The organism is Weissella soli (genome assembly GCF_001761545.1).
Taxonomy (GTDB): Bacteria; Bacillota; Bacilli; order Lactobacillales; family Lactobacillaceae; genus Weissella; species Weissella soli.
Window position 1 is genome coordinate 57,672 of sequence record NZ_CP017326.1, and the last position, 115,343, is coordinate 173,014.

Below are 115,343 nucleotides of genomic sequence, written 5' to 3' on the forward strand. Positions count from 1 at the left end.
GTGATATCACATACTTGAAGAGTGCCACAGCCAATCCAATGGTGACATTGGCACTCGCCTTACTATCTATTGGCTTGTCGCACTTCTTAGGTGTTGCAAAACAAGGGTTCAAGGGGTATTTCAAGAATGTCTACATGAGCCCATTCCCAGCATTGCTACCTATTAATATATTCGAACAATTCACGAGTTTCTTAACTCTGGGTCTTCGACTATTTGGTAATATCTATGCCGGTGAAATGTTGCTCACGTTGATTGCCCAATTCGGACAGTCCGCTGGAATTGTCACAATTATTCCAGCATTTATCTTGTCAATGATTTGGCAAGCGTTCTCATTGTTTATCGGTTCAGTCCAAGCCTTTGTCTTTGTGACATTGACGATGGTTTATATTTCAGAAAAGACTGAAACTGCTGAGTAACCGGGTATCTAACTACAGAATAATTGTTCTTAGAGCTCCCAATATTTTTCTTAATTTCTATTCTATCGGAGGAAATTTGTATCATGCAAGGACACATCGCTACTATTGGTGCAGGTATCGCTGCTGCAGGTGCCGCTATTGGTGCCGGAATTGGTAACGGCCACGTTATCGCTTCAATGATTGAAGGTACTGCTCGCCAACCTGAATTGGAAGGCAAGTTGCGTACTAACATGTTCATTGGTGTTGGTTTGGTCGAAGCCGTTCCAATTTTGTCATTCGTTATTTCATTGTTGTTGATCAGTAAGTAATTTCATCACGACTGTTACTTTAGAGAGGAGCCAACAACATGTTGAACGAATTTTTGCTAGTTGGTGCTAGCGGAGGAAATCAGTTGGCTTTGGGTAACATGCTCTTTGTACTGCTTTCATTCTTAGTACTTCTTCTATTATTGAAGAAAGTTGCTTGGAAGCCAGTTACAAAGATGATGCAAGACCGTGCTGATAAAATTACCCGTGACTTAGATTCTGCTGAAGATGCTAAGGTAACCGCTGAAAAGCTGGCTGCTGAGCGTCAAGCACAGTTGCAATCTGCACGGGGTGAAGCAACAACTATCATTAGTGATGCCAAGGAGGCTGGTGCTAAGCAACGTGATCAAATCGTTACCGAAGCCAATGCCACCGCACAAGCATTGAAGGAACGCGCGACTGTTTCTATTGAACAAGAGCGTACCGAAGCAATGAATGGTGTTAAAAATGATGTTGCTGAAATGTCAGTGATGATCGCGCAAAAGATTATTCAAAAAGAACTGAAGCTTGAAGATCAAAAGGCATTGATTGATGCCTATATCGAGGGGTTAGGAGAGAAGTAATGGCAGTAGACGTTGCAACGATTGCTAAGCGTTATGCTGTTGCTTTGTTTGAACTATCTCATGACCAAAATAGTGACACTGAGACTCTCGCTGAATTAGCTGAGATTCGTAAAGTGATCCTAGAAAATCCTGATTTGGTTAAGGCGATTGAGTCAGCTGGTATGGCTGATTCGACCAAGAAGGAGTTGGTTGAAGTCATTATTAAAGATGCTTCTCAATTGGTTACAAACTTGGTCAAGATGACGTATGATTATCGTCGTTTTGCCATCTTGCCAGCTATTATCAATGCCTATGAATCATTAGTTGATGATGCGGAGGGCCGTTTAGTAGCAGATGTTACGACGGCTGTCGCATTGGATGATGATCAAGCATCACGTTTGTCTGCTTCAATTGCGCAACGGTTTGGCGTTAAAACAGTTGAAATTAAGCAAACGGTTGATGAATCATTGATTGGTGGCGTGATTGTTCATGCCGACAACCAAATTGTGGATGGGTCATTAGCTACCAAGTTGTCAGCTATTCGCTCAAGCATCATCAGTGGCTAAGATTTAGCTCGCTATATGCACCACATAATGCTTTAAATAATATTTAGTACAAGAAAAAGAGAAACTGCTGAAATGAGCATCAAAGCTGAAGAAATCAGTTCACTCATCAAAGCCCAGCTTGCTAACTATGAAGACGAGTTGACAGTTCAAGAAACTGGAACTGTTACCTATGTTGGTGACGGTGTTGCCCGTGTTACTGGGTTAGAAAACGCTATGTCAGGTGAATTGGTTGAATTTGCTAATGGCGTTATGGGTATGGCACAAAACCTTGAATCTAACGATGTTGGTATCGTTGTTTTAGGTAGGTATGATGAAATTCGTGAAGGTGACTTGGTTAAGCGTACAGGTCGCATCATGGAAGTGCCAGTTGGTGAGGAATTGATTGGTCGAGTTGTTAATGCATTGGGTCATCCAATTGATGGGCTTGGAGAAATCAAGACCGATAAGACACGCCCTGTTGAAGTGAAGGCACCCGGGGTCATGGAACGAAAGTCAGTTTTCGAACCATTACAAACTGGGTTAAAGGCCATTGACGCCCTTGTACCCATCGGCCGTGGTCAACGTGAATTGATTATCGGTGACCGTAAGACTGGTAAGACTTCAGTTGCCCTTGATACAATCTTGAACCAAAAGGATCAAGACATGATCGTGGTGTATGTTGCCATCGGTCAAAAGGACTCAACTGTCCGTACAACGGTTGAAACATTGCGCCAATATGGTGCTTTGGACTACACCATTGTTGTTTCAGCTGGTCCATCAGAACCAGCCCCAATGTTGTACTTGGCACCTTATGCTGGTGCAGCAATGGGTGAAGAGTTTATGTACAATGGTAAGCACGTGTTGATTATCTATGATGATTTGTCAAAGCAAGCAACGGCTTATCGTGAGCTGTCATTGATTCTTCGTCGTCCACCAGGCCGTGAAGCCTATCCTGGTGACGTCTTCTACTTGCATTCACGTTTGCTAGAACGAGCTGCTAAGTTGAGTGATGAGTTAGGTGGTGGTTCAATGACTGCTTTGCCAGTTATCGAAACACAAGCAGGCGATGTTTCTGCGTATATCCCAACCAACGTTATCTCAATCACTGATGGTCAAATCTTCTTGGATGCTGACCAGTTCTATTCAGGTGTTCGTCCTGCCATTGACGCTGGAACTTCTGTTTCACGTGTCGGTGGGGATGCCCAAATTAAGGCTATGAAGAAAGTTGCCGGTACATTGCGGCTAGACTTGGCTTCATACCGTGAGTTGGAATCATTTGCTCAATTTGGATCTGATTTGGATGCAGCTACGCAAGCTAAGTTGGCTCGTGGACGACGGACGGTCGAGTTATTGAAGCAACCTTTGCACAAGCCATTGCCGGTTGAAGAGCAAGTTGTGTCATTGTATGCTTTGACACATGGTTACTTAGATGATGTTGCCGTTGATGATATTTTGCGTTTTGAATCAGAAATGATCGAAGCATTACGTGCCTCACACAATGAATTGTTGACGACAATCGTTGATACAAAGAATTTGCCAGATACAGATGTATTGGATGCCACGATTGAAGAATTCAAGGCTACCTTTGCACCTTCTAGCGCCGAATAATTAAAGGAGGGGCAGAATGGGAGCTTCTTTGCAAGATATCTCACGCCGTATTACCTCTACAAAAAAGACGCGTCAAATCACGTCAGCTATGCAAATGGTTTCGACTTCGAAGTTGAGTCAAATTCAACGTCAAGGTGGACAATATCATGTGTATGCTGATCGTTTGCATGATGTTGTGGCCCACTTAGCTGAGGCCCACATCACAAACGTTGCTGGGACATTGCTTGAGCAACGCCCAGTTAAGAAGATTGGTTTTCTACTAATTACTTCTGATCGTGGTTTGGTTGGTGGTTATAACTCAATCTTGCTAAAGGAATTATTAGCACGGATTGAGGAGCATCAGTTGTCAAAAGAACAAGTTGTGATTTTGGCAATTGGTGGAAATGGTGCAGACTTCATGAAAAAGTTGGGTTATAACATCGCATACGAGTATCGTGGTGTTTCAGATGTGCCAACGTTTGAAGAAGTTCGTGATATCGTTAAGGCTGTGACATCAATGTATGATAATGAAGTCTTTGACGAATTAACGGTCATTTATAATCACTTCGTTTCACGTATTTCAAATGAATTCCGTGCCGAGAAGATGTTGCCAGTTTCGACTGACAGTTTCGAGAAAAAGACGGATTCTGGCTTGCATGCAGATTATGAAATGGAACCTTCAGTTGAGTCAATCTTAGCTGTCGTGTTACCACAGTACGCGGAAAGTCTGGTCTATGGTGCCATTTTGGACGCCAAGACCGCCGAACACGCGGCTTCATCAAATGCGATGCGTTCAGCTACTGATAATGCGAAGGACGTGATTGACCGGTTGGGCTTACAGTACAACCGGGCGCGTCAGAGTGCAATTACGACTGAAATCACAGAAATTACTGGTGGTATGGCTGCCCTTGAGTAGTCATCCAATCACAAAAATGTTTTAACTAAGGAAGGATAACGACAATGAGTACCGGACGAGTTGTACAAGTCATTGGCCCAGTCGTTGACGTTCAATTCCCATTGGATGGCCAAATTCCTGATATCAACAATGCTTTAGTCGTCGATAAGGGCGATGCGGGTAAGTTGACTGTCGAAGTTTCGTTGGCCTTGGGAGATGGTGTTGTTCGTACGATTGCCATGGACTCAACTGACGGCTTACAACGTGGTATGGAAGTAACCGACACTGAGGGACCTATCTCAGTGCCAGTTGGTGAAGCTACGTTGGGTCGTGTCTTTAACGTTTTGGGTGAAACAATTGATGGTGGTGAGGCCTTTGGAGATGATGCTCCACGAGACCCCATCCATCGTGAAGCACCTGCTTTTGATCAACTAGCTACATCTACTGAAATCCTGGAAACTGGAATCAAAGTTATCGATTTGCTGGCGCCATATGTGCGTGGTGGAAAGATTGGTTTGTTCGGTGGTGCGGGTGTTGGTAAGACAGTTTTGATTCAAGAATTGATTCACAACATTGCGCAAGGACATAATGGTATTTCAGTCTTTACTGGTGTCGGGGAACGTACCCGTGAAGGTAACGACATGTACCATGAAATGATGGATTCAGGCGTTTTGAAGCAAACCGCCATGGTTTATGGACAAATGAATGAGCCACCTGGCGCACGAATGCGTGTAGCCTTAACTGGTTTGACTATCGCGGAACATTTCCGTGATGTAAATGGTCAAGATGTTTTGTTGTTCATTGACAACATCTTCCGTTTCACACAAGCTGGTTCAGAAGTTTCAGCTTTGCTTGGTCGTATTCCATCAGCCGTTGGGTATCAACCAACATTGGCCACTGAAATGGGACAATTGCAAGAGCGGATCACTTCAACGCAAAAGGGTTCAGTTACATCAATCCAAGCCGTTTACGTGCCTGCCGATGACTATACTGACCCTGCTCCAGCGACGACTTTCGCCCACTTGGACGCAACTACTAACTTGGAGCGTTCTTTGACACAACAAGGTATCTATCCAGCCGTTGACCCGTTGGCTTCAACATCAACTGCTTTGACACCTGAAATTGTTGGACTTGAGCACTATGAAGTAGCGACTGAAGTCCAACGTACTTTGCAACGTTATCGTGAACTGCAAGATATCATTTCAATTCTAGGAATGGATGAATTGTCCGATGAAGAGAAGACGACGGTTAACCGTGCACGTCGTATTCAATTCTTCTTGTCACAACCATTCTCAGTTGCCGAAACGTTTACTGGTTTGCAGGGTGAGTATGTCCCCGTTGCCGAAACGGTACGCTCATTCAAGGAAATCTTGGAAGGTAAGTATGATAACTTGCCAGAAGATGCTTTCCGTAACGTTGGTGTCATTGAACAAGTCGTTGAAAAGGCCAAAACTTTGGCTCAATAATGAGGTATTGCCATGAATGAACACAGCATTAAGGTGTCAATTGTGACTCCCGATGGCGTGGTCTTCGAATATGAAACTGCCACGTTAGTTGTGTTGCACACAACTGGCGGTGAAGTCGGTATCATGGCGAACCACGTGCCACTAATCTCAGCTTTGGAAATTAGCGAAGTGAAGGTTGTGGATGAGTCAGAATCAAATAATATGACCGAATTGATTGCTGTCAATGGTGGTTTTGCTGAATTCTCACAGAACATGCTCACAATTGTGGCGGACTCTGCTGAGAAGAGCGGTGATATCGATGTGCGTCGTGCTGAATCTGCTCGTAAGCGTGCCGAAGAGGCTTTGAAGCAGGCGAAGGATCGACAGGATGCTCGTGAGATTCAACGTAACCAAGCAGCACTATTGCGTGCGATAAATCGTATTCAAGCTGCTACCGGACAGAAGTAGCCTGTTTACCAAAGGTGTTCGAATTTTTTCGAACACCTTTTTTATGTGTGCTATGAGAATTGATGTTAGATAATCCCAGTTAGCGTCTGCCGGCGATTTTTGATAAGATATAGTAGATATAAATAAAGTTACGGAGAATAAAATATGATTGTACTATCAGGAACAATCGGCGCTGGAAAAACGAGTTTAACTACGTTGTTGGCAGAGCACCTTGGTTCACAAGCCTATTATGAAAGTGTTGATGACAATCCGGTATTGCCATTGTTTTACGAGAATCCAAAGAAGTACGGTTTTCTCCTGCAAAACTACTTTTTAAATAAGCGCATCGAAAACATTAAGGATGCGCAAGGCAATCCGCTAAATATTATTGATCGTTCAATCTATGAGGATTTGTTGCTGTTCCAATTAAATGCGGATTTGGAGCGTACGACGCAGACTGAAGTTGATATTTATGGTGACCTGTTGTCTAACATGATGGAACAAGTCGATTTTTCCGAAAATGCAGTCGTCAAAACACCGGATTTGTTAATTTACATTCATGTCTCATTTGACCGCATGCTTGAACGTATTCAAAAGCGGGGCCGTGATTTTGAGCAAATTGATCATGATCCATCCCTGTTTAATTACTATAAGGAATTAAATCAACGTTACAAAGCATGGTTTGAGGATTATTCAAAATCACCTAAGTTGGCGATCGATGGTGACAAGTATGACTTTGTTTCCAATGAAGATGATTTGCAGGCAGTTTTGGCCCAAATTGACGTGAAAGTTAACGAACTTCGGTTACGTGATAAATAAAGAGGTGAGATGATGTTAGACATTAAGTATTTACGTAATAATGCGAACGAAGCTAAAGAACGCTTGGCAACGCGTGGGTTGGATCCCGCAGAAGTCACAGCCTTATTAGCTGATGATGCAAAGCGGCGTGAGTTGTTAGTAGCTGCTGAAGAATTAAAAGCACGGCGTAACACGGTTTCAGATGAAATTGGTGCCAAGAAGCGTGCTAAAGAGGATGCCTCAGCCGTAATCGCTGAAATGCAACAAGTCTCAGCTGACATCAAGTCCTTGGATGAGCAAATTGCTACAGTCGATGCAGCCATTGAAGCACGCGCATCTCACTTTCCTAATTTACCAAACCCTGGTATTCCAGTAGGTCCTGATGAAGACTCAAACCGCGAAGAGCGCGTTTGGGGTGACATCCCAACCTTTGATTTTGAGCCCAAAGCCCACTATGAAATTGGTGAAGATTTGGGAATTCTTGATTGGGAGCGCGCTGCAAAAGTTTCTGGTGCTCGTTTCGTATACTATGTTGGTCAAGGCGCACGGTTAGAGCGTGCCGTTTATAACTTTATGTTGGATGAACACCAAAAAGAGGGTTATAAGGAAATGATTACGCCATACATGGTTAAATATGAAGCAATGTATGGTACCGGCCAATACCCTAAGTTTGAAGAAGATGCCTACCGCGTTGGAAATGGTGAAAACATGACCTTGATTCCGACCGCAGAAGTCCCTTTGACAAACTACTTCCGTGAAGAAGTGATCGATGCTGAAAAGTTGCCATATGCGGTTACGGCGTTGTCACCTTCATTCCGTGAAGAAGCTGGTTCTGCTGGCCGTGATACCCGTGGTTTGATTCGTATGCACCAATTCAATAAGGTGGAAATGGTCCAATTTACGAAACCAGAGCAGTCATACCAAGTTTTGGAAGCGATGACGCAACACGCGGAAAACATTTTGCAAAAGCTAGGTTTGGCGTACCATGTATTAACGTTATCGACTGGTGACATGGGCTTTTCTGCTGCAGAAACGCACGATTTGGAAGTTTGGATGCCCGAACAAGATAAGTATCGCGAAATTTCGTCAGTATCTAATACCGAGGATTTCCAAGCACGGCGCGCGCGTATTCAGTATCGTGACGAGAATGGCAAGTTGCAATATGTGCACACATTGAACGGATCTGGCTTAGCGGTCGGTCGTACGGTCGCCGCCATTTTGGAAAATTACCAAAATGCGGATGGCACGGTGACCATTCCAGAAGTTTTGCGTCCTTACTTTGGCGCAGATAAAATTATTGCTGAAGATCAACTATAATTTAATGATGCAGAAAACGCGTACCAACAGTATTTGTGGTATGCGTTTTCTTGTGTCTGGTGCCGTTGTCATTTTTTTTAAAAATATATTGGCAAAAAGTGTTGACACTTTATTCTTAGCTTGTTATGATATAAAAGTTGTTTAAAGCGAAAGCGGAAATGACAAAGCATGCGGATGTGGCGGAACTGGCAGACGCGCAGGATTTAGGTTCCTGTGTCCTAGTGGCGTGCAGGTTCGATTCCTGTCATCCGCATTTGACAACAAATATTATTTTTGGTGTCGCCGAGTTAGCTCAGTTGGCAGAGCACTTCACTAGTAATGAAGGGGTCGCTGGTTCGAATCCAGTACTCGGCATTCGACTTTTAGTTGTGAAAGTTGTAAAGTTAATATATGCACCTATAGCGCAATTGGATAGAGTGTCTGACTACGAATCAGAAGGTTGTAGGTTCGAGTCCTACTAGGTGCATTTCATAGAAAACCGTCAAGAGTAATCTTGATGGTTTTCTTTCATTATCTGTCATGATTGATTTGGATGATGAGATTTTTGCCATGAATTAATGGTAATCATATGAAACAATCGCTATAATGAACATAACTTATGAGCTAGCGGCAGTTAGTTTGTAGATTTTGCATGAGATTTAATGAGGATAGCCTCGTAGAAAGTGAGTGATGATTATGGATAACCAATACACTCCAAGTGCTAAAAATGTTTTAGTGTTAGCACAAGAACAAGCGAAAACATTCCGGCATCAAGCCGTCGGTACTGAGCATTTATTGCTAGCGCTAGCCATTGAACGCGATGGGATCGCCAGTAAAGTTCTCCAACAATTCAATATCGCTGATGATGATATTCGTGAGGAAATCGAACGCTTCACGGGTTATGGTACCTTGGCGCGTACCGGTAAGGATGCTTACTTACCTTACTCGCCCAAAGCTGGTGAGATTCTTGAACAAACAGCTCTGGAAGCCCGTGAATTGAAGAATGGTCGGATCGGAACGGAGCATATCTTATTAGCTCTGTTGGCGGACGAGACAATTTTGTCATCACGTATTTTATTGGCGTTAGGTGCCAGTCCAGTAGAGATGCGTCGGGTCACTTTGCGCAAATTGGGCGTGGCTGATCCACGGCGCAATGAAAAGAATACACGTAACAAGAAGCAAGCCGTTGAAGGCACTCCAACCTTGGACGGTCTGGCCCGCGATTTAACGCAACAAGCGCGGGAAAATCACATGGATCCAGTGATTGGGCGTACGGCTGAAGTGAAGCGCGTAATTCAGATTTTGTCGCGTCGTACCAAGAACAACCCCGTGTTGGTTGGTGAACCTGGTGTCGGTAAAACGGCGATTGCGGAAGGTTTAGCCCAAAAGATTGTGGCTGGGGATGTCCCCGCAGATTTAGCTAAAAAGCGGTTGATGATGCTTGATATGGGTTCGCTAGTAGCTGGTACCAAGTATCGTGGTGAGTTTGAAGACCGGTTGAAGAAAGTTATTGATGAAATTCAGGCTGATGGTGAAGTCATTTTGTTCATTGATGAGTTGCATACCTTGATCGGTGCGGGTGGCGCAGAAGGGGCGATTGATGCCTCAAATATTTTGAAGCCAGCCTTAGCGCGTGGGGAGTTGCAAACTATTGGTGCGACAACACTGGATGAGTACCAAAAGTATATTGAATCAGATGCAGCTTTGGAACGTCGTTTTGCCCAAGTGCAGGTGAATGAACCCAATGAAGCTGATGCCATCGAAATTTTAAAGGGTCTGAAGTCACGCTATGAGCAACATCATCAAGTTGCCATCTCTGATGAAGCGGTGATTGAAGCAGTTAAGCTTTCAATGCGCTATGTGGCAGATCGTTTCTTGCCTGATAAGGCGATTGATTTGATGGATGAAGCTGCCGCTAAGGTCCGCATTGATCAGACTGGACACAAGACACCGAAGGCAAAACTTGAAGAGAAGCTACAAGCTTTACGAGCTGAAAAGGATGCGGCGATTGAAGCATTGGACTTTGAATTAGCAGCCCAAATTCGTAAGAAGGAAATGGCGCAAAAGAAGAAGTTAGATCGGTTTGTCGCACTACAAGACGTTGAAAAGAATCCCGGTACTGGTCATTATGACTTAGAAGTAACTACTGAGGATATTACTGAAGTAGTAGCTGCCCAAACCGGTATTCCACTGACACAATTGGAAAAGAATGAACAAGAACGTTTGTTGAATCTTGAGAAAGAGTTGCACAAGCGTGTGATTGGTCAAGATGAGGCAATTTCAGCCATTGCACGTTCAATTCGACGGGCACGTTCAGGGTTGAAGGATCCATCACGGCCCATCGGAACCTTTATGTTCTTGGGACCAACTGGAACTGGTAAAACTGAGCTAGCTAAGGCATTGGCTGAATCGATGTTTGGTTCAGAGGATAACATGATTCGTGTCGATATGTCAGAATACATGGAATCATATTCAACCAGTCGTTTGATTGGTTCAGCGCCTGGTTATGTTGGCTATGATGAAGGTGGTCAATTAACAGAAAAGGTTCGGCGTCACCCATATTCTGTCATTCTTTTGGATGAGGCGGAAAAAGCACATCCAGATGTCTATAACTTGATGTTACAGGTGTTTGATGATGGTTATTTGACAGATGCTAAGGGTCGTAAGATTGATTTTCGGAACACGATTATTATCATGACTTCGAATTTAGGGGCTACGCGGCTTCGCGATGAGAAGTCGGTTGGTTTCGGTGCCAAGAATAATGCGGATGATTACGAAGCCATGAATGCTACTGTGCGTAAGACGTTGAAGGAAAGCTTCCGCCCAGAATTCATTAATCGAATTGATGAAGTCGTGGTCTTCCGTAGTTTAACGAAGCCAGAATTGCATCAAATTGTAAAATTGATGGCGACATCTGTGCTTAAGCGAATTGCCGACCAAGGATTCGAAGTGAAAATTACCGCCGCTGCGATTGATGTAGTGGCTGATGCTGGCTTTGATCCTGAGTATGGGGCACGTCCAATTCGCCGTGCCTTGCAGACGAAGGTTGAAGATCGGTTAAGTGAAGAATTGTTGGCAGGTAAAATTACTACGAACGATATTGTGACCATTGGTGCGAAAAAAGGCGAAATTACGATTAATATCAAGCCAAAGAACACTAATGAAGAAAAAACGGTTGTCACCGAGTAAATTTAAATATCACACAGTTGGTATAGTCAATCAACTGCGCTAAACTGTTGTAATAACGCGATTTATGTCATATAATGTAAGTTAGTTGAATTGTGTATAGACAACGGTAATCGGGAAATATTGTCCCCGAAAGCCTTTATAAAGGACATCGGGATGACAAAATTTTTGGGATTGCCGTTGTCTTTTTTGCACTTAAAAACCAGGTATTTTGTGCAAGAATGGCCTTTTTTAACCATTTTGTAACAAATGAACGTTGTCTCCTGGATGCACAGTTTGCCAAATCGAAGTGAGGTGGAAAACTTGGTAGGAACACTAGTTAAGTACGGTAAGCACCGTGTTCGTCGTAGTTACGCGCGCATCAAGGAAGTCCTTGATTTGCCTAACTTGATTGAAATTCAAACGGACTCATACAATTGGTTCTTGGATGAAGGATTGCGTGAAATGTTCTTGGACATTTTGCCAATCGATGATTACCAAGGCAAGTTGTCATTGGAATTCGTTGATTATAAGTTGTTGGAGCCTAAATATACGGTAGAAGAAGCACGTAACCATGATGCAAACTACTCTGCTCCGCTGCACGTTACGTTACGTTTGACTAATAATGAAACTGGTGAAATCAAAGACCAAGATGTGTTCTTCGGTGATTTTCCATTAATGACTCCTGGTGGAACTTTCATCATTAACGGAGCCGAGCGTGTTATCGTTTCACAATTGGTTCGTTCACCTGGTGTGTACTACCACGAAGAGTTGGACAAGAATGGTCGGCCACAATTTGGCACGACTTTTATTCCAAACCGTGGTGCATGGTTGGAATATGAAACTGATGCCAAGGGCTTAAGCTACGTTCGTATCGATCGTACGCGTAAGTTGCCAATCACCGAATTGGTACGTGCCTTGGGATACGGTTCAGATTCAGAAGTGATGCAAATCTTGGGTGGAGAAGCCTATGATTCAATTGCCTTAACTTTGGAAAAAGACGTGCACAAGGATACGAATGATTCACGAGTTGAAGAAGCTTTGAAGGACATCTACGAAAAGTTGCGTCCAGGTGAGCCTAAGACAGCTGATTCATCACGTTCCCTCTTGACTGCTCGTTTCTTCGATCCAAAGCGTTATGATTTGGCACCAGTTGGTCGTTATAAGATGAACAAGAAGTTGTCATTGAAGACGCGTTTGAAGGATTTGACGTTGGCTGAAACCTTGGCTGATCCTGAAACTGGTGAAATTGTCTTGGAAAAGGGCGCTGTGCTTGATAAAAAGAACATGGCCATCTTGGCACCATATTTGGATCGCAAAGATTTCAAGACAACTACTTATACACCAGTTGAAGAAGGTGTTGTTACAACACCAATGACTTTGCAGACTATCTTAGTTGAGTCTCCTGAAGACCCAGAAAAGGCTTTGCCAATCATTGGTAATGGCCACATTGATGCGAAGGAACGGACAATCCAACCTGCTGACATCATCGCTGGTATGAATTACTTCTTGAACTTGCCATTGGGCATTGGTTCAGCTGATGATATCGACCACTTGGGTAATCGTCGTATCCGTCGTGTCGGTGAATTGTTGCAAAACACATTCCGGATTGGTTTGAGCCGAATGGAGCGTGTTGTTCGTGATCGTATGACGACCAACGATTCGGACACTATCACACCACAACAATTAATTAACATCCGTCCGGTTGTGGCGGCTGTTAAGGAATTCTTCGGTTCATCACAATTGTCACAATTCATGGACCAAACGAATCCTTTGGGAGAATTGACGAACAAGCGTCGTCTTTCAGCCCTTGGACCTGGTGGATTGACTCGTGATCGTGCCGGATTCGAAGTTCGAGATGTTCACTATACGCACTATGGTCGTATGGATCCAATCGAAACGCCTGAAGGACCTAACATCGGGTTGATTAATTCATTGGCAACTTATGGCCGTGTTAACAAGTACGGTTTCATTGAGACACCATACCGTCGTGTTTCATGGGAAGATCATAAAGTTACCAACAAGATTGATTACCTAACCGCCGATGAAGAAGATAACTACATCGTTGCGCAAGGTAACTCAGTTTTGAATGACGATGGTTCTTTTGCTACCGAGACTGTTTTGGCTCGTGAAGGTGAAGAAAACATCGAAGTTTCAATCGATAAGGTTGACTACATGGACGTTTCGCCTAAGCAAATGGTTGCCGTTGCCACGGCTGCGATTCCTTTCTTGGAAAACGACGACTCAAATCGTGCCTTGATGGGTGCTAACATGCAACGTCAAGCGGTTCCTTTGGTTGATCCACATGCACCATTGATTGGTACTGGTATCGAATATAAGGCTGCCCACGACGCGGGTGTTGCGATCATCGCTGCCCACCCAGGTACGGTTGAATACGTTGACGGTCGTGAAATTCGCGTTCGTCGTGAAGATGGTTCTTTGGATAACTACAAGTTGATGAAGTTCCGTCGTTCAAACGCTGGTAAGAACTATAACCAACGGCCAATCGTTAAGGTTGGGGATGCTGTTGATGAAGATGAAGTTTTGGCTGATGGACCAGCAATGGAACAAGGTGAATTGGCCTTGGGTCAAAACCCATTAATTGCCTTCATGACTTGGCAAGGATATAACTTCGAAGATGCCATCATCATCAATGAACGTTTGATCCGTGATGACGTTTATACTTCAATTCACATTGAGGAATATGAATCGGAGGCGCGTGATACAAAGCTTGGCCCTGAAGAATTCACTCGCGAATTGCCAAACACTGGTGAGAAGCAATTGAAGGATTTGGACGAGCGCGGTATCATCCGCATCGGTGCTGAAGTTGAAGATGGTGACATTTTGGTTGGTAAGGTAACCCCTAAGGGAGTAACCGAACTATCAGCTGAAGAGCGTTTGCTACATGCCATCTTTGGTGAGAAGGCGCGTGAAGTTCGTGACACGTCATTGCGTGTTCCTCACGGTGGTGGCGGTGTCGTTCAAGACGTCCGTATCTTCACTCGTGAAAATGGTGATGAATTGTCTCCAGGTGTTAACATGATGGTTCGTGTCTACATTGCACAACGTCGTAAGATTCAAGTCGGTGACAAGATGGCCGGTCGTCATGGTAACAAGGGTACCGTTTCTGTCATTGTTCCTTCAGAAGACATGCCATTCATGCCAGATGGAACACCTATCGACATTATGTTGTCACCAATGGGTGTGCCATCACGTATGAACATCGGTCAAGTTTTGGAATTGCACTTGGGAATGGCTGCGCGTGAGCTGGGCATTCACATTTCATCTCCAGTCTTTGACGGTGCTCGTGACACGGATATCTGGGCAGCCTTGAAGGAAGCTGGTTTGCCAGCTGATGGAAAGTCTGTCTTGTATGATGGTCGTACTGGTGAAGCCTTCGATAAGCGTGTTGCCGTGGGTATTATGCATTACATGAAGTTGGCCCACATGGTTGACGACAAGATGCACGCCCGTTCAATTGGACCTTACTCATTGGTTACACAACAACCATTGGGTGGTAAGGCTCAATTCGGTGGTCAACGTTTCGGTGAAATGGAAGTTTGGGCCCTTGAAGCCTATGGTGCCGCACATACGTTGCAAGAAATTCTGACTTATAAGTCAGATGACGTTGTCGGACGTACGAAGACATTTGAGGCGATTGTTAAGGGTGAACAAATTCCTAAGCCAGGGGTACCTGAGTCATTCCGTGTGCTTGTGAAGGAATTGCAAGCGCTTGGTTTGGACATGAAGGTCTTGGATATTGACGATCGTGAAATTGAATTGCGCGACATGGATGAAGATGACTCAGTTATCAATATCGAAGCCGCTACTGCACAAGCGCAACGTTTGGCAGAAGAATTCAACAACACTGATGAATCAGCCCCAACGACTGGTTCAGTTGAAAAATAAAAATTAAACACTAATCTAGTTTGCTAGGTTAGCGTTAAGTGCAACGGATCAGTTCGATCAAGGGTACTTAACGCTAGTCCTAGTGAACTAGTGGTGTGGAAGAAGTGTCCTACTGGACTTCTTTGTTGTTATGTAACGGGGAACCGTTATTTGGAATATAGGAACCTATGGAAAGGGGTCAAACCATTGATTGATGTCAATAAGTTTGAAAGCATGCAAATCGGTCTAGCATCGCCAGACAAGATTCGCAGCTGGTCGTATGGTGAAGTTAAGAAGCCTGAGACAATCAACTACCGTACACTCAAGCCCGAAAAAGACGGTTTGTTTGATGAACGCATTTTTGGTCCAACAAAAGACTACGAATGTGCGTGTGGTAAGTACAAGCGTATCCGTTATAAGGGTATCGTTTGTGACCGTTGTGGAGTCGAAGTAACTTCATCTAAGGTACGCCGTGAGCGTATGGGTCACATCGAGTTGGCCGCTCCCGTTTCACATATCTGGTACTTCAAGGGAATCCCATCACGTATGGGATTGGTCTTGGACATGTCACCACGTTCATTGGAAGAAGTTATCTACTTCGCATCATACGTGGTTACTAAGTCAGGTGACACACCACTTCAAGAAAAGCAATTATTGTCAGAACGTGAATACCGTGAGTTGAAGGCCCAATATGGTACTGCCTTTGAAGCTGGTATGGGTGCAGAAGCTGTCCAAACGTTGTTGGCAAATGTTGACCTTGAAAAGGAAGTTGAAGAACTTAAAGCACAATTGCGCGAGGCCACTGGCCAAAAGCGTGTGCGTTCAGTACGTCGTTTGGACATCATTGAAGCCTTCGTTGTTTCTGGTAACAAACCAGAATGGATGGTTTTGGATGTTATCCCAATTATTCCTCCTGATTTGCGTCCTATGGTGCAATTAGAAGGTGGCCGTTTTGCAACTTCAGATTTGAACGACTTGTACCGTCGAGTAATCAACCGTAACAACCGTTTGAAACGTTTGTTAGAGTTGAATGCACCTGGTATCATCGTGCAAAACGAAAAGCGTATGTTGCAAGAAGCGGTTGACGCTTTGATTGATAACGGTCGTCGTGGCCGTCCAGTTACTGGTCCAGGTAACCGGCCATTGAAGTCATTGTCACACATGTTGAAGGGTAAGCAAGGACGTTTCCGTCAAAACTTGCTTGGTAAGCGTGTTGACTATTCAGGTCGTTCAGTTATCGACGTTGGTCCATTCTTGAAGATGAACCAAATGGGCTTGCCACGTCCAATGGCTTTGGAGTTATTCAAGCCATTCTTGATGCGTGAGTTGATCAAGCGTGATTTGGCTGCCAATATCCGTGCGGCTAAGCGTAAGATCGATGACCGTGACGAAGATGTTATGGACGTTTTGGAAGACGTTATCAAGGAGCACCCAGTTCTTTTGAACCGTGCGCCAACGTTGCACCGTTTGGGAATTCAAGCGTTTGAGCCTGTCTTGGTTTCAGGTAAGGCGATGCGTTTGCACCCACTGGTTACAGAAGCCTATAACGCCGATTTCGACGGTGACCAAATGGCCATTCACGTGCCTTTGTCAGATGAAGCTCAAGCCGAAGCACGTTTGCTGATGCTTGCTGCAGGTCACATCTTGGCACCTAAGGATGGAACACCAATCGTTGCCCCTTCTCAAGACATGGTTATCGGTAACTACTACCTAACTACTGAAGAAGCCGGCCGTGAAGGTGAAGGCATGATCTTTAAGGACATCAACGAAGCGCGGACTGCGTTCCAAAACAAGTATGTGCACTTGCACACACGTGTGGGTGTTCAAACATCATCATTCCCTGATACAAAGCCATTCACACCTGAACAACGTAACCGCATTATGGTAACAACAGTTGGTAAGTTGTTCTTTAACGACATCTTGCCAATCGGGTTCCCATACTTGAATGAACCAACTGAAGCTAATTTACATGGTACTGACGACAAGTTCTTCTTGGAGCCCGGACAAGACATCCGCGAGTATCTAGCTAACAATAGCATCGTGGCGCCATTTAAGAAGGGTTATCTCTCAGATATCATCGCTGAAGTCTACAAGCAATATAAAGTTACTGAAACGTCATTGCTATTGGACCGGATGAAGGACTTGGGATATGACGAATCAACTAAGTCAGGTTTGACCGTCGGTGTTGCCGACGTGACTGACTTGGGTGAGACAAAGACAATGATTGTCACCGAAGCACACAAGCAAGTTGCAGCTGTCGCAAAGCAATTCCGTCGTGGATTGATTACTGATGACGAGCGTTATGCCCGTGTTATCGACATCTGGAACAAGGCTAAGGATGATGTAACTGACGAATTGATCAAGTCATTTGAACCTGACAATAACATCTTCATGATGTCTGACTCAGGGGCTCGTGGTAACATCTCTAACTTTACCCAACTTGCTGGTATGCGTGGCTTGATGGCTGCGCCTAATGGTAAGATCATGGAATTGCCTATCATCGCTAACTTCCGTGAAGGTTTGTCAGTGTTGGAAATGTTCTTCTCAACTCACGGAGCTCGTAAGGGTATGACTGACACGGCCTTGAAGACGGCCGACTCAGGTTACTTGACGCGTCGTTTGGTTGACGTTGCGCAAGACGTTATCATTCGTGAGATTGACTGTGGTACTGATCGTGGTTTGGATGTTTCCGCAATCATGAACGGTAATGAAGTGATCGAATCATTGTACGACCGTATCTTGGGACGTTATGCTCAAAAGGCAGTTATCGACCCAACTACTGGTGAAGTTATCGTTGCACACAACGGCATGATCGATGAAGATACAGCAAAGCGGATCATCGCTGCCGGCATTACAACGGTTAATATTCGTTCAGCCTTTACTTGTAATACTGAACACGGTGTCTGTGTGTTTGACTATGGTCGTAACTTGGCCACTGGTGACATCGTTGAAGTTGGTGAAGCTGTCGGAACTGTTGCTGCTCAATCAATCGGTGAACCTGGTACACAATTGACAATGCGTAACTTCCACACGGGTGGTGTTGCCGGTGGTGCTGACATCACGATGGGTCTTCCTCGTGTCCAGGAAATCTTTGAAGCTCGTAACCCTAAGGGACGTGCTGAAATTTCTAAGGTCACAGGTGAAGTTGTTTCTATCGAAGAAAACCCAGCTGATCGTACTAAGGAAGTTAAGATTGTTGGTAATGGTGATGAAGAAGTTTACACACTACCAATCAATTCTCGTATGAAGGTTGCTGAAGGTGATCACATTCACCGTGGAACTGAAATTAACGATGGTTCTATCGATCCTAAGGAATTGATTCAAGTGCGTGATACTTTGGCAACTGAAAACTACATTGTGCGTTCAGTACAACAAGTTTACCGTTTACAAGGTATTGAAATTTCTGACAAGCACATCGAAGTTATGGCTCGTCAAATGTTGCGTAAGGTTCGTGTCATGGATCCAGGTGAGACTGATTTGTTGCCTGGTACTTTGATGGATATCGCGCAATTCCGTGACGCCAATAAGGAAACTTTGTTGAACGGTGGTTTGCCTGCAACGGCACGTCCAGTTTTGCTTGGTATCACTAAGGCTTCATTGGAGACGAATTCATTCTTGTCAGCCGCATCCTTCCAAGAGACGACACGTGTCTTGACCGATGCTGCGATCCGTGGAAAGAACGATCCATTGGTTGGTTTGAAGGAGAACGTTATTATCGGTAAGTTGATTCCTGCCGGTACTGGTATGACGGAATACCGTCAAGTTAAGCCAGAAGTTGTAGCTGACCCTGTGGTAGTTGCAACTGAAGAAGGTTCAAAGATCCCTTCAATCGCTGATATTGAAAACTCAATGAACTTGTAAGATTAGTTTTTTGAACTTAAAGAGCTACTTCCGTATGGAGGTAGCTCTTTTTGTTGCTTAATTGACAAGATTAGGGAAAATCGATATTATCGAGATAATCTAGATACTATCATGAGTATCACGTTAGCTGTTTCCGTGGTTGCATCATTTTTAGTGTGACGTTATTTAAGGCAACCATGATACAGTATGAATCAAGTTCGATCTCACGTGATTGAACTTTTTTGATGGCAGGTCCGATTAACCTTGAAAAGCTAACCATCGCAATGATTTGTGAGGAGGCATTCATTATGATCAGTCTATTAATCATATTACCGGTTGAAGTGCTCGCCGTGGGCATGCTTTATCGGACAATAAAAATTGAACCACGAACCATTTGGCTAGGATTTTGGACCCTTGCAGTGGCATTGATGAGTGTGTTATTAGCTAATAGTTTGTTGTTCATACTGGCTAAAGAATTAGCTTGGTCGTGGCTTACAAACGGGATACTGATTGCGGGCGCCGCCATAGCCGGTTTGTTTTTACTGTTCTCACTCCTTTTCAATCTGTATGGAGCCTATTATTCATGGCAACTTTGGCGTAAGCGATACCATACACTTGCTAATTTATTATTGCCAATATTTATGGTAGTGTTTGGTTTGTTGCAGTTTTATGGGCCCTTCTTTATCAAAAACGGTCCCGTAAACCTGATGAACTTGGGGATTATCTTTTTAGCAAACTATTTTTTCACGCTGTTTCTTATTTTCCTCGTGGGCGCAATTGTCTATGACCATCTAACTAGACAGTTAGATAGTGCCTACTATGTGGTGCTTGGTGCGGGATTAATTGGCGGCCATAAAGTTAGCAAACAGTTAGGCAACCGGATCAAGTTAGCGGTTGATGCAGCGAAAGCTTACGTTGTGCGCCATCAACGTTACCCTATCATTATCTTTTCTGGTGGTAAAGGGGGTAACGATCGCCCTTCTGAAGCTCAGGCAATGCAGGCCTATGCGGTTGAAAAATTTGGTTATCCAGTCGAATTTACTATGCTTGAAGATCAAAGTACGACGACCCGCGAGAATATGCGGTTTAGTATTCAGAAAATTCAGGCACATAGCCAAGGTAGGGTGCACCATTTTGTCTTCTTTACGAGTGAATATCATGTTTTCCGGGCCGTCATCCAAGCGCATTTTTTGCAGATTGACGCGCACGGCTATGGCAGTTATACCCCACGGCATTTCAGGTTTAACGCGTTTATTCGTGAATATGTTGCCATGCTTAATATGTATCGGCGGGGGCATGCCGTTGTGATCGGGGTAACACTAATAGTATTGGTCATGAATTTCATCTTTAGTCTGTTCGGCTAGTTAGTAGTCAAATTCCACTGCGGCATGGCTATGATCGACACGTCACGCTGTTTTTTGATATACTTTAGACTAATGGATAAAAGAGGAGTTATAGAATATGAAGCGTGCGATGACAGTTATCGTAACGATCGTGGTTTTTCTAGGAATCATTGGCGCAGGTGGTTATTACGCCTACAACAAGTTCTTTGGTACAACCGCAGAATCTGCTAATAGTACTAATGCGATTAAAACAAAAAGTAAGACGGCAGATGCAAAAGCTGGCATTACCTTGAACAATGACGGTACCGAGTGGGTACAAGTTGTTTCAACTGGTAAGGTTAACAAGAAAGTGCAGGACTTGTCGACGGCAGATTTGGTTATCTACCGCATTCACAATCCTAAAATTTTAAAGACCGTGACATCGCTGACGACCGCACCGCAGAGTATGGATACAATGATGGCTAAGTATCCTAAGTCATTGATTATGAATACGTCTGGGTTCAACATGCAAACCTATGCGCCGATCGGGTTGCAAATTAATCGTGGCACGCTAATCAGTGATTGGTCATCGGGCAGCTATGGACGTAATGCCTTTGTGGTCAACAAAGATGGCTCAACTAAGCTCTATAGTGATGCAACTTCTGCCCAAACCATTATTAACAATGGTGGTGAAATGAGTTTTAGTTTTGGGTCGATTGTTATTAAAAATGGTAAAACTTACGCGAATGATGGTAGTTTGAACTGGAAGTATCATAGTTTGATTGGTACGGATTTGAATAATAATATTTATTTGATTGTGACCTTACATGCAGTTACCTATCCAAAAGTAATGGCGCAATTAGCGGATTTAAATCTACAAAACTTGATCATCATGGATGGTGGTGGCTCATCGCAATTATCATATAATGGTGATGAGAAGTGGGCGAGTGAAGATGATCGATCAGTACCCGATTTCATCGTACTAAAATAAAAAACACGTTCGGTTTTGTACTGGCTCCCAAGTTAGCGTAACTTTGGGGACAGCACATGGAACGTGTTTTTTATTTGGGCAATTAGGGTTGTACTAATTGGCTAGCGCTTCGTTAAATGTCTGACCGGCTTTGGCAGCTTTAGTGGTATTTAACGACTTAATCGCCACACCGGTACTCTTATCAGTGTTGGTGTGAAGATTGATTTTAGTCGTCGTTTGCAGTGCTTGATAGTAATTTCGAGCAATTGTTCGGCTATCAGCAAACGTAATATTGGTCTTCACATTGGCACTCAGAGTGTCTAAGATGGCTGAGTAATGGGTCACTAAGATTTTAGGTTGCTTCAAATTATCCAGCAATGCCATCCCCACACCCTGCTGACGGGTCAAGAAACTGTCTTCCGTATCCGTCTCACGATAATCAAGATAGGCGTTTGTTTTGGCTGTTGTCTTCAGGTTTAAAGTACCCACATTAAATGAGTAGCCATCAGCTGAAAATGTCGTAGCATTTTCCACTGCAACTCCGCCAGTTGCTTGTGTCAAGCTACCTAACATATTCATATCAAGCAGCGCGTATTTATTAATTTTGACATTAAACAGGGATTGCAATTTATTGATGGTTGCTTGCAACCCTTGCTCACGATAGAATTGGGCAAAAGTTGTTTTTTCATCACTCATGATAATGTCCGGCGCGATATTTAAGAAGGTGGTTTTTTTCGTTGTTGGGTTGATAGCCGCTAAGACAATGGTCGTGGCTACTTTCTGACCGGCAACTGTGTCAGTACCGACGATCAGGGTTGTAAACGGATCTTTGTTCGCAAAGTCAGCTGTGGTGACTGAAATGGAGCTCGCCTTAGGATCTTGGGCAGCGTTAACGGCCGTCTTAGCATCGCTGTATACCTTGAAACCAAGGGCACCCAGAGCGATTGCGACCACAGCGAGGAGTACCCCCAGAGTGGTCAGCACCGTTTTCAAAGTGCTGTGCGACTTCTTGGGTTTGAACGTCGTACGATGACTGCGTGAAGTATATTGTTCTGAATTCATAAGGGAGGTCCTTTGCTTTTCTATTGAATTATTCTTGCATATTATAGCATTGTCACCAGTCGTACAAGATACTGCGAGGATAACTTAAGCAAAATATAGAAGAATTCACTTGCACATCTGTAGAATCACCTCTATACTAATAGATGTTAAAATTAAATCGATATCCTATCAAGAGTTCAGGGAGGGACTAGACCCGATGATCTGACGCCAGCGTACCCAAATTGGGCGATGTGGTAACTTCTAGCAGATAGGCACTAATTGCGTCAAACAGACCGACATGCTGCCTATTAAGTATGTCGGTCTGTTTTTTTGCTTAATATTTTTATTACACGAGGAGCGAGCTATGTCAGAAAAACGTCTATTTACATCAGAATCAGTTTCCGAGGGACACCCAGATAAGGTCTCTGACCAAATTTCAGATGCCTTGTTGGATGCTATCTTAGCGCAAGATCCACAGGCCCGGACAGCGATTGAAACTTCGGTGACCACAGGATATGTTAACGTCTTTGGAGAATTATCAACCACGGCTTACATTAATATCAACCAGATTGTGCGGAACACTTTGAAGCGCATCGGTTATGACGATCCAGATGCTGGCTTCTTAGCTGACGATATTCATGTGGCGGTGACCATTGATGAACAATCACCTGACATTGCGCAGGGGGTTGATTCAGCCATTGAGCAACGTGAAGTTGGTGGTGCCGATCCGCTTGATGAGATTGGTGCTGGTGATCAAGGTCTGATGTTTGGTTTTGCAACTAACGAAACATCAGAATATTTGCCATTGTCAGTTGTCCTGTCACATCGATTGATGAAAAAACAAGCTGAGGTCCGACGTGCAGGTACCCTGAATTACCTATTGCCAGATGCTAAGGCCCAAGTGACGGTCGAATTGGATGAACATGATCGGGCCACCCGGATTGATGCAGTCGTCTTGTCAACACAGCACCGAGATACAATCACTTTGGAACAACTGCGGTCGGATGTGCAACGCGAAATTATTGATCAAGTGTTACCACAAGCACTGGTCGATGAAAATACACGTTACTATATCAATCCAACGGGTCGCTTCGTGATTGGCGGACCCAAGGGTGATGCTGGGATGACTGGCCGTAAAATTATCGTTGATACCTATGGTGGTTATGCGCGCCATGGTGGTGGTGCGTTCTCTGGTAAGGATGCGACTAAGGTCGATCGTTCCGCAGCATATGCAACGCGATACATTGCTAAAAACATCGTCGCTGCTGGCTTGGCTGACCGTGTTGAAATCCAAGTGGCGTATGCGATTGGCGTGGCCGCCCCTGTTTCAATTAATGTTGAAACGTTTGGGACAGGCAAGGTACCAGAAGCTGATTTAGTGACTGCGATTCGTGAACTCTTTGAATTGCGGCCAGCTGGTATTATTCGCGATCTTGACCTGCGTAAGCCACGTTATGAAGCCACCGCGGTATATGGTCACTTTGGTCGACCAGAGTTGGACTTACCATGGGAGCGTTTGGATAAGGTGGACGCGCTCAAAGCCTACTTTGCTTAATTGGGGTGCTTCAGATGGAACAGCAAATTGTGCGGGGCACGGCTATTTTTACACCTGCGACTGACGCGACTATTTTAGATAGTGCAGTTGGTCAAAATCTACTGGATACATTGATAAGTCATGCGCAGTCAGCCGTGGGGTTGGCAGCCAACATGATTGGCCAGAATAAGCGGATCATTGTAGCCAGTGACGTTGGTCAGACGCTGCTGATGTACAATCCAGTGATTACAAAAATGTCCGGTAAATATAGTACTGAAGAGGGCTGTTTATCGTTGGATGGGACGCGCGAAGTGCAACGTTTTCGACAGATTGAAGTCACGTGGCAAGATCCTCAATTCAAGGCGCAACGGGCCAAATTCACTGGTTTTATGGCAGAAATTATTCAACATGAAATTGATCACACTAACGGTATTGTCATCTAAGCATCGGTTGAGGGTGCGTTAAATAAACCGGTATCAGTAACCGCATGTTTAAAAGTCAATGTTGATATGATGAGAACACTGGGCAGTTTGGTGGTTTACACCAGGCTGCCTTTTTGTGGCTCTAATTTTTTTTTAATATTGGTGTATAATTATTAACATCGAATGAAAATAGAAGCGGAGACAGATACATGGCAGGGGTAGCACGATTTATTGAAACATTTGTGCCAGCACATTACGATTTACGGATTGATATTAATCGTGAAACAAAGGTGATTGCTGGGACGACGACAATTTACGGTGAAGCAAAGAACACCACTGTGAAAGTGCACGAGCATGACTTGACAGTCAGTGCCGTCCAACTATTAGACGAAGGTACCGGTGTTTTGACACCCGCTGAATTTGTCGTGACACCAGCCAATGATGAAATTGCCATCACTGTACCAGCTACTGGACGGGTGGCGATTGTTTTGGATTATACAGCACCCTTAACAGATAAAATGATGGGTATTTACCCATCATTTTACGAGTTGAACGGTGAACGAAAGTCAATTATTGGTACCCAATTTGAAACTAATTTTGCTCGTCAGGCCTTCCCAAGTGTGGATGAGCCAGAGGCGAAGGCAACCTTCACGTTGGCTTTGAGTTTTGATGAGGAGCCCGGTGAAACAGTCTTAGGTAACATGCCCGAAGTGAAAGTTGAGGCGGGTGTGCACTACTTTGAAGAGACGCGCCGTATGTCAACTTATTTGGTTGCGTTTGCCTTTGGTGATTTGCAAGCGAAGCGGACCAAAACCACATCGGGGGTTGAGGTGGGGGTCTATAGTACTAAGGCGCATCAACCAGCAGAATTAGACTTTGCACTTGATATTGCGAAGCGCTCAATTGAATTTTATGAAGATTATTATCAAACACCCTATCCATTGCCACACTCTTGGCAGTTGGCCTTACCAGATTTTTCGGCCGGTGCGATGGAAAACTGGGGCTTAGTGACTTATCGTGAAGTATATCTCCTGGTTGATTCAGAAAGTACACCATTGAGTATGCAACAAGGGGTCGCCACTGTGATCGCCCATGAATTAGCCCACCAGTGGTTTGGTGACTTAGTGACCATGCAATGGTGGGATGATTTGTGGTTGAATGAATCATTTGCCAACATGATGGAGTATGTTGCGATTGACGCTTTGGAGCCGGATTGGCACATCTGGGATAGTTTCCGGACGACGGAAATTCCGATGTCATTGTCACGGGATGCCACTGATGGGGTGCAGTCAGTCCACGTTGCGGTTAACTATCCTGAAGAAATCGATACATTGTTTGATGCAGCGATCGTCTACGCCAAGGGTGCCCGGTTATTGGTGATGTTGCGTAAGTTGATTGGGGATGCCGCCTTACGTAAGGGATTGAAGAATTACTTTGCTAAGCACCAATATGGCAATGCACAGGGGGCTGATTTATGGGCAGAACTTGGTGCGGTAACTGATTATGATGTTACTGCGATCATGCAAACATGGCTTGATCAACCAGGCTACCCAGTGCTTTCCGTGGCCGAGGAAGCCAATCAATTGGTGATCCGTCAAGAACAATTTTTCATTGGCGACCATGTCGATCAGCATCGTTTGTGGCAGGTACCATTGAACTCAAATTACATGGCGGTTCCCGAAATTTTGGCTACGACCGAATTAAAGATCCCAAATTATACCCAATTGCGTGATCAAGCAGCCGTACCATTCCGCGTTAACGTGGATGATGCCACGCACGTGGTTGTCCAGTATGACAAGCGGATTTTGCATGATATTTTGGCGCACCCTGAGGAATTGCTCACCGGTGATAAGTTGCAAATTTTGAAAGACTTGCGGTACTTGGCACAAGCACAACGGATTTCGTATGCTGAAGTGGTGCCCTTGTTGGAACGTTTTGCAACGGACAGCTCACGGATTGTGAACGAAGCCTTGTTAGAGATTGTGGATGCACTCAAGGTGTTCTTCACGCCAGGTACCCCAGAGTATGGGCGTTTCCAAGCCTTGGTTGCGAAATTGACGGCATTCAATGTGGCACGTTTGGGTTGGGAAAAGCAAGCGACTGATTCCAATGATGATGTGTTGTTGCGACCAGAGGTATTGAGTGCGGCCTTGTTGGCAGAAGTACCAGCTGAACAAGCTCAAGCCCATGCCTTGTATGAACGATATGCTGATAATTTGCAAGCTTTGCCAGCTGATGTCCGTGGTCTGGTATTGAAAAATGAAGTTAAACAATATTATTCTAAGGCCTTGTTTGATAAGCTGTTACAAGCGTACCAGGCTACTCCGGATACTAGCTATCAAATGCATTTGCGCGCTGGGTTGACGAGTGTTGAAGATCCAACCGCCATCGCTGAACTGCTGACAGTCTTTAAGGATAATACCGTCATCAAGCCCCAAGACTTGCGGGGTTGGGCAACCGGTTTGTTGAATAATCCAGTTGGTGAACAACCAATTTGGGATTGGTTGCGTACGGAATGGGCTTGGATTGAAGACACTTTGGGTGGTGACATGTCATTTACGTCATACATCACCATGCTGGCCCGGACCTTCAAGACACCAGTACGTTTGGCAGAATTCAAGGAATTCTTTGAGCCAAAGTTAGCCCAACCAGGGTTAACACGCGAAATTGAAATGGACACCAATGTCATTGCGGCGCGTGTCGCTTTGATTGCGGCTGAACAAGCTGCGGTATACGCCCTTTTTAACTAATTACAAAGCTACGTATCATCATGATGCGTAGCTTTTTAGTATCGGTACGTTGATTTAACCAGGATATAAAGTAGGGTACAATAGATACAGCTATCTAAATAACAAAGGAGGCAATTATGCCAAAGAACATTTTGCCGGTAAAATTGCATGAAATTCGTGAAGGTGTGGTAACCGATGTCATGCACAATGGCATGGGCGTCATTCTCGTGGACGACTACCCTGTGAAGCTGGTGGATGCCTTTTTAGGGGAAAAAATTAAATATGAATTAACGCAGGTTGATCGACTATCAGCTTTCGGGCAGGTATTGCAGGTACTAGAGCCATCCCCCGAACGTATTCAAGCTAACAAAGATTACTTACTGGAAGCGGGTGTGGCCCCATATGTCAATTTGTCATACCAGGGTCAATTGCGTTTGAAGAAGTGGCAAGTCGAAAAAGCATTTGCGGCGGTGGGGTTAGATACGATTGCGGTTGCCGATACGATTGGTACGACACATCCAACGCATTATCGTAATAAGACGGTGGTGCCGATGAAGTACCAAAATGGCAAGTTGACGACCGGCTTCTTTGATCGAAAAGATAAAGTGACGATTGTCCCAATGGAAGACTATTTTGTGAATGATCGTGAAATCGATGCCGCGATTGGCATGGTTCGTGATATTTTGGATGCGCATCAGGTCACGGTATATGATGATGCGACCCAAAAGGGCGACATGCGTTATATCATGGTGCGCCGGGGCTATTATTCGCAAGAAGTCATGGTCGTACTTGTGAGCCATAGTCCAGCGTTGGCTGATGAGGAACCCATTGCCCAAGAGATTGCTGCCAAGGTGCCTGGGATTCAGAGTATCATTTTGAATCACAATCCCCGCCAAACTAATCAGCAATTGACTGGTGATAATCGTACGCTTTGGGGTGCCGATGCGATTCATGATACTTTGCTTGGGCGCGATTTCGTAATTGGTCCAAATTCGTTCTATCAAGTGAATCCCGAAACCACCGAAGTGTTATATGAATTAGCTGCGCAAAAGGGTGAGTTACAGGGATCCGATACTATTATCGATGCCTATTCCGGTATTGGCACAATTGGCCTATCAGTGGCGGATAAGGTTCAACGGGTCTTAGGGGTTGAAGTGGTTGAACGGGCAGTTGCCGATGCTAAGATCAATATGGTCGCGAATCAGATTAAAAATGCTGAATTCGTGGCCGCTGATGCACCCACCCAAATGCAAGCTTGGAAGGATGCTGGATTAAAGCCGGATGTCGTCTTTGTTGATCCGCCACGCCGGGGGTTAACCGAAGAATTAATGGACGCTGTGACGTACATGAAACCGGATCGGTTTGTTTACGTGTCATGCAATCCCGTCACTATGGCGCGTGATACCACCTATATGCTTGAGCATGGTTATGCCCTCAAAGGGGCTATTCAACCGTTAGATCAATTTCCCCAAACGGCGCATATTGAAGCCGTCGCGCTGTTTGTACCACAAGCAATGGCGACAAAGTAATCCTAGTATAGCCAAAAAAGCACAACCACCGGTCAGGGGTTGTGCTTTTTTGCAGGATTAATGGCGTTGGATAATGAGCGCCGTTTCCCCCGAAAGCAAATCATTCAGGGCACGCACATCATATTGATCATCAGTTAATTTGCTGACGTATTCTGCCACGGCACGGACAGCTGGTTGGTTGGTATAACCGTCTAAAACAATCAGGCCGTATGTGCGAAGATATAATAACACTTGCTTAATCGTGGCTACGACTGCATCGGCATCGGTATCGTCATCAATTTGAAAGAGGACGACACTGATGGGTTCAGTGGGATCCAAGTATTTAGGTATCTCGGTGAAGTCCCGCTCAATGGGTTCCACCCGCGCCGTTAAGCCGCTTAAAAAGAGTGATGTGGCCATATTATCAATCTCGCTCTTTTTAGCGGAGAAGGACATAACATGGCCATTTTCACCGACGCGGCTAGCTAGAAAACGAGTAACATCGCCCTCTTTGATGGTCGCATCGATCACCGTGTCACCGACATGTAGAATTTCGTCAATGGTAAGTTGTGCTAGATTATGTGTTTTCTTCATTTTCGAAGAACTCCCTTGTACGATATTTGAAAATAAATTCTTTAGACATGATTAGGAAAAAGGTACCCAGGGACATGCCAGCCAAAACGTCTGATAGATAATGGACACCTAAGTACACACGACTCATGGGAATGGCAATGATTAGCGTTGCGAGCAGCGTGGTAAACGCGTAGCGCAGATAAATATTGTGCACATAGTAATGCGTTAGAACAATTAACGAACCATATAATAGTATGGAATTCAAGGCATGCCCGGATGGGAAAGAAGTGCCACTAGCTGATACTAGGTGCAAAATATCGGGCCGTGGTCGGTTAAACGTATGTTTGAGCACAACCATTCCACCAAGGGCAAAGATCGCCACATTCACAAACATAAAGACGGCGATATCGTATTTTTTAACGATGAGTGAGACAGCAATGGTGGCAGCCATCACTACCGCCGTCCAGCGGGTATTACCAGCCCGAGTGACGTTACGGAAAAACCATGATCGTTCAGCGGTTAACGGCTCACGAATCTGGTGCAAGCCAAGCTGATCAATCCAATGCAAGTAAGGCAAATCATAAAGCACACCAAGCATTAAGCATAGAAAAATAGTTAATCCAAAAAGGGCTAAACCAAGTTGAAAATAATCAAATGTTCGCATGGGTTTCCGCATAATCGCACCTCCTTTTTGATAAACGTTCTACAATCTAGTGAATATTGTAGCATAAGGACCGGGGTAAATTGAAAAAGGTCCATATTTCTGATAGAATTCAACTATTAGTAGACATGTGCAGACCACATGAAAAATATACAACAAATCGCTGAAAAGCACACGGAAGAGGTTTTTAAGATGGCCTATCAACACAAGACAATTGAGAAGAAGTGGCAACACTATTGGGAAGAACACCAAGAATTCAAGACAAAGTCAGAGACAACTTTGCCCAAGTATTATGTTTTGGATATGTTCCCGTTCCCATCAGGGCAAGGATTACACGTGGGACACCCAGAAGGCTACACAGCAACGGACATCGTTGCGCGTATGAAACGCATGCAAGGGTTCAACGTCTTGCACCCAATGGGCTTTGACGCGTTTGGTTTGCCAACTGAAGACTACGCCATTAAGACAGGTGCTGATCCTAAGGAAGTCACAGCAACCAATGTTAAGAACTTCCGCCGTCAAATGAAGGCGTTAGGTTTGTCATATGACTGGTCACGTGAAGTTAACACTACTGATCCTAAGTACTACAAGTGGACCCAATGGATTTTTGAACAATTATATAAGCAAGGTTTGGCTTATGAAGATGAAATCATGGTTAACTGGGCACCAGACTATAATGGTGGGACGGTTGTAGCTAACGAAGAGATCGTTGATGGTAAGACTGAACGTGGTGGGTACCCTGTTTATCGTGTACCAATGCGTCAATGGGTCTTGAAGATCACGGCCTACGCTGATCGTTTGTTAGAAGACTTAGAAGAGGTTGATTGGCCAGAAGCCATTAAGGAACAGCAACGCCACTGGATTGGCCGTTCAATTGGAGCTGCAATCAACTTCCCTGTCAAAGGACACGAGGCGAACGTTGAAGTCTTTACAACACGTGCTGACACCTTGTTTGGGGCAACCTATCTGGTGTTGTCACCGGAACATGCATTAGTGGATGAGATCGTTACTGCGGATCAAAAAGAAGCGGTGGCTGCTTTCAAGCAGTCAATCGCCTCAAAGTCTGATTTGGAACGGACCGACTTGAACAAGGATAAGTCAGGTATCTTCACTGGGGCCTATGCTGTGAACCCAATCAATGGTGAAGCAGTGCCAATCTGGATTGGTGACTATGTTTTGGCTTCTTACGGTACTGGTGCGATTATGGCGGTGCCAGCACATGACCAACGTGACTGGGATTTTGCTAAGAAATACGATCTACAAATTCGCCAAGTTGTGGCTGGTGGTGACGTAGCAGAGGCAGCTTTCACTGGTGAAGGCGAGCACATCAATTCTGATTTCTTGAACGGTTTGGGCAAAGCAGATGGCGTTGAAAAAGCGCTGGCTTACATTGAAGAAAAGGGTATCGGTCATAAGCAAGTGAACTATCGTTTGCGTGATTGGATCTTTTCTCGCCAACGCTACTGGGGTGAACCCATCCCGGTGATTAACTGGGATGATGGGACTAAGTCATTGGTTCCAAAGGATGAGTTGCCATTACGCTTGCCTGAGGTGGATAATATCGTGCCATCTGGCACGGGTGAATCACCATTGGTGAATGCGACTGAATGGCTCAACGTGACCGATAAGGATGGACGCCATGGGATGCGTGAGACCAACACGATGCCACAATGGGCAGGATCTTCATGGTATTACTTGCGCTATATGGATCCACACAATGACAAGGCTTTGGTTGACCCAGCTAAGGAAGCATACTGGTCAAACGTTGACTTGTACATTGGTGGGGCCGAACATGCGGTCTTGCACCTGTTATATGCGCGTTTCTGGCACAAGGTGTTGTATGACTTGGGCATCGTTTCAACGAAAGAACCTTTCCAAAAGTTGGCCAATCAAGGCATGATTCTTGGTGAGAATCATGAAAAAATGTCTAAGTCAAAGGGCAACGTCGTGAATCCAGATGACGTTGTTGAAGAATTTGGTGCCGACACTTTGCGTATTTACGAAATGTTTATGGGTCCATTGGAACAATCAATTGCGTGGTCAGCGGATGGTTTGTCAGGATCACGACGTTGGTTGGATCGTGTTTGGCGCTTGTTCATTGATGATGAGGATAAGTTACGTGATCATATCACAACTATCAATGATCATAAGTTAGATAAGGTCTACAATGAAACGATCAAGAAGGTCACCGATGACTATGAAAACTTGCGCTTTAATACGGCCATTTCACAGATGATGATTTTTGTGAATGAAGCCTACAAGGTTGATGCATTGCCAGTTGAATATCTTGAAGGTTTCTTGAAGGTATTAAATCCGGTTGCACCGCACATCACCGAAGAGCTCTGGTCTAAGTTGAATCATGCAGAATCAATCACGTATGAATCATGGCCAACATATGATGAAGCTGCGTTAGTGGAAGACACAGTTGAAATTCCGGTCCAAGTGAACGGTCGGCTCCGTGGTCGCGCAGTGATTGCAGCTGATGCGTCAAAGGATGCGATGATTGCAGCCGCGTTGGCTGATACCAACGTGCAAAAGTTCTTGGATGGTGTTGAACCTAAAAAGGTCATCGCTGTGCCAGGACGCATGGTTAATATCGTTTTGTAAGATCTCAATTTAAAAACACTGGTCGTACGGTTGAATGCCGTACGACCAGTGTTTTTATGTGATTATTTTGTTAATGGTTCAACGTCGTAACGAACTTTGCGGAATTGTATTTTTTGTTGCTTAGTTGGCTTGTAGATAAAGTCAAAGTAAGCCAGGCGCCATTGGTCAAAGGATAGCGCTAAAGTAGCAATATCCTCGGGGATGTCTTGACGGGGAATGCGATCTAGTTCAGGATGTTGTTCAATGTAGCTGTTAATCCACAAACCAATTTTCTCATGGGCCGCATCTTCTTCAGCGTTGTTGAACCAATTGGCAGGTTCGCGTAAAATAGCTGCATCGTCCACTTCAAATAAGGACATTGTCCCGTGCACCTTAAAGGGGCGTAGTAAGGCTATTAATTCAAATTGCCAGTCGAAACTACCGTTATCTAAGGCCACCACGTTGGTTAAGTTAACTAACACGCCAGCCATATTTGATGGCAGACCGACTTGCTTTAGGGCTTGTGATGCAATCACTAATTCACCACGGTAATCGGTTCCTTCTAGGCGAATATCATTGGTCTTTTGACCAATCATCACGTCGATTAATTGTTGGGGTTCAATGGCAATAGCTTGCATGTTTCCATCCTCAGTTTTCTAATTTTGTCTTCTAAATTGTAGCAGTTCTGTTAAAGGTTACGCAAATTTACTGCGATTTCAGTTGATTTCTTATATAATTAAAACAAATTAGGAGGAGTGGCTCCAGGAAAGTTGGCAAGTATGGCAGGAAAGTTTATTACATTTGAAGGACCGGATGGTGCTGGTAAGACAAGTGTACTTAAAGCGATTGTAGCCAAATTGACGACCGTTTATGGCAAGGACTTATTACTGACGCGTGAACCGGGGGGCACTGATAATCCAATCGCTGAACAAATTCGTGATTTGGTATTAAGCCCGGCCCATCCAGAAATGGATGCGCGTACGGAAGTCTTGCTGTTTGCGGCATCGCGACGGCAACACATTGTGCAGACGATTAAACCAGCTTTAGCGGCTGGTAAACTGGTCATTTCCGATCGCTATGTGGATAGTTCGATTGCCTATCAAGGCGCAGGTCGTCAAATTGGGGTACCGGCAGTTACTGCGGTGAATCAGTTTGCGATTGATGGTTTCTTACCTGACAAAACGATCTATTTGGATGTCCGCCCAGAAATTGGCCTCGAACGCATCCAAACGACACGTCCGGATGAAGTGAATCGTTTAGATATGGACGCCTTGGCCTTTCACCAACGGGTCAGTGCGCAATATCATGAATTAGCGGCACAAAATCCGGCACGATACATTATAATTAATGCTGAACAAGCATTGGAAGATGTTATTGAAGATACCTGGCAAGCGCTTGTTAGTTATCTCAATATCACACCGCGGGAGGTGGAACTATGAAATTAGTAACGGCAATTGTACAAGATAAAGATGCAAATAGCTTGGGAACTGCGTTAATTAAAGCCGATGTACGGGCAACACGGATGGCATCAACAGGTGGCTTCTTACGTTCAGGTAACACGACGTTCTCAATTGGTATTGAAGACGACCGGGTACCAGAAGTGCTTGAAATCATTAAGGCAACCTCGCATTCTCGGCGACAGTTTATGACACCAGCTGCTAGCATGGATGTCTCATTAGAATCAACCGCCTCAATGCCCATTGAGGTGCAAGTTGGTGGTGCAACGGTCTTCGTCCAAAACGTTGAAGAGTTTTACCACTTTTAATCGTCGGCAATCAAAACAGGGGGGTGCGCATGGAAGCTACCGAGATAATTGCACAAGCAAATACGCAGCAGCCTCAATTGATTCGCCAATTCAAACAAGCTGTGGTTAGTGATCAACTAGCACATGCTTTTTTATTTGTTGGTCCACAAGGGCGCGGTCAAAAGTTAGTGGCTGATTGGTTAGCGATGCGGCTGATGTGTGAGCATCCAACCGCTGATGGTGAACCAGATGGTGTCTGCTCACAGTGTTTACGGATAGCGAATGGCAACCATCCTGATGTGATTGACCTAAAACCAGATGGTCACAGTATCAAAATTGATCAAGTCCGTTTTTTGAAGGATGAATTTACCAAAACGGCTGTTGAAGGTCGGCGTAAGATTTTCGTGATTGAAGGTGCCGATACCATGACGGCTAGTGCTGCCAACGGCCTGTTGAAATTTATCGAAGAACCAGTGGGTGAGCAAACCGCAATTTTGTTAGCTGAAAATCGCCAGCAAATTTTACCAACTGTTATTTCACGAACACAGGTGGTAGATTTCCCCAACTTGGGTCAAGAAATGTACACGCGGCAATTACAGGAACTTGGTTATACTGATACCAACATTGCGTTAGCGGCTGAATTAACAGATAGTTTGCCAGTAGCAGAAACGTGGCTGGCAGATGATTGGTTCAATCAAAGTGTGATTACGATTAGCGAGATCACGGGTAAACTGCTCCAATTGGATGTTGAGGCATTTAATTTAGTGCAAACAGACATCATGAAATTGAGTAGTGGCACTAGTAGTCATCAGCTCTTGGTCCATATGCTAGCAGCCGCGTGGCGTGATGTTATCTTGTCAGCAAGCAATGCGTTAGACACGCCGCACTTTAAGCAAAGCCATGAGTGGGGACAGTATGCGCAACGCTATCCGATGGCGAAGTTACTGGCTGTGCAACGGATTATCTTCACCGCTAACGAAACGTTAGCGATGAATGTTAATCTGCAAACGACCATGGAGTCGGTTATTCTTGAGAGTCAATTTGAGTTAGGTGGAAAGTAAGATGCAATCACAGAAAAGTTTTGCAACGCATACGACCGGCACATTATACCTAGTCCCAACGCCAATTGGTAATTTAGGTGATATGACCGTGCGATCAATTGAAACATTAAAAGCCGTGGCTGTGATTGCTGCAGAAGACACACGGCATACGCAGCAACTATTAAATCAGTTCGAAATCACAACTAAGCAAATTTCCTTCCATGAACATAATAAAGAATCACGGATACCTGAATTGGTCGCTCGTTTAGTGGCTGGTGAGGATATTGCGCAGGTTTCAGATGCTGGCATGCCCTCTATTTCAGATCCTGGTCATGAATTGGTAAAAGCGGCCTTGGAAGCAGATATTCCAGTGGTGCCGATTCCGGGCGCTTCAGCCGGCATTACTGCCTTGATCGCCTCTGGTCTTGCCCCCCAACCCTTTATGTTCTACGGTTTTTTGGAACGGCGGCCTAAAGACCAAATCGCCGAATTGCAGGGGCTCTTGACCCATACTGAAACGATGATTTTCTACGAATCACCGCATCGTTTAGCTAAGACGTTGGCCAACATTGCAGAAGTGTTTGGTGATGCGCATCCGGTTGTCTTAGCTCGCGAATTGACGAAACGTTATGAAGAGTTTTTGCGCGGATCAGCCCAGGAGTTGGCTGATTGGGCGGCCAACAATGAAGTGCGTGGGGAATTTGTCTTGATGATTGGTGGCAATGAACACGTTGTCAATCCACATGAAGAAGATCCCCTTGCTGATTTAACCGCACTTGAAGCGGTGGCAGCCTTAGTTGCACACGGGATGAAAGGCACGGCGGCAGTGAAAAAAATTGCCAAGGAACGTGAGCTAGATCGGCAGAAATTGTATTTGGAGTATCAAGGAGTACCAAAGTAATGGCTAATATTTATGAAATGACCCACGATGTTTTGTATTACGAAGCGGATGAAACGGGGAAATTGAGTTTGCCATACATCTTGAATTTAGCCATTTTGAGCTCAACCATGCAAAGTGTGGCATATGGCATCGGTCCTGATGAGACGCACACCCGTGGCTTGGGGTGGATTGTGTTGCAACACGTTATGGATATCAAACGCCGGCCAAACATTGATGAGACAGTTATTTTGCAGACGTATGCGCGCGAAGTTAATCCCTATTTTGCTACCCGTATTTATAAAATTTTTGATACTGACCGCAATGAATTGGTTTCTATCGAATCACTTTATGCCATGTTAGATATGGAAAAACGCAAAATGGCCCGCATTCCAGCTGAATATGTTGCGTTGTATGGTGCTGATGTGGTGAAGAAAATTCCACGGTTACCAGAGCCAACGAAGATTAGTGCCGATGAATCGGCACTTAGTTTAGATTATCGTGTCCGTTATACGGATATTGACTCTAATAAGCATGTCAATAATTCAAAATATTTCGATTGGTTGCAGGATGTATTGGGTGAGACATTCTTACAGACGCACGAGCCAGTTCAAGTTAATATCAAATTTGAACAAGAAGTTCGAATGGGCGACGTGATCTCCTCAACGGCGACAATTGGGGATGCACAGACGGTTCATCGGATTATGAATGGCGATATCGTGGCGGCTGAAGCTTCAGCAACTTGGACAGTTGCGGACTAAAAGCATATAATTGTCATAGAACAGACAGGTAATTCGATTTTGAGGAGACATTAGCATGGCAATATTAGTATTGGGCGGCGCAGGTTATATCGGATCACATATGGTTGATCGTTTATTAGCTGCAAATCGTGAAGTGGTCGTAGTTGATAATTTGTTGACTGGTCATCGGGCTTCGGTACCGGCAAAAGTACCCTTTTACGAAGTCGATATTCGAGATAAGGCTGCCTTGGATGACGTTTTTACAAAGGAAAACATTGACCAGGTTGTGCACTTTGCTGCTTCATCAATTGTGCCAGAATCAATGGCTGATCCGTTGAAGTACTTCGACAACAATACCTTTGGTATGATTGCGTTGTTAGAAGTCATGTTGAAACATGATGTGAAGCAAATTGTTTTCTCATCAACAGCAGCGACTTATGGTACGCCAGAAGAATCACCAATCAAAGAAACAACCCCCCAAAACCCCATTAACCCATATGGAGAGTCTAAGCTTCAAATGGAACACATTATGAAGTGGGCGGACCAGGCCTATGGTTTGAAGTGGGTGGCTTTACGTTACTTCAATGTTGCTGGTGCTAAGCCAGATGGTTCAATTGGTGAAGATCATCCTGTTGAAACACACTTGGTACCAATTATTTTGGAAACAGCGCTTGGGTTGCGTGACAAGATTATGATGTTTGGGGATGACTATAACACCCCTGACGGCTTTAACGTCCGAGACTACGTCCACGTCCAAGATCTCGCTGATGCGCACATTTTGGCTTTGGATTACTTAGCTAAGGGTAGTGAGTCTAATCAGTTTAACTTGGGCTCTGCAACTGGTTTCTCAGTTAAGGAAATGGTTGAAGCCGCGCGAGTTGCAACTGGGCAAGCAATTCCAGCTGAAGTAGCGCCACGCCGGGCTGGTGATCCCGATTCATTGGTGGCTTCATCAACTAAAGCCCGTAAAGTTTTGGGCTGGGCTCCTCAATTTGACGATGTTAAAGAAATTATCAAGACAGCCTGGACTTGGCATCAATTGCACCCCAAGGGATATGATGACGCTAAGTAAGCTGACAACAGAGGTTGGAGTAATCCAAGCTCTTTTTTTGTGACTGCATACGCGATCTTTTTGGCGGTTTCGGTATGTTGGCGCACGCAGCGGCAGGTCGTTGAGCTGTCAGTGAATATCATGCAGAAAATTGTGGGCGTAGATGGTAGAATGATTACTAGTGTAAAACCAGTTAAGGGGATAGATATGAAAATACTAGCATTCGACACCTCAAATCAACCACTATCGGTGGCATTATTTGATGGTGGCCAATTAGTGGCCCAAAAAGAAACCGATATTGCGAAGAATCACTCTGAACAATTACTACCAATCATTGATACAGTGGTGCGCGATGCTGGTTGGCAACCGGCTGACTTAGAACGGATCATCGTTAGTCAAGGACCGGGCTCGTACACGGGACTACGGCTGGCGGTTACCACCGCCAAGACACTGGCCTTCACTTTAGGCATCGAGTTAGTCGGTGTTTCAAGTTTGGCATTGTTGGCGATGAACATTCAAGCGACCGATACCTTAATTATCCCCATGATGGATGCCCGTAATGATAATGTCTATGCTGGTCAATATACGTGGCTTGATGGCCAGTTGGTCAATGTTGTACCAGATCAACATACCGCGGTGGTGGGCATGCCCACTGCCATTGCGGCCGACTATGCGCGGGTTGTCTATGTGGGAGATGGGGCGGTTTATCAAGCGCAATTGTTAGCACATGTGCCAAATGCTGAAATTGCAGCAGGGGCGGATAATAAACCACATGCGGCTAACATGTTAGCCTTGGCGTCAACGAGTGCTGTTTTAGATGATATGGATGAGATTCACCAATTTGTACCAAACTATTTACGTGTGACACAAGCTGAAGCAGATTGGCTAAAGGCGCACCCAGAGGCTAATCATGAAACCTATGTTGAACAAGTTAAGTAATTGGTTCTATTGGTGGACGCACCCGTTACCAAAAGAATTACATGAATTTAGACAAAATGTTGTGTTGGGTAATAGTGAATACACTATTTCACCGGCAACCATTGCCGATGCTTCGGCGCTATTTCGGGTGGAACAAGCAGCATACGCAGGTGGTGCGCCATGGCCCGTTGAGGTATTTCGCAATGAAATCAGCCATGCCCGTTATCGACTGTATGTCATGGTGTGCATGCCAGGAACTAATACCGTGATCGGCTATGTGGGCATTGCGTTTCGGCCGGGTGTCAAAGAAGCGCATGTCACTAATCTCGCGGTTGATCCAATTTGGCAATCGCGTGGTATTGGCCGTTTTCTGATGATCTATGCGATGACGATTGCCCAGCAGGTGAACTTCCAGCGCATGTCGCTTGAAGTGCGCAAGTCAAACGTGCGTGCGCAGGCCTTGTATGAAGAGTTGGGCTTTCAAAAAATTCGAACCAAGCGCGCCTATTATGAAGATGGCGAAGATGGCTATGATATGGCCCAAATTTTAGTCGGAGGATTTAGTAGTGGAATTGAATTATCGTGAAACAACCACGGCTGATGAAATTTATACAATTGCGAAAGCAGCTTATAAAGGGTCACCTTGGACCAAGCAATTATTTAAAAATGATTTGCGGAGTCGCTTAGTTCGTTATTTAGTCCTTGAGGTTGATCATGAACCAGCGGGGTTTGTTGGCGGTACGTTAGTCGCGGATGAATTATCCATCAGTAATGTTGCCATCGTACCGAAATTTCAAGGGGCCCACTTAGGTGAAAAATTATTGTTAAAATGGTTTGAACAGTTTGAGGCGGGCACCCGAGTCTTGTTGGAAGTCCGCTATGGTAACCAGCGTGCCATGCGATTATATGAGCGGATGGGCTTTCAGGTATACAATATTCGTGAAGACTATTATCGTGATCCCGTCGAGGATGCGTACTTGATGGATTTAACATTGGGTGAGAAGGAGTTGAGTTGATGAGTGATCGCATAATTATGGCGTTTGAATCAAGTGCTGATGAGACGAGTGTGGCTATTGTTAAAAATGGTAATGACATTCTTAGTTTAGAAACAGCGACTCAAATTAAGAGTCACCAGCGATTTGGTGGCATTGTACCAGAAGTGGCCAGTCGACATCATATTGAACAAGTCACCATTTTGGCCGATGCTGCTCTGACAGACGCAGGCCTAACCTATTCAGATTTGACGGCGATTGCAGTCACGTTTGGGCCAGGGTTAGTCGGTGCGTTGTTGATTGGCGTGACTGCCGCCAAAACCATTGCTTGGGCCCACAACCTACCATTAGTACCAGTGGTCCATATGGCTGGCCATATTAGTGCTGCCCAATTTGTGGCCCCAATTGTGTACCCAGCAATGGCACTCATGGTCTCTGGCGGACACACTGAATTTGTCCTGATGCCGAATGAGTATGAGTACATTGTCGTCGGTGATACGCGAGATGATGCCGCTGGAGAATCTTATGATAAAGTTGGCCGCACCATGGGATTACAATATCCGGCTGGCAAGTTGATTGATGAAATGGCCCATCGCGGTGCGGTGACCTATCAATTGCCACGAGCCTTGATGAATGATGGGCTGCTCGACTTTAGTTTTTCCGGCTTGAAGAGCGCCGTCATTAATCTGAAACACAATGCTGACCAGCGAGGGGAAGCGTTGGATTTGGATAATTTAGCCGCTAGCTTTCAAGATGCCGTGTTAGATATGTTGCTCACTAAGACGGCAACTGCCCTGAAGCGTTATCCGGTTAAATCATTTATTGTCGCCGGGGGCGTGGCCGCCAATCATGGGTTACGCGAAGGTCTGCAAGCGTTACTAGCTAGTCATCCTGAAATCACGTATATACCGGTACCACTAAAATTAGCGGGCGACAATGCGGCTATGATTGGTGCAGCTGGTGATATTGCTTATCGTCATGGGGCTCGGGCTGGTTGGGATCTGAATGCTAAACCAGGTGAAGAGTTTGCCTATTTGGAACCTGATATGGAATTCCACACACCGATGTAAAAAAGAGGTTGCTGACATCAGCAACCTCTTTTTATGTTTTATGATATTAATCTTCACGAGCCAATAACAATTGACTGATGCCAATCAGAATATCCTTTGATTCATGATCTGGTAAGTTATCTAGATCGCTCATCGCTTGCTCAGTATACTGAAGAGCTAGGCTCTGGGCTTTTTCAACGCCACCATCGGCGACAACGAGTGTTTTGATGGTACGTAACTCATCGTCTGTGATCGTTTCACGTTTGGCCAGTAGTTCACTAATGCCTTGGTGATTTTGCATGGTTAGAATGAGGGGGGCTGTGTAAACACCTTCACGGATATCATGCAGGGCGGGTTTCCCTAATTTGGTATCGTCAGACGTGTAGTCTAGGATATCGTCTAAAATCTGGAAAGCCATGCCCACATTGTTGGCAAAAGACAAAGCCTTATTGGCAAAATCAGCGGTTGGCCGTGAGGCAGATAAACCAAGCTGTGCAGACAACTCAAACAAAGCGGCGGTTTTACCGGCAATTTGTTCCTTATAGTTGTCGATGGTCATGGCTAAATTATAGTGATTAACCCGTTGTGTCAATTCACCATTTAAGATTGTTTCGAGATAGCGCGTCATTTTACGAATCATCTGAATATCATCGGTATAGTCTGCTAAGGCACGGAAGGTCAGGGCAAACAAAATATCACCAGCATAGACGGCCACATCTTTACCAAAACGCGCTTGGAAAGATGGCACATGTCGTCGGGTGGGTGAATCATCAATGATGTCATCGTGAATCAATGAGGCCGCGTGCAACATCTCAACGGTTGCAGCGAGTTGAATGAGTGCCTCATGATCTTTTACTTCATTAAATGAAGCAATCAAAATCGTAAAGGCTGGTCGCAATAATTTACCACCAGATTGAAAAGTTTCAACTAGTGCACGTTGTACTGCGTCATCAGAGGTTTGGATGTTTTGTGTGATACGATCGAGTACGGCCTCAAGTTGGATTTGAATATTGGGGTAGTTATGCCACATGGGATGAAGCGTGACAGTTGGCTGACTCATAATGATACCTACATGTTTTCTACTATAATTAATTAAAATTGTGAACTTAAATTCAATATATCTATTTTAAGGCAAAATGACTAAAATGTCAGTGGTGGATTTAAAAACATCCCGGCAATTTAATAACCGCAACGTGCGGTTACATAAAATTGGATAAATGTGAATAAAAGGCTTGCATTGGTCTGACACATAGGGTACTATTAATAAGTTCAGTTCCAACCGGGATAATTGTGTCTACGGTGGAGACTGGAATTTTTAGAGCAATGATGTAAGAGGTTGCGACACGCCCGGTGGCATTGTCACGGGGACCACTGCCATGGATCCTTGGGAGCACGTCGGTTTTCTTACGGAGTTAGTCTCATATTCCAATATGGACGAAGGAAGGAGTCAATCATGGCAAATAAGAAGATCCGTATCCGCTTGAAGGCATACGAACACAAGATCATCGACGCATCCGCAGAAAAGATCGTCGAGACAGCAAAGCGCACAGGTGCTGAAATTTCAGGTCCTATTCCTTTGCCAACAGAACGTACTTTGTACACTGTTTTGCGTTCACCACACAAGCACAAGGATTCACGTGAACAATTCGAAATGCGCACTCACAAGCGTTTGATCGATATTGTTAACCCAACTGCTAAGACAGTTGATGCCTTGTCAAAGCTTGAATTACCAAGCGGTGTCGACATCGAAATCAAGTTGTAATCTCGATTACGACTGCAACAACAGCAACAACAAACTTGCCTGATTAAGCATTTAACTGATCGAAAAAATTATATTTACTATTACAAAGGAGATAGTCATGACTACTAAGGGTATCTTAGGCCGCAAGATCGGCATGACTCAGGTATTCACAGACAACGGTGAGCTTATCCCAGTTACTGTAATTGAAGCTACGCCAAACGTTGTTTTGCAAGTTAAAACACTTGAAAACGACGGATACAGCGCCATTCAATTAGGTTTCCAAGACAAGCGTGTTGTTCTGTCAAACAAGCCTGAGCAAGGTCACGTTGCTAAAGCAAACACGACCCCTAAGCGCTACATTCGTGAAATTCGCGACGCTGAAGGAGAATTTAACGTTGGGGATGAAGTAAAGGTTGATGCATTCGCTGCAGGCGAAACAGTCGACGTTACTGGAATCACAAAGGGTCATGGTTACCAAGGTAACATCAAGAAGGACGGCCAATCTCGTGGTCCTATGGCGCACGGTTCTCGTTACCACCGTCGTCCAGGTTCAATGGGTGCCGTTATCAACCGCGTCTTCAAGGGTAAGAAGTTGCCAGGACGCATGGGTAACCACAAGCGCACTGTTCAAAACTTGCAAGTTGTACGTGTTGACGTTGAAAACAACGTAATCTTGGTTAAGGGAAATATTCCTGGTGCCAATAAGTCACTTGTTACTGTTAAGAACTCAATTAAAGCTAAGTAATAAGGACGAAGGGAGGATATAAACATGACTAAGGTTGCTTTGTTTAAGCAAGATGGTTCAAATGCCGGTGAAGTTGAATTGAATGATTCAGTTTTCGGAATCGAACCAAACAATAATGTCATTACAGACGCTGTTTTGATGCAACGTGCATCATTGCGTCAAGGAACTCACGCCGTTAAGAACCGTTCAGCTGTTCGTGGTGGTGGAAGGAAGCCTTGGCGTCAAAAGGGAACTGGACGTGCCCGTCAAGGTTCAATCCGTTCTCCACAATGGCGTGGTGGTGGAATCGTCTTCGGTCCTACGCCACGTTCATATGCCTACAAGTTGCCTAAGAAGGTTTACCGTTTGGCATTGAAGTCAGTGTTGTCACAAAAGGTATTGGATTCAGCTTTGGTAGTTGTTGATGCATTGTCATTCGACGCACCTAAGACTAAGGAATTCAAGGCTGTTTTGAACAACTTGAACGTAAACGAAAAGACATTGGTAGTTGTTGACGATAACAACACTAACGCCGCATTGGCAGCACGTAACTTGGAAAATGTTACTATCATGACTGCTAAGGGTGTTAATGTTCTTGACGTTATTAACAACGATAAGCTGGTTATTGTAGAATCAGCTTTGTCACAAGTTGAGGAGGTCTTGGCATAATGGACGCACGCGATATCATTTTGCGCCCGGTCATCACTGAACAAACGATGAACGTTTTGGATGAAAAGCGTTACACGTTTGAAGTTGATGTTCGTGCTACTAAGCCACAAATCAAGCGCGCAGTTGAAGAAATTTTTGACGTTAAGGTTGAAAAGATCAACACTGCAAACGTACGTGGTAAGTTGAAGCGTCAAGGACGTTTCGCTGGATACACTAAGAAGCGTAAGAAGGCAACTGTTAAGTTGACTGCAGCTTCTAAGGACATTCAATTGTTCAACGAAAACTAAGTAGGAGGAAATTAGCGTGGCTATCAAGAAGTACAAGCCAACCTCTAACGGTCGTCGTAACATGACTAGCTCAGACTTTGCTGAGATCACAAAGACGACGCCCGAAAAGAGCTTGTTGGAATCAAAGTCAAACACTGGTGCTCGTAATTCATACGGACACATGACAGTTCGCCACCGCGGTGGTGGACACAAGCGTCAATACCGTATCATCGACTTTAAGCGTACAAAGGACAACGTTGCAGCTAAGGTTGTTGCGATCGAATACGATCCAAACCGTACTGCTAACATTGCTTTGTTGCAATATACTGATGGTACTAAAGCATATATCTTGGCGCCTAAGGGATTGGAAGTCGGTATGACTGTTCAATCTGGTCCTGAAGCCGATATCAAGATCGGTAACGCTTTGCCATTGGCAAACATTCCTGATGGAACTCAAGTGCACAACATCGAGTTGAAGCCTGGTAAGGGTGGCCAATTGGCCCGTTCAGCTGGTGCATCTGCACAATTGTTGGGTAAAGAAGGAAAGTACGTTTTGCTTCGTTTGACTTCAGGCGAAGTTCGTATGGTTTTGGCTACTGCCCGTGCCACAGTTGGAGTTGTTGGAAACGAACAACACTCATTGATCAACTGGGGTAAGGCCGGTCGTAAGCGTTGGAAGGGTCAACGTCCACACGTTCGTGGATCAGTTATGAACCCTAACGATCACCCACACGGTGGTGGTGAAGGAAAGGCTCCTGTCGGACGCCCAAGTCCAATGTCACCATGGGGTAAGAAGACTGCTGGTAAGAAGACACGTAACGTTAATGCTCGTTCAAACAAGTTTATCGTTCGTGGTCGCAAGAGCAAGTAATCTCCTGATTATTAGCCTAATTAAGAAACAAAGCATACGAGAGGAGACTTCATTATGGGTCGCAGCCTGAAGAAGGGACCATTTGCTGACGCTCACTTGTTGAAGAAGGTTGAAGAAGCCAACGCTTCAGAAAAGCAAGTAGTCATCAAGACATGGTCACGTCGTTCAACGATTTTCCCAAGCTTCATTGGATTGACTTTTGCCGTTTACGATGGTCGTAAGCACGTACCAGTTTTGGTACAAGAAGACATGGTCGGTCACAAGCTTGGTGAATTTGTCCCTACGCGTACTTTCCATGGTCACGCAGCGGATGATAAAAAGAGCAAGCGTAAGTAATAAAGGAGGACTAAACAATGGCTGAACAAATTACGTCAGCACGCGCCACAGCAAAGATTGTTCGTGTCGCACCACGTAAGGTCCGCCTAGTGCTTGACCAAATTCGTGGTAAGCGTGTTGCTGAGGCATTTGCAATTTTGCAATTTTTGCCAAACCACGCTTCAGTAGATGTATACAAGGTGTTGAACTCAGCAGTAGCAAATGCTGAGAACAACTTCTCATTAGATCGCGAAGATTTGGTAGTTGCCGAAGCCTTTGCCAACGAAGGACCAACGCTAAAGCGTTTCCGTCCACGTGCCAAGGGATCAGCATCACCAATCAATAAGCGTACAAGCCACATTTCTATTGTGGTAACAGAAAAGTAAGGAGGATTGAGTCATGGGTCAAAAGATTAACCCAACTGGTATGCGTGTCGGCATCATCCGCGACTGGGATGCCAAGTGGTACGCAAACAAGAAGGACTACGCAACTGCTTTGCATGAAGATTTAAAGTTGCGTAATTATATCAATACAAAGTTGGCTGACGCATCAGTTTCACGCATCGAAATCGAGCGTACTGCTAACCGCGTAAACATCTCAATCCACACTGCAAAGCCAGGTATGGTAATCGGTAAGGGTGGATCAGAAGTTGATGCATTGCGTAGCGAGTTGTCACGTTTAGTGGCTGCTGGTGAACGTGTACACATCAACATCATCGAGATCAAGAAGCCTGATTTGGACGCCCACTTGGTTGGTGCACAAATTGCAGCTGACTTGGAGCGCCGTGTTGCGTTCCGTCGTGCAATGCGTGGTGCTATTCAACGTGCAATGCGTGCTGGTGCCAAGGGTATCAAGACACAAGTTGCTGGACGTTTGAATGGAGCTGATATTGCTCGTATCGAGCAATATACTGAGGGTACTGTTCCTTTGCACACATTGCGTGCGGACATTGACTACTCATGGGATGAGGCAACTACTACTTACGGTCAACTAGGTGTAAAGACTTGGATTTACCGCGGTGATATCTTGCCTGAGAAGAAGAACAAGAAGCAAGGAGGCGAGTAACATGCTAGTTCCTAAGCGTGTAAAGTACCGTCGTCCACACCGTGGCCACATGCGTGGTGAAGCTAAGGGTGGTAAGACAGTTACATTCGGTGAATTCGGTTTGCAAGCTACAACTTCAAGCTGGATTACTAACCGTCAAATCGAAGCCGCTCGTGTCGCTATGACACGTTACATGAAGCGTGGTGGTCAAGTTTGGATTAAGATTTTCCCACACTTGGCTTACACTTCTAAGGGTGTCGGAGTTCGAATGGGTAACGGTAAAGGTACTCCAGAAGGTTGGGTTGCACCTGTTAAGCGCGGTAAGGTTATGTTTGAAGTTGGCGGAGTTACTGAAGAAGTTGCCCGCGAAGCCTTGCGCCTTGCATCTAACAAGTTGCCAGTTAAGACTAAGATCTTAACTCGCCAAGTGGAGGGTGAATAATGAAGACCAAGGATTTACAAAACGAAATCATGGGCCTCAGCGCAGCTGAGTTGGTGGCCAAGGAAAAGAGCTACAAGGAAGAATTGTTCAACTTGCGTTTCCAATTAGCTACAGGTCAACTTGAGAACACGGCTCGTTTGTCTGAAGTGCGTAAGCAACTTGCCCGTATTAAGACAGTGATTCGTCAACAAGAATTGAACAAGTAGTTAGAAGAGAGGAGACCAAGATGACTGAAGCTCGTAATACACGTAAGGTTTACCAAGGCCGCGTGGTTTCAGATAAGATGGAAAAGACAATTACTGTCGCTATCGAAACATACAAGAACCACCCAGTTTATGGTAAGCGTGTTAAGTACACGAAGAAGTTTAAGGCTCACGATGAAAACAACGAAGCTAAGCAAGGTGATATTGTACGCATCATGGAGACGCGTCCAACATCAGCTACAAAGCGCTTCCGTTTGGTAGAAATCGTCGAGAAGGCCGTTATTATCTAATCGTTTAATCTCGCATTTTACCAATAGCGGAAGGAGGACATAATCGTGATTCAACAAGAGAGTCGTTTGAAAGTTGCTGACAATTCAGGAGCACGTGAAATCTTGACTATCAAGGTTTTGGGTGGTTCAGGTCGTAAGTTTGCCAACATTGGTGACATGATCGTGGCAACCGTTAAGCAAGCCATTCCTGGTGGTACTGTAAAGAAGGGTGACGTCGTAAAGGCTGTTATCGTTCGTACTGTTTCAGGAATGCACCGTGCAGATGGTTCATACATCAAGTTTGATGAGAACGCTGCCGTTATCGTTAAAGATGATAAGAGTCCAGTAGGAACTCGTATCTTCGGACCTGTTGCGCGTGAGTTGCGTGACAATGATTACATGCGTATCGTGTCTTTGGCACCTGAAGTATTGTAATTACCATCAATAAATCAAGGAGGAAGCCTCGCATGTTTGTGAAGACTGGTGACAAGGTTAAGGTTATCGCCGGCAAGGACAAGGGCAAAGAAGGCGTTATCGTAAAGACTATCGCTGCAAAGGACCGTGTTGTTGTTGAGGGTGTGAACATGATTAAGAAGCACCAAAAGCCTAATAACCAATACCCACAAGGTGGAATTATCGAGCTAGAAGCTCCTATCCACGTATCAAACGTACAATTGCTTGACCCTTCAACTAATGAACCAACTCGTGTTGGCTTCAAGATTGAAGATGGTAAGAAGGTACGTGTTTCAAAGAAGTCTGGAACGACTTTGTAATTTATCGGTGAAAGGAGGAAATCATTATCATGGCAAGTTTGCTAAAAGAAAAGTACGTTAATGAAGTTCAACCTTCATTGATTGAAAAGTTCAACTACACATCACCAATGCAAGTTCCTAAGATCGAAAAGATCGTTTTGAACATGGGTGTTGGTGACGCCGTATCAAACTCAAAGAACTTAGATGAAGCTGTTGCTGAATTAGAATTGATTGCTGGTCAAAAGCCAGTTATCACTCGCGCCAAGAAGTCAATCGCTGGCTTCCGTTTGCGTGAGGGTATGGCAATCGGTACTAAAGTTACTTTGCGTGGTGAGCGTATGTATGACTTCTTGAATAAGTTGATCAACGTTTCATTGCCACGTGTTCGTGACTTCCGTGGAGTTTCACCAAAGGCCTTTGATGGTCGTGGAAACTACACATTGGGAATTCGTGAGCAACTTATTTTCCCAGAAATCGATTACGATCAAGTTAATCGTGTTCGCGGGTTGGACATCGTTATTGTAACGACTGCTAACTCAGACGAAGAGGGACGTGAAATGCTTACTCAATTGGGTATGCCTTTCGCAAAGTAATAGAAAACAAAACTGTTGATCAGTAGAAATTTATAAAGGAGGCAACATCAATGTCAATGACTGACCCAATTGCAGATTTTTTGACTCGCATTCGTAACGCCAACATGGTTCGTCACGATTCTGTTGAGGTACCTGCATCAAAGATCAAGAAGGACATCGCCGAGATCTTGAAGAACGAAGGCTTTGTTCGTGACGTTGAATACATTGATGATGATAAGCAAGGCGTTATCCGCGTCTTCCTTAAGTATGGTGCTGATAAGCAACGTGTCATCACTGGTTTGAAGCGTATTTCAAAGCCAGGATTGCGTTCATACGTAAAAGCCGATTCATTGCCAAAGGTTTTGAACGGTTTGGGAATTGCTATCATCTCAACTTCTGAAGGTGTTATCACCGATAAGGAAGCTCGCGCCAAGCAAATTGGTGGCGAGGTATTGGCTTACGTTTGGTAATAAAAAAACTAAAAAAGGAGGTATCCTACGATGAGTCGTATTGGTAACAAGATTTTGACTTTGCCTGCCAACGTTGAATTAAAGCGTGAAGGTGACGTTGTTACTGTTAAGGGACCTAAGGGTGAATTGTCACGCGAAATCGCACCAGAGATTACTTTCTCTGTTGACGGTGCTGACGTAAAGTTTGAGCGTCCATCCGATGATGGTCGTATCAAGGCTTTGCATGGTACTACGCGTGCCAATGTTGCTAACATGGTCGAGGGTGTCTCAGAAGGCTTCAAGAAGACTTTGAAGCTAGTTGGTGTTGGTTACCGTGCTGCAAAGCAAGGCGATAAGCTTGTTTTGAACGTTGGTTACTCACACCCAGTTGAATTCGAAGACCGTGATGGTTTGACTGTTGAAGTACCTGATTCATTGACTATCATTGTTTCAGGAATTTCAAAGCAAAAGGTTGGAGATTTATCTGCTGAGATCCGTGCCGTACGTGCCCCAGAACCTTATAAGGGTAAGGGTATCCGTTACGAAAATGAATACGTTGCACGTAAGGAAGGTAAGACTGGTAAGTAATTTATCAGGGTGTGGCAGGCAAAGTGCTTGAGTATTCATCTCAAGCATCACATTACGATGTGGGCCCACTTTGAGGATCGTGAAGCACAATTCCCAAAGTGGACTCATATCGTATGCCTGTTCTGATAAGCGAGGACGCAACGTCTCGTATTTACTTATTTAGTATATCTTTCGGATTTTAAAAAAAGAGGTTACGAACAATGATTACGAAGTCAGACAAGAACAAGGCGCGTCAACGTCGACACGCGCGCGTTCGTGGAAAGATTTCCGGTACTGCAGAGCGCCCACGCTTGAACGTTTACCGTTCTAACAAGAACATCTACGCGCAATTAATTGATGACGTAGCGGGTGTGACGCTTGCTAGTGCCTCAACTTTGGATGCAGCAGTTGAAACTGCACCAAAGACTGAGCAAGCTGCTAAAGTAGGAGCATTGATCGCTGATCGTGCTAAAGCTGCTGGTATTGAAGACGTTGTCTTCGATCGTGGTGGTTACCTATATCACGGACGTGTTTTGGCTTTGGCCGAAGCTGCTCGTGAAGCTGGCTTGAAGTTCTAAGGGAAGGAGGAAAAATAATCATGGCATATATCGATCCTAAGACACTTGGTGAGCTCGAAGAAAACGTCGTAGCCATCAACCGTGTTACTAAGGTTGTTAAGGGTGGACGCCGCTTGCGTTTCGCCGCTTTGGTTGTAGTTGGAGACCGTAATGGTCACGTTGGTTTTGGTACAGGTAAAGCTCAAGAAGTTCCTGAGGCTATCCGTAAGGCTGTTGAAGCTGCAAAGCGCAACATCATTGCTGTTCCAACTGTTGGTACAACTCTTCCTCACTCTGCATTGGGTATCTTCGGTGGTGGCCGCATTTTGGTTAAGCCTGCCACAGAAGGATCTGGAGTAGCTGCCGGTGGTGCTGCTCGTGCCGTTTTGGAATTGGCCGGTGTTGCCGACGTGACTGCTAAGTCACTTGGTTCATCAACACCTATCAACGTTGTACGTGCAACTTTCGAAGCAATCAACCAATTGAAGAACGCTGAAGAAGTTGCTGATTTGCGTCAGGTCTCATTAGAGCACTTGGCAGAGTAAGGAGGCAGAATCATGGCTGAACAAGTTAAAGTTACACTTGTAAAGAGTGCTGCCCACCGTTTGCCAAAGCAACGTGCAATTGTTAAGAGCCTTGGATTGAACAAGGTTTCTTCATCAGTTGTGTTGCCTGACAACGCAGCAACGCGTGGCGCTATTTTCAAGATTGCTCACTTGATTGAAGTTGAAATCGTCAAGTAAGCACAAAATTGCTTTGAAGGAGGAAAAACCCAATGAAGCTTAATGAGCTTACAATTGCCGAAGGCGCACGTCACGTTCGCAACCGTGTTGGACGTGGTGAGTCTTCAGGTAATGGAAAGACTGCTGGTCGTGGTCAAAAGGGTCAAAAGGCTCGTGGTAAAGTACGTTTGGGGTTCGAAGGTGGACAAATGCCTTTGTTCCGTCGTAAGCCAAAGCGTGGATTTACTAACATCAACCGCAAGGAATATGCAGTTGTGAACTTGGACCAATTGAACCAATTCGACAATGGTACTGAAGTGACTCCAACCGTATTGGTTGAAGCTGGTATCATCAAGAAGGAATTGTCAGGCGTTAAGATTTTGGCTAATGGCCAACTTGAGAAGTCATTGACTATCAAGGCCCACAAGTTTTCAGCATCAGCAAAGACAGCTGTCGAAGCTGCTGGTGGAAAGATCGAGGAAATCTAATGCTAACAACCGTGCTCAATTCACTTAAGGAAAAGGATATTCGTAAGAAATTATTCTTTACTTTAATGATTTTGATTGTCTACCGTCTAGGTGCGTACATTACTGTACCAGGAATTAATCCTGCCGCACTTAGTGAGGTTGCAAATTCTGGGCTCGGCAGCATTTTGAATATGTTTAGCGGTGGTGGCTTGACGAATTACTCATTGTTCGCAATGGGTGTCTCACCATACGTTACTGCTCAAATCGTGGTACAACTTCTCCAAATGGACATTGTGCCACGATTTGTCGAATGGTCGAAACAAGGTGAAGTGGGACGACGTAAGTTAAACCAAGTCACTCGTTACTTGACCATCGTCCTAGCTTTTGTACAGTCAATCGGTATTACAGCTGGGTTCAATCAATTGAGTCAAGTCCAATTGGTTTCAACACCAAATTGGCAAACGTATCTCTTGATTGGATTTCTTTTGACATCAGGGACGATGTTCGCGGTTTGGTTGGGTGAGATGATCACTGAACGAGGCCTCGGCCAAGGTGTCTCAATGTTGATTTTTGCTGGAATTATTGCGCGTGTTCCAGCAGGGGTCGTTCAATTAGTCAAAGAAAATGTGTTCCAAAGCTCTGATCAAACACGTGGATGGGCGTTAGTGATTGGTTTGATGTTAATCTTCTTGATTGTCATCGCTTTTGTTACTTGGTTTAACCAAGCTATTCGAAAGATTCCAATGCAATATACGCGTCGTTCAGTCGGATCTGGTGATTCATCGTACTTACCATTGAAGATTAACGTTGCTGGAGTTATTCCAGTGATCTTCGCGTCATCACTTTTGGTGACACCACAAACCATCTTGCAAGCTTTTTCAAGTAAGTATGGTACGACTAATTGGTACACAACTTTGATGGATTGGTTGTCTATGCAAACAATCCAAGGTGGGTTGTTGTACACGCTTCTCATTGTTTTGTTTACGTTCTTCTATGCCTTCGTTCAGGTTAATCCTGAAAAGGTTGCCGAGAACTTACAAAAGCAAGGAAGTTATATTGTCGGCGTTTGGCCCGGACCAGCGACTGAAAAGTGGCTATCTGGCTTGCTTGTCCGTTTATCTGTGGTCGGCGCACTGTTTTTAGGGTTTGTTGCCTTGGCACCAATCTTAGCCACTCATTACTTTGGGTTGGATAGTAATCTTGGCATGTCTGGTACTTCATTATTGATTGTTATCGGTGTTGCTATTGATTTGATTCGTCAACTAGAAGGATTAATGATGAAACGGCAATACGTCGGTTTCATTCAAGAAGGAGCAAAAACAAAATGAGTTTGAATATCATGTTGTTGGGCTTACCAGGTGTTGGTAAGGGTACCCAGGCTGCAAAGATTGTTGAAACTTACGCTTTGCCACACATCAGTACGGGAGATATGTTCCGTGCCGCAATGGCAAACGAAACGGAATTGGGATTGAAGGCTAAGTCATTTATGGACGCCGGAAACTTAGTTCCTGATGAAGTTACGAACGGTATTGTTGAGGAGCGTTTAGCTGAAGACGATACTAAGGCTGGATTCATTCTTGATGGATTCCCCCGTAACTTGGATCAAGCAGTTGCTTTGGATGAGATGTTATCAAAGCAAGACCGTAAGTTGGATGGTGTATTATACTTTACTGCATCAGAAGACGTATTGGTTGAGCGGATGATGGCACGTGGTCGTGCAGACGACACACCCGAAGTAATTAAGAATCGTTTGGAAGTCAACGGTAAGCTAACTGAACCAATTGCCGATTTTTATGAGAAGAAGGGTATTCTTCACAAAATCGATGGTGCCGGTGAACTTAACGCAATCTTCGCTGATGTAAAAGAACTGCTCGATAGTTTGAAGAACGCTTAATATTTATATCAATGGTTTGTTGTAGAAATATAGCAGGCCATGTTATAATGTATTGTTGCGTTCTCTGGTGTAACACGAAGGAGGCATAAACGTGGCCAACGATGTTATTGAAATTTCTGGTGTGGTAAAGGAAACTTTGCCAAATGCCATGTTTACCGTTGAATTGGAAAACGGCGCCGCCATTCTTGCTCACGTTTCTGGGAAGATCCGAAAGAATTTTATTCGTATTCTGCCTGGAGATCGCGTGACAGTAGAAATGTCGCCTTACGATTTGACAAAGGGACGTATTACTTATCGTTTCAAGTAATCAATCGTTTTTTAATTAATTCAAGGAGGTAAATACCATGAAGGTTCGTCCATCTGTTAAGCCAATGTGTGATAACTGTAAGGTTATTCGTCGCAACGGTCGTGTGATGGTGATTTGCTCAAATCCCAAGCACAAGCAACGTCAAGGTGCCTAATTAGTACCTTGAATTAAACATGGCAACATGTACATGTTGCCATAACTTAAATTTACTATAGGAGGTAATAGTAATGGCTCGTATTGCTGGTATTGATTTGCCTCGCGATAAGCGTATCGTGATCGCATTGACATACGTATACGGAATCGGTAACACTACTGCTAAGAAGGTTTTGGCAGAAGCGAACGTTTCTGAAGACGTCCGTGTTCGTGATTTGACTCCTGACCAAGAAGACGCCATCCGTGCCATCGTTGATGGTATCAAGGTGGAAGGTGACTTGCGTCGTGAAGTCTCATTGAACATTAAGAAGTTGCAAGAAATCGCATCATACCGCGGCATTCGTCACCGTAAGAGCTTGCCTGTTCGTGGTCAAAACACGAAGAACAATGCTCGTACGCGCAAAGGCCCAGCTGTTGCGATTGCAGGTAAGAAGAAGTAATTAAACTCTAAATAGAAAGGAGATTACTTTAATCATGGCAGGTCGTACTAATCGTAAGCGTCGTGTAAAAAAGAATATTGAAGCTGGTGTTGCACACATCCATGCTACATTCAACAACACGATTGTAATGATCACTGATGTACAAGGTAACGCTGTTGCCTGGTCATCAGCTGGTTCTCTTGGATTCAAGGGTAGCCGTAAGTCAACACCATTTGCTGCGCAAATGGCTGCTGAGGCTGCTGCTAAGGGAGCTATGGATAACGGAATGAAGACAGTTGAAGTAACTGTTAAGGGACCTGGTTCAGGTCGTGAATCTGCTATCCGTGCGTTGGCCGCTGCTGGTTTGGATGTAACAGCTATCAAGGATGTTACTCCAGTACCACACAACGGTTCACGTCCACCAAAGCGTCGTCGTGTCTAATTTGCATTGTTGCAAATAGGTCACTTACAATGCTTTGAAAGGGGTAACAAACAGTATGCTTGAATTCGAAAACCCAAAGATCACACTGGTTGAAGAAGATAGTAATTACGGCAAGTTTGTAGTTGAGCCACTTGAGCGCGGTTACGGAACTACGCTTGGTAACTCACTACGCCGTGTATTGTTGTCATCATTGCCAGGTGCTGCTATTAATTCTGTTCAAATTGATACAGTTTTGCATGAATTTTCAACGATCGAAGGTGTTGTTGAAGACGTCACGCAAATTATTTTGAACCTAAAAAAGGTTTCAATGCGCATCGACAGTGATGAAGAGAAAACGCTCGAAATCAATGTGACTGGTCCTGCTACGGTAACGGCCGGTGACATTGCTGGAGATAGTGATGTTGAGATCTTGAATAAAGATTTGTACATTGCTACGGTTGCGGCTGGGGCTACATTGCACATGACTTTGTCTGCTGTACGTGGACGTGGTTATGTGTCAGGTGACCAGAATAAGGAATTGCATGATGAAATGCCAATTGGCGTTCTAGCAATTGATTCAATCTTTACCCCAATCGAGCGCGTCAACTACCAAGTTGAAAACACGCGTGTCGGACAACGTGACGACTTTGATAAGTTGACTTTGGACATCTGGACTGATGGATCATTGACGCCAACGGAAGCAATTTCATTGGGTGCTCGTATCCTTTCAGATCATTTGACTCAATTTGTTGAATTGTCAGAGCGCGCGGTAACTACACAAGTGATGGCAGAGAAGGAAGAAGCTGAGGCACCTAAGCATGCCGATAGCCCAATTGAAGAATTGGACTTGTCAGTTCGTTCTTATAATTGTCTCAAAAGGGCCGGAATCAACTCTGTTCAAGAGTTGACGGATCGTACAGAATCTCAAATGATGGCGGTTCGCAACCTCGGTCGGAAATCACTTGACGAAATCCAAGAAAAGCTTGCGTTGCTTGGATTGGGATTCCGCAAGGAAGATTAGAATTAAAATAGTTTGAAGGGTGTTGAGATCCTTACAAACTACCGATAGAATACCAGAAAAAGGAGGATTGACTCATGTCATACCGTAAGTTGGGACGCACTAGCTCACAACGTAAGGCTTTGTTGCGCGACTTGACTACTGCATTGTTAGTAAATGGTCGTATTGAAACTACTGAAGCACGCGCTAAGGAAGTTCGCCGCACTGCCGAGAAGATGATCACTTTGGGTAAGCATGGTGATTTGGCTTCACGTCGTAAGGCTGCTGCTTTCTTGCGTAACATTGTTGCTGACGTAGAAACTACTGAAGACAACAAGGTTAAGGTTGAAACGGCATTGCAACATTTGTTTAACGATGTTGCACCTCGTTTCGAAGGCCGCGCGGGTGGTTACACTCGTATTTTGAAGACTGTACAACGTCGTGGTGACGCTGCACAAATGGTTATCTTGGAATTGGTTGACTAATACGTTAGTTAATTCAATTTAAATAATCATCTTTTAAATCTCCATGCTATACTGCATAAACTGTTACGATGCTGGGTTTAACCCAAGTCTAGGTTGAATGGCTCGTTAACGAGTCGCGCAGTGTAGCGTGTGGGATTTTTTTTAGCCAAATTTCACTTTGCGGAACATCAGATCGGCATTCCGTCACAGTAGAAATTGGCGTTTCCTTTAAAAACATAACAAAACCCCATCGGTTGGATTTACGCCAACTTATGGGGTTTTGTTATGTTTTGGTGACACACTTATTTTTGATGTTGGTTTGCGTTTAATAGATAAATTTTGACTTTATCTTATCGTTTTTAGTGTCGGGGTTAATTTGGAATTTTTTAATATATTGTAGTGTTCTAGGGGAAACATGAAAGCTTTCGCTATGGTTCGTATGGTGTGGTTTTGATAATAGTAAACTACGCTTCATGGGACGACTTTAGTTTACTATGGGAGAAGTTCTTATTTATAGTTGGGACTGTATCGTTGGTAAATGGTTACCCTAGCTTCATTTTGCTACTGCAATAAGGTACCAAGCCAATAAGTGAAGGCCATTGTCAGTACCCCTGTGACTATGTTGCGCAAAATAGCTGGCATTCTTGGTGCCCGCCCTGCCCAAGAGCTTAGCCAACCGGTTAAAAACAGGGCCCAAAGTGTTGCTAAAATGGTCCCTATCACTTTGAGACTTTCGGGTAGTAATATCACAGATAATAACGGCCAGATGCCACCGGATATCGACGCGATAAATGACGCTATTAAGGCATGCGCAGGACTTAAATATTTTCCAACTACAATGCCGTACTTAATTTGTACATAGTGGACCAAAGCATCCTTTTTCATAAGATCATCTGCCACACGTGCGGCTAATCTAGGATCAGCACCCCGCTTTTCATAGTGTATAGCTATTTCATCATGCACAGTGCTAGGTTGGGTGGCCAAAAGAGTCTCAGCTTTTGCAACTACTGCTTTTTCGGTATCTTTTTGTGACGAAACCGAAACAAACTCTCCTGATGCCATAGAAAAAGCAACAGCCAGCATTTCAGCAATACCAGCTACAAAGACGACGGCATTATTGGTAGTAGCTCCAGTCATCCCAAGAATGACCCCAGCGCCACCGATAATACCGTCATTAGCGCCCAATACTCCAGCACGAATAATATTCAATTTTTCTGATAAAGCCAATTTTTTATAGTCCATATTATAAAGCCATTAATAATCCAATTAAATATGTCATGAACATGGTTAATAGTCCCATCATCACATTTCGTAAAATCATTGTTTTTTTTGGTGTATTGCCATAGACAGCTGAGAAATAGCCGGTTAAAATTAAGGCGCCAATTACAAAAACTATCGTTGTGATGACACGGTATGCTACTGGTACAAAGGTCATACTGATCATTGGTAAGAAGGCGCCAATTGGAAAAGCCACCATTGATGCAATGGCAGCGTCAGTTGGTGAGATGAAATCGTCTTCGTTTATGCCATAGCGCGCATTCAAAGTTTCTTTCAATGCATCTTTTTGCATGCTTTGTTGCGCAAGTAATTGTGCGTTTTCCGCACTGATGCCATCTGTTTGATAGTGCTGTATCAGAAACTGCGCTTCTTGTGAAAAATTATTAGTTAGCGCCATTTTTTGTGCATCTTTGGCTGAACGTTCTGAATCTAATTGCGCATTTACGGATACATATTCCCCCGTGGCCATGGAAAAAGTGCCGGCGATCGTTGCTGTCAGACCAGCCAGAAAAATTGTCCAAGTATTCATTGAGGCCCCGTAAACACCAAAAACAACGCCAGCAATTGAAATAATACCGTCGTTTGCGCCCATCACAATCGCACGTAGAATATTTATTTTTTTATTAATCTGTATATCCATGTGTAAATTGTAACATGTTATTTTAGGGTTGAGTACAAAAAGTAATTAAACATCCCGTAATGTCTCAATAGTTTTGTCGTTTTTTTGTATCTGATAATTAAAGATGTTAGCGTACGTCATCATTTAACGCCATAAACACGTATAATATATTAACTAATGATCTGCAAACACAAACCCTAAGTATCTAGTTTAATCGGCGTGGTGGTGGTCCAATTAACCGAGTGAAGGTCGCGATTTGCACCAGTCAGTCGCACTTTCAGCTCTCTAAACAGTTTTTCGCTATTTAAGGTGGCCATGGGACATGGTTGTTTTTTAGCTAAAAGCCAGTGATGGGTGCGCAGCACACATATGAAATAAAAATCACAATATATTCATTATTTCAATCTAAATATTAGAAATTTTACATTAAAGCGCGTCAAACAGACCACAATGACGGTTGATTAGTATTAATAATTAAAGAAAATGTGCACAAAGTATTGCTAATAATTTGTAAGTCGGGTATAATAAGGTATGTTAATAAGTTCACAAATGGATTTATAGTCGAAATTAATTATTAGATTTAGGTAGGTATTGGATGATGATTGTATTTTTGCGTAACAACAAAGTAGCAATGTGGGTTTTGACGGTATTACGGGTATGGTTGGGATATAACTGGGCCGTGGATGGTTTTGAAAAGGTAACAGCTAAAGGTGGCTTCCATGCCGATGGTATGATTATGGCTGCTTTAAAGGCCCCCGTAATGACACCAGCGAAGACCAAGGCATTCCCTTGGTATGATACTTTCTTGCAATTGACCACTGGTAACGGTAAGTCACACGCTGCCCTGAACGCATTTTCATTTGCAGTGTCATGGGGTGAGCTTCTCGTTGGCTTGGGCTTAATTTTTGGTACGTTGACTCTAGCAGCTGCCTTCTTCGGTTTGCTCATGAACTTCTCGTATTTAGGAGCTGGGGTCGTTTCAGTTAACCCAACTTACATCTTTATTGAATTTATGATTTTAATCGGTGGGTATAACTCAGCACGTATTGGTTTGGACCGTTGGGTAACGCCATTCTTGCGATCAAAATTTGCTTTTTTAAACAATGATATTGAAGTTAAGTAAGTTTAATTAATTAAAAGTCATCACTGCGGTGATGACTTTTTTGTTATTTTTAATCAGTATCAGCCGCTAACATTAATTAAAAACGAACGATCACTAGTTGTAAATTATTTATATTAGGTTATACTTAATTTATTCAAGTGAGGTGTGCGTATGTATGATTATCGAAATGAACGTTATGGCGTTGTCTTTATGATTGATGCAAAGTCCTTTTATGCGAGTGTGGAAGCGGTTGACCATGGGTATGATCCGTTACAAGTCCCATTAGTTGTATTGTCGCAGGGACCAAATGTTGGTGGTGGCGGGTTAGTTTTGGCGACGTCTCCTATGGCTAAAAAGATGTTCGGTTTGAAAACGAATGTGAGTCGTCGTTATGATCTACCCGAAGACCAGCGTTTAAAAATCTATCCGCCACGTATGAATCTCTATATCAAGAAAAATTTGGAGATCAATCGTCTTTTTCAAGAATTCGCAGCGCCTGAAGATATTCAACCATATTCGATTGATGAATCAATTGTCGATGTCACGCATTCGTGGCATCTATTTGGACAAAGCCCTGTTGAAGTTGCTCAACGCATGCAACGTCGTGTTTATGAAGCGACTGGGCTGTACTTAACGATTGGTATTGGTAATAATCCGATGCAGGCAAAGTTAGCGCTAGATAATTATGCCAAGCGGGCTGCGAATATGATTGGAATTATTTCATATGAGACGGTACCAAATATGATTTGGCCATTAAATGATCTGGAACAAGTCTGGTCGATTGGCCATCGGACTGCCCGTAAATTACAGCGGCTAGGGATTCGGACCTTGTATGATTTAGCACACTATAATCCAAATAGACTAAAGGAATTGTTTGGGGTGATCGGCGAACAATTATATGCTTTAAGTTGGGGCGTGGATCGGGCCATTGTTAGTCAAAAAACGGCAGTGAAAGAACAAAGCATTGGCAATTCACAAGTGCTCCCACGGGACTATGATAATTTGACTGATTTGCGTATTGTTGTGCGTGAAATTACTGAACAAGTCGCTGCCCGGTTACGGTTTCAACATAAGCAGGCTCAAGTATTGTCATTGACCATATCTTATGGGTATGGTGAGGGATTTAGTAAGCAAGCGACCTTCGTCCCAACCAATTTATCGACGAATCTGGTCCAAGCGGCCTTGTTTTTGTTGACAGATAATTATCAAGGAACGGTCGTTCGCAATGTCGCGGTCTACACCAGCAAATTGATACCGGACAAATTTGAACAGCTAGATATTTTCGTAGCTCCCGAAACGCAGGTGCTGGCCCATAAGTTAGATCACACAATCAGTGCTATTCAGCGTCAATTTGGTTTTACTAAATTAGTCAAAGCTTCGTCGCTATTGGATGGGGGGACTGCCATTGAACGTGCTAGTTTAGTTGGCGGTCATAATGGAGGTAATGCATATGAGTGATAACTATTCTGATGATTGGCCAAGCCAGTTTTTCAAGCAGTACCAGGACCGGGGTATGATGAAGTGGCGGGGATTCTATTTATCGGATCACACGGCAAAGTTTAAAGCGGCGGTTAACCAAGTAACTGAAATGGAAAATCGGCAGCAACCACAGCAAATGGCACTCACCGAAATTTTTAAACTACTCGAACAGGCTTACGTGACCCAACAACAGTTAAGGATCTGGTTGAATCAATTAACCGTAAAGGATGCCACAATTGTTAGAGCTGATGTGGTCGCTGGTATCGTGAATGGGTTTAATGAAGAGGGTGTGTACGTTAGTCACCAATTGGTACCATATGATACCATTGCTTGGATTGAAACAGTTGCCAGGCACCGCCAGTAATAACATAAAACCCCTGCACTTTAGCTAAAATGCAGGGGTTTTATTATCTAAAATATTAGCCGTGATGTGCTTTCTTAGCTGCAAAATCACCAATGAATTGAATCACAACAATGATTAACAAGACAAGAATTGTTGCTAACCACATGACATCATTTTGGAAACGTTGGTATCCAGTCACGATGGCTGTCGTACCCAGACCACCAGCACCGATGGCACCGGCCATGGCCGTCAAACCAACCAATGAAATCAAAGTCACGGTTGAAACCCGAATCAATTCAGACCGGCCTTCAAGTAAGTAAACGTCTTTGATGACGTCCCAATTAGTGGCCCCAAAGGAACGTGCAGCTTCAATCTTACCTGAACTAACGCCCAACAAAGCCACTTGGACTTGACGGGCATAGAAGGGAAAGACACCCAAAGCCAAGGGCACCAAAGCGGCTGTTGAACCGATGGTCGTCCCAACGATGACTTGGGTCAAAGGTGAGATAACCACGACCATGATAATGAAAGGAATGGCTCGTCCAATCGAGACAACCTTATCAAAAATTTGGAAAAGGAGTCGATTTGGTGTGATGCCGTCTTCGGCCGTCAACACTAAAATTGTGCCGAAAATCAAACCCAGGATCCCACCAAAAATGGCAGCGCCAACGGTCATGTAGAGTGTTTGGAACAGAGAAGTTCCCCAACCATAATCTTCACCCCAACCGAGTGAGTAAACATTAGGTAAGTTTTGTTCAATCCAATGTATCATTAGGCGATTCCTCCTTGGATTTCAATTTGATTAATTTTGACATTGTGATCTTCAAAGGCTAACAGTACGGCGTTAAGTTGTGCAGCGTCCCCCTTGAAGACTGCTAGTGCCGTACCAACTGGGGTGTTCGTCAAGATTTCCATATTAGAGTACAAAATATTGGTTGTCACCGCAAAATCAGCAAAAATGGTTGATAGTAATGGCTGGGCTGTTTCTTCACCAACATAGTCAATTTGGACGAGAATTTCATCCGCGGCCAAGGGCTTGAGAACTAGTAATTCTTTCACCTTGACGAGGGCTTCTTCACGGTTGGTTGCTGTGTTAATGAAGTCCTTTGTTAGTTGCGCTTGGGGGTTAGTGAAAATCTCAAGCAGTGAGCCACGTTCGATAATATGGCCGTTTTCCATCACCGCAACTTTATTAGCAATTTCCTTCACGGCTTGCATTTCGTGGGTGATTAATACAATCGTCAAACCAAGCTCCTGATTCAATTTCTTCAATAAGGCCAAAATTTGGTTAGTAGTACGTGGATCCAGTGCGGACGTGGCTTCATCGGAAATTAGAATCTCAGGATCATTTGCTAAAGCACGGGCAATGGCGACACGTTGCTTTTGACCACCTGATAGTTGTGAGGGATAGTTGTCAGCCCGATCACCCAAGCCAACTAAGGCCAGTAACTCAGTGATTTTGGCACGCTTATCGGCCCTTGATAAAGATGAGTGCTTTAGGGGCTGAGCGACGTTACCAAAGACCGTTAATTCATCCATCAGATTAAAGTGTTGGAAAATCATCCCAATCTTCTTACGTTTGTCACGTAAGGCAGCAGCGTTGAGTGTCGTCATTTCGACGGGATGGTCATTGTTTTCGATATCTACGAGGACTGAGCCGGCAGTCGGCTTTTGTAGCAAGTTGATCGTACGCACTAACGTAGACTTACCGGCTCCCGAATAGCCCACAATACCATAAATATCACCGCGTTCAATTTCAAGTGATTCGTTTTGTACCGCCACAATATCGCGGCTTTTTTGTTTAAATGTGACATTCACATCAGTAAGTTTAATAACAGGCATGTAATCATCTCCTATACACAATTCTCTGACATATAACTAAATTCAAACGGCAAAGTCGTCCTTACCCTTTGATGATATGTATCCCCCGGAGATGAGAGGGGGAGTGGCATAAGCGACGACTCTCATGCCACAACCTCATTGAAACAAGGTTGTTTAACATCTCCTTTACCACAGCCAAGCAGTGGTTACGTTTACTTCAACTTGATATCCCAAGCAGGAATTTCTGCTTCGCCCCAAGTCTTAGCAATAACCTTCTTTGTCTTGGCTGTTTGGTAAGCCTTAACAACTTCCTTGTAGGCCTTTTTGTGAGCCTTTGACTTCTTAGCTGCAATGACATTAATCCATTGCTTTGAGTCCTTGTTAACTGGTTCTACGTAGATTGCAGAGCTTAGCTTAATCTTGGCTTCTGAAGCGTAGTTGGTGTTGATGACAGCAGCCCCTTCAGACTTCAAGGCAGCGGGTGTCTGATCAGCAGCAACTTCTTTAATCTTCAAATTCTTCTTGTTTTGCTTGATATCTTTAACGGTTGGCAAATCAACGTTCTTCTTCAAAGTAATCAAACCGGCTGTTTGCAACAACATCAAAGCACGCGCTTCGTTGGTTGCATCATTTGGTACCGCAATCGTTGCGCCCTTCTTGATTTGAGAAACCTTCTTGGCGTCAGTCGAGTACAAACGGATTGGCGTAATAAACGTCTTACCGATTGCCTTCAAGGCCTTACCATTCTTAGCGTTCCAATTGTTCAAGAAGTAGTAGTGTTGGAAGGCGTTCAGGTCTAGTGAGCCGTCTTTCAACGCTTGGTTAGGCTGGTTGTAGTCAGTAAAGACCTTCACCTTGATGGTGATACCATACTTATTTTTAGCTGTCTTAGCGACACTTTTCCACAACTTAGCATCAGAGGTACCCACTAAACCAACTTTAACCACTGTATCAGCCGAAGCGACAGCTGATGGTAAAGCAACTGATCCAATCAGACCAGCTGCAGCCATAACAAGCCCTGACTTAAATACATTCTTCATCATATTCATCTCCTAATATCTGTACTATATAAACCTACTACCTACTGGATAAAGTTAATTTTACAGTTGAACAAAAAAACTCGTTTCCATCTGAGGATTTATCCCCAAGATAGAAACGAGTTCACGTGTTACCATTCTACTTTATCAATCAGTTTGCACTGAAAGACCTTGACAACGAGCGGGCTACAGCGAAATGATGCCTTGCCGATTCGTGTGTCTTGTAACGTAGACCAACCCGTCACCGGCTTACAGACTTGCTGCTCACCGCTGCCAATCACAGATCATTTTCCAAGAAAGTCTTCGTAACGATTCACACCAACCATCGTCTCTCTTTGCCGAATAATAACTCGTACTCTTCTGTTCAACTTGTTTAACCTTTATCTATGATAGCTATGCTAACGGCTTTTTAAAAACATGTCAAGCACATTTATGCAGTTTAAATATTAGAGGACGATGCGAGTTAGTCATCTTGCCGATCAAGACGCACAAAGCTCCACACGATGAACAAGAAGAGCACCGGTGTGAACATTGCCCAGCCCCCGACGAATTGACCAAGGAAATGTGCCAGTAAGGCCCCCGCCACAAAACCACCTAGCACAAACGAAATATTTCGTCCTTTACGTAAATATTCGGGTTCCTTTGTCAAAAAATAGCTCGCAAACATTGCCCCAAAGGTCTTTAAATTCCCTGTACTCATAATAGTGGCGTAGGGCGCACCGCGGAGCTTACCAAAGGTATCAGCTTGCATTGACATAAACATGGCTAAGCAAGCTAGGATAACCTCTGTGGGGAAGTTGAGCACTTCCATAATGGCGGCCAACAAGACCCCAAAAGCCTCAATCAAAACGGATTGTTCTTCCCATTGAATGGTGTTAATGAATTTATACCGTTTGATAATTTGATTCAGACCCGCGCCAATGATGAAAAAGAAAATTGGGAAGAAAAACGTTAAAGCGGCAGCTAATTTACCGGCAGCCAAGTTAACGGAAAATTGCAATAAATTACCACTCTGAAAAGATGCAAAACGCATATTATGAAATGCAAATGTATATGAATCGATAAATCCAGCCGTGCCAGCGAGCAAGACGCCCACCCGGATAGATTCTTTATAAATCTTCTGTGTACTTGCCATTTGAATAAAACCTACCTCAATCACTCTCTAAAACAAGAATCATAGCACATTTTTTAGGGTGAATTACAGACTTTGTAGATAAAATAACCTAAGTAAAACGTCAAATAGTTTTTCGTATGTTAAAATATACACATATTATTCAGGAGGAAATCCTGAGAGATAAAGGACGATTAAGATTATGAGTTACGCATATCCTGATGATAGTTTGACCTTGCATACGGATGCCTATCAATTAACGATGATGCAGACGTATTTCCAAAAAAACATTCATGAACGGCGAGCAGTGTATGAAGTGTATTTCCGTGATATTCCATTTAAAAATGGCTATGCTATTTTTGCAGGCTTAGAGCGCATTCTAGATTTCTTACGTGATTTGAAGTTTTCAAAGAGTGATATCGCATACCTACGTTCAACGGGTACTTTTGATGATGATTTCATTGATTATCTAGAAAATTGGCGCTTTAAGGCGACGGTTCGTGCACCACATGAAGGTGAAGTAGTCTTCAGTAATGAACCTATTTTACAAGTGGAAGGAACGGTTTTTGATGCGCAATTGGTTGAAACCCCATTGCTCAACATCATTAACTACCAAACGTTGATTGCTACCAAGGCTTCACGTATTCGGGCAATCGTTGGTGATCAAGGACTGTTAGAGTTTGGTACCCGGCGCGCTCAAGAAATGGATGCAGCGCTGTGGGGCACACGTGCTGCATATATTGGTGGCTTTGATGCGACGTCAAATGTCCGTGCGGGTAAGCTATTTAATATTCCAATCAGTGGCACCCATGCGCATAGTTTGGTGCAAGTTTATCGGAATGATTATGAAGCCTTTAAGGCCTATGCAGAGACACATAAAGATGTTGTTTTCTTGGTAGATACGTATGATACGTTACGTTCGGGTGTGCCAAGCGCCATCCGGGTAGCTAAAGAATTTGGTGACAAGATTAACTTCTTAGGGGTGCGGATCGACTCAGGCGACATGGCGTATCTTTCAAAGGGTGTCCGCAAGATGTTGGATGCCGCTGGCTTCCCGGATGCCCTGATTTATGCTTCTAATGATTTGGATGAGGATACAATTACCTCATTGAAGTTACAGGGTGCCAAGATTGATGTTTGGGGTGTTGGTACTAAATTAATTACAGCCTATGACCAACCTGCTTTGGGCGCTGTTTATAAGGTAGTGGCCATTGAAAATGAAGACGGTGCAATGGTTGATACCATTAAGATTTCGAGTTCGGCTGCTAAAATTTCAAATCCTGGTCAAAAGCAGGTATGGCGTATCACGCGTAATTCTGATGGTAAGTCACAGGGTGATTATGTCTCTTTGTGGAGCGAGAACCCTGCTGACCAACAAGACGGCCTATACATGTTCCACCCAGCATATCCATATTTAAATAAGATGGTGACGGACTTTACGGCTACCCCAATCTTGCAAGCGGTGATTGTGGATGGGCAACAGGTCTATGAAACGCCGACTTTGAATGAGGTGCGGACATATTCAATGGCTAAGTTAGGGGCCTTGTGGTCAGAATACCGTCGTAATTTGAATCCGCAAGAATATCCCGTTGATTTATCACAAAAGGCCTGGGATCACAAAATGGCGCTCATTAAAGAAATGCGAGCATATGTTGATGAGGTAGATCGCGAATACTCAGAAGAAAATTGATCGATGAGGGAGAAAACATGCGTGAATTACAAAAGCAAATTATTAAAACACTAGGTGTGCAACCAACGATTGATCCCGAAACTGAAATTCGTCGTTCTGTGGACTTACTGAAGGCATATTTGTTGAAGACTGGTTTGAAGACGTATGTCCTGGGTATCTCGGGTGGCCAAGATTCAACCTTGGCGGGGCGCTTAGCAGAAATGGCGGTTACTGAGTTACGTGCTGAGACTGGGGATGCAGCCTATAAGTTCATTGCGATGCGGTTACCATTTAACGAGCAAGCTGACGAAGCGGATGCATTAGCTTCAATTGCCTGGCAAGGCGCTGATGAAACGATTCGGGTCAATATTCAAGCAGCTACTGAAGGTATCGTCAATGAACTGGAGGCCGCTGGGGTCACGGTTTCGGACTTCAATAAGGGGAATATCAAGGCCCGGCAACGTATGATTGCCCAATATGGGGTAGCTGCTGCGAACCGGGGCGTGGTCATTGGAACTGACCATGCGGCGGAGGCGTTGGCTGGCTTTTACACGAAGTTTGGTGACGGTGCAGCCGATATTACGCCTTTGTACCGTTTAAATAAGAGGCAAGGTCGTCAAATCTTGGCGTTCTTACAGGCACCCAAGCACTTGTATGAGAAGACCCCCACGGCTGATCTGGAAGAAGATCGACCAGCCTTACCCGATGAAGTTGCATTGGGTGTCTCATATGATGCCATCGATGACTACCTAGAAGGTAAGGAAGTCTCTGAAAAGGACGCCATCCAAATCGAAAAATTGTATACGACCACTGAGCACAAGCGACAAACACCGGTAACGGTCTTTGACGAGTGGTGGCAGTAAAAGTGGCATTGTTGGCATGCTGAGCATAGCCCTTTTTGATGCAAGACAACAAAATAAATAGCGCAGCGCTGGTGATCCAATATGGAAATCCGGCGCTTTTTTAGCGCTTGACAAGTCTGACTTTTAGCGCCTGAAAACCTTTACAAGTGTGATATGATTAAGGAAATAATTATAAAGGTGGGAGCATTATGCAAGTCTACAATACCATGTCCCTTGAGAAGGAAACCTTCAAGCCACTCCATGAAGGTATTATTAACATGTATGTTTGCGGACCAACGGTGTACAATTACATCCACGTTGGTAATGCACGCTCAGCGATTGCCTTTGACACTATCCGCCGGTACTTTTTGTATCGTGGTTATGATGTTAACTATGTTTCTAATTTTACTGATGTTGATGACAAGATGATTAAGGCTGCTGCGGAGCAGGGAATTACAGTTCCTGAACTGGCTGATAAGTATATTGCTGCGTTCAATGAAGACACATTGCCATTGAACATCATGCCTGCAACGGTTCGGCCCCGTGCAACTGAGCATATTCCTGAAATTATTGAATTTGTACAAGATTTAATTGCCAAAGGGTATGCCTATGAAGTTGAAGGTGATGTCTATTTCCGCGCGAAGAAATTTAAGGGTTATGGTATTTTAGCCCATCAGGATTTAGCAGAAATGGAATCAAACGCTGCCGGTCGTTTAGATGATGGTGAAATGGCGCGTAAGGAAGATCCAATGGACTTTGCTGTTTGGAAGGGCGCTAATGATGGCGCAATTTCATGGCGCTCACCATGGGGGCAGGGACGTCCCGGTTGGCACATTGAATGCTCTGTCATGGCTACGAAATACTTGGGTAACCATTTGGATATTCATGGTGGTGGAATTGACTTGGCCTTTCCCCACCATACTAATGAAATCGCACAAACTGAAGCCCATACTGGTGAGAAATTTGTTGAAAAGTGGTTGCACAACGGGTTCGTAACTGTGGGGGATGAACACGAAAAGATGTCAAAATCTTTGGGCAATTTCGTCACTGTCCATGAATTGTTAAAGCAAGTTGATGATCCAATGATTATTCGCTTCTTCATGGCGACGACGCAATATCGGCGCCCAGTGGCCTATTCACAACGAAATCTCGACCAAGCAGCCCGTAATTTGGAACGCATCCGTACCGGTTACCGTAACTTGCAATTCCGGTTAGCAACTGCAACGGTTGGATCTGATGCAGCGATTGAGGAAAAGGCCCAGGCTTTTGTTGATACATTTGTGGCGGTGATGGATGATGACTTCAATGTGCAAGACGGGGTGACTGCGGTTTACAACTTAGTGAACTTGGCGAACACCTATGCCATAGCGGCTGATGTCAAGACGGACACGGCGCAATTTATCCTGCGCCAAATTGCTGAATTGATGAATGTTTTCGGGGTTGATGGTATGGCACAAGATGATATCCTGGATGCCGACGTTGAGGCATTGATCAGCGAGCGTGAAGCAGCGCGCGCAGTGAAAAACTTTAGTCGAGCTGATGAAATTCGTGACACATTGACGACCCAAGGCATTGTATTGGAAGATACGCCCCAAGGTGTGCGTTGGCACCGTGCATAATTAACTAATATATTGCTAATTTGGACGACATACATTGATGCAAATCAGTGTGTGTCGTTTTTTGTGAATGGTTAAACCATAGTATCTTGCTAAACCACAATACCCGAATGGCATAAAATACGGTACAATGAAAGCATGATAGAAAAAATAAATTACCGACAATTAAATGGCTTAGATTTGGCGTATCTTGGGGATGCAGCCTATGAAACATACATTCGCCAGCATCTATTAGCACTGGGTATTACGAAGCCGGCTAAGTTGCAACACACGGCTAAGGAATATGTTTCTGCCAAGGCACACGCAGCTTTGTATAACTTAATGGTAGCGGAAAATATGCTGACTGATGAGGAAGAGGAGTTTTTCCGACGTGGCCGTAATGCAAAATCCCATACGAAGGCAAAAAACACCGATACGGTGACTTACCGCATTTCCACCGGATTTGAGGCGATGATTGGCTATCTGCACGCCAGCGAACAGATTGAGCGCTTAGAAGAACTAATCGTTTGGATTTTTGAACAAGTAGAGAATGGACGGACACGAGACAATGGCACAACGACCCACTGATAATAAAAAGCGCAATTTTAAGCGCGATGATGCTAAACATAACGATCGACGCAAGTCACAGGATCATCGACGTGAAGAGGAAATGGTTGTCGATGCACCAGAATTTATTTTTGGGCGCCACGCCGCAGTGGAAGCACTGAAGGGTGAGACCGAAATCAATAAGGTTTGGTTACAAACTGGGGTGCAAGATCAAATCCGTCATGAAATCACGGCGTTAGCTAAGAAACGCAGTCTGGTGATCCAAGAAGCCCCTAAGGCTAAGCTCGATGAGTTGGTTGATGGCGAAAGTCACCAAGGGGTGGTGCTTTCCATTGCGGCGTACGCCTACGCGACAATTGATGATTTGTTTGCCAAGGCCGCTGAAAAAGAGGAAGCACCCTTCTTCTTGATTTTGGATTCAATTGAAGACCCCCATAACTTAGGCTCAATTTTGCGTACAGCTGATGCGGCTGGTGTGCATGGGGTGATTATTCCAAAGCGCCGCGCGGTGCAATTAACAGCCACGGTGGCTAAAACATCAACGGGTGCCATTGAACACGTCCCAGTTGCCCGGGTCACTAATTTAGTGAATACCGTTAAGGAATTGAAGGAACGTGGCCTATGGATCTTTGGTACGGACATGGACGGTAAGGATTATCGTCAATGGGATGCGCAGGGACCCACGGCACTGATTATTGGTAATGAAGGTAAGGGCATTGCCCCATTGTTGAAAAAGACGGTCGATGAAACGCTGACCATTCCAATGGTTGGACATGTGCAGTCCTTGAATGCGTCCGTGGCCGCTTCATTGTTAATTTATGGTGCATATAATTCACGTCATCCCCTCGTATAATATGCAAATAAAGCATGCCAACATTGATTTGTTAGCATGCTTTATTCATAATCCCCCCATAGCGCATCATCTGAGGCATACTAGGCACACGAGGTGATGATAATGCAAAAGATGACGCCGGAATTTTTTAAGGGTATCCGTGATGGTGAGACTGAAATGTTAGAATTAGCGCTGGAACGGTATGCACCGATTATTTGGAAAATCTATCGGGCCCATCCCGTATGGTTAGCAGCCGATGAGTGGTCCCAAGACTGTCGGATTGCGTTGTATAACGCAGCACAGGGGTTAACAACTGAATCCTTTGGTGCTTTTACTAATTATTTTTGTATCTCAATTCAGCGCCAAATGTGGAAGTATTGGCGGGAAAACGAACAGCGCCGCGAGTTAACTTGTAATATTGCTAGTTATGGTGAAAGTATCCAACGCATCGGTCAGGATCGGCCAACCATCACTCAATTAATGAACGTCAATGACATTATTGCTACGCTGACGGAGAATGAGCAAAAAGTCATTATGATGTATGCTGCCGGCTATAGTACCAACGAAATAGCCGGTATCTTTGATACGGTACCCTCAACCGTCCGTAGTCGCATTATGTGGATTCGACGCCGTGTCCAAGCCGGTAACAGCTAGCCTGAAAAATTTGTTGTCATGATGGGTTAAAATACTGCAGACTGGTTGAAACAGCGGGCGTATGATACACTATATCTCAGTTAGATTAGACAGCAGTCTAAGTGAGGAGAACAAAATGGCAGTTAAAAAAGTTTCCTTGGCTTGTACGATTTGTGGTACACGTAATTATATGATTGCCAAGAAGGCTGATCGTACGGTCCGCCTTGAAGTAAAAAAGTTCTGCAAGATTTGTGGCAAGCACACGCTACACAAAGAGAGTATGTAAGGTAGGTAAGGGTAAAATGAAGTTCTTGAGCAGCGTCGTTGACGAAATGCATAAGGTTACATGGCCAACATTGTCACAAAATATTCGTGACACGGCCATTGTTTTGACAACATCATTGATCTTTGCTTTATTGTTTGGTGCGGCCGATTGGGTGTTCGAACAAGGGATTACATGGTTGTCTAAGTAGTTTTTTTAGATTATAATTGCCATATAGAGAAGCGAAATAAAGCCCCCAACTGTGGGGGTTTTTAATTTACATTTTTTCAAAAAAACGGGAGGCCATCATGGTTGAGTCAATTGATAAGCAATGGTACGTTTTGCACACGTACTCTGGATACGAAAATAAGGTTAAGCAAAACCTTGAGTCACGTATCGAAACAATGAACATGCAAAACTTCATTTACCGTGTGATTGTGCCTGAACAAGAAGTTGCTGTCGAAAAAGACGGTAAAACTAAGATTGTTAAGGAAAATGAATTTCCTGGCTATGCTTTGGTTGAGATGGTCATGACAGACGAAGCTTGGTATGTCGTTCGTAACACCCCAGGCGTAACTGGTTTCTTGGGTTCCCACGGTGGTGGATCAAAGCCAGTTTCTTTGACACCAGAAGAAGCCGATGATTTCTTGCGTAAGTTTGGTAACCCAGATGAAGAGCCTATCAAGAAGCCTAAGGTTTTGGATGCTGAAGTTGGGGAGACCGTTGAAATTATTGCGGGATCGTTCATTGGTATGCAAGGACCAATCACTGAAATTGATAACACTAAGGCTGAATTGACTGTCTTGGTTGACTTCCTTGGCCGTGAAACACCAACTACTTTGGAGTTCGGTGACGTCAAGCCATTGTTGAGTTAATTTAAGAAGCAAAACAATTTCTGATAAGCCAGCGGTTTTTGTTTATATGGAATATTTACTTGAATAATTGATGGTTGAATGTTAATATATTCAAGTATGCCGTGGTGACACGTATATGTGGGAGGCGGAAATCGAAACTCGCCATTTATACCACAAGCACGAAGGAGGAAACAATCGTGGCTAAGAAAGTTTCAAGTATTGTTAAGTTGCAGATTCCAGCCGGAAAGGCTACACCTGCACCTCCAGTTGGTCCTGCTTTGGGACAAGCTGGTGTTAACATCATGGGATTTGCTAAGGAGTTTAACGCTCGTACTGCAGATCAAGGTGGTCTATTGATCCCTGTTGTTATTACTGTGTATGAAGATCGTTCATTCACCTTCATCACTAAGACTCCTCCAGCAGCTGTTCTTTTAAAGAAGGCCGCTGGTATCGAGAAGGGTTCAGGAGAGCCTAACACTAAGAAGGTAGCAACTGTTACTGCCGCTCAAGTGAAGGAAATCGCTGAAACTAAGATGCAAGATCTAAACGCAGCTGATGTTGAAGCAGCTGTTCGCATGATCGAAGGTACTGCACGTTCAATGGGATTCGTTGTGGAAGGATAATTAATTGAGCTTTAGCTCTTTTAATATTTTTCACCGTTCCGAACGTTACTGTCGGATCGCATAGGAAACTAAGCATGATCAAGCGGGAGATTATTAATCGTTTGACCGCATTTGCAAGGAGGAATAGCTACCATGGCTAAGAAGTATGGTAAGAAGTATTTAGCAGCCGCTGAAAAGGTTGACCGTGAGAAGTTGTACACGGTTGATGAAGCAGCTGCGTTGGTAAAGGATATCGACTTTGCCAAGTTTGACTCAACTGTTGAAATTGCTTTCAATTTGAACGTTGATACTCGTCAAGCTGATCAACAATTACGTGGGGCCGTTGTTTTGCCTAACGGAACTGGTAAGGATCAAACTGTTGTTGTTTTCGCTCAAGGTGATAAGGCTAAGGAAGCCGAAGCAGCTGGTGCTGACGTTGTTGGTGCTGCTGATTTGGTTCAACGTATCGCTGATGGTTGGATGGATTTCGACGTTGCCATTGCAACGCCTGACATGATGGCGCAAGTTGGTCGTGTTGGTCGTGCCTTGGGACCTAAGGGATTGATGCCTAACCCTAAGACTGGAACTGTTACTTTCGACGTTGCTAAGGCCGTTGAAGAATCAAAGTCTGGAAAGGTTACTTACCGTACAGACCGTGATGGTAACGTTGCTGTACCAGTTGGTAAGGTTTCATTTGATGCTGACAAGCTTGTTGGTAACATCAAGTCAATTGCTGACGTTGTTATTAAGGCACGTCCAGCAGCCGTTAAGGGAACTTACGTAAAGCACATTTCAATTGCTTCTACATTTGGACCTTCAATCAACATCGATATTACTTCATTGTAATTAAATCAAAGAGTGTGCATCTCGGTGCGCACTCTTTTTTGCATGCTTGGTCAAATTGAAATCGACGCAGCACGCCGGGCCGATCAGCTGGGGTACCTGCAGCGATGACAAAAAATAACAGGGATTGCGCGAAAATAGTTGACTTGTTTTATGAAAGTGAGTAAACTCATAGTCAATCATTAAATAAATCAAATTTTTACGAATGAGAAGAGTAGATAAATTACCAATGCACAGAGAGTAACGTCGAATGAGAAGTTACCATTGGGATTTATTGAAGATGAACTCAGAGCAATGAATGTGGTGCAAGCTGTATTCACGGGTGGAACCGTTACCTTCCTGTCGGTTGCTGGTCTATTACTCGCAATCTGATTGAGGCACAGTAATTGTGCGAACAAGGGTGGTACCACGGTTTTACATCGTCCCTGGATAATTTTTTATCCAGGGACTTTTTTGATTTATGTGATAAATCTTTGCAATAAATAATAATGAGGTATAACAGTATGGCAACATTTGATTGGTCAAAAGACCCCCAATGGGCATTGAATCCGGCACAAAACGGTGGGGTAACACTGGCCGAAACAGAACTTGAAACACTAAACAACACCCCCCTAATCAGTCGTTTGCTCACAACGCAAATTCACGGTGAGGAATCAGAAGCGTTTGCGCTGGCCAACTATGCCAATGCTGCAGCTATCCTGTTTGAAAATCTCAAGGCGGTTAACTGGGCCGGCTTCTACTTCTATGATGAAAAGGTAGATGAACTCATTTTAGGACCATTCTTGGGTAAGCCAGCGGTGGTGCGCATTAAGCCTGGGGCTGGGGTAGTCGGTAAGACTTTTGACAGCCAACAGACGACGGTTGTTGGTGACGTACATGCGTTTTCTGGGCACATCGCCTGCGACCCCGCCTCAAATGCGGAAATCGTGGTCCCTATTACCCGTGCAGATGGTACCAAGCTGGGCGTGTTAGATATCGATTCAACCGCCTTTAATCGCTTTGGTGGTAAGGATGTCGCTGACTTGGAAGACTTCGTCAAGACCCTAGTGGCCTTTGTATAATTAATAATGAGCTGAAAATAGTATAATTAAGCCAAGCCCAGAACTTCTGGACTTGGCTTAATTACTTTAGAAATGGGGAGTATTATGACTGAAACAAAACATTATGATGTGGCAATTATCGGTGCTGGACCAGCTGGCTTGGCTGCGGCCGATGATGTCAAGCGGGCTGGTAAGTCAGTGGTCGTCATTGAAAAATATTTGTGGGGTGGTACTTGCCCTAATTATGGCTGTGATCCCAAGAAGATTCTGTTGGCCGGTATTGAAGCCAAGGAATCCTTTGATTTTTTGGCCGGGGATGGGTTACTTGGTGACGTTAAGATTGAATGGCCAGCATTGATGGCGCGTAAGACGCACTTTACCGAATCAATCCCTGAGCGGACGCAATCACAACTTGAGAGTGTTGGGATTACTACCTTGTATGGTCCAGCGCATTTCATTAATAAAGATACAGTCGTCGTTCATGGTGTGGCTGGCGACCTCGAGGTCCAAGCAACCGACTGGGTTGTGTCAGTTGGTCAACGGCCAGCCACGTTGGACATTCCAGGAGCTGAGTTAAGTATTGATTCAGAAGCATTCTTAAGCTTGCCAGAGATGCCACAACACGTCACCATTGTTGGTGGTGGGTACATTGCGATTGAATTCGCTGGGATTGCCGCTGGTGCGGGGGCTGAAGTCACCTTGATTATCCGTGATTCTGAATTGTTAAAGGATTTTGATTCGCAATACGTTGATATCTTGACCAAAGAGTTGGAGAAGCGGGGGATTAAGTTTTATTACAATACTGAAGTGACCGCAATCACAGAAAATGCTGACAAATCATTAACACTTGATCTATCTTTCGGGCAACCATTAACAACTGATTTAGTTGTTTTGGCAATTGGCCGGGTTGGTAATAGTGATACGTTGGCCTTGGAAAATGCGGGTGTGGAGACGGATCGGCGCGGTATTAATGTCGATAACTTCCTACGTACGGATAATCCGCACATCTACGCTGCAGGTGACGTGGCTAATACACCAGTACCACGCATTACCACGGCTGGCTATTTTGAGGCTCGGTATGCCGTTTCGGTTATTTTGGGACAAACAGACCAACCAATTCGTTATCCAGCAATTCCCGTCGTCGTCTATGCAACGCCAAAGTTAGCGACGGTGGGTGTTCCTACTGAAATTGCAGCTAATTACGGCTACACAGTTACTGAACTAGATATGACGAGTTGGTTTAGCTATTACCGTACTGGTGAACCCGTGGCGCGCACCAAGGTTGTCTTAGATGCACAAAAGCATTTGGTCGGGGCGACTGTGTTGGGTAGTCACGCTGATGAATTGATTAACTACTTTACTGAGGCCATCAATAACGGTGATGGTTATCAAGAAATCCGTGACCGCTTGTACGCCTATCCAACCATTGCGTCTGATTTGGAATACTTCTTCTAAATATTGGAAACGTTTTCATTGTCATGTGATAGCGGTATACTAGATGTAATTCACAGACAAAGAGGACAAGTTAATGAAACAAGTACGTTTAGGAAATACGGATACGTTCGTCCCAGCTGTTGCTGTCGGTGTGATGCGGCTTGGCGATAAGCCAGCGGCCCAGGCACAAGCTGTCGTTGAGAACGCATTGGCGCACGATGTAAATTTCTTTGATACTGCTGATATCTATGCACAAGGTCGTAGTTCAATTAAATTAGGACAGGCATTGCAAGATGCTGGGGTCGAACGTGATAAGATTTTTATTCAGTCAAAAGGTGGCATTATTTTGGCGAATGGACAGGTTGATGGGGATGGCTGGCAAGGACCACGTTATGACTTTTCAAAGTCACATCTGATTGCTGCGGCTGAGGCAGAACTCAAGCGTTTGCAAACCGATTACCTAGATGTCTTCTTGTTACATCGGCCAGATACTTTGATGGATCCAGAACAGGTCGCAGCGGCCTTTCGTGAATTAAAGGATGCTGGCAAGGTCAAACACTTTGGGGTCTCAAACATGAACCCCTGGCAAGTTGAGCTGGTCCAAGCAGCCCTTGATGAACAGTTAGTGGCTAATCAGTTACAATTTGGCATCATGCACACTGGTATGATTGATGCCGACTTACATGTGAACATGACCGATGCGGCCGCGACTAATCGTGACGGTGGCATCTTGGCCTATTCACGAGTAAAGCACATGACGATTCAAGCCTGGTCACCATTCCAATATGGTGTCTTCCAGGGACCGTTTATCGACAATCCAGAATTTGCCGATGTGAATGCTAAGTTGCAAGACTTAGCTGATAAATACGGCGTTACTAAGAACACCATTGCGGTGGCCTTTATCACCAAACATCCAGCTAATATGCAAGTTGTCATCGGTTCAATGACGGTTGACCGTGCGGCTGAAATGATGGCCATTGACGGATTTGAGTTAACCAATCAAGAATGGTACGATATTTATCTTGCTGCGGGTAATCTTTTACCGTAAACAATCCACTGAGCAAAGTCGATGCTTAAATTGACTTTGCTCAGTTTTTTTGTAGGTTGTTCCAATTCCCATGACCGCTGCTTTAAGTCTAAACTAAGCGCATGCTTTTAAACTATAAGCAGAATTGGAGGAAATTGCGATGCAAGAGAAATTAAAAAAGCAACCTTGGTTACAATACACGACATTATTGATGGCCACATTATCACTAGCCTTCAGTATTATTGCCGTCTTTCATCCTTTCGGTTTAGGCGCCACCCAGACGGCCAATAATACAAATATGCCATCTAACAGTACTAATTCGAATTTTGGTGGTGGCTTCCAAGGTGGTCCTGGTGGGAATTCAAGTAGTAGCAGCAGTAGCAGCAGCTCGAGTTCAACGGATGATGGCACCACAAGTTAAATTAGTAGTTGACGCAATGCGATGAAGCATGTAGTATAGACTAAGTAATAAACAGATTCTACCTAAGACGCCGGTGGTCATTTGACCTTAATATCCTGCCGAGGAAGTGTTAAAAAGAGCTTTATGCTCCTTTGGACCCTCGGCACGATTGTGTCGAGGGTTCTTAGTTAGAATCAAATCTACGAAGGAGGAATTATTACCATGAGTGAAGCAACTATTGCTTTGAAGGCAGAACAAGTTACTGTCGTTTCTGATAAGTTCAAGAATTCTGCATCATCTGTTATCGCTGACTTGCGTGGATTAACTGTTGAACAAGCAACTAATTTACGTAAGGCTTTGCGTGAAGAAGGTGTTGAATTGAAGGTTATCAAGAACAAGATCTTGTCACGCGCTGCAGACGCTGCAGAATTGTCAGACTTGAACGACTTGTTCGTTGGTCCTTCAGCCGTTGCATTTTCAGCTGACGATGCCATCGCACCTTCTCGTGTTTTGAAGAAGTTTGCCGATGAAATCGAAGCCTTGGAAATCAAGGGTGGTGTTATCGATGGTAAGGTTGTCGACGTTGAGCAAATCAACAAGTACGCTGCCTTGCCTGATAAGGATGGTTTGTTGTCAATGTTGCTATCAACATTGCAAGCACCTGTCCGCAACTTTGCTTATGCAGTTAAGGCTGTATCTGAAGCAAAGGAAGAAGCAGCTGAAGCCTAAGTTTTACTTAGGTGTTCGACTACTTTCGGGCTTTGTCCCACAACAATAAAAATTAGCCGATATGGCAACTATTAGAGGAGATTAATTATCATGGCATTTGATAAGGATTCAATCATCGCTTCATTGAAGGAAGCAACGATTTTGGACTTGGCTGACTTGGTTTCAGCTATTGAAGAAGAATTTGGTGTTTCAGCTGCTGCCCCTGTTGCAGTTGCTGGTGCCGCTGCTGGTGCAGAAGCTGCTCAAACTGAATTCGATGTTGAATTGACTTCAGTTGGAAACGCTAAGGTTCAAGTTATCAAGGCAGTTCGTGAAGTAACTGGTTTGGGATTGAAGGAAGCTAAGGCATTGGTTGACAACGCACCTTCAAACGTTAAGGAAGGTATCTCAGAAGACGAAGCTAACGAATTGAAGGCTAAGTTGGAAGAGACTGGAGCATCAATTACTGTTAAGTAATTTGATTGTGCTAGTTTGAGTCAGTAATGACTTATTAAAACCGCTATATCGGCATTGGCTGATATAGCGGTTTTTTTGTGGCCGATAGTCAGAAGGTAGGTGCTGATCACAAAAGTTGATTGCTTATTTAGTTTATTGTAGTACGCTAAGAGCAAACAACTTATAGAAAGTAGGTACTATATGGATCAGCAAGTAATTTTAGCACAGTTGTATAATCTAATCTTGAATCCAGCGACGCGCGATTTTGAACGAGCTAACTTATTGGTGGCGAAGCAAGCTTTGGAAGCCAGTCAGCGCTTGGGTGGTGTGTTAGACAAACTCATCGGCGATTTACGTCCGCTTGGCGCACGCGGGAATCTAACCCCTGATGTCATGGACTTCTATTTAATGATTACGGGAGCAGCGCCAGTGGTAACGGCAAACAAAGTTACGGCCGAACACGCGGAACATTTGCAAACCGCGATCTTTGCAGGGGGATGCTTTTGGTGTCTGGTGGAGCCATTTGATACACAACCAGGAATTATTTCAGTGACATCAGGTTACACTGGCGGAACAACTGCCAATCCGACCTATGACCAAGTCCTTGTGGGTAATACTGGGCATGTTGAAGCTGTGGCCATCGTTTATGATCCCGCAGTGAAGTCTTACCAAGACTTGGTCGCTACTTTCTGGCAATTGACCGATCCAACCGATGCGGATGGTCAATTCTTGGACCGGGGTCCCCAGTACCAATCGGTGATTTTTTACACCAATGACGCACAGCATGCAATTGCTGAAGATAGTAAACAAGCATTGATTGAATCTAATCAATATGACAAACCAATTGTGACGAAAGTATTGGCCGCAACGACTTTTTATCCAGCTGAAAATTTTCATCAGGATTTCTATAAGAAATTTCCTAAGCGTGTTAAAGCGATGGATCGTGCCCGGCATCAGTTACAACAGATGCAACGCATTCGGGTCGCTGGTAAACGGCTGTTAAAGTTGCGTAAGTAAATAGATCCGGTGACCGTCGATTTTTTTAGTCGATGGTCTTTTTGTGAAGGAACAACGAACATTTAAAAAACCAATGGCGCCGTGTCATTTAAAGTGTTAAAATGGAAGCGTTTTCACGAATTGAATTATCCAAAAGGGGGATGAATACATGGCGAAGAGTTATCAACTACCAGAGAATTTTTTGTGGGGTGGTGCCATTGCAGCGCATCAAGCAGAAGGTTATTGGGATGCCGACGGTAAGGGCACATCCATCGCGGATATTTTGACGGCGGGCTCAGCGACAGAGCGGCGACGCATTACTGATGGGGTCGTGGCTGGTGAAAATTATCCTAATCATCATGGTATTTACTTCTATAAAACCTATAAAGAAGATTTAGAGTTGATGGCCGAGATGGGCTTCAAGGCCTTCCGTACTTCGATTGCTTGGACTCGTATTTTCCCAAATGGGGATGATGCTGAACCAAATGAAGCTGGGTTGCAATTTTATGATGATTTATTCGATGAAATGCGCCGTTTGCACATCGAACCAGTCATTACCTTGAATCACTTCGAAATGCCCTATCATTTGGTCACTGAATATGGTGGTTGGACAAATCGAAAGTTAATTGATCTCTTTGAGAATTACGCTAGTACAGTGATGGAACGCTACAAGGATAAGGTGACGTATTGGATTGTCCATAACGAAATTGCTAACCAAGCAGCAATGGCCATGGGCGATACCACCGATCAATTTTTGATCTGGACGAATTCCGGGTTAAAGTTCCCAGAGGGTACCACCTTTGCAGAACGTATGCCTAAAATGTTCCAAGCTGGGCATAATGAACTAGTCGCCTCAGCACGTGTGGTCATCAATGGTAAAAAAATTAATCCTAATTTTCAAATCGGTGCCATGCTAAATTGTGACGTCATGTACCCAGCCTCGATGAAACCAGCTGATCAATTGGCGGTACAAAAAGCCCGTCAAATGCGCGATTGGTTTAGTGATGTGCACATTCGTGGTGAATATCCGGCTGATATTGAGGCCCTTTTGGCCCGCCATAACTGGCGGACAGATGTGAGTGAGCAAGACTTCGAAGAACTTAAAACTGGAACCGTAGACTACCTATCAATGTCCTACTATGCCTCACATGTGGTGAAGGCAGCTGAAGGTAAGACGCCGAGTTTGGATGACCCAACTTCAATTGAAGTTACTGACAATAACACGATCAAAGCGTCAGATTGGGGTTGGTTGATCGATCCAGAAGGTTTCCGTTACACCTTGAACGAGCTTAACGATTTGTATCCACATCTGCCAATCATGGTCGTGGAGAATGGCTTTGGTGCCTATGATGATGTCGTTGAAGAGGATGGGGTCAAGAAGATTCATGATCCATACCGAATTGCCTATTTGCGCGAGCATATTCGGGCAATGGAAGAGGCTATCATTGAAGATGGTATCCCAGTCATCGGTTATCTGTCATGGGGCCCAATTGATATCGTTTCCGCTGGTACTGGTGAAATGAAGAAGCGGTATGGCTACATCTATGTTGATTTGGATGATTTTGGTGAAGGATCAGGCGAACGTTATAAGAAAGATTCGTTCGACTGGTATCAAAAAGTGATTCAATCACAAGGGCAATCACTTGATTAATGATCAGTGAGCCGAAATGTAAGCGTTTGAATTTAGTTAATTAAATGATATTTATGAGAATTCATGGATAAATAAATTTAATTTATTAAATGAAAGCGTTTACATTTTTTTATTTAGGGACTATACTTGACTTATAAATCAAATACGATATTTATAAATCAAATATAAAATTTACAAATAAGATTTGATTTTTATATTTTAAGTATACTTTTTAGGAGAAATTGTTATGAATACATTCATTAATGAGAAGTTGTTACCTCCAGTAATGAAATTCGTAAACACGAAGGCGATTACCGCGATTAAGAATGGTATGCTTTATCCCATTCCATTTATCGTTATTGGAGCTATTTTCTTGATTTTGAGTTCTTTCCCTTATACGCCCATCGCGAATTATTTGAGCGATATCGGTTTGAGCCCAATCTTTGCCCAAGCTAATAATGCGTCATTCGGAATTATGGCCTTCTTCGCGGTTTTCGGTATCGCCTACTCGTGGGTGCATGATGAAGGATACGATGCCGTACCAGCTGGAATGTTGGCCGTAGTTGTTGACATCTTGTTGCAACCTGACACGGTTAAGTCAGTGACCAATATTGCTGACCCAACCAAGGTTTCAACTGCTTGGCAAGCCTCAGGTGTTATCGATAAGGCTTGGCTTGGTGGTAAGGGCATGATTGTTGCCATCCTAGTTGGTTTGTTTGTTGGGTGGTCATACTCATGGTTCTTGAAGAGGAACATTACAATTAAGATGCCTGAACAGGTACCTGCAAATGTCGCAGCATCGTTTACGGCTCTGATTCCAGGTGCAGCGATTGTCACTGTTGCTACGATTATCTATGGGATCTTCAAGTTGGGCTTCCAAACTACGATTGTCGAGTGGATTTACACGGTGATCCAAACACCATTGCAACATGCTACTGATGGACCATTGGGAGTGGTTGTAGTTGCGTTTATTCCAGTATTCTTGTGGTTCTTCGGTGTCCACGGTGCTACCATCGTTGGTGGTATTATGACCCCATTGTTGTTGGCTAATAATGCAGATAACTTGGCCTTGTACAAGGCTGGAAACTTAGATGTAGCACATGGTGCCCACATTGTGACGCAGGCCTTTATGGATCAATTTATCACGGTAACTGGTTCAGGAATGACGATTGGGTTAGTTATCTTTATGTTGATTCGGGCACGTTCGGTACAAATGAAGACCTTGGGTAAGTTGGAAATTGTACCGGCGTTGTTCAATATTAACGAGCCAATTCTCTTTGGATTACCATTAGTTTTGAATCCATTGATGGCAGTGCCGTTCATCTTGGCCCCATTGGTTTCAGGATTCTTGACATACGGCGCGATTGCATTAGGTGTGATTGCCCCATTTAACGGCTTGTATGTTCCTTGGACGACACCAGCCATTATCTCAGGATTGATTGTTGGTGGTTGGCAAGGTGCGCTGTGGCAAGGCTTGATGCTGGTAGTCACGGGACTATTGTACTGGCCGTTTGCTATGAAGTACGACAAGGTCTTGCAAGATCAAGAAGCAGCGTCATAAGTAGCGTGTAATTATTTTAAACATAAATGTAAGCGTTTACAGTTTCGACAAAATGGTTTACACTGTATCTGTAAAAGAAAATTATTGAGATTCAATTGGAGATAAAGTCATGGTAGAAAAGACAATTATGTTAGCATGTGCGGCAGGTATGTCGACATCAATGTTAGTAAAGCGTATGCAAGATGCAGCCGCAGCTTCTGGTAAGGATTATGAAATTTTTGCGAAGTCAACATCTGATATCGATGATCAGTTGAAGAACCATAAGCCAGATGTTATCTTGCTTGGTCCTCAAGTTTCATACCTTAAGGCTGAAGTACAAAAGAAGACGGATGCTGCTGGTGTACCAATGGATGTCATCAACATGATGGATTACGGCATGATGAAGGGTGAAAATGTTCTAAAGACAGCCGAAGCTTTGATGGCCTAGTCAGTAGAATACTTTCAAATAAAGTAACGGAAATGGGGGTAGCGGGAAATGTTCATGCATTCTCCGTTACCCTTTTCCATTTAAACTCAAAATAAATAATAGTAGGTGATAATCATGGATTTGGATGCATTGCAAACACAAGTGGCTGAATTGACAGCTAAAATGGAAAAATTAGAAGAAAACCCAATGGGTGACGACGAGCGCATGCAAGTTGTGATGGGCTTGATCATGCATGGTGGTTCAATTAAGGGCTTTGCCTTACAGGCCATTAAGGCTGCTCGTGAAGGTGATTTTGCCCAGGCTGATGATTTCCTGGCGCAATCGGCTGACGAAGCCAAAAGTGCCCATGATGCACAAACGTCGATGCTGACGGCTGCGGCACAAGGTGAAAAAGTTGCAATTGATATCTATATGGTTCATGCACAGGACCATGTGATGACTGGTCTGGCAACCCGTGATTTAGCAGTTGAAATGGTTGCCTTGTATAAGAAGTTAGCGGAGACAGCATCATGACAAAAGAAAGTTACCGGATGCCAGATGGATTTCTTTGGGGGGCTGCAAATGCGGCACACCAATTTGAAGGTGCGTGGGATGTCGATGGTAAGGGGATTTCAATTGCTGATGTCATGTTGGCCGGCACAAAGCCTTGGTTAAATGGCCAAGCACCGGCAAAATATGCCAACGCAACCGCCGCCGGTTTGGCAACGAAGCATCGCTTAGTGACTGATCAAGTTGAAGAAGGTGGTAATTACCCCAATCATCGGGGCATTGACTTCTACCATACCTATCCAGAAGATTTTGCATTGATGAAAGAAATGGGGATGAACGCCTTCCGTACATCCATCGCATGGACCCGTATTTTTCCGAATGGGGATGAGGCTGAACCTAATGAGGCTGGGTTAGCCTACTATGATCGGTTCTTTGACAAGATGTTGGCATTGGGTATCGAACCCGTTGTGACTTTAAATCATTTTGAAATGCCTTATCATTTGGTGACGGAGTATGGTGGTTGGCGGAACCGTAAACTCATTGATTTTTTTACTAAGTATACGCGGGTTGTATTGGAACGTTATGGTGATAGGGTGTCATATTGGATGACGCATAATGAGATTAACAACCAGGCGCAATATTTCAGCGATCATCTCATGTTGCAGAATTCTGGGTTAAAAGATTATGACGAGAGTGATGCAGAAGAACTAATGTATCTGGCATCACATCATGAGTTAGTGGCAAGTGCCTTGGCAGTGAAGATTGCTCACGAAGTAAAAGAAAAAGTGGGCAATCCTAAGTTGCAAATGGCTAATATGATTGCCATGAATCCAATTTATCCCCATACTTCTAACCCAGCGGATCAAATGGCGGCTTATCGTGCAATGGAACAAACCTATTGGTGGGGTGATGTGGCTGCACGCGGTGAGTATCCAAAGTGGCTGTTAAATTATTTTGAACATCACAATTTTAAGATCGATATTACTGAAGAAGACAAGCAAATTTTAGCTGAAAATACTGTTGATTATGTTGCTTTCTCATACTATATGAGTAATGTCATCGGGGCCGATGATAATCCATGGATTGATTTCCGGCTGGATAAGAATCATTTTGACAACGAGTTCTTGGAAAAGTCAGATTGGGGCTGGCAAATCGATCCAGTCGGTCTACGATGGGCCTTGAACTGGATGTATGATCGTTGGGACAAAGAAATGATGATTGTTGAAAATGGCTTTGGTGCCTATGATCAATTAGAGTCTGATAACAGCATTCATGATGATTACCGGATTAAGTATCACCAAGATCATGTACTGAATATGGAACGGGCGGTGGTCATTGATGGTATTCCAGTGATGGGTTACTTGCCATGGTCAGGCATTGATATGATTTCTGCTTCAACTGGGGAAATGCTGAAGCGCTATGGCTTCATCTTTGTTGATTTGGATGACGCCGGTCAGGGCAGCGGCAAGCGTTATAAGAAGGATTCATATTACTGGTACCAAAAGTTAGTTCATTCAAATGGGACTGAGTTATAATCGGGGCCACTTAAACTAGATCGACACAATAAAAAACGGTAATTCAGAGGGGTGAATTACCGTTTTTTCTATGTCGTTAAATTTAAATATTAGGCGTGCACCAAATCATGGGCGTCCATGTATGCAGTAATTTGATCGATTGTAATAAATGGGGCGTTGATTTCTTCTGATAATTCGAAAAGATCATCACGACGTGCCATCGTACCGTCGGCCTTCAAAACTTCAATAATGACGGCAGCTTCGGCTGAACCAGCCAACTTTGCCAAATCAACAGCAGCCTCGGTGTGGCCGATACGATCACGCAAGCCATGTTCTTTGGCAATCAAAGGTTGGATGTGACCAGGACGGTTGAAATCACTTTCAACAGCTGAAGCCTTAGCAATTTGACTAATTGTGGCAGCGCGATCAAAAGCTGAAACACCGGTAGTAACACCAGTTGCAGCTAGTGTACCATCAACTGTAAATGTAAATGGTGTTTGGTGAGGATCGGTTGAAAACTCCACCATGTCGTGGAATCCTAGACGTTCAGCAACGGCTGGGCTCACTGGCACACACATCAATCCAGCAGCGGTCTTCAACATGCTGTAAACCAATTCTGGCTTAATGTTTTCTGCCAAGGCCACCAAGTCACCCTCGTTTTCACGAGATTCGTCATCGGCAAGCAAGATTGCGCCACCATTCTTCAAAATTTCCAATGCATCTTCAACAGTATCAAATTGGGTCTTAGCCATCGTGATATTCCTTCTCCTTTTGTAAACCATGTAGTAACGTAGCGATTGATATTAATTATACGAACTTAAAGTAACAAGTCAACCCTATTGTTAATATAAATACGAACTAAAGTAAATTTTATGTACTTAACTCTTGTTTAATACGAACAATTGTATTTTGGCAAGGCTGTGCTTATGTATTTAAATCATAGCATTATTAGCGGCTGATACAATCGTTAAAACTGAGAAGATTTATAATGCGGTATTTATAACAGCAAATAGTATAATAATATTTATATTTGGAGGAACTAGTGGATGATTTTTGGAACGGGGATTGATGCGCAAGAGATTTCAGCGGTGCAAAAGTTAGTTGAACGACGGCCACGGTTTGTGGATGTGATTTTAACCGCGAACGAGCGAGCAGTTTTTGATGAACGCAAAGGAAAACATCAGTGGGAATATTTAGCTGGTCGTTTTTCTCTCAAAGAAGCTTACAGTAAAGCCATTGGAACCGGAATTGGTTCGGCGGTTCATTGGCATGACTTAGAGACAGATTATACAGCACAAGGTGCGCCAGTATTGGTAAAGCACCCCTATGATAAGCAGTATCAGGCACATATTTCGATTTCACATACAGGTGATTCGGTACATACATCAGTCATTTTAGAAGATATGGCTTCACTAACCCAGCCGGTGAGTAGTCACCGACCTGCTTGGTTAGAGATTTCGGCGAGTGCCTTGGCGCACAATGTGGCTTACATCAAGGAATTAGCACATGCGGAGCGCTTTATGGCGGTTGTCAAAGCGAACGCCTATGGCCATGGGTTACCAGAAATTGTGACGGTGGCATTGGCCGCGCAAGTTGACGGGTTTGCCGTGGCGACCCTAGACGAAGGGGTGTGGTTGCGTCATTTTGGCGTAACCTTACCAATTTATATTTTAGGTGTGACACCGGCTAACCAAGCTAACATCTTAGCAGATCAGCAGTTAACCGCGATTGTGCCGTCTTTGAACTGGCTCAATGAGGCTTTAGCGGCACTAACCGTTGCCCAGAAATTACCCGTTTCAATTGGCGTTGATACGGGGATGGGGCGTATCGGGATTCGCGATGAAGCTGAATTGTTGGCAACTGTGCAAACGCTTCAGGCGGCGGTTGATAAGGTTGACTTTCAGGCAATCGGGATGCACTTTGCGACGGCCGATGGTGCTGGCAGCGACCAGGCCTATTTTGAAAAGCAAATGGCACGTTGGCATGCATTAGTAGATCCCCTGGATTTACCAGCAACCGTGATTAAACATCAAGCCAATTCAGCGTCAGCTCTGTGGCATGATCAAGTGATTGCACATGATATGGTGCGTGTTGGTGCCGGTATGTATGGCTTCGATGCTTCTTCAGGCGTCTTAGAAGCGCGGGCGACCCAACCGGTCCTTTCGCTCAAAGCTGAATTGGTCCATGTGAAGCAAGTCGCCGCGGGTGAGTCAATTTCGTATGGCGCAACTTACACAACCACTGAACCAACCTGGATTGGTACGGTGCCTGTTGGGTATGCCGATGGGTACGCACGGCTGCTACAAGGAGCGGATGTCCTCTTGCCAGATGGTCAACGAGCTCCCATCATTGGTCGGGTGACGATGGATCAATTATTGATTGCATTACCGACTGAATATCCGGTTGGGACCGTGATCACGTTAATCGGCCAAGTTGGTCAGGAAGAAATTACCTTGGTTGACCTGGCAGATCGATTGGCCACAATTCCCTATGAAGTCGCCACGGGCTTGTCACCACGGTTACCACGTCGTATAGTAAATTAAACACATAGAACAAGAAGGGATGTCACTTTTAAGTGAACACATATCATGGACAATAAGACGAAAATTAGTCGTGGGGATATCTTTTTCGCAGACCTTTCACCAGTGATTGGCTCTGAACAAGGAGGGCAGCGGCCAGTGGTAATCGTGCAAAACGACGTGGGGAATACACATTCACCAACGACGATTGTGATGCCAATTACAGCTAAACTAACGAAGCCAAAGTTACCGACCCATATTGGCCTGCCAGCCGAATATGAGGAGACGGGCATTCAACGGGATTCGGTGATTTTGGCTGAACAAATCCGGACCGTTGATAAAAAACGCATCCAAGATAAGATCGGACGCGTACCGGATACGTTGATCCCCAAAATCGATCAAGCATTGGTCATTTCATTGGGTCTGGTATAAACTAGCACTCGATTAAGATAAAATTCATATGGCATCAAAAAGGATCTATCACATCAGTGACAGATCCTTTTTGATGTTAATCAATATCGGTACCAATGGTTTCGTGGCCCAAAGTCAAAATGGCAATGATCGCAATAATGACAGCGAGCCCAAAAATACCAAAAATGAGTTCAAATGAGTAACCGTGTGCTAAGAAAATACCGAGGAGCAATGGCCCCAAGATACCACCAAGACGACCGAATGCTTCGGCGGCACCATTAGCCGTGGCCCGTACTTGGGTAGGATATAATTCGGGGGTGTAGGCATATAGCGCACCCCAAGCACCTAAGTTAAAGAATGACAGCAGCATCCCCGCAATCAGAATTAACGTGATGTTTGATGCAAATCCAAAGGCAACGGAGCTCAACGCCGTCCCAAATAAGAAAGTTGTCAAGACCGCTTTACGGCCCCATTTTTCGATTAACCAGGCGGCTGTGAAATAGCCGGGCAGCTGGGCCAAAGTCATGATCACCACGTAGCCAAAACTATTGACCATGCTAAAGCCCTTTTCGACGAGGACTGATGGCAGCCAGAGGAAGATGCCATAGTATGAAAACATGACCATGAACCAAACAATCCAAAGCATCGTGGTTTGACGACGGTAGAGCCGACTAAAAATCAGCCGATAGCGTTCGCCAATGCTGGGCTTTTTTACGATGTTGGCTTCAGCGATCGTGTTGGCCGGTACATGGCGACGAATCACCAAACCATAGAAGGCTGCCATGGCCGTAATTAACAATGTAATCCGCCAACCAAAATTGGGAATGACAAAGTAAGAAAGTAAACTGGCTACTAACCAGCCGACCGCCCAGAAACTTTCAAGGAGCACGATAGTTCGCGCCCGGGTGTTGGCGGGGACGTTTTCCGCGACCAACGTTGAAGCAACTGGTAACTCACCACCCAAACCAAGGCCAATAAAGAAACGTAATACTAAGAAAATAGCATACCCTGTTGCGAAGGCGGATAAACCAGAGGCAATTGAAAAAATCAGTAATGTAAAGATTAGAATGGGTTTACGCCCCTTTTGGTCCGCTAAAGCACCAAAAGTTAGGGCACCGAGGGCCAAACCGATTGAATTGACTGAGCCAATCCAACCCACTTGTACTTGAGACAAGCCCCATTCTTGTTTAACAGCAACGAGCAGAAAAGATAAGAGACCGACATCCATGGCATCAAATAGCCAGGCGAGTCCGGTCACAGTTAGTAATTTATTAGTACGACTCATCATACCCCTCCTCAATATTACGCTGGGGTGTCTTGACACCTTAGCGTATGCGAAGAGTATAGCGATTTAGGGGGTGTCTTGTCAACCTAATTTTCGAACAAGAAGCCAATTTCACGTAATTTTACCCGGGCATTCTGGAGCTCAGCGGCATGATTGTAGGTCACGCGATGCATATGAATGCCATTCGTTAACGCTGACAACGGTTGGCTATTTGTACGTGATAATTGGTAAACAAATTGTTTGACATCCCCAATGGATGCAATGGATAATTCGCCCCGTAAGAGACCATAGAGTGGATGTTCAACTTGGACATCAGTCACAGTTAAGCCAGTTTCAACCATGATTGTTAATTCTGGTTCGATCTCTTCAAAGGTGTGCTGCATCACTAAAATTGTTTCATGGGTGAACGCTTTAGCATACTGGTAACCTTGTGGAGTGGCAATAATTTGGTCACCCGTGGCCCGAATTAAAGCAATATCGCCGACAATGGTCTGGCGTGAAACACCAAATTGTTGGGCAAATGTATTTGCGCTAATGGTGGGGGTTTCTGGATTGGATAGCGCTGCCCGAATGGCAGCTTGGCGTTCAAGACTAGTCATCATTTGTCCTCCTTTATTTTAGTAGGTTGCACTTGTTTAAAATTGTTATATACATAATAATACCTTTTTTCAGGGTAACTTTATACTCATCTCAGATTGACTGTATCAGGTATAATAAGATAACGACAGTGATGTCATTCCATAAGGAGGAGACTATGACAGAACATTTTGAGGTTGGTGTCATTGGGGCTGGTCCCGCGGGTCTATCCGTGGCGCATCCAATGCAAGCAGCCGGTAAAAGTACGGTGATTATCGAAGAATACCTTTGGGGAGGCACCTGCCCAAATTACGGTTGCGATCCTAAAAAAGTGCTGCTAGCAGCGGTTGAAGCTAAAGAACGCGCCGAGTGGATGAAGGGGTTCGGTCTGCGGGGACATGAAGAAATTGATTGGCATGCCTTAATGGCCCACAAAAATGCCTACACTGACCCGGTTCCAGCGCGGAAAGTGATGAATTTGGATGAAACTGGCGTTGCGCACCGTTATGGGCATGCGTTCTTTGTCGACGCCCATACGATTGATGTCAATGGTCAACGGATCACTGCTGATACATGGGTCATCGCTACCGGTGCCCGGCCAGCTCGTTTAACAGACGTGCCCGGGGAAGCCTACTTATTTGATAATGAAGGTTTCTTGAATCTGGCTGATATGCCGGATGAAATCGCCCTGATTGGTAGTGGTTTTATTGCTGTCGAATTTGCGAATATTGCGGCCGCCGCTGGTGCTAAGGTGCATTTGATTGCCCATAAGCACCACCTGCTCCATGAATTTGACCAAGACTTGACCCAAGATATCATCCGGCAACTCGAGGCCAAAGGGGTGCGTATCGAATGGGATTTTGAAACGGTCGAGGTGACTAAGCAGTCCAATACCGAGTATACCGTTATTGCTGCGGACGGCCGGACCGTCACAGTTAATCGTGCCTTCGTGGCGATCGGTCGGGTAGGCAATACTGATCGGTTGAATCTCGCCGCTGCGGGTGTCGAACTGGGACACAATGGCATCAAGGTCGGTAAGGATTTGCGGACGAATGTCCCGCATATCTTTGCGGTCGGCGACGTCGCAGATTCACCAGTGGCCAAATTAACGTCAACGGGGGCCTTTGAAGCCCGTTATGTGGCGGGTTTGTTGAACGGCACTGAACCAGCGGAGCTCAGCTACCCAGCTGTACCAGTTATGGTATATGGTTCACCAAAATTAGGCACGGTGGGGATGAGTGCCGAAGAAGCTGCTCGCCAGGGTTATGCAGTGGAAGAATTTGATATGACCAACTGGTTAGAGTACTGGCGTTTGAAGGAACCTGTTGCCAAAGCCAAGGTTATTTTTGATCACGAAGGGTATATCGTGGGTGCGACTGTCCTATCAGGTAGTGCTGATGAATTGATTAATTATTTCACAGTGGCCATTAATACCAAACAAGATAAGCAAGCTATTAAGCATAACTTGTATGCTTACCCATCACTTGGTTCAGATATGAGTTTCTACTATTCAGGATCAAATGATGCGACCGCCTTTGGGGGCCATGCCTTCTAACGCAGCGTGCAGATTAATAAATTAAGGCAACATCGGACTGACTCAACTAAGGTTGGGTCAGTTTTTTGCCGTATAATAGAATCAAAAGACAAGAGAACGGAGCACGACCATGGATAATGAATTAATCAGTGAGCAAGCCCGTTTAGATGATGTGGTCGTTGAAATTGAGCAACAGATTGTGGCGGCTAATGAGGCCCATGCGGCAGCGCATAGTGAAACACGTGCCGTTGAAGGAAACTACGCCGCGAATACTTCAATTAACACCCTTGAAGTCGATGATGCCATGGAAACAAATGCCGAAATTCAACAGCAACGAAATATTGTCGCTCGGGTCAACGAAACCGAAGCCATCGCCCGGCAAAAAGTCGCAACACTGACAACTTTACGTCAGGCACCATATTTTGGCCGGATTGACATTGATGAGGCTGGTGATCAAGACACTTTATACATTGGCTTGGCATCGTTGCAGGACGATCAGGGTGAGTTCTTAATCTATGATTGGCGGGCGCCGATTAGTGGTATTTACTATAACGGGACGTTGGGGGATGTGACCTATCCGACACCTATCGGGGAGATGCACGCGGAATTATTAAAGAAACGCCAGTATACGATCGCCAACGATCAGATTGTCAACATGTTTGACACGAATGAAACTGTCGGTGATGAGTTGTTGCAGTATGCTCTCGGCCAGCAAAATGATACGACGATGCGCAATATTGTGGCCACCATTCAACAAGAGCAAAATGCGATTATTCGTGATACGAAGAGTGACTTGCTCGTCGTGCAGGGGGTCGCTGGCTCGGGCAAGACATCAGCGATTTTACAACGCATTGCCTTTTTACTCTTCCACGCTCGTGAAAACTTGAATAGTGATCAAATTGTGCTCTTCTCACCGAACCGGTTATTTTCGAGTTACATCGCGGACGTCTTGCCTTCGTTAGGTGAACGCAACATGCGGCAGGTAACATTAGCTGAGTTTATCAGCGCACGTTTAGAAGGATTGACCGTGCAGACTCTCTTTGACCGGTATGAACAAGGTCAGACGGACGCTTTGCAAGTAGCGCTGTTGATCCGCGCTAAGCTGGAAGATGCCACCATCATGCAACGGTTGCTGGCATATCGGGATACCTTAACGGTCAGTGACATTGCGTTTGATAACATTTATTATCAAAATCAAACTTACTTTACTGCCAGTGAAATTCAGACGATTTTTGCCGGCTTTAGCACGCAATTTAGCATTAAAGAACGGCTCCAAATGACGCAAAAAGCGCTTCAAAAACAATTAGCTAAACGGATTGAAGCATCGTTGGATTTAGATTGGGTCCAAGAAGGGTTAGATAATTTAACGGACTTAGAATTTCAAACTTTGCTCGGCTCAGATTATGAAGAGGATCTGGCGGATGAGGAAAATATGAATGATTTGCTGCAATCAGCCGCCCATAAGTATGTGGCCCGAGAACTGCAAGCAGTCGATGATGCCATCTATAATAACCACTATTTTGACATTTATCGCCAATATGCTGACTTTTTGCAGTGGCTAGGGCGGCAAGACGCCGAGTTGGCAGATTTATGGCAAGCGAAGCGTGATCGGTTTATGTGGGCGTTGGAGTTACATCAAATCGATTTAGAAGATGCGGTGCCCTTGATGTATCTACGTGATCTGATGACAAATGGTGGGACGAATTCGCAAATGATGTATGTCTTTGTGGATGAAATGCAAGATTATTCGATGGCGCAGCTATTATATCTCAAGCACGCCTTTCCGATGGCTAAATTTACGGTTTTGGGGGATGCTGAACAGGCGCTGTTCCGTCCAGTGGAGGCACCGACAGTCCTCTTGCAAAAATACAGTGAAGCCTTTACGGCCAAACGCCCCAATATGGTTATCTTGAATAAAGCCTACCGCTCAACGCAAGAAATTATGAATTTTGCCAAGGCCTTGTTGCCGGATGGTGATCAAATCATTGCTTTTACACGACATGGTGCTTTACCGCAAATGGTGCTCAGTGATCCACAAAAAATTGGGCAGGATTTACAGGGCATCGTGCACCAGTTACATGAGCAATATGGGACGGTTGCTGTACTGACCAAAACACAGGCACAAGCCGAGGTAGCGATGCGTCACTTACGGTCGTCTAAGTTAGCGGTGCAACTGCTCCATGCTAATGACCGTAAACGCACGGCGCCCATTTTGGTGATGCCCATTTATTTGGCTAAAGGGCTCGAATTTGATGCCGTGATTGGGTATGACGTGTCACAAACCAACTACCCAGATCACCTAGCAACGGGCTTGTTGTATACCTTGGCATCACGAGCGATGCATGCGTTGGCATTGATTAGCATTGATGGCACGCTGCCACGACTGATTGAAGCCGTCGCCGAAACCGTCCAGATTGTTGAATCCCCGGCGATCCTAACTTGAACGTCCCTCGGAAAACCCGTACAATGATAATTGTCAAAATTAAGTAGGCTTCGGCTTAGAAAGTGTATGAAAAATGAGCGAAAAGAAAGTGTTGTTAACGGGTGACCGTCCAACTGGTAAACTACATATTGGACATTACGTCGGTTCATTGAAAAATCGGGTAGCCATGCAAAATGCTGGTACGTACGATCCATATATTATGATTGCCGACAAGCAAGCCTTTACGGATAATGCACGGGATCCTGAAAAAATCCACAATTCACTGTTAGAAGTAGCTTTGGACTACTTGGCAGTGGGTATTGATCCAGCGAAGTCAACGATTTTTGTGCAAACAGCGGTACCAGAATTATCTGAGTTAACGGAATATTTTTTGAATCTAGTTTCCGTTGCGCGCTTGCAACGCAATCCAACAGTTAAAACTGAAATTCAACAAAAAGGGTTTGGTGAATCAATCCCAGCTGGTTTTTTTGTCTATCCAGTGTCACAAGCAGCGGACATTGCCTTGTTCAAGGGGCAAGTGGTGCCGGTTGGTGAAGACCAAGAGCCCATGCTAGAACAGACACGTGAAATTGTGCGGACTTTTAACCGTTACTACAACACCGATATCTTGGTTGAACCAGAAGGCGTATTCCCACCAAAGGGTCAGGGACGGATTCCTGGGCTTGATGGGGTTAAAATGTCAAAGTCATTGGGTAATGCCATCTATTTGAGTGATACAGAAGATGACTTGTGGCAAAAGATCAAGTCAATGTACACTGACCCAGCGCACATTCGTGTGGAGGATCCAGGGCATATTGAAGGTAACATGGTCTTCACCTACTTGGACATTTTCGATACCGATACTGAAAAAGTTGCCGCATTAAAGGCCCAATATCAGGCTGGTGGTTTGGGTGACATGAAGATTAAGAAGTACTTGTTTGAAGTATTGAATAACGAATTGCAGCCAATCCGTGAGCGTCGTGCGGAATTTGCTCAAGATCGTGAAGGGGTTTTGCAGATGCTAAAGGATGGGTCAGAAAAGGCCCGTGCAGAAGCACAAAAGACGATGCATGCAGTACGTGAGGCGATGGGAATCGCTTATTGGGGATAAGCTATGAGTTATTTAGCAGTCATTGACCTAGGGTCGAATTCGACCCGCATGGTTGTGGAAGAGTTTACTGAAGAAGGCAATATCAAGGAGCTGGTGCGGCGCAAGTTGGACACGCGCTTGGCTGAGGGGATGGATGATAACCTCAGCGCCTTAACTGAAGTGGCGATGCAACGGGTGATTGACGCCCTCTTAGAGTTTCAAAAGGATTATCAACAGTTTGCAGATATTGAGGTCATGGGAATCGCGACCGCAGCCGTGCGTGAGGCGACGAATCAAGCTGATTTTGTGGACCGGGTCTTCGCCGCGGTCGGAGTTGAGCTGCGCGTATTGACCGGTGACCAAGAAGCATATTATGACTACCTTGGTGCGGTCTCAGCGTTAGATTTTTCGGATGCTTGGTTACTCGATACCGGCGGCGCAAGTGTCGAATTAGTTGGGATTGAAGAGCGTATGGCGGCAAATTTCATCAGTTTGCCCTTCGGCGCGGTCAACCTATCGGAAAAATTCCACTTGAATAAAGCGGGTGTCTTGGGTGCCGATCAGATCGCAGCAGCTAGTCAATATGTCTCCGAGCAATATAGCCATTTACCTTGGTTAGATGGGGATCATGATGATTTGCCAATTATTTTATTAGGTGGTGCTAATCGTTCATTGGCACGGCTTGATCGTGTCCAACATGGCCTGTCAGCTGACGCCGATTTTCATGGCTATGAAATGGAGGCTGCGACCGTGTTGGCAACCTTTAACGAGATGGCGCAGATGAGTTTAGCTGAGCGGGCAACGCTAATGGGACCGGAAGCCAATCGTGCGGACATCATGATTAGCGGTTTGTTACCGATTGTGAATTTAATTGAGCGTACTAAATCACCAAAGGTTGTCTTTTCATCTTCAGGTGTGCGTGAAGGTATTTTACGTGAGTATCAAATGAGTTTATAGCAAGGTCACATGAGAGGTAGTGATACCTCTCTTTTTTTGCCGGTGAATGTTGAAGACTGTATTCAAAGAAGATCCTGAAAAATCGCGACCGAAATACGTTAAAATAGAAGATGACAATGAATGAACGACACACAAGGAGTTTTCCATGAAAATTTATGTAACGAATGTTCGTGAAGATGAAGTGCAATTTATTAATGCATGGCAAGAAGCGCATGGAGAACATGAAGTTGCCTACACAACTGACATGTTAACCCTAGAAACGATTCAAAAATTAGATGGCTTTGATGCCGTTAATATTTTGCAATTGAACCAGATTTCAACGGATGTCTTTGGCGCCTTAGCTAATAAAGGCATCCACATTATGAATTTACGGAATGTCGGGATTGATAATTTGGATTTGGCTGCGGCCAAGGAGTTTGGCTTTCAAGTATCAAATGTCCCTAGTTATTCACCTAACGCGATTGCAGAACATGCGGTGATGTTGATGATGCGGGCCTTGCGCCGGACGCCTGAATCAGATGCACGAATTGCCGCCCATGATTTTCGTTGGGCCCCAACCATTGCCCGTGAATTAAGGATGCAAACCGTCGGTGTCATTGGTACTGGTCGTATCGGTCGGGTGGTGATTGACATCTTGCAAGGCTTTGGTGCGAAGGTGATCGTGTATGATTTACACCGCAGCAACGCTGATCTTGAGGCCCAGGGCCTGTATGTTGATACGTTAGATGAATTATATGCCCAGGCTGATATCATCACGTTGCATATGCCAGAAACGGCAGCCAATCATCATATAATTAATGCAGCAACGCTGGCCAAGATGCGCCCTCGGACGATTTTAGTGAATGTCTCACGGGGTGGCTTAGTTGATGTTGACGCTGTCTTAACAGCACTAGCCGACGGCAAATTAGCATTTTACGCCTTGGATACCTATGAAGGTGAATTTGGGATATTCAATGCCGATTGGCGCGATAAAAAATTGCCTGATGCCCGCTTGGAGCAGTTGCTAGCACGACCAGATGTATTAGTCACACCGCACATTGCATTCTACACCGAAACGGCGGTCTCAGAAATGGTTAATCAATCATTAGATGCCGGTGTCGCCTTTTATAATGGCGAATTACCAAGTCAAAACGTTGAATTATAAGTCTTGGAACAGTTTATTGGGGATGACTCAATAAACTTTTTTTTTGACTAACCGCTTATTTACTAATAACAAAATGAGTAAAATGCATCTAAAATTAAAAAACAATTAGACAAATGATTTATGGTTATGTTAAGATACTCTCAACGAATTTTAAAAATAATAAGATATAGAAATTCAGGAGATGAAGTGTATGAAGCAATTGGGGAAAACAGCTGTATTGCTGGCATCGGTTGCGATGCTTGGGAGTGTAGCGGTGCCTGCGACGACGGCATCAGCAGCTGGTAAGACAATTAATTGGTCAGAAATTGCCGATTTGCCAACGATGGATCCTTCAAAGTCGACAGATACAGTTTCTGCAGACGCACTGGCAGCGACGAGCTTGCCACTGGTACAATTCGGTAAGAATAATAAGATTGAATTTGAAGCAGCGAAGAGTTATGAGAAATCAAAGGATGGGTTGACCTATACCTTCCACTTGCGTAAGAACTTGAAGTGGGCTAATGGCGACAAGTTGACGGCCAAGGATTTCGTCTATGGCTGGCAACGCTCAATTAATCCAAAAACTGCTTCAGAATATGCCTACTTGTTTGACGGGGTGAAGAACGCCAATGCCATTCAAGCGGGGACAGCCAAAGTAGCTGATTTGGGTATTTCAGCGACTGATGATTATACATTGAAGGTGACTTTGGAAAAGGCTGTGCCATACTTCTTACAAGTCATCACGATGCCTGTCTTCTTCCCACAAAGTCAAACCTTTGTGGAAAAGCAGGGTGATAAGTACGGGACTTCCGCCGCAACTTACTTATCAGCTGGTCCATATAAGTTGACTGGTTGGAATGGTTCAAACCAAAAGTATGCCTATGTTAAGAATACTAACTATTGGGATAAGCAAGATGTGAAGACGAAGAAGATTAATGTGCAGATCATCAAGGACCAAAACACTGGTTATAACTTGTATCAAGGTAAAAAATTAGACTTCACGACTTTATCACCAGATCAAGTGAAGAGTTCAAAGACAAAGAAGGCTTATACGCAAATCAAGCAAGGTGCAACACAAATGTTGCAGTTGAATGAAGCAAAGGTCAAGGCCTTCAAGAACCTCAAAGTACGTCAGGCCATCTCATATGCCATTGACCGTAAGACTTTGGCTAATAACATCGTGACTGGTGCAGCTGTACCGGCCAAGAGTTACACACCAACTGGCCTAGCCAAGGATCCAAACACAGGTAAGGATTTTGCCAAGGGTGCCGCAGTCAAGGGTGCCATCTCATATGACAAGAAGAAGGCCGCTAAGTTGTTTAAGGCTGGTTTGAAAGAAGTCGGTATCTCAAAGTTGAAGATTACCTTGCTGACAGATGACGATGATTCATCAAAGCGCGTGGCACAATTCTTGCAACAACAATTGGAAGACCACTTGAAGGGACTGACGGTGACTATTAAGTCAGTTCCTAAGAAGCAACGTTTGGCTTTGAGTACTGCCAAGGACTTCGATATGGTTAACTTTGGTTGGCTAGCTGATTATCCTGACGCCTCATCATTCTTGGATTTGTACACTTCTGATGCTTCATATAACTATGGTAGCTGGAAGAACACAACCTTTGACAGTGTGATGGCAGATACTAAGGACAAGGATGCCAACAACGCCAAAGCCCGTTATGCCGACTTTAAGAAGGCTGAACAAACCCTTGAAAAGGATATGGGTGTGGTCCCAATGTACTATCGTTCAACGGCAGCTTTGAAGAACACTAAGGTCAAAGGTGTGATCTTTAATCCGACCGGTGCGCCATACAATTTCAAGTACGCAGTTAAAAAGTAAGCACAACACAATTTAATGCTGAATTTCATAGCACGACGGATGAGTCTGACGATATATGTCAGGCTTTTTCTATTCGTTTTCAAGAAAAAAATGTAAAAAAGGGGCACTGTTTCGATAGAAAAATATCACACAATGATGAAATATTAATAGTTACAGGTGCCTATGGGCCGGCAAATTTTAGCAAAAATGGTTTATTTACTAATTTTTTTAGAGTTTTAAAAAAACAATGTAATTTTTTTAATACACATGAAAGCGGTTTCATGTTACTATTAATAAGTTGATTGGTAAGTTTTGTAGTTGAGAGCTTTTAAACTTACATATTGGGGGTTTTTTGGGGAGAGTAAAATGGGATCACTATTAGTTCTATTTGCCGGCATATTATTGCTGCTATTTTTGATTATCAAGGTCAAGATGAATACATTCATCGCTTTGATTTTGACAGCTTCACTCGTAGGTTTGGGATTAGGAATGAAGCTAGAACAAATTCCAGTATCCATCCAAACGGGAATCGGTAACTCACTTGGTGAGTTGGCGATTGTCTTCGGTTTTGGAGCGATGCTTGGACGTTTGGTTGCTGATGCCGGTGGTGCACACCGTATCGCAAATACGTTAATTAATATTTTTGGTAAGAAGCGCGTCCAAATTGCCGTGATGGTAGCTTCATTCATCATTGGTATTGCGTTGTTCTTTGAAGTGGGTATGGTTATCTTGATTCCGATTGTCTTTGCAATCGCGCTGGAATTGGGTGTGCCTTTGCTAACTTTGGGAATTCCAATGGCCGCTGCGTTGTCAGTAACGCACGGTTTCTTGCCACCACACCCAGCGCCAACTGCTATTGCAGGTGCGTTGGGGGCTAACACGGGTAAGGTTTTGCTTTACGGTTTGATCGTTGCGATTCCAGCAGCCATCATCGCCGGACCATTGTTTTCTAAGTTAGCTCAGAAATTTGCCCCAGAGGCCTTTACAGTTAAGACCAAGTTGACGGCCTTTGGTGAAGTTAAGCAATTCAAGACAGAAGAGACACCATCATTTGGATTGTCAATTTTGACAAGCTTGTTCCCAGTTATTTTGATGGGAATTGCGACAGTTTACACCGTCATCTTCAATGACGGTCAACCATATGCTAAGCCACAAGGGTTCATGGAGTCACTCGTTGCCTTCTTTGCCAACCCCGTGGCCGCGATGATTTTGTCATTGCTATTTGCTCTATGGTCAATGGGTTGGAAGCAACGCCGTACTTCAAAAGAAATTGCCGAAACAGTTGAAGATGCCACTAAGTCAATTGCGATGTTGTTGTTGATTATTGGTGGTGGTGCTGCCTTTAAGCAAATCTTGATTGATGGTGGTATTTCTAACCAAATCGCACAAATGTTTGCCCACTCAAGTATTTCACCATTGATCTTGGCATGGATTATTACAGTAATCCTGCGAATCGCTTTGGGTTCAGCTACGGTTGCTGCCTTGACAGCTGCCGGGTTGGTACAACCATTGATGGCCGCCGCTGGTATCGATCCTGCTTTGATGGTTTTGGTAATCGGGGCCGGTTCATTGGCCGCATCCCACGTCAACGACGCTGGTTTCTGGATGTTTAAGGAATACTTTGATTTGGATGTTAAGCAAACACTTAAGATCTGGACTGTTCTAGAAACAGTGATTTCCGTAGTTGGTTTGATTATTGTTTTGCTGCTAAACATGATCGTACATTAATGCATAAATGATTAACGCTATTGCTCACGAGATGGAGTGATAGCGTTTTTTGTAAAATGGCAGGAATTTTGCTGGTTCGATCCAAATAGACGACACCTTAATTGTATCCGCTTTCATTGCTTATTTATTAGGTTTTTCAGGTTTTAAGTTCATATAATCACAAGATGATCAAAGTGGTTTAAAAAGCCATTATTATAGTCTTTGTGACGATAAAAAATTTTTAGATAAAAAAGTATTGACATGACTTTGTGAAGTGTTATACTAATATTGTTCAAAGATGAGCAAACGAAAATATTGGTTATAGACTCACTATAGAAATTTAAAGAATTAGGAGATTACCGACATGACTGAAGGTACTACTGCTACACCTCTAAAGAAGGTTAAGAAAGTTTTGACGCCCGAAGAGCGTGCTGCTCGTAAGGAAGCGGCTGAAATTATGATTCAAGAACTTGTTACCAAGGCACAAGTGGCTTTGGAAGAGTTCTCACAGTTAAACCAAGCACAAGTTGATAAGATTGTTGCCGCCATGGCCTTAGCCGGATCAGAAAATTCATTATTGTTAGCACACGAAGCGCATGATGAAACTGGTCGTGGGGTTGTTGAAGACAAGGATACCAAGAATCGCTTCGCTTCAGAATCTGTTTATAATGCAATTAAAAACGATAAGACAGTTGGTGTGATTAGCGAAGATAAGATCACTGGCAAGGTCGAATTAGCTGCACCGCTTGGGATTTTGGCAGGAATTGTGCCAACGACCAATCCAACGTCAACCGCTATTTTCAAGTCAATGTTGACGGCCAAGACGCGTAACACGATTATTTTCTCATTCCACCCACAAGCACAACGTTCATCGATTCATGCGGCTAAGATCGTCTATGATGCAGCCGTTGCCGCTGGTGCACCCAAGAATTTCATTCAGTGGATTGAAAAGGGTTCAATTGAAGCCACAACGGCTTTGATGCAAAATCCACATATCGCTTCAATCTTAGCAACAGGTGGTCCCGCCATGGTCCACGCTGCGTTGACATCAGGTAACCCATCAATGGGTGTCGGTGCCGGTAATGGCGCTGTGTTTATTGATGCGACTGCTAATGTCGATCGGGCGGTTGAAGATTTGCTGCTATCAAAGCGTTTTGATAACGGTATGATTTGTGCCACTGAAAACTCGGCTGTGGTGCATGCTGCCATTTACGATGAGTGGATGAAGAAGATGGAAGACCAGGGCGCCTTTAGGGTTGCTAACAAGGATTTTCCTAAGGTAGCCGATGCTGTTTTCCAACCAAATGCAGAAGGTTTTGGAGTGCAAGGCCCCGTTGCTGGTATGTCAGGTGCATGGATTGCTGATCGTGCTGGTATCAAGTTACCAGCAGATAAGGATGTTTTGTTGTTCGAATTGGATAAGAAGAACATTGGTGAAGCCTTATCATCAGAAAAGTTAAGCCCATTGTTGTCAGTTTACAAAGTGGCATCACGTGAAGAAGGTATCGAAGTGGTACGGGCGTTGCTCAATTACCAAGGTGCTGGGCACAACGCTGCCATCCAAATTGGTGCGCAAGATGACCCATTCGTTAAGGAATATGCTGATGCCGTTGAAGCATCACGTATCTTGGTGAACCAACCTGACTCAATTGGTGGTGTTGGTGATATTTACACTGATGCAATGCGTCCATCATTGACGCTGGGAACTGGATCATGGGGGAAGAATTCATTGTCACACAATCTTTCAACTTATGACTTGTTGAACATTAAGACGGTTGCCCGTCGCCGTTCACGTCCACAATGGGTTCGTTTGCCTAAGGACATTTACTACGAGTCAAATGCTATTACTTACTTACAGGAATTACCAAATGTCGACCGCGCATTTATCGTGGCTGATCCAGGAATGGTGCAATTTGGTTTTGTCGATAAGATTTTGAATCAATTTGCTTTGCGTGAAGATCAAGTGAAAACATCCATCTACGGCTCTGTTAAGCCTGATCCAACCATTGGTCAAGCCATTGACATTGCTCGTCAAATGGCGGAATTTAAGCCTGATACAGTTGTTTTGATCGGTGGTGGTTCTGCTCTGGACGCGGGTAAGATTGCACGCTTCATCTATGAGTACTCAGCGAGTCATGAGGGTATCTTGCAAGATGATGCTGCTTTGAAGGATTTGTTCAAAGAATTGGCACAAAAGTTCATGGACATCCGTAAGCGAATTGTCAAGTTTGAACACCAGAGCCTGACCCAAATGGTTGCGATCCCAACGACTTCAGGGACTGGTTCAGAAGTGACACCGTTTGCGGTGATCACTGACGATGAAACACACATTAAGTACCCATTGGCTGACTATGAATTGACACCGCAAGTGGCAATCATTGATCCTGAATTCGTGATGACCGTGCCTAAGCGGACAGTTGCTTTCTCAGGAATGGATGCCTTGTCACACGCCTTGGAATCATATGTTTCCGTGATGAACTCAGAATTTACCCGTCCCTGGGCTTTGCAAGCCATCAAGTTGGTCTTTGAAAACTTGGAGACCTCATACAAGTACGATCCAAAGAACCCAACCAAAGAAGGTCAAGAAGCACGTTCAAAGATGCATTACGCCGCTACCTTAGCAGGGATGTCATTTGCCAATGCCTTCTTGGGCATTAACCATGCTTTGGCCCACAAAACAGGTGGTGCCTTCGGCTTGCCACACGGTTTGGCCATTACCATTGCGATGAATCATGTGATCAAGTTCAACGCTGTTACTGGTAATGTGAAGCGGACACCGTTCCCTCGTTATGAGACTTATACTGCCCAAGCAGATTACGCTGACATTGCACGTTTCTTGGGCTTGCAAGGTAAGGATGATGCAGCCTTAGTCGATGCGTTGACTAAGAAGATTGCCGCTTTGGCAGCCGCTTTGGACATCGATACCACTTTGTCTGGAAATGGTGTCTCAAAGAAGGACTTTGATGCTGCACTGGATGAGATTACTGAGTTGGCCTACGATGACCAAACAACACCGGCTAACCCACGGCAGCCTCGTTTGGAAGAATTGCGTCAATTGTTCATTGATCAATTTTAACCAGTCATTTAACAAAGAGATTTTATAAATTACGAGCAGGTACCCTGTTTGCAAAAGCTTGCTGAGTCATCGACGACTTAGCAAGCTTTTTGCGATATTAAACATAAGTAAGGTAATTTGTAGGTTTCTATCGTATAATGGAGATATGGAAAATATTACATCAGCTCAAAACGCCCGGGTGAAAAGCTGGGCAAAGTTACAAACGAAAAAAGGCCGTCAAGCAAGCCAAACTTATTTGTTAGACGGTTGGCACTTAGTACAAGAAGCAATTAATCACGACGGGAAGTTGCATGCTGTAATGGCAACAGCAGAGCAATTGGAAGCCCACATGGCCGATGTGCCACATGGTGTTCCAATCTTTCAAATTACCGACGACATTGCGAAGAAGTTGTCTGATTTAGTGACGCCACAAGGCATTTTTGCCGAAGTGACGATGCCATCAGCGACACGTGACCCACACTTCATTCATGATGGTGCCTGGTTATTCTTGGATGGCATTCAAGATCCTGGTAATGTCGGTACCATGGTTCGTACAGCAGATGCTGCGGGCTTTGCGGGGGTTGTTTTTGGTGAAGGATCAGTTGACATGTACTCACCAAAGGCCTTGCGTGCAATGCAAGGTTCTCAGTTCCACGTGCAAACCACCACTGGTGATTTGAAGGAGTGGACCACAGCCTTTGTTGACAACGGTATCAACGTTTACGGTACCCAATTAGATCCAGAAGCCGCTGATTTGTTCATGGTTGAGCCACAAACGCAATTTGGTTTGATTATGGGTAATGAAGGTCAAGGCATGGACGCTGAATTGGCTGCAGCGACATCCCAAAACTTATACATTCCATTGACTGGGCAAGCCGAGTCATTGAATGTAGGGGTCGCGGCAGGTATCGCGATGTTCGCTTTGAAGGCCCGTTAATCTGTTAATTGTTTCAATTAGTGGAGGAAAATGAATGCAAACATGGCAAACAGACCGTACGTATCGAGCAATTGTGGATGATCTATTAGCACATCCTGAGATACAAGCGCTTAGCAACTATACCCAACACCACCATTCAGATCGGTTAACGCATGTCATCGATGTCTCGTATACGAGCTATCGGTTGGCGTTACGCCTTGGCTTAAACGCTACTGCGGTGGCACGGGCAGGTATATTGCATGACATGTTTTACTATGATTGGCGCGTCACTAAGTTCGAACTAGGCACGCATGCCTTTATTCATCCACGGGTGGCATTACGTAATGCTGAAAAGTTAACACCACTCTCTGAAATGGAAAAGGACATCATTCTGAAGCATATGTGGGGGGCCACTTCGGCGTTACCCCACTATCGTGAAAGTTACTTGGTCGACTTAGTAGATGATTACTTAGCGATGCGGGAGTTCTTTACTCCTTTGCGTCAATGGGTGGCACATCATGCATAGAAATGGCAGAACCAGTCTGGTTCTGCCATTTTTTTTGTTGGCTGCAGGGCGCCGGTAGTTGATCAAAAAGTAAGGTAACCCCGATCCAGGATAGGTGGGTCCTATCTAGGCTTGACGTTTTCTTGTATAATAGACCCTATGATAGTTCTATTTAATAAACCATTTAACGTTTTAACAAAATTTACTGATGAGCAAGGGCGACCAACGCTCAAAGATTATATTGATATTCCTAAGGTCTATGCCGCCGGTCGGTTAGATAAGGATAGTGAGGGATTGTTATTGTTGACTGACGATGGTCAGCTTAATCATCAACTCACTGATCCTAAAAATAAAGAATACAAAACCTACTACGTGCAAGTTGAAGGTGATATCGATGAGGCGGCTTTGACGGCTTTAGAAGCAGGGGTGTCATTAAAGGATGGCCTCACTAAACCCGCACTGGCAAAGAAAATCAGTGAACCGGATTGGTTATGGGAGCGTACGCCAGCCGTACGTTTCCGAGCTAATATTCCAACGAGTTGGATAAGTCTATCAATTAAAGAAGGTCGTAATCGACAAGTGCGACGTATGACGGCGGCTGTTGGATTTCCTACACTGCGTTTGATTCGAACGCAAATTGGTCCGTACAAATTAGCTGATATTCCTAGTGGTGAGTATCGTATCTTCCACAAATAATTTTTAAGGGTCGCCACGCGATTTTGAGCATTATATTATGCAGTAATGTTAACATTGCAAACAATATTTAGTCATGGAATGTTCATAAGTGTATTAGTGGTTTGGGTGTATAATTGTAAGTGTTTAGTGAGAGTATAAATAATAAATAACGACATTTTTTCGTTGATGTCACCAATGCAAGCAATCACCTTGGTACGCCAGCAAGTGCGGCAAGTAATTTTATTTAGATAGGAGTGTGATCATATGGCACATACACAAGCTGAAGTGAAACCAGTACATATTTGCGAGAAATTCACGGCCACTTTTGATATTTTAGGTCGTAAATGGAACGGGTTAATTATCGAAGTGCTGTTGACGGAAGGTTCTTGTCGATTCAAAGATTTGGCACAGGCAGTCACGAAATGTTCAGACCGTGTCTTGGTTGAACGCTTGAAGGAACTAGAGGCAGAAGGCATTGTTGAACGACGCACGTATGCAGATTCATCATTGATTGAGTACGTTTTAACAGAGCGTGGACAATCAATGCGTGAAATGATGGAAGCTATTCATAATTGGTCAGATGAATGGCAAGTTGCAAAAGAAGCCTAACCAAGGGGGTGTACAGCATGTACACCCCCTTTTAGTAGGCACTTTGGTCCTTTTTATGCCCGCTCTAAATGAGACCTTGCTATACTCAATGGTAGATAATAATTTTCGAGGTATAGCGATATGGCAACACGTATTTATTTTAACGAAGTAGTCGATAATGAAGACTTGGAACAAGCCTTCAACAGTTATTTGCAAGACGTTAACCCGGATACGGAACATGACTTCATCAAAATGATTGGGGTTTCTCGGCTGTACGCACCGGTGCAAATCCTGGGTGCTGAGTTTACATCAGAAGCTGACGGTTCACTTTCGGCTGAATATGAAGATGGCATTGAAGTCCAATATCAAGTCATTAAAAACGGCAATGATGAGTTATTCTTCCCTGCATTCACTAGTCAAGTCGAATACGATAAGTGGGCAAAAACGTCGACGGCCCAAGGGTTAGTGACATCGTTATTGTCATTTGATCAATTCAGCTCCTTGACTATACCCAATGATCAAATTGCGGGGGTTGTGATCAATCCATTCGGCCAAAACATCGTTTTGAATAAGACGAATTTGCAGTATATGGTTGATGCTTTGATTCAAATGAATCAAAATGCCACGATCTCACTTGATGAGACGACCACCGACCAAACGGCATTTGCGGCGCTATTAGCGCGTGATTTGCCAGGTAATTTGCCCGATATTCGTACGGTCTGGGCGGTTGATTTGGTACGGGGCGATGAGCGCACGTTGGTTTATGTGTTGGATGCCGATGCAGAAGATGCCAATGCCCAATTTTTTGCTTACGCACAAGTTAGTGATCAGACCCCTGAATTCTCTAATGTTTTGAATGTGTCTCAAATTGGTTATCCACGGCTTGCGGTGTATACACCAATTTACAATAATGTTGATTAATAAATTAAAGGGTGATGTCAATATTCACTCTTTTTTTGTGATTAAAATTAAGATACACTAAAGGCAATAAGCAAAATGAAATGAGGCTCCCAAATGGCAGACCAAGATTTGACTCCTGAAGAAGAATTTAACAATGAAGAACTGTTGGATGCGTTGGCAGCCTTCCGTGAAGAACAAAATGAAAAGACAGAACAGAATTTTACTGTCGCATTGCTGAATGCCGTTTTCTTGGCACCAGTATTGTTCACGGAGGAACCAACTGTATTGGAAGATGGTGCCCTTGAAGTCGCACCGGATACAATGCAATTGCTGACGTTTGAAGATGAAGATGGGTCAACTATCTTCCCAATCTTCACAGATGCTGAGTCGATGGCTGCTGGTGAATTCCCTAATGAAGCGAACACCCAAATTTGGCCAATGACCATCGAAGAATATGTCCCCCTATTCGAGAACGATGCCACTTTGGGTTCATTGGCCTTGAATCCATTTACGAATGGCATGCCCATTACGCGTGAAAACTTGGAATATTTGGCAGCCGTGATTGCCGCCACCAACGAGTTGAGTGATGACGAAGATGATGACGAAATGGCACCAACGAGCGCAGATGATACGGATCAAGATTTGGAGATTTCAGTCCCTGAAAATGTGCCGATTGCCCTACAATATGAGTTGATGGGGGTGGCCGATGACCATGCCGGGATTGTTTCACAAATGTACTTGTTGTGGCTGGCTAGCACTGATAATACAAAAGCAAACTTCTTGCTAGTTGTTGATGGCCCCGAAAAGGAATCGGTTATGGCGTTGTTCCCTGAATTCGCCGCTGGCTTCGTCAAAATTTTGGGTGAAGAAGATAGTACCGTTGATATTGTGTCTAAAGAAGACTTTGATGTTGATTTGAGTGAGTTCCCTGTGTTATACAACACGGTCATTTAACAAAATAAAGTAGGTGCCATAACAATTGTGAATCAAACGCCAAAAATCGGCATGATTTAAGTGGCCAACTGGGCGGAAAGAGTTCGGTACGGAACCGTAGTTTTTCCAGTTAATTGAGAACATAATAAAACCCCATAGGTTGGAGAAAATCCAACCTATGGGGTTTTATTCGTTGTGACACCTGCTATATTTTAATCTAAGTAGTCACGATTAGTGGCATCAATGTCATTGATAACCACGACGTTCATGGTTCGGAGTACAAAATAAATCGCAACCAGTGGTAAGATCATTGATAACGATAATAATAGAGTTAGCATTTTCTGCCTCCTTCTTCATTGACCGGGGTGTTGCTGAATTGCTTGATTGTCATCAAGGTTAGCAAGTCTTATTAAAATTAACCTTAATCCCAGTCAAATAATCTCCTTAGGGCAAACAAAAGAGATGCACCCTGTTGGATGCATCTCTTTTACAAATGACGGTAACGATGAAATAGATACGTTACTAGTGCAACGACTCCCATCATTAAAGCAAATAAGCTGCTTGAAATTTTAATATTAATAGCCGGGATTTCCATAAATAGTTTAATCGCAATCAATATAATCAGGATATAAGCCATTGGCTCAATTTCTGGCATGATATGGATGAGTTTCATGAGGGCGTTGGCGATAAAACGCACTGCCAAGATACCCACGATACCTCCAATCAGAACAATCACCGGATTAGGTGAAATAGCCACACTAGCTAACACTGAATCGATCGAGAAGAAAAAATTGATCATCTCTAGTTCAAGCACGATGAGGACAAATGAATGCGGCGTTTGGTTTTGCTTGGATTTTTTGATAGCTTGCTTTGGATGTTTGCGCTTGTAAAAGTAGTCAATGCTCAAATACACGAGATAAAGGGCCCCAAGTACTTTGATTTGCCAGATTTTAATGAAATAGGTGGCAAAAACAATCACAAGGAGGCGTAAAATAAAGGCACTCCACAGACCGGCAAATAGAGCATGCTGTTGTTTCTTGGGATCATTCAGCGTGCTGGTTTTAGCTGCTAATACCACGGCATTGTCGACTGACAGTAGACTTTCTAATATCACAATAGAGATGATAATGGTCCAACCATCGGCTGTCATGATAGCTTGATGCCAATTATGAGCATCAAAAAAGGGTGATAGGAGGTCTATAAGCATAAGTGATTCCTTTCGTATAGTGCACTGTTAAGTCTACTCGTTTGCCACTATTTTTCAATGTTTAATAAAGGAGATGGCATTTCTGCGCCAAATTATTAAATTTGTGAAAAATCATGCTGACAAAAAGTCAGTATAGGGCTTTAATTTTGCTCCAATCAGTGTAGAATAGTAAATTGATTGGTATACGAAATTTACTAAACTGGACATTCGTTTGTGAATTTTACAACATGCCGGGAGTATTTCAGTATTTTATCGATAAAATTTTTAAGGAGTGTATTATGACGAAGAATATTGTCATCGTCGGCGCAGGTTATTCAGGAGTCTTTGCAGCGCGCAAGTTGTCAAAGCAATTCGCTAACAACGCTGAGTACCAAATTGTATTGATTGATAAGCATTCATTCATGACTTATATGACTGAATTGCATGAGGTGGCCACTAAGCGTGTCGAGCCAAAGCACATTCAATTCGATTTGCGTCAACTATTTGTTCACCAAAAGAATGTGAAGGTCGTTACTGCTGAGGTTCTTGCTTTCGATAAGGAAGCTAAGACAGTGACTACTGCCGAAAACGTCATTCCATACGAGAAGTTGGTTTTGGCAACTGGTGGGACGACAAACACATTTGGTACACCAGGTGTTGAAGAATATGGCTTCACCTTGTGGTCATTTGAAGAAGCTTTACGTTTGCGCGAACAAATTGAGCGCATCATTGGTGAAGGTGCCCGTGAGTTGGACCCTGTCAAGCGTGCTGCTAAGTTAAGCATCGTCGTGGTTGGATCTGGCTTTACTGGTGTTGAATTAGCTGGTGAATTGATCGAACAACGTAAGGAACTGGCTGCGGCTAACTTCTTGGACGAATCAGAGATCAAGTTGTACGTGGTTGAAGCTGCACCAACAATCTTGAACATGTTGTCAGATCGTAAGTTGGCTGATAAGGCTGAAGCTTATATGACTAAGCATGGTATCCATTTGTTGAAGGCAACTGGTGTGACTGCAGTTAAGGAACACGCAGCTGTTTTGGCTGATGGTTCTGAAATTCCAACGGAAACTTTGGTTTGGACTGCGGGTGTGAAGGCAAAGGAACAAGGCTCAAAGTGGGGCTTGCAAACTGGTCCTGCCGGCCGTTTCATGGCCGATGAATACTCACGTGCCGTGGGTGAAGAGGATATCTATGTCGCCGGTGACGTGGCTGCCTATCAAGAACCAGCTTTGACGAATCCTGATAACCCTCGTTCAGGTTGGACACCCCAAACGGTTGAAGGTGGGGAGTCAGCCGCAAACACCGTGGTGCCAAACATCGTCTTTGATTTGACGGGTAAGGGTACGCGTAAGGTCTTTAAGGGCCACTACCAAGGATTTGCGGTTTCAGTTGGTGCCCACTACACGGTCGCCTACTTGTACAACAAGATTGCTTTGACCGGCTTCTTGGCAAACATGATGAAGCACATCATCAACTACTACTTCTTCTTGCAATTGATGTCAGGTTACCACCTCTTCCATTACACACTCGATGAATTCTTCCGTACACCAAACGGTCGGACACCATTCTTTGGTAACACGTCACGTATGGGTAATGCCTTGTGGGCAGTCCCATTGCGTTTGGCTTTGGGTGTCATCTTGGTGATGGTTGGTACTAATTTGAGTGGCACGCTTGGTTTGTTGTTAGTGATCTATGGTGGGTTAATCTTCCTGGGCTTGTTGACTTCGATTGCTGCTTTCTTGACATTTATCGTGTCATTGATCTTGTTGTTCATGGAGCCATCAACGACCTTGTTATTGATTCCATTTGCTTCATTGGCCTTGATGAACGGTGCCGGACGCGCCTTTGGATTGGACCACTGGGTAACACCAATGTTGAATGATTTCCTTGGTAAGACGTTCAATGGTAAGATGGCATCACACTATAACGACTTGAAAAAGTAAGTTTAAGAAAAATTTTAATTAATAATTTCCTCATGTAAGCGTTCGCATGCTGTTGATATTTTTCTAGTTTAATCAAATTATTTTTTGGTTAGATTGGCCACTTAGCTGATAAGGTCAACTCCAATCAGGGCTGCAATGCTGATATGGGTGGGTATTATAAAATTAATTAAGTCAATATCCGATCGACCGTCATGCAAATGGCGGTCTTTTTTTAGTGTTATTAAAACTGATAAATGTAATTTGGGCGCAATCGCAGGACACCCCACCGCCACAGACGTTTATCTGTTACACTTAATATAGACAGAACGTAGTTATTTATTGTAAGGAAAAGGAGAAAATCATTGGAAGTTAGTTTAGGTTATTGGATCGCATTTTTTGCCTTCGTTGTGGTGATGTTGGCGCTGGATTTAGGCGTATTTCACCGCAAAAATGAAGCCCCTACTATCAAATCTTCCCTTTTGTGGAGTGCTTTCTGGATTGGGTTGGCCCTAGTCTTTGCCGTCGGTGTTGCGATATTTGCTAAGCCGGAATATGCCGTTGACTTTATCACCGCATATCTATTGGAAAAGTCGTTGAGTATCGACAACCTGTTTATCTTTATCTTGGTTTTCGGATTTTTCAACATTGATGTGAAATATCAACACCGTTTATTGTTCTGGGGTGTCTTTGGCGCCTTGATCATGCGGGTGCTCTTCATTTTTGGTGGGGCAGCTTTGTTACACCGTTTCGAGTGGTTAATGTATGTCTTTGGCGCCTTCTTGGTGATCACGGGTATCCGGATGCTCTTTGAAAAAGAAGGCGAACAGGACTTGAATGAGTCCCCTATTATCAAGAGCCTGCGTAAAATTTTACCGTTAAAAGAAGATGCGACAGAACCGCACTTTTTCGTTAGGGTGAATGGTAAACTCTTGGCCACCCAATTCTTATTGGCGCTGCTGTTCATCGAGGCATCTGATTTGATTTTCGCGGTGGACTCAATTCCAGCCGTGTTAGCGGTGACTCAAGATGAGTTTATTGTCGTGACTTCAAATATTTTCGCGATTATGGGCTTGCGGTCACTCTACTTTGCCTTGTCAGGTATCTTACCGATGTTCCGCTACATCAAGTATGCCTTGGCGATCATTTTGGCCTTTATCGGTGCCAAGATGTTGATCAACGAAGGTGCTGCGATGCTCGGATGGCATGTGCACATCTCAAATATGACCTCATTAGTTGTGGTGGTTGGTTTGTTAACTTTGTCAATCGTGGCTTCAGTGGTCGTTGAACGCGCCCAAAAGCGCCGTCGATTTAAATAATATAAAACAAGAAGCGTGCAGTAGTGCACGCTTTTTTTGATTAAAAAGTTTTAATTTTTCTTCCTTGATTCGTTTACCTAAAAGTCTAATATTGTTAGAATAGGTTATTGATATTTCTCGAGTAAAGTAGGATGACATGATGGTGACATGGGCTGAACGAACTAAACCATATGAAGCGGCGTTAATTAAAGATTTAAATCAAATCGTCAGAATTCCATCTGTGCTTGATCCTAAAACGATGACTGAACAAACCCCCTATGGTTCTGATATGGTCCGCGCCTTGGCGAAGATGGAGGAATTGGCCCGTCGTGATGGCTTGCGGTATGGTCGGGTGAATAATCAGGTCACCTGGATCGAGTATGGACCAGCTGATGCACCTGAAACCGTTGGCATTCTGACACACATTGATGTTGTGCCGGCTGGGGAGGGCTGGATTCGTGATCCGTTCAAACCGGAAGTGTTGAATGGGCTATATTTTGGTCGCGGTGCGCATGATATGAAAGCAGATTTAATGAGCTCCTATTATGCTTTGAAATATTTGCAGGACAATCATTTCCCAGTGACACGTAAAATCCGGTTGATTATTGGCACCGATGAAGAGAATGGTTGGCGAGATATGCCCCAGTATTTTGCTGAAGAGGGTCAGCCGACCATGGCTTTTTCACCCGATGGCGCATTTCCAGTGGTGAACGCTGAAAAGGGATTTCAAACAATTCGCGTGCGGTTTCCAAGTGATTCAACGGGGGCCTTTGAGTTACAACGATTTATTTCTGGGGATCGTGCCAATGTTTTGCCGGGTGAAGCGCGTGCCCGGGTACGGGTGCCTGATCAAACTACCTTAGCCGATGCATTTGAAAATTATTTACAACAGTATCCCTTTTTACATGGTACGACGCGCATCCGTAAGCAGACAGTTACGCTGGTCCTTTATGGTGTTCAGGTCCATGGCGCATATCCGCAAGATGGTGAAAATGCGGCTACTTATTTGGCAAATTTTTTGAGTCAATATCCGTTCGGTGGCGATGCTGCGCCGTTCTTGCACTTCGTCGGTCAGACGCTGCATGATGATCCCTACGCCACCCAGGTTGGTCTTCGTTATACTGATGAACTGACGGGGGATTTGACACTGAATATTGGCATTGTCCGTTATTCCAATCATGGGCAAGGAAGTATCGTGCTCAACATTCGCTATCCCACGGGGATCACCGTACCGGAAATATTTGCCACTTTGACCACCCATCTACCTACTGACAAAATGACCCTTGAGCCAGAGAGTGTTGGCATGGCACCACATTATGTTCCTGAAGACGATGAATTGGTAAGTACCTTGTCCTTAGTGTATGCTGGGCAAACCGGTTTTTACAGGCGTCCCCGTACTTCTAACGGTGGCTCATATGCCCGATTGCTAAAACGGGGGGTCGCCTTTGGTGGGCAGTTCCCGGATGTTCCAGTTTCAAGCCACCAAGCGAATGAAAGCACACCGGTAACTAACTTAACACGCTCAATGGCCATCTTTGCCGAGGCATTGACCTTGTTGGGTAATCCGAAGTCAGCGAAAAAATGATTGCTGTTACATTTGTTCGCGGTCCTAAGTAACCGGGTTATAAAACAGCACTTTAATCGATCACCACTAGAATGTGGTGGTCTTTTATATTAGAATAAACTTAATTAAGTTACCAGAATAGGAGTCGAGCATGGCGTTATCAATTATCTTTGGCGATGGTACCAAGGACTTAGAACTTGAGCTGTTGCAGAAAATGCAAACGACGATACAACACGATGCAAAAGCACGGTTATTCTATCTCGTGCCAAATCACATCAAGTTCCAATCAGAAATCAGTGTCTTAGAGCGATTAGCTATGTTGCATCAGCGTACCGGTGCGGTCATCGCTGCCCAGCAAGTGCAGGTCTTTTCACTGAGTCGGCTGGCGTGGTTTTACATGAATGAAGATCCCCTGTACCGGAAAGCTAATTTGTCTGATAACGCGATGACTATGATCATGACGGCTTTATTAAATGCGGCGCGGGATGACTTACAACTATATGGTTCATTGGTGGAAAAACCAGGCTTTATCGCGCAATTTTCTGCGCAGTTACTTGAATTGCAACAATCGGGCTTGAGTTGGGATGACGTTGCGCAATTGAGCACAGACTTACAAGCAACACGGGTGGTTTTGTCACGCAAATTGCACGATTTAGCGCTTATTGGCCGTCAATTCAGTGCTACTTTGGGCAAGCGTGATCAATATTTAACCAGTAATTTATTGGGCATTTTCGAACGCTTCTTATTCAATGATGGTGCTGATTTAGCGCAGCATCACTTCTATGTTTTTGGTTACGCACAGATGACGAACCAAGAACGGGGGGTGATTGAAGCCCTGATTGAAAAAGGGGCTAGTTTAACGATTGCGCTACCGGCCGATGAAGCGGCGAAAACGCTGGCTGACGATGTGGCCGAAACAGATTTATTTTACCGGCCCAAGCACCTAGCCCAACAATTACGTGATTTTGCCAACCAGGTCGGG

120 protein-coding genes, 3 tRNA genes and 1 other annotated feature (2 of these 124 cut by a window edge) are annotated in these 115,343 nt (G+C 44.3%); of the genes, 107 read left to right on the forward strand and 16 right to left on the reverse strand.

Annotated elements, in window-relative coordinates:
• The 18 genes from atpB to WSWS_RS00370 all read left to right on the forward strand — a co-directional run.
• Positions 1–416, forward strand: the 3' portion of a protein-coding gene (atpB, locus tag WSWS_RS00285; protein ID WP_070229386.1) for a F0F1 ATP synthase subunit A. Its footprint begins 301 nt before the window's first position; 416 of the gene's 717 nt are visible here — the last part of the coding sequence; its start codon lies beyond the left edge, outside the window; the stop codon is at positions 414–416.
• Between the two features lie 95 nt (positions 417–511).
• Entirely contained in the window at positions 512–724 is a 213-nt protein-coding gene (atpE, locus tag WSWS_RS00290; protein WP_181777844.1) for a F0F1 ATP synthase subunit C, read from the forward strand.
• 38 nt (positions 725–762) lie between these two features.
• Positions 763–1,284 carry a F0F1 ATP synthase subunit B gene (atpF, locus tag WSWS_RS00295; protein ID WP_070229388.1) on the forward strand — a complete coding sequence of 174 codons (522 nt, stop codon included), beginning with the start codon at positions 763–765 and terminating at the stop codon, positions 1,282–1,284.
• Positions 1,284–1,829, forward strand: a complete 546-nt coding sequence (gene atpH / locus WSWS_RS00300; RefSeq protein ID WP_070229389.1) for an ATP synthase F1 subunit delta — start codon at positions 1,284–1,286, stop codon at positions 1,827–1,829. Before atpF ends, atpH begins: the two co-directional genes overlap by 1 nt.
• A gap of 72 nt (positions 1,830–1,901) precedes the next feature.
• The gene (atpA, locus tag WSWS_RS00305) at positions 1,902–3,416 is read left to right on the forward strand and encodes a F0F1 ATP synthase subunit alpha (RefSeq protein WP_070229390.1); all 1,515 of its coding nucleotides are present in this window, start codon (positions 1,902–1,904) and stop codon (positions 3,414–3,416) included.
• Between the two features lie 16 nt (positions 3,417–3,432).
• Positions 3,433–4,311, forward strand: coding sequence for a F0F1 ATP synthase subunit gamma (locus tag WSWS_RS00310; protein ID WP_070229391.1), 879 nt, complete (start codon positions 3,433–3,435; stop codon positions 4,309–4,311).
• Between the two features lie 44 nt (positions 4,312–4,355).
• Positions 4,356–5,756: a F0F1 ATP synthase subunit beta gene (atpD, locus tag WSWS_RS00315; RefSeq protein ID WP_070229392.1), complete on the forward strand. Its 1,401-nt coding sequence runs from the start codon at positions 4,356–4,358 to the stop codon at positions 5,754–5,756.
• 6 nt (positions 5,757–5,762) lie between these two features.
• Positions 5,763–6,203 (forward strand): F0F1 ATP synthase subunit epsilon, encoded by a 441-nt coding sequence (locus WSWS_RS00320; protein WP_181777843.1) that lies wholly within the window; start codon positions 5,763–5,765, stop codon positions 6,201–6,203.
• A gap of 144 nt (positions 6,204–6,347) precedes the next feature.
• Entirely contained in the window at positions 6,348–7,001 is a 654-nt protein-coding gene (locus WSWS_RS00325; RefSeq protein WP_070229394.1) for a deoxynucleoside kinase, read from the forward strand.
• A gap of 12 nt (positions 7,002–7,013) precedes the next feature.
• Entirely contained in the window at positions 7,014–8,297 is a 1,284-nt protein-coding gene (gene serS, locus WSWS_RS00330) for a serine--tRNA ligase (RefSeq protein WP_070229395.1), read from the forward strand.
• A gap of 170 nt (positions 8,298–8,467) precedes the next feature.
• Positions 8,468–8,550, forward strand: a tRNA-Leu gene (locus tag WSWS_RS00335).
• A 28-nt stretch (positions 8,551–8,578) separates the two neighbouring features.
• A tRNA-Thr gene (locus WSWS_RS00340) sits at positions 8,579–8,651 on the forward strand.
• Positions 8,652–8,689: 38 nt separating this feature from the next.
• Positions 8,690–8,763: transfer RNA gene (locus WSWS_RS00345), tRNA-Arg, on the forward strand.
• Positions 8,764–8,972: 209 nt separating this feature from the next.
• Positions 8,973–11,465 (forward strand): ATP-dependent Clp protease ATP-binding subunit, encoded by a 2,493-nt coding sequence (locus WSWS_RS00350; protein ID WP_070229396.1) that lies wholly within the window; start codon positions 8,973–8,975, stop codon positions 11,463–11,465.
• Positions 11,466–11,729: 264 nt separating this feature from the next.
• Complete coding sequence (gene rpoB / locus WSWS_RS00355) at positions 11,730–15,350, forward strand: DNA-directed RNA polymerase subunit beta (RefSeq protein WP_070229397.1); 3,621 nt, start codon at positions 11,730–11,732, stop codon at positions 15,348–15,350.
• A 186-nt stretch (positions 15,351–15,536) separates the two neighbouring features.
• On the forward strand, positions 15,537–19,190 hold the full coding sequence (gene rpoC / locus WSWS_RS00360) for a DNA-directed RNA polymerase subunit beta' (protein ID WP_070229398.1): 3,654 nt from the start codon (positions 15,537–15,539) through the stop codon (positions 19,188–19,190).
• 287 nt (positions 19,191–19,477) lie between these two features.
• Complete coding sequence (locus WSWS_RS00365; protein ID WP_070229399.1) at positions 19,478–20,533, forward strand: YdcF family protein; 1,056 nt, start codon at positions 19,478–19,480, stop codon at positions 20,531–20,533.
• Positions 20,534–20,630: 97 nt separating this feature from the next.
• On the forward strand, positions 20,631–21,482 hold the full coding sequence (locus WSWS_RS00370; protein WP_070229400.1) for a phosphodiester glycosidase family protein: 852 nt from the start codon (positions 20,631–20,633) through the stop codon (positions 21,480–21,482).
• Between the two features lie 93 nt (positions 21,483–21,575).
• Here the strand turns inward: WSWS_RS00370 and WSWS_RS00375 are convergent, their stop codons facing one another.
• Complete coding sequence (locus tag WSWS_RS00375) at positions 21,576–22,523, reverse strand: LCP family glycopolymer transferase (RefSeq protein WP_070229401.1); 948 nt, start codon at positions 22,521–22,523, stop codon at positions 21,576–21,578.
• A gap of 343 nt (positions 22,524–22,866) precedes the next feature.
• On the opposite strand from WSWS_RS00375, the gene metK reads away from it, so the two are divergent.
• The 4 genes from metK to rlmD all read left to right on the forward strand — a co-directional run bounded on the left by metK (position 22,867) and on the right by rlmD (position 28,716).
• Positions 22,867–24,057, forward strand: a complete 1,191-nt coding sequence (gene metK, locus WSWS_RS00380) for a methionine adenosyltransferase (RefSeq protein WP_070229402.1) — start codon at positions 22,867–22,869, stop codon at positions 24,055–24,057.
• A gap of 14 nt (positions 24,058–24,071) precedes the next feature.
• On the forward strand, positions 24,072–24,479 hold the full coding sequence (locus WSWS_RS00385) for a peptide deformylase (RefSeq protein WP_070229403.1): 408 nt from the start codon (positions 24,072–24,074) through the stop codon (positions 24,477–24,479).
• 188 nt (positions 24,480–24,667) lie between these two features.
• Entirely contained in the window at positions 24,668–27,208 is a 2,541-nt protein-coding gene (locus WSWS_RS00390) for a M1 family metallopeptidase (protein WP_070229404.1), read from the forward strand.
• Positions 27,209–27,324: 116 nt separating this feature from the next.
• Positions 27,325–28,716, forward strand: a complete 1,392-nt coding sequence (gene rlmD / locus WSWS_RS00395) for a 23S rRNA (uracil(1939)-C(5))-methyltransferase RlmD (protein WP_070229405.1) — start codon at positions 27,325–27,327, stop codon at positions 28,714–28,716.
• Between the two features lie 57 nt (positions 28,717–28,773).
• Here rlmD and WSWS_RS00400 read toward each other — a convergent pair whose 3' ends face one another.
• Together WSWS_RS00400 and WSWS_RS00405 are read right to left on the reverse strand one after the other, a co-directional pair.
• Positions 28,774–29,289 (reverse strand): class I SAM-dependent methyltransferase, encoded by a 516-nt coding sequence (locus WSWS_RS00400; RefSeq protein ID WP_070229406.1) that lies wholly within the window; start codon positions 29,287–29,289, stop codon positions 28,774–28,776.
• The gene (locus tag WSWS_RS00405) at positions 29,273–29,944 is read right to left on the reverse strand and encodes a phosphatase PAP2 family protein (protein ID WP_181777840.1); all 672 of its coding nucleotides are present in this window, start codon (positions 29,942–29,944) and stop codon (positions 29,273–29,275) included. Before WSWS_RS00405 ends, WSWS_RS00400 begins: the two co-directional genes overlap by 17 nt.
• A gap of 177 nt (positions 29,945–30,121) precedes the next feature.
• Here WSWS_RS00405 and leuS point away from each other — a divergent pair, with 177 nt between their 5' ends.
• Positions 30,122–32,536 carry a leucine--tRNA ligase gene (leuS, locus tag WSWS_RS00410; protein ID WP_070229407.1) on the forward strand — a complete coding sequence of 805 codons (2,415 nt, stop codon included), beginning with the start codon at positions 30,122–30,124 and terminating at the stop codon, positions 32,534–32,536.
• 62 nt (positions 32,537–32,598) lie between these two features.
• Here the strand turns inward: leuS and WSWS_RS00415 are convergent, their stop codons facing one another.
• Positions 32,599–33,153, reverse strand: coding sequence for a hypothetical protein (locus WSWS_RS00415; protein ID WP_070229408.1), 555 nt, complete (start codon positions 33,151–33,153; stop codon positions 32,599–32,601).
• Between the two features lie 141 nt (positions 33,154–33,294).
• Between WSWS_RS00415 and tmk the strand changes: the two genes are divergently transcribed.
• The 10 genes from tmk (at position 33,295) to tsaD (ending at position 40,947) form a co-directional block, all read left to right on the forward strand.
• The gene (gene tmk, locus WSWS_RS00420) at positions 33,295–33,954 is read left to right on the forward strand and encodes a dTMP kinase (RefSeq protein ID WP_070229409.1); all 660 of its coding nucleotides are present in this window, start codon (positions 33,295–33,297) and stop codon (positions 33,952–33,954) included.
• On the forward strand, positions 33,951–34,280 hold the full coding sequence (locus tag WSWS_RS00425; RefSeq protein WP_070229410.1) for a cyclic-di-AMP receptor: 330 nt from the start codon (positions 33,951–33,953) through the stop codon (positions 34,278–34,280). Before tmk ends, WSWS_RS00425 begins: the two co-directional genes overlap by 4 nt.
• 29 nt (positions 34,281–34,309) lie before the next feature.
• Entirely contained in the window at positions 34,310–35,320 is a 1,011-nt protein-coding gene (holB, locus tag WSWS_RS00430) for a DNA polymerase III subunit delta' (RefSeq protein WP_070229411.1), read from the forward strand.
• Position 35,321: 1 nt separating this feature from the next.
• Positions 35,322–36,200: a 16S rRNA (cytidine(1402)-2'-O)-methyltransferase gene (gene rsmI / locus WSWS_RS00435; protein WP_070229412.1), complete on the forward strand. Its 879-nt coding sequence runs from the start codon at positions 35,322–35,324 to the stop codon at positions 36,198–36,200.
• A complete protein-coding gene (locus tag WSWS_RS00440) occupies positions 36,200–36,937 on the forward strand; it encodes an acyl-[acyl-carrier-protein] thioesterase (RefSeq protein WP_070229413.1) in 738 nt (245 codons plus the stop codon). The genes rsmI and WSWS_RS00440 overlap by 1 nt, the downstream gene beginning before the upstream one ends.
• A gap of 55 nt (positions 36,938–36,992) precedes the next feature.
• The gene (gene galE / locus WSWS_RS00445) at positions 36,993–37,988 is read left to right on the forward strand and encodes a UDP-glucose 4-epimerase GalE (RefSeq protein WP_070229414.1); all 996 of its coding nucleotides are present in this window, start codon (positions 36,993–36,995) and stop codon (positions 37,986–37,988) included.
• Positions 37,989–38,174: 186 nt separating this feature from the next.
• On the forward strand, positions 38,175–38,906 hold the full coding sequence (gene tsaB / locus WSWS_RS00450; protein WP_070229415.1) for a tRNA (adenosine(37)-N6)-threonylcarbamoyltransferase complex dimerization subunit type 1 TsaB: 732 nt from the start codon (positions 38,175–38,177) through the stop codon (positions 38,904–38,906).
• Complete coding sequence (rimI, locus tag WSWS_RS00455; RefSeq protein WP_236150566.1) at positions 38,878–39,471, forward strand: ribosomal protein S18-alanine N-acetyltransferase; 594 nt, start codon at positions 38,878–38,880, stop codon at positions 39,469–39,471. The genes tsaB and rimI (WSWS_RS00455) overlap by 29 nt, the downstream gene beginning before the upstream one ends.
• On the forward strand, positions 39,452–39,901 hold the full coding sequence (gene rimI / locus WSWS_RS00460) for a ribosomal protein S18-alanine N-acetyltransferase (RefSeq protein WP_070229416.1): 450 nt from the start codon (positions 39,452–39,454) through the stop codon (positions 39,899–39,901). Before rimI (WSWS_RS00455) ends, rimI (WSWS_RS00460) begins: the two co-directional genes overlap by 20 nt.
• Positions 39,901–40,947 (forward strand): tRNA (adenosine(37)-N6)-threonylcarbamoyltransferase complex transferase subunit TsaD, encoded by a 1,047-nt coding sequence (gene tsaD, locus WSWS_RS00465; protein WP_070229417.1) that lies wholly within the window; start codon positions 39,901–39,903, stop codon positions 40,945–40,947. The genes rimI (WSWS_RS00460) and tsaD overlap by 1 nt, the downstream gene beginning before the upstream one ends.
• A 46-nt stretch (positions 40,948–40,993) precedes the next feature.
• On the opposite strand, the gene WSWS_RS00470 is transcribed toward tsaD, so the two are convergent.
• Positions 40,994–41,986 carry a polyprenyl synthetase family protein gene (locus tag WSWS_RS00470; RefSeq protein WP_070229418.1) on the reverse strand — a complete coding sequence of 331 codons (993 nt, stop codon included), beginning with the start codon at positions 41,984–41,986 and terminating at the stop codon, positions 40,994–40,996.
• Between the two features lie 393 nt (positions 41,987–42,379).
• On the opposite strand from WSWS_RS00470, the gene rpsJ reads away from it, so the two are divergent.
• The 28 genes from rpsJ to rplQ all read left to right on the forward strand — a co-directional run bounded on the left by rpsJ (position 42,380) and on the right by rplQ (position 56,232).
• Positions 42,380–42,688: a 30S ribosomal protein S10 gene (gene rpsJ / locus WSWS_RS00475; RefSeq protein WP_070229419.1), complete on the forward strand. Its 309-nt coding sequence runs from the start codon at positions 42,380–42,382 to the stop codon at positions 42,686–42,688.
• 97 nt (positions 42,689–42,785) lie between these two features.
• Complete coding sequence (gene rplC / locus WSWS_RS00480; protein ID WP_070229420.1) at positions 42,786–43,412, forward strand: 50S ribosomal protein L3; 627 nt, start codon at positions 42,786–42,788, stop codon at positions 43,410–43,412.
• A 24-nt stretch (positions 43,413–43,436) separates the two neighbouring features.
• Positions 43,437–44,060 (forward strand): 50S ribosomal protein L4, encoded by a 624-nt coding sequence (gene rplD, locus WSWS_RS00485; RefSeq protein WP_070229421.1) that lies wholly within the window; start codon positions 43,437–43,439, stop codon positions 44,058–44,060.
• Complete coding sequence (gene rplW, locus WSWS_RS00490) at positions 44,060–44,347, forward strand: 50S ribosomal protein L23 (protein WP_070229422.1); 288 nt, start codon at positions 44,060–44,062, stop codon at positions 44,345–44,347. Before rplD ends, rplW begins: the two co-directional genes overlap by 1 nt.
• A 16-nt stretch (positions 44,348–44,363) precedes the next feature.
• Complete coding sequence (gene rplB, locus WSWS_RS00495) at positions 44,364–45,197, forward strand: 50S ribosomal protein L2 (protein WP_070229423.1); 834 nt, start codon at positions 44,364–44,366, stop codon at positions 45,195–45,197.
• 54 nt (positions 45,198–45,251) lie between these two features.
• Positions 45,252–45,533, forward strand: coding sequence for a 30S ribosomal protein S19 (gene rpsS / locus WSWS_RS00500; RefSeq protein ID WP_070229424.1), 282 nt, complete (start codon positions 45,252–45,254; stop codon positions 45,531–45,533).
• A 17-nt stretch (positions 45,534–45,550) separates the two neighbouring features.
• Complete coding sequence (gene rplV, locus WSWS_RS00505; protein WP_070229425.1) at positions 45,551–45,898, forward strand: 50S ribosomal protein L22; 348 nt, start codon at positions 45,551–45,553, stop codon at positions 45,896–45,898.
• Positions 45,899–45,911: 13 nt separating this feature from the next.
• A complete protein-coding gene (gene rpsC / locus WSWS_RS00510) occupies positions 45,912–46,577 on the forward strand; it encodes a 30S ribosomal protein S3 (protein ID WP_070229426.1) in 666 nt (221 codons plus the stop codon).
• A gap of 1 nt (position 46,578) precedes the next feature.
• The gene (gene rplP / locus WSWS_RS00515; protein ID WP_070229427.1) at positions 46,579–46,998 is read left to right on the forward strand and encodes a 50S ribosomal protein L16; all 420 of its coding nucleotides are present in this window, start codon (positions 46,579–46,581) and stop codon (positions 46,996–46,998) included.
• Positions 46,998–47,204, forward strand: coding sequence for a 50S ribosomal protein L29 (rpmC, locus tag WSWS_RS00520; protein ID WP_070229428.1), 207 nt, complete (start codon positions 46,998–47,000; stop codon positions 47,202–47,204). The genes rplP and rpmC overlap by 1 nt, the downstream gene beginning before the upstream one ends.
• 20 nt (positions 47,205–47,224) lie before the next feature.
• Positions 47,225–47,491 (forward strand): 30S ribosomal protein S17, encoded by a 267-nt coding sequence (gene rpsQ, locus WSWS_RS00525; RefSeq protein WP_070229429.1) that lies wholly within the window; start codon positions 47,225–47,227, stop codon positions 47,489–47,491.
• A gap of 45 nt (positions 47,492–47,536) precedes the next feature.
• Entirely contained in the window at positions 47,537–47,905 is a 369-nt protein-coding gene (rplN, locus tag WSWS_RS00530) for a 50S ribosomal protein L14 (RefSeq protein ID WP_070229430.1), read from the forward strand.
• Positions 47,906–47,937: 32 nt separating this feature from the next.
• Positions 47,938–48,243 carry a 50S ribosomal protein L24 gene (gene rplX / locus WSWS_RS00535; RefSeq protein ID WP_070229431.1) on the forward strand — a complete coding sequence of 102 codons (306 nt, stop codon included), beginning with the start codon at positions 47,938–47,940 and terminating at the stop codon, positions 48,241–48,243.
• Between the two features lie 29 nt (positions 48,244–48,272).
• Entirely contained in the window at positions 48,273–48,815 is a 543-nt protein-coding gene (gene rplE / locus WSWS_RS00540) for a 50S ribosomal protein L5 (protein WP_070229432.1), read from the forward strand.
• Positions 48,816–48,865: 50 nt separating this feature from the next.
• Positions 48,866–49,264: a 30S ribosomal protein S8 gene (gene rpsH, locus WSWS_RS00545; protein ID WP_070229433.1), complete on the forward strand. Its 399-nt coding sequence runs from the start codon at positions 48,866–48,868 to the stop codon at positions 49,262–49,264.
• A gap of 30 nt (positions 49,265–49,294) precedes the next feature.
• A complete protein-coding gene (gene rplF, locus WSWS_RS00550; protein WP_070229434.1) occupies positions 49,295–49,831 on the forward strand; it encodes a 50S ribosomal protein L6 in 537 nt (178 codons plus the stop codon).
• 200 nt (positions 49,832–50,031) lie between these two features.
• Entirely contained in the window at positions 50,032–50,388 is a 357-nt protein-coding gene (rplR, locus tag WSWS_RS00555) for a 50S ribosomal protein L18 (protein WP_070229435.1), read from the forward strand.
• Between the two features lie 20 nt (positions 50,389–50,408).
• Entirely contained in the window at positions 50,409–50,912 is a 504-nt protein-coding gene (gene rpsE, locus WSWS_RS00560) for a 30S ribosomal protein S5 (RefSeq protein ID WP_070229436.1), read from the forward strand.
• 12 nt (positions 50,913–50,924) lie between these two features.
• On the forward strand, positions 50,925–51,110 hold the full coding sequence (gene rpmD / locus WSWS_RS00565) for a 50S ribosomal protein L30 (RefSeq protein ID WP_070229437.1): 186 nt from the start codon (positions 50,925–50,927) through the stop codon (positions 51,108–51,110).
• Positions 51,111–51,142: 32 nt separating this feature from the next.
• A complete protein-coding gene (rplO, locus tag WSWS_RS00570) occupies positions 51,143–51,577 on the forward strand; it encodes a 50S ribosomal protein L15 (protein WP_070229438.1) in 435 nt (144 codons plus the stop codon).
• A complete protein-coding gene (gene secY, locus WSWS_RS00575; RefSeq protein WP_070229439.1) occupies positions 51,577–52,884 on the forward strand; it encodes a preprotein translocase subunit SecY in 1,308 nt (435 codons plus the stop codon). The genes rplO and secY overlap by 1 nt, the downstream gene beginning before the upstream one ends.
• Positions 52,881–53,450, forward strand: coding sequence for an adenylate kinase (locus WSWS_RS00580; RefSeq protein ID WP_070229440.1), 570 nt, complete (start codon positions 52,881–52,883; stop codon positions 53,448–53,450). Before secY ends, WSWS_RS00580 begins: the two co-directional genes overlap by 4 nt.
• Before the next feature lie 91 nt (positions 53,451–53,541).
• Positions 53,542–53,757, forward strand: a complete 216-nt coding sequence (gene infA, locus WSWS_RS00585; protein WP_004560246.1) for a translation initiation factor IF-1 — start codon at positions 53,542–53,544, stop codon at positions 53,755–53,757.
• Between the two features lie 37 nt (positions 53,758–53,794).
• Positions 53,795–53,911 (forward strand): 50S ribosomal protein L36, encoded by a 117-nt coding sequence (rpmJ, locus tag WSWS_RS00590; RefSeq protein WP_070229441.1) that lies wholly within the window; start codon positions 53,795–53,797, stop codon positions 53,909–53,911.
• 73 nt (positions 53,912–53,984) lie between these two features.
• A complete protein-coding gene (rpsM, locus tag WSWS_RS00595) occupies positions 53,985–54,350 on the forward strand; it encodes a 30S ribosomal protein S13 (RefSeq protein ID WP_070229442.1) in 366 nt (121 codons plus the stop codon).
• 34 nt (positions 54,351–54,384) lie between these two features.
• Positions 54,385–54,771, forward strand: coding sequence for a 30S ribosomal protein S11 (gene rpsK / locus WSWS_RS00600; protein WP_070229443.1), 387 nt, complete (start codon positions 54,385–54,387; stop codon positions 54,769–54,771).
• A gap of 55 nt (positions 54,772–54,826) precedes the next feature.
• Positions 54,827–55,771 carry a DNA-directed RNA polymerase subunit alpha gene (locus WSWS_RS00605; protein WP_070229444.1) on the forward strand — a complete coding sequence of 315 codons (945 nt, stop codon included), beginning with the start codon at positions 54,827–54,829 and terminating at the stop codon, positions 55,769–55,771.
• Between the two features lie 74 nt (positions 55,772–55,845).
• Complete coding sequence (gene rplQ, locus WSWS_RS00610; RefSeq protein WP_070229445.1) at positions 55,846–56,232, forward strand: 50S ribosomal protein L17; 387 nt, start codon at positions 55,846–55,848, stop codon at positions 56,230–56,232.
• Positions 56,233–56,772: 540 nt separating this feature from the next.
• Here the strand turns inward: rplQ and WSWS_RS00615 are convergent.
• Positions 56,773–57,453 (reverse strand): VIT1/CCC1 transporter family protein, encoded by a 681-nt coding sequence (locus tag WSWS_RS00615; protein ID WP_070229446.1) that lies wholly within the window; start codon positions 57,451–57,453, stop codon positions 56,773–56,775.
• A 1-nt stretch (position 57,454) separates the two neighbouring features.
• Positions 57,455–58,129: a VIT1/CCC1 transporter family protein gene (locus WSWS_RS00620; protein ID WP_070229447.1), complete on the reverse strand. Its 675-nt coding sequence runs from the start codon at positions 58,127–58,129 to the stop codon at positions 57,455–57,457.
• 577 nt (positions 58,130–58,706) lie between these two features.
• Here WSWS_RS00620 and WSWS_RS00625 point away from each other — a divergent pair.
• From WSWS_RS00625 to WSWS_RS00635, 3 genes are all read left to right on the forward strand, one after another.
• On the forward strand, positions 58,707–59,231 hold the full coding sequence (locus tag WSWS_RS00625; RefSeq protein WP_070230788.1) for a Crp/Fnr family transcriptional regulator: 525 nt from the start codon (positions 58,707–58,709) through the stop codon (positions 59,229–59,231).
• Positions 59,232–59,381: 150 nt separating this feature from the next.
• A complete protein-coding gene (locus WSWS_RS00630; RefSeq protein ID WP_070229448.1) occupies positions 59,382–60,668 on the forward strand; it encodes a Y-family DNA polymerase in 1,287 nt (428 codons plus the stop codon).
• Positions 60,661–61,053, forward strand: coding sequence for a hypothetical protein (locus WSWS_RS00635; protein ID WP_070229449.1), 393 nt, complete (start codon positions 60,661–60,663; stop codon positions 61,051–61,053). The genes WSWS_RS00630 and WSWS_RS00635 overlap by 8 nt, the downstream gene beginning before the upstream one ends.
• Positions 61,054–61,108: 55 nt before the next feature.
• Here WSWS_RS00635 and WSWS_RS00640 read toward each other — a convergent pair whose 3' ends face one another.
• The 4 genes from WSWS_RS00640 to WSWS_RS00655 form a co-directional block, all read right to left on the reverse strand.
• The gene (locus WSWS_RS00640) at positions 61,109–61,804 is read right to left on the reverse strand and encodes a methionine ABC transporter permease (protein ID WP_070229450.1); all 696 of its coding nucleotides are present in this window, start codon (positions 61,802–61,804) and stop codon (positions 61,109–61,111) included.
• Entirely contained in the window at positions 61,804–62,874 is a 1,071-nt protein-coding gene (locus WSWS_RS00645; RefSeq protein WP_070229451.1) for a methionine ABC transporter ATP-binding protein, read from the reverse strand. Before WSWS_RS00645 ends, WSWS_RS00640 begins: the two co-directional genes overlap by 1 nt.
• Before the next feature lie 191 nt (positions 62,875–63,065).
• On the reverse strand, positions 63,066–63,893 hold the full coding sequence (locus WSWS_RS00650; RefSeq protein WP_070229452.1) for a MetQ/NlpA family ABC transporter substrate-binding protein: 828 nt from the start codon (positions 63,891–63,893) through the stop codon (positions 63,066–63,068).
• Between the two features lie 460 nt (positions 63,894–64,353).
• Positions 64,354–65,025, reverse strand: a complete 672-nt coding sequence (locus tag WSWS_RS00655) for a YoaK family protein (RefSeq protein ID WP_070229453.1) — start codon at positions 65,023–65,025, stop codon at positions 64,354–64,356.
• A 178-nt stretch (positions 65,026–65,203) separates the two neighbouring features.
• Here WSWS_RS00655 and WSWS_RS00660 point away from each other — a divergent pair, with 178 nt between their 5' ends.
• The 23 genes from WSWS_RS00660 to WSWS_RS00770 all read left to right on the forward strand — a co-directional run bounded on the left by WSWS_RS00660 (position 65,204) and on the right by WSWS_RS00770 (position 85,403).
• Positions 65,204–66,691: a nicotinate phosphoribosyltransferase gene (locus tag WSWS_RS00660; RefSeq protein WP_070229454.1), complete on the forward strand. Its 1,488-nt coding sequence runs from the start codon at positions 65,204–65,206 to the stop codon at positions 66,689–66,691.
• Between the two features lie 17 nt (positions 66,692–66,708).
• A complete protein-coding gene (nadE, locus tag WSWS_RS00665) occupies positions 66,709–67,533 on the forward strand; it encodes an ammonia-dependent NAD(+) synthetase (protein WP_070229455.1) in 825 nt (274 codons plus the stop codon).
• A gap of 185 nt (positions 67,534–67,718) precedes the next feature.
• Positions 67,719–69,131 (forward strand): cysteine--tRNA ligase, encoded by a 1,413-nt coding sequence (gene cysS, locus WSWS_RS00670; RefSeq protein WP_070229456.1) that lies wholly within the window; start codon positions 67,719–67,721, stop codon positions 69,129–69,131.
• 135 nt (positions 69,132–69,266) lie between these two features.
• Positions 69,267–69,695, forward strand: a complete 429-nt coding sequence (locus WSWS_RS00675) for a Mini-ribonuclease 3 (RefSeq protein ID WP_070229457.1) — start codon at positions 69,267–69,269, stop codon at positions 69,693–69,695.
• 82 nt (positions 69,696–69,777) lie between these two features.
• Entirely contained in the window at positions 69,778–70,527 is a 750-nt protein-coding gene (gene rlmB, locus WSWS_RS00680; RefSeq protein ID WP_237342605.1) for a 23S rRNA (guanosine(2251)-2'-O)-methyltransferase RlmB, read from the forward strand.
• A gap of 102 nt (positions 70,528–70,629) precedes the next feature.
• Positions 70,630–71,160, forward strand: a complete 531-nt coding sequence (locus WSWS_RS00685; RefSeq protein ID WP_070229459.1) for an RNA polymerase sigma factor — start codon at positions 70,630–70,632, stop codon at positions 71,158–71,160.
• 115 nt (positions 71,161–71,275) lie between these two features.
• The gene (gene rpmG, locus WSWS_RS00690; protein WP_070229460.1) at positions 71,276–71,425 is read left to right on the forward strand and encodes a 50S ribosomal protein L33; all 150 of its coding nucleotides are present in this window, start codon (positions 71,276–71,278) and stop codon (positions 71,423–71,425) included.
• A 16-nt stretch (positions 71,426–71,441) separates the two neighbouring features.
• Positions 71,442–71,612 (forward strand): preprotein translocase subunit SecE, encoded by a 171-nt coding sequence (gene secE / locus WSWS_RS00695; RefSeq protein ID WP_070229461.1) that lies wholly within the window; start codon positions 71,442–71,444, stop codon positions 71,610–71,612.
• A 97-nt stretch (positions 71,613–71,709) separates the two neighbouring features.
• On the forward strand, positions 71,710–72,276 hold the full coding sequence (nusG, locus tag WSWS_RS00700) for a transcription termination/antitermination protein NusG (protein ID WP_070229462.1): 567 nt from the start codon (positions 71,710–71,712) through the stop codon (positions 72,274–72,276).
• A gap of 176 nt (positions 72,277–72,452) precedes the next feature.
• A complete protein-coding gene (gene rplK / locus WSWS_RS00705) occupies positions 72,453–72,878 on the forward strand; it encodes a 50S ribosomal protein L11 (RefSeq protein ID WP_070229463.1) in 426 nt (141 codons plus the stop codon).
• 132 nt (positions 72,879–73,010) lie between these two features.
• Positions 73,011–73,703 carry a 50S ribosomal protein L1 gene (gene rplA / locus WSWS_RS00710; protein ID WP_070229464.1) on the forward strand — a complete coding sequence of 231 codons (693 nt, stop codon included), beginning with the start codon at positions 73,011–73,013 and terminating at the stop codon, positions 73,701–73,703.
• 500 nt (positions 73,704–74,203) lie between these two features.
• Positions 74,204–74,761 (forward strand): GAF domain-containing protein, encoded by a 558-nt coding sequence (locus tag WSWS_RS00715; RefSeq protein ID WP_237342593.1) that lies wholly within the window; start codon positions 74,204–74,206, stop codon positions 74,759–74,761.
• A gap of 84 nt (positions 74,762–74,845) precedes the next feature.
• On the forward strand, positions 74,846–76,195 hold the full coding sequence (locus tag WSWS_RS00720; protein ID WP_070229465.1) for a dihydrolipoyl dehydrogenase family protein: 1,350 nt from the start codon (positions 74,846–74,848) through the stop codon (positions 76,193–76,195).
• Between the two features lie 73 nt (positions 76,196–76,268).
• Positions 76,269–77,222, forward strand: a complete 954-nt coding sequence (locus tag WSWS_RS00725) for an aldo/keto reductase (protein WP_070229466.1) — start codon at positions 76,269–76,271, stop codon at positions 77,220–77,222.
• Between the two features lie 139 nt (positions 77,223–77,361).
• A complete protein-coding gene (locus tag WSWS_RS00730; protein ID WP_070229467.1) occupies positions 77,362–77,622 on the forward strand; it encodes a hypothetical protein in 261 nt (86 codons plus the stop codon).
• A 43-nt stretch (positions 77,623–77,665) separates the two neighbouring features.
• Positions 77,666–77,797: a sequence feature (ribosomal protein L10 leader region), on the forward strand.
• A gap of 26 nt (positions 77,798–77,823) precedes the next feature.
• The gene (gene rplJ, locus WSWS_RS00735) at positions 77,824–78,330 is read left to right on the forward strand and encodes a 50S ribosomal protein L10 (protein WP_070229468.1); all 507 of its coding nucleotides are present in this window, start codon (positions 77,824–77,826) and stop codon (positions 78,328–78,330) included.
• A 90-nt stretch (positions 78,331–78,420) separates the two neighbouring features.
• Positions 78,421–78,786 (forward strand): 50S ribosomal protein L7/L12, encoded by a 366-nt coding sequence (gene rplL, locus WSWS_RS00740; protein WP_070229469.1) that lies wholly within the window; start codon positions 78,421–78,423, stop codon positions 78,784–78,786.
• Between the two features lie 180 nt (positions 78,787–78,966).
• Entirely contained in the window at positions 78,967–79,782 is an 816-nt protein-coding gene (gene msrA / locus WSWS_RS00745; protein ID WP_070229470.1) for a peptide-methionine (S)-S-oxide reductase MsrA, read from the forward strand.
• Positions 79,783–79,930: 148 nt separating this feature from the next.
• A complete protein-coding gene (locus WSWS_RS00750; protein ID WP_070229471.1) occupies positions 79,931–81,412 on the forward strand; it encodes a 6-phospho-beta-glucosidase in 1,482 nt (493 codons plus the stop codon).
• Between the two features lie 226 nt (positions 81,413–81,638).
• Positions 81,639–82,952, forward strand: a complete 1,314-nt coding sequence (locus tag WSWS_RS00755) for a PTS sugar transporter subunit IIC (RefSeq protein WP_070229472.1) — start codon at positions 81,639–81,641, stop codon at positions 82,950–82,952.
• A gap of 109 nt (positions 82,953–83,061) precedes the next feature.
• Positions 83,062–83,379 carry a PTS sugar transporter subunit IIB gene (locus WSWS_RS00760; RefSeq protein ID WP_070229473.1) on the forward strand — a complete coding sequence of 106 codons (318 nt, stop codon included), beginning with the start codon at positions 83,062–83,064 and terminating at the stop codon, positions 83,377–83,379.
• A gap of 186 nt (positions 83,380–83,565) precedes the next feature.
• Positions 83,566–83,892: a PTS lactose/cellobiose transporter subunit IIA gene (locus WSWS_RS00765; RefSeq protein WP_070230790.1), complete on the forward strand. Its 327-nt coding sequence runs from the start codon at positions 83,566–83,568 to the stop codon at positions 83,890–83,892.
• Complete coding sequence (locus tag WSWS_RS00770; RefSeq protein WP_070229474.1) at positions 83,889–85,403, forward strand: 6-phospho-beta-glucosidase; 1,515 nt, start codon at positions 83,889–83,891, stop codon at positions 85,401–85,403. The genes WSWS_RS00765 and WSWS_RS00770 overlap by 4 nt, the downstream gene beginning before the upstream one ends.
• An 89-nt stretch (positions 85,404–85,492) precedes the next feature.
• Here the strand turns inward: WSWS_RS00770 and ribB are convergent, their stop codons facing one another.
• Positions 85,493–86,134, reverse strand: a complete 642-nt coding sequence (gene ribB / locus WSWS_RS00775; protein WP_070229475.1) for a 3,4-dihydroxy-2-butanone-4-phosphate synthase — start codon at positions 86,132–86,134, stop codon at positions 85,493–85,495.
• A 294-nt stretch (positions 86,135–86,428) separates the two neighbouring features.
• Here ribB and alr point away from each other — a divergent pair, with 294 nt between their 5' ends.
• Both alr and WSWS_RS00785 read left to right on the forward strand, forming a co-directional pair.
• Complete coding sequence (gene alr / locus WSWS_RS00780) at positions 86,429–87,925, forward strand: alanine racemase (RefSeq protein ID WP_114981283.1); 1,497 nt, start codon at positions 86,429–86,431, stop codon at positions 87,923–87,925.
• 45 nt (positions 87,926–87,970) lie between these two features.
• Entirely contained in the window at positions 87,971–88,333 is a 363-nt protein-coding gene (locus WSWS_RS00785) for a type II toxin-antitoxin system PemK/MazF family toxin (RefSeq protein WP_070229476.1), read from the forward strand.
• A 76-nt stretch (positions 88,334–88,409) separates the two neighbouring features.
• Here the strand turns inward: WSWS_RS00785 and WSWS_RS00790 are convergent, their stop codons facing one another.
• Together WSWS_RS00790 and WSWS_RS00795 are read right to left on the reverse strand one after the other, a co-directional pair.
• Positions 88,410–89,597, reverse strand: a complete 1,188-nt coding sequence (locus tag WSWS_RS00790; protein WP_114981281.1) for an MFS transporter — start codon at positions 89,595–89,597, stop codon at positions 88,410–88,412.
• Positions 89,598–89,683: 86 nt separating this feature from the next.
• A complete protein-coding gene (locus WSWS_RS00795; protein ID WP_070229478.1) occupies positions 89,684–90,196 on the reverse strand; it encodes a transcription repressor NadR in 513 nt (170 codons plus the stop codon).
• Positions 90,197–90,351: 155 nt separating this feature from the next.
• Between WSWS_RS00795 and WSWS_RS00800 the strand changes: the two genes are divergently transcribed.
• From WSWS_RS00800 to WSWS_RS00865, 14 genes are all read left to right on the forward strand, one after another.
• Positions 90,352–91,728 carry a dihydrolipoyl dehydrogenase family protein gene (locus WSWS_RS00800; RefSeq protein ID WP_070229479.1) on the forward strand — a complete coding sequence of 459 codons (1,377 nt, stop codon included), beginning with the start codon at positions 90,352–90,354 and terminating at the stop codon, positions 91,726–91,728.
• 109 nt (positions 91,729–91,837) lie between these two features.
• Positions 91,838–94,150 carry an RNA polymerase recycling motor HelD gene (gene helD, locus WSWS_RS00805; protein WP_070229480.1) on the forward strand — a complete coding sequence of 771 codons (2,313 nt, stop codon included), beginning with the start codon at positions 91,838–91,840 and terminating at the stop codon, positions 94,148–94,150.
• Positions 94,151–94,223: 73 nt separating this feature from the next.
• Positions 94,224–95,240 carry a tryptophan--tRNA ligase gene (gene trpS / locus WSWS_RS00810; RefSeq protein ID WP_070229481.1) on the forward strand — a complete coding sequence of 339 codons (1,017 nt, stop codon included), beginning with the start codon at positions 94,224–94,226 and terminating at the stop codon, positions 95,238–95,240.
• Positions 95,241–95,243: 3 nt separating this feature from the next.
• Positions 95,244–96,176 carry a Ppx/GppA phosphatase family protein gene (locus tag WSWS_RS00815; protein ID WP_070229482.1) on the forward strand — a complete coding sequence of 311 codons (933 nt, stop codon included), beginning with the start codon at positions 95,244–95,246 and terminating at the stop codon, positions 96,174–96,176.
• Positions 96,177–96,321: 145 nt separating this feature from the next.
• A complete protein-coding gene (locus tag WSWS_RS00820; protein ID WP_070229483.1) occupies positions 96,322–97,320 on the forward strand; it encodes a D-2-hydroxyacid dehydrogenase in 999 nt (332 codons plus the stop codon).
• A 190-nt stretch (positions 97,321–97,510) separates the two neighbouring features.
• Positions 97,511–99,136 carry a peptide ABC transporter substrate-binding protein gene (locus tag WSWS_RS00825; RefSeq protein WP_070229484.1) on the forward strand — a complete coding sequence of 542 codons (1,626 nt, stop codon included), beginning with the start codon at positions 97,511–97,513 and terminating at the stop codon, positions 99,134–99,136.
• Between the two features lie 345 nt (positions 99,137–99,481).
• Positions 99,482–100,843, forward strand: coding sequence for a gluconate:H+ symporter (locus WSWS_RS00830; RefSeq protein WP_070229485.1), 1,362 nt, complete (start codon positions 99,482–99,484; stop codon positions 100,841–100,843).
• Between the two features lie 343 nt (positions 100,844–101,186).
• Entirely contained in the window at positions 101,187–103,898 is a 2,712-nt protein-coding gene (gene adhE / locus WSWS_RS00835) for a bifunctional acetaldehyde-CoA/alcohol dehydrogenase (protein ID WP_070229486.1), read from the forward strand.
• 145 nt (positions 103,899–104,043) lie between these two features.
• Positions 104,044–104,814 (forward strand): TrmH family RNA methyltransferase, encoded by a 771-nt coding sequence (locus WSWS_RS00840; RefSeq protein WP_070229487.1) that lies wholly within the window; start codon positions 104,044–104,046, stop codon positions 104,812–104,814.
• Positions 104,815–104,848: 34 nt separating this feature from the next.
• The gene (locus WSWS_RS00845) at positions 104,849–105,319 is read left to right on the forward strand and encodes an HD domain-containing protein (protein WP_070229488.1); all 471 of its coding nucleotides are present in this window, start codon (positions 104,849–104,851) and stop codon (positions 105,317–105,319) included.
• Positions 105,320–105,457: 138 nt separating this feature from the next.
• Positions 105,458–105,994 carry an rRNA large subunit pseudouridine synthase E gene (locus tag WSWS_RS00850; RefSeq protein ID WP_070229489.1) on the forward strand — a complete coding sequence of 179 codons (537 nt, stop codon included), beginning with the start codon at positions 105,458–105,460 and terminating at the stop codon, positions 105,992–105,994.
• Between the two features lie 243 nt (positions 105,995–106,237).
• Positions 106,238–106,582 carry a winged helix-turn-helix transcriptional regulator gene (locus WSWS_RS00855; RefSeq protein WP_070229490.1) on the forward strand — a complete coding sequence of 115 codons (345 nt, stop codon included), beginning with the start codon at positions 106,238–106,240 and terminating at the stop codon, positions 106,580–106,582.
• A gap of 120 nt (positions 106,583–106,702) precedes the next feature.
• Positions 106,703–107,482 carry an SseB family protein gene (locus tag WSWS_RS00860; RefSeq protein WP_070229491.1) on the forward strand — a complete coding sequence of 260 codons (780 nt, stop codon included), beginning with the start codon at positions 106,703–106,705 and terminating at the stop codon, positions 107,480–107,482.
• A gap of 93 nt (positions 107,483–107,575) precedes the next feature.
• The gene (locus tag WSWS_RS00865) at positions 107,576–108,415 is read left to right on the forward strand and encodes an SseB family protein (RefSeq protein WP_070229492.1); all 840 of its coding nucleotides are present in this window, start codon (positions 107,576–107,578) and stop codon (positions 108,413–108,415) included.
• Positions 108,416–108,606: 191 nt separating this feature from the next.
• On the opposite strand, the gene WSWS_RS08290 is transcribed toward WSWS_RS00865, so the two are convergent.
• Together WSWS_RS08290 and WSWS_RS00870 are read right to left on the reverse strand one after the other, a co-directional pair.
• Positions 108,607–108,732 carry a hypothetical protein gene (locus tag WSWS_RS08290; RefSeq protein ID WP_257784812.1) on the reverse strand — a complete coding sequence of 42 codons (126 nt, stop codon included), beginning with the start codon at positions 108,730–108,732 and terminating at the stop codon, positions 108,607–108,609.
• 149 nt (positions 108,733–108,881) lie between these two features.
• On the reverse strand, positions 108,882–109,601 hold the full coding sequence (locus WSWS_RS00870) for a TerC family protein (RefSeq protein ID WP_070229493.1): 720 nt from the start codon (positions 109,599–109,601) through the stop codon (positions 108,882–108,884).
• Positions 109,602–109,876: 275 nt separating this feature from the next.
• Here WSWS_RS00870 and WSWS_RS00875 point away from each other — a divergent pair, with 275 nt between their 5' ends.
• From WSWS_RS00875 to WSWS_RS00890, 4 genes are all read left to right on the forward strand, one after another.
• Entirely contained in the window at positions 109,877–111,523 is a 1,647-nt protein-coding gene (locus tag WSWS_RS00875) for an NAD(P)/FAD-dependent oxidoreductase (RefSeq protein ID WP_114981408.1), read from the forward strand.
• A gap of 341 nt (positions 111,524–111,864) precedes the next feature.
• Positions 111,865–112,818 carry a TerC family protein gene (locus WSWS_RS00880; RefSeq protein ID WP_070229495.1) on the forward strand — a complete coding sequence of 318 codons (954 nt, stop codon included), beginning with the start codon at positions 111,865–111,867 and terminating at the stop codon, positions 112,816–112,818.
• Between the two features lie 136 nt (positions 112,819–112,954).
• On the forward strand, positions 112,955–114,382 hold the full coding sequence (gene pepV, locus WSWS_RS00885) for a dipeptidase PepV (RefSeq protein WP_070229496.1): 1,428 nt from the start codon (positions 112,955–112,957) through the stop codon (positions 114,380–114,382).
• A gap of 130 nt (positions 114,383–114,512) precedes the next feature.
• Positions 114,513–115,343: the 5' end (the start) of a PD-(D/E)XK nuclease family protein gene (locus WSWS_RS00890; RefSeq protein WP_070229497.1), read on the forward strand. The gene runs 2,718 nt beyond the window's last position; the window shows 831 of its 3,549 coding nt (coding positions 1–831); the start codon lies at positions 114,513–114,515; its stop codon lies beyond the right edge, outside the window.

Bases quoted from the DNA above. Each gene is read 5' to 3' on its own strand.
- atpF (WP_070229388.1), top strand. From the start codon at position 763: ATGTTGAACGAATTTTTGCTAGTTGGTGCTAGCGGAGGAAATCAGTTG.
- atpH (WP_070229389.1), top strand. From the start codon at position 1,284: ATGGCAGTAGACGTTGCAACGATTGCTAAGCGTTATGCTGTTGCTTTG.
- atpA (WP_070229390.1), top strand. From the start codon at position 1,902: ATGAGCATCAAAGCTGAAGAAATCAGTTCACTCATCAAAGCCCAGCTT.
- WSWS_RS00310 (WP_070229391.1), top strand. From the start codon at position 3,433: ATGGGAGCTTCTTTGCAAGATATCTCACGCCGTATTACCTCTACAAAA.
- atpD (WP_070229392.1), top strand. From the start codon at position 4,356: ATGAGTACCGGACGAGTTGTACAAGTCATTGGCCCAGTCGTTGACGTT.
- WSWS_RS00325 (WP_070229394.1), top strand. From the start codon at position 6,348: ATGATTGTACTATCAGGAACAATCGGCGCTGGAAAAACGAGTTTAACT.
- serS (WP_070229395.1), top strand. From the start codon at position 7,014: ATGTTAGACATTAAGTATTTACGTAATAATGCGAACGAAGCTAAAGAA.
- WSWS_RS00350 (WP_070229396.1), top strand. From the start codon at position 8,973: ATGGATAACCAATACACTCCAAGTGCTAAAAATGTTTTAGTGTTAGCA.
- rpoB (WP_070229397.1), top strand. From the start codon at position 11,730: ATGCACAGTTTGCCAAATCGAAGTGAGGTGGAAAACTTGGTAGGAACA.
- WSWS_RS00365 (WP_070229399.1), top strand. From the start codon at position 19,478: ATGATCAGTCTATTAATCATATTACCGGTTGAAGTGCTCGCCGTGGGC.
- WSWS_RS00370 (WP_070229400.1), top strand. From the start codon at position 20,631: ATGAAGCGTGCGATGACAGTTATCGTAACGATCGTGGTTTTTCTAGGA.
- WSWS_RS00375 (WP_070229401.1), bottom strand. From the start codon at position 22,523: ATGAATTCAGAACAATATACTTCACGCAGTCATCGTACGACGTTCAAA.
- metK (WP_070229402.1), top strand. From the start codon at position 22,867: ATGTCAGAAAAACGTCTATTTACATCAGAATCAGTTTCCGAGGGACAC.
- WSWS_RS00385 (WP_070229403.1), top strand. From the start codon at position 24,072: ATGGAACAGCAAATTGTGCGGGGCACGGCTATTTTTACACCTGCGACT.
- WSWS_RS00390 (WP_070229404.1), top strand. From the start codon at position 24,668: ATGGCAGGGGTAGCACGATTTATTGAAACATTTGTGCCAGCACATTAC.
- rlmD (WP_070229405.1), top strand. From the start codon at position 27,325: ATGCCAAAGAACATTTTGCCGGTAAAATTGCATGAAATTCGTGAAGGT.
- WSWS_RS00400 (WP_070229406.1), bottom strand. From the start codon at position 29,289: ATGAAGAAAACACATAATCTAGCACAACTTACCATTGACGAAATTCTA.
- WSWS_RS00405 (WP_181777840.1), bottom strand. From the start codon at position 29,944: ATGCGGAAACCCATGCGAACATTTGATTATTTTCAACTTGGTTTAGCC.
- leuS (WP_070229407.1), top strand. From the start codon at position 30,122: ATGGCCTATCAACACAAGACAATTGAGAAGAAGTGGCAACACTATTGG.
- WSWS_RS00415 (WP_070229408.1), bottom strand. From the start codon at position 33,153: ATGCAAGCTATTGCCATTGAACCCCAACAATTAATCGACGTGATGATT.
- tmk (WP_070229409.1), top strand. From the start codon at position 33,295: ATGGCAGGAAAGTTTATTACATTTGAAGGACCGGATGGTGCTGGTAAG.
- WSWS_RS00425 (WP_070229410.1), top strand. From the start codon at position 33,951: ATGAAATTAGTAACGGCAATTGTACAAGATAAAGATGCAAATAGCTTG.
- holB (WP_070229411.1), top strand. From the start codon at position 34,310: ATGGAAGCTACCGAGATAATTGCACAAGCAAATACGCAGCAGCCTCAA.
- rsmI (WP_070229412.1), top strand. From the start codon at position 35,322: ATGCAATCACAGAAAAGTTTTGCAACGCATACGACCGGCACATTATAC.
- WSWS_RS00440 (WP_070229413.1), top strand. From the start codon at position 36,200: ATGGCTAATATTTATGAAATGACCCACGATGTTTTGTATTACGAAGCG.
- galE (WP_070229414.1), top strand. From the start codon at position 36,993: ATGGCAATATTAGTATTGGGCGGCGCAGGTTATATCGGATCACATATG.
- tsaB (WP_070229415.1), top strand. From the start codon at position 38,175: ATGAAAATACTAGCATTCGACACCTCAAATCAACCACTATCGGTGGCA.
- rimI (WP_236150566.1), top strand. From the start codon at position 38,878: ATGAAACCTATGTTGAACAAGTTAAGTAATTGGTTCTATTGGTGGACG.
- tsaD (WP_070229417.1), top strand. From the start codon at position 39,901: ATGAGTGATCGCATAATTATGGCGTTTGAATCAAGTGCTGATGAGACG.
- WSWS_RS00470 (WP_070229418.1), bottom strand. From the start codon at position 41,986: ATGAGTCAGCCAACTGTCACGCTTCATCCCATGTGGCATAACTACCCC.
- rpsJ (WP_070229419.1), top strand. From the start codon at position 42,380: ATGGCAAATAAGAAGATCCGTATCCGCTTGAAGGCATACGAACACAAG.
- rplC (WP_070229420.1), top strand. From the start codon at position 42,786: ATGACTACTAAGGGTATCTTAGGCCGCAAGATCGGCATGACTCAGGTA.
- rplD (WP_070229421.1), top strand. From the start codon at position 43,437: ATGACTAAGGTTGCTTTGTTTAAGCAAGATGGTTCAAATGCCGGTGAA.
- rplW (WP_070229422.1), top strand. From the start codon at position 44,060: ATGGACGCACGCGATATCATTTTGCGCCCGGTCATCACTGAACAAACG.
- rpsS (WP_070229424.1), top strand. From the start codon at position 45,252: ATGGGTCGCAGCCTGAAGAAGGGACCATTTGCTGACGCTCACTTGTTG.
- rplV (WP_070229425.1), top strand. From the start codon at position 45,551: ATGGCTGAACAAATTACGTCAGCACGCGCCACAGCAAAGATTGTTCGT.
- rpsC (WP_070229426.1), top strand. From the start codon at position 45,912: ATGGGTCAAAAGATTAACCCAACTGGTATGCGTGTCGGCATCATCCGC.
- rplP (WP_070229427.1), top strand. From the start codon at position 46,579: ATGCTAGTTCCTAAGCGTGTAAAGTACCGTCGTCCACACCGTGGCCAC.
- rpmC (WP_070229428.1), top strand. From the start codon at position 46,998: ATGAAGACCAAGGATTTACAAAACGAAATCATGGGCCTCAGCGCAGCT.
- rpsQ (WP_070229429.1), top strand. From the start codon at position 47,225: ATGACTGAAGCTCGTAATACACGTAAGGTTTACCAAGGCCGCGTGGTT.
- rplX (WP_070229431.1), top strand. From the start codon at position 47,938: ATGTTTGTGAAGACTGGTGACAAGGTTAAGGTTATCGCCGGCAAGGAC.
- rplE (WP_070229432.1), top strand. From the start codon at position 48,273: ATGGCAAGTTTGCTAAAAGAAAAGTACGTTAATGAAGTTCAACCTTCA.
- rpsH (WP_070229433.1), top strand. From the start codon at position 48,866: ATGTCAATGACTGACCCAATTGCAGATTTTTTGACTCGCATTCGTAAC.
- rplF (WP_070229434.1), top strand. From the start codon at position 49,295: ATGAGTCGTATTGGTAACAAGATTTTGACTTTGCCTGCCAACGTTGAA.
- rplR (WP_070229435.1), top strand. From the start codon at position 50,032: ATGATTACGAAGTCAGACAAGAACAAGGCGCGTCAACGTCGACACGCG.
- rpsE (WP_070229436.1), top strand. From the start codon at position 50,409: ATGGCATATATCGATCCTAAGACACTTGGTGAGCTCGAAGAAAACGTC.
- rpmD (WP_070229437.1), top strand. From the start codon at position 50,925: ATGGCTGAACAAGTTAAAGTTACACTTGTAAAGAGTGCTGCCCACCGT.
- rplO (WP_070229438.1), top strand. From the start codon at position 51,143: ATGAAGCTTAATGAGCTTACAATTGCCGAAGGCGCACGTCACGTTCGC.
- secY (WP_070229439.1), top strand. From the start codon at position 51,577: ATGCTAACAACCGTGCTCAATTCACTTAAGGAAAAGGATATTCGTAAG.
- WSWS_RS00580 (WP_070229440.1), top strand. From the start codon at position 52,881: ATGAGTTTGAATATCATGTTGTTGGGCTTACCAGGTGTTGGTAAGGGT.
- rpmJ (WP_070229441.1), top strand. From the start codon at position 53,795: ATGAAGGTTCGTCCATCTGTTAAGCCAATGTGTGATAACTGTAAGGTT.
- rpsM (WP_070229442.1), top strand. From the start codon at position 53,985: ATGGCTCGTATTGCTGGTATTGATTTGCCTCGCGATAAGCGTATCGTG.
- rpsK (WP_070229443.1), top strand. From the start codon at position 54,385: ATGGCAGGTCGTACTAATCGTAAGCGTCGTGTAAAAAAGAATATTGAA.
- WSWS_RS00605 (WP_070229444.1), top strand. From the start codon at position 54,827: ATGCTTGAATTCGAAAACCCAAAGATCACACTGGTTGAAGAAGATAGT.
- rplQ (WP_070229445.1), top strand. From the start codon at position 55,846: ATGTCATACCGTAAGTTGGGACGCACTAGCTCACAACGTAAGGCTTTG.
- WSWS_RS00615 (WP_070229446.1), bottom strand. From the start codon at position 57,453: ATGGACTATAAAAAATTGGCTTTATCAGAAAAATTGAATATTATTCGT.
- WSWS_RS00620 (WP_070229447.1), bottom strand. From the start codon at position 58,129: ATGGATATACAGATTAATAAAAAAATAAATATTCTACGTGCGATTGTG.
- WSWS_RS00625 (WP_070230788.1), top strand. From the start codon at position 58,707: ATGATTGTATTTTTGCGTAACAACAAAGTAGCAATGTGGGTTTTGACG.
- WSWS_RS00630 (WP_070229448.1), top strand. From the start codon at position 59,382: ATGTATGATTATCGAAATGAACGTTATGGCGTTGTCTTTATGATTGAT.
- WSWS_RS00635 (WP_070229449.1), top strand. From the start codon at position 60,661: ATGAGTGATAACTATTCTGATGATTGGCCAAGCCAGTTTTTCAAGCAG.
- WSWS_RS00640 (WP_070229450.1), bottom strand. From the start codon at position 61,804: ATGATACATTGGATTGAACAAAACTTACCTAATGTTTACTCACTCGGT.
- WSWS_RS00645 (WP_070229451.1), bottom strand. From the start codon at position 62,874: ATGCCTGTTATTAAACTTACTGATGTGAATGTCACATTTAAACAAAAA.
- WSWS_RS00650 (WP_070229452.1), bottom strand. From the start codon at position 63,893: ATGAAGAATGTATTTAAGTCAGGGCTTGTTATGGCTGCAGCTGGTCTG.
- WSWS_RS00655 (WP_070229453.1), bottom strand. From the start codon at position 65,025: ATGGCAAGTACACAGAAGATTTATAAAGAATCTATCCGGGTGGGCGTC.
- WSWS_RS00660 (WP_070229454.1), top strand. From the start codon at position 65,204: ATGAGTTACGCATATCCTGATGATAGTTTGACCTTGCATACGGATGCC.
- nadE (WP_070229455.1), top strand. From the start codon at position 66,709: ATGCGTGAATTACAAAAGCAAATTATTAAAACACTAGGTGTGCAACCA.
- WSWS_RS00675 (WP_070229457.1), top strand. From the start codon at position 69,267: ATGATAGAAAAAATAAATTACCGACAATTAAATGGCTTAGATTTGGCG.
- rlmB (WP_237342605.1), top strand. From the start codon at position 69,778: ATGGTTGTCGATGCACCAGAATTTATTTTTGGGCGCCACGCCGCAGTG.
- WSWS_RS00685 (WP_070229459.1), top strand. From the start codon at position 70,630: ATGCAAAAGATGACGCCGGAATTTTTTAAGGGTATCCGTGATGGTGAG.
- rpmG (WP_070229460.1), top strand. From the start codon at position 71,276: ATGGCAGTTAAAAAAGTTTCCTTGGCTTGTACGATTTGTGGTACACGT.
- secE (WP_070229461.1), top strand. From the start codon at position 71,442: ATGAAGTTCTTGAGCAGCGTCGTTGACGAAATGCATAAGGTTACATGG.
- nusG (WP_070229462.1), top strand. From the start codon at position 71,710: ATGGTTGAGTCAATTGATAAGCAATGGTACGTTTTGCACACGTACTCT.
- rplA (WP_070229464.1), top strand. From the start codon at position 73,011: ATGGCTAAGAAGTATGGTAAGAAGTATTTAGCAGCCGCTGAAAAGGTT.
- WSWS_RS00715 (WP_237342593.1), top strand. From the start codon at position 74,204: ATGGCAACATTTGATTGGTCAAAAGACCCCCAATGGGCATTGAATCCG.
- WSWS_RS00720 (WP_070229465.1), top strand. From the start codon at position 74,846: ATGACTGAAACAAAACATTATGATGTGGCAATTATCGGTGCTGGACCA.
- WSWS_RS00725 (WP_070229466.1), top strand. From the start codon at position 76,269: ATGAAACAAGTACGTTTAGGAAATACGGATACGTTCGTCCCAGCTGTT.
- WSWS_RS00730 (WP_070229467.1), top strand. From the start codon at position 77,362: ATGCAAGAGAAATTAAAAAAGCAACCTTGGTTACAATACACGACATTA.
- rplJ (WP_070229468.1), top strand. From the start codon at position 77,824: ATGAGTGAAGCAACTATTGCTTTGAAGGCAGAACAAGTTACTGTCGTT.
- rplL (WP_070229469.1), top strand. From the start codon at position 78,421: ATGGCATTTGATAAGGATTCAATCATCGCTTCATTGAAGGAAGCAACG.
- msrA (WP_070229470.1), top strand. From the start codon at position 78,967: ATGGATCAGCAAGTAATTTTAGCACAGTTGTATAATCTAATCTTGAAT.
- WSWS_RS00750 (WP_070229471.1), top strand. From the start codon at position 79,931: ATGGCGAAGAGTTATCAACTACCAGAGAATTTTTTGTGGGGTGGTGCC.
- WSWS_RS00755 (WP_070229472.1), top strand. From the start codon at position 81,639: ATGAATACATTCATTAATGAGAAGTTGTTACCTCCAGTAATGAAATTC.
- WSWS_RS00760 (WP_070229473.1), top strand. From the start codon at position 83,062: ATGGTAGAAAAGACAATTATGTTAGCATGTGCGGCAGGTATGTCGACA.
- WSWS_RS00765 (WP_070230790.1), top strand. From the start codon at position 83,566: ATGGGTGACGACGAGCGCATGCAAGTTGTGATGGGCTTGATCATGCAT.
- WSWS_RS00770 (WP_070229474.1), top strand. From the start codon at position 83,889: ATGACAAAAGAAAGTTACCGGATGCCAGATGGATTTCTTTGGGGGGCT.
- ribB (WP_070229475.1), bottom strand. From the start codon at position 86,134: ATGGCTAAGACCCAATTTGATACTGTTGAAGATGCATTGGAAATTTTG.
- alr (WP_114981283.1), top strand. From the start codon at position 86,429: ATGATTTTTGGAACGGGGATTGATGCGCAAGAGATTTCAGCGGTGCAA.
- WSWS_RS00785 (WP_070229476.1), top strand. From the start codon at position 87,971: ATGGACAATAAGACGAAAATTAGTCGTGGGGATATCTTTTTCGCAGAC.
- WSWS_RS00790 (WP_114981281.1), bottom strand. From the start codon at position 89,597: ATGAGTCGTACTAATAAATTACTAACTGTGACCGGACTCGCCTGGCTA.
- WSWS_RS00795 (WP_070229478.1), bottom strand. From the start codon at position 90,196: ATGACTAGTCTTGAACGCCAAGCTGCCATTCGGGCAGCGCTATCCAAT.
- WSWS_RS00800 (WP_070229479.1), top strand. From the start codon at position 90,352: ATGACAGAACATTTTGAGGTTGGTGTCATTGGGGCTGGTCCCGCGGGT.
- helD (WP_070229480.1), top strand. From the start codon at position 91,838: ATGGATAATGAATTAATCAGTGAGCAAGCCCGTTTAGATGATGTGGTC.
- trpS (WP_070229481.1), top strand. From the start codon at position 94,224: ATGAGCGAAAAGAAAGTGTTGTTAACGGGTGACCGTCCAACTGGTAAA.
- WSWS_RS00815 (WP_070229482.1), top strand. From the start codon at position 95,244: ATGAGTTATTTAGCAGTCATTGACCTAGGGTCGAATTCGACCCGCATG.
- WSWS_RS00820 (WP_070229483.1), top strand. From the start codon at position 96,322: ATGAAAATTTATGTAACGAATGTTCGTGAAGATGAAGTGCAATTTATT.
- WSWS_RS00825 (WP_070229484.1), top strand. From the start codon at position 97,511: ATGAAGCAATTGGGGAAAACAGCTGTATTGCTGGCATCGGTTGCGATG.
- WSWS_RS00830 (WP_070229485.1), top strand. From the start codon at position 99,482: ATGGGATCACTATTAGTTCTATTTGCCGGCATATTATTGCTGCTATTT.
- adhE (WP_070229486.1), top strand. From the start codon at position 101,187: ATGACTGAAGGTACTACTGCTACACCTCTAAAGAAGGTTAAGAAAGTT.
- WSWS_RS00840 (WP_070229487.1), top strand. From the start codon at position 104,044: ATGGAAAATATTACATCAGCTCAAAACGCCCGGGTGAAAAGCTGGGCA.
- WSWS_RS00845 (WP_070229488.1), top strand. From the start codon at position 104,849: ATGCAAACATGGCAAACAGACCGTACGTATCGAGCAATTGTGGATGAT.
- WSWS_RS00850 (WP_070229489.1), top strand. From the start codon at position 105,458: ATGATAGTTCTATTTAATAAACCATTTAACGTTTTAACAAAATTTACT.
- WSWS_RS00855 (WP_070229490.1), top strand. From the start codon at position 106,238: ATGGCACATACACAAGCTGAAGTGAAACCAGTACATATTTGCGAGAAA.
- WSWS_RS00860 (WP_070229491.1), top strand. From the start codon at position 106,703: ATGGCAACACGTATTTATTTTAACGAAGTAGTCGATAATGAAGACTTG.
- WSWS_RS00865 (WP_070229492.1), top strand. From the start codon at position 107,576: ATGGCAGACCAAGATTTGACTCCTGAAGAAGAATTTAACAATGAAGAA.
- WSWS_RS08290 (WP_257784812.1), bottom strand. From the start codon at position 108,732: ATGCTAACTCTATTATTATCGTTATCAATGATCTTACCACTGGTTGCG.
- WSWS_RS00870 (WP_070229493.1), bottom strand. From the start codon at position 109,601: ATGCTTATAGACCTCCTATCACCCTTTTTTGATGCTCATAATTGGCAT.
- pepV (WP_070229496.1), top strand. From the start codon at position 112,955: ATGATGGTGACATGGGCTGAACGAACTAAACCATATGAAGCGGCGTTA.